The sequence below is a fragment of the Streptomyces albipurpureus genome (assembly GCF_023701525.1).
GTDB classification, from domain to species: Bacteria; Actinomycetota; Actinomycetes; order Streptomycetales; family Streptomycetaceae; genus Streptomyces; species Streptomyces albipurpureus.
This window is the reverse complement of sequence record NZ_JAMQAW010000030.1, coordinates 54,877-170,219: the sequence shown is the minus strand read 5'-3', so window position 1 is coordinate 170,219 and position 115,343 is coordinate 54,877. Positions and strand designations below refer to the sequence as shown.

Genomic DNA, 115,343 nt, shown 5'->3' with positions numbered 1-115,343 from the left:
ACTCCGCCGAAAAGGCCACCGTGGGCCATACCGAGGAAGAAACCGATGGCGGACAGGCCAAGGCCGATGATCAACGCGGTGCGTTCGCGGGTTGTCACCGAGATGAACTGTCCGTAGCCGCCGGTGAGGATTCCTACCAGCCCCGCCCAGGAGCTCAGCAGGTGCAGATGGTGGAACATCGCCGTGACAAAGGCGAGAAGTCCCAGTACCAGCGTCACCGCGACCAGAGTGTCCTGGAGGGGGTGGGGCTTTCCGTCCGTGGCAAGGAGAGAGGTCGTGGACGGTTGACGTCGCATTGCCTGTGCCATGAAGCACCTCCTGGCGTTGCCGGAGCGCGGCGCATCGTAGTGCCGCGCACACCCGATGTGTACAGATTGCGTCTCATCCCCACTGGATTTCAACCGGACGCATCTCAACGGGTACTCTGTACGGTCTGCACCAGTGTCTGTCGAGTCTCTGGCCAGGCCGGAGAGGATCGCCCCGCGATTGTCAGTGGCGGCTGGTTGACTGAAGGCACTGTTGCTTACGCATCACGACCCTCCTGCCACGGAACGACCGTGGCCGCTGAGTCCAAAGGAGGTGGGTTCCACATGCGTCACTACGAGGTGATGGTCATCCTCGACCCCGATCTGGAGGAGCGCTCTGTCTCTCCCCTGATCGAGAACTTCCTCTCCGTTGTCCGTGAGGGCAATGGAAAGGTCGAGAAGGTCGACACCTGGGGCCGTCGTCGTCTCGCTTACGAGATCAAGAAGAAGCCCGAGGGCATCTACTCGGTCATCGACCTGCAGGCCGAGCCTGCGGTCGTCAAGGAGCTCGACCGCCAGATGAACCTGAACGAGTCGGTCCTCCGGACCAAGGTCCTTCGTCCCGAGACCCACTGAGCGACTAGCTCAGAGGGCATCGGGTTCGAGTAGCAGCAAGCAGCCAGAAGCAATCCCCGCCGAGAGGTTCACCCATGGCAGGCGAGACCGTCATTACGGTCGTCGGCAATCTCGTCGACGACCCCGAGCTGCGCTTCACCCCGTCTGGTGCGGCGGTCGCGAAGTTCCGTATCGCGTCCACTCCCCGCATGTTCGACAAGCAGACCAATGAGTGGAAGGACGGCGACAGCCTGTTCCTGACCTGCTCGGTCTGGCGTCAGGCGGCGGAGAATGTCGCAGAGTCGCTTCAGCGCGGAATGCGCGTCGTCGTGCAGGGCCGTTTGAAGCAGCGGTCTTACGACGACCGCGAGGGCGTTAAGCGCACGGTCTACGAGCTGGACGTCGAAGAAGTCGGCCCCAGCCTCAAGAACGCCACGGCCAAGGTCACCAAGACCACCGGTCGCGGTGGACAGGGTGGCTACGGCGGCGGCGGACAGCAGCAGGGCGGCAGCGGAGGCAGCTGGGGCGGAAGCTCCGGCGGCCAGCAGGGCGGTGGCAGTGCACCTGCCGACGACCCCTGGGCCTCCAGCGCCCCGGCCAGCGGCGGACAGCAGCAGGGTGGCAGCGGAGGCAGCTGGGGCGGAAGCTCCGGAAACTCCGGTGGTTCTGGCGGCGGCTACTCGGACGAGCCCCCCTTCTAGGGATTCCTCCTAGGGGAGTTCGTACCCCCACTTCTTGATCACACAGGAGATACACATGGCGAAGCCGCCTGTGCGCAAGCCGAAGAAGAAGGTCTGCGCATTCTGCAAGGACAAGACCGTGTACGTGGACTACAAGGACACGAACATGCTGCGGAAGTTCATTTCCGACCGCGGTAAGATCCGTGCCCGCCGCGTAACCGGCAACTGCACGCAGCATCAGCGTGACGTCGCCACGGCCGTGAAGAACAGCCGTGAGATGGCGCTGCTGCCCTACACGTCCACCGCGCGCTAAGGGAGGGTGACCGAATCATGAAGATCATCCTCACCCACGAGGTCACTGGCCTCGGTGCCGCCGGCGATGTCGTCGACGTCAAGGACGGATACGCTCGTAACTACCTGGTCCCGCGCGGTTTTGCGATCCGCTGGACCAAGGGTGGCGAGAAGGACGTGGCGCAGATCCGCCGCGCCCGCAAGATCCACGAGATCGCGACCATCGAGCAGGCCAATGAGGTCAAGGCCAAGCTTGAGGCCGTCAAGGTGCGTCTGGTTGTTCGCTCTGGCGACGCCGGCCGTCTCTTCGGTTCCGTGACCCAGGCTGACATCGCCACGGCGATCAAGTCCGCTGGTGGCCCGGAGGTCGACAAGCGTCGTGTTGAGCTCGGTGCGCCGATCAAGACCCTGGGTTCGCACCAGGTGTCTGTGCGTCTGCACCCCGAGGTTGCCGCGAAGCTCGGCGTTGAGGTCATCGCCGCCTGAGTGCGGTAAGAGACTGAGTCACAGAAGGGCCGTACCCAACCGGGTGCGGCCCTTCTCTCGTGTGGTGTACGCGGATCACCCACTCTGTTTCACGTGAAACAGAGCTCGCCCGCCCACTGATCAGATCCTGGTGGTCAGATCCTGGGGCGACTGGCAGAAGGGCCTTTGGTGGTCAGTCATGGGCCCCAGCTTGACCCATCGGGGTTCAGCGGGTCGCGCCGGTCACCATCCAGCGTCCCGAGCGCATACGCAGCCAGAGTGTCCCCATGCGGATGATCATCATCAGCGTCATGGCCCACCAGAGCATGGTCAGTCCCCCGCCGAGTACGGGAACGAGTAGAGCGATGGGAGCGAAGGCCGCCAGGGTCGCCAGCATGGCCCAGGCGAGATAGGGGCCATCCCCTGCTCCCATCAGTACACCGTCCAGGACGAACACCACGCCTGCGATGGGTTGAGAGACCGCGATGACCAGCAGGGCGGGGAAGAGGACGTCATGCACAGATGGATCATCAGTGAAGAGCGACGCAAAGAGTGGCCGCAGAGCTACCAGCAGTATCCCGAGCACGACGCCGGATGCCACGCCCCACTGAACCATCCGTCGGCACGCCTGTCGGGCTCCCTCGGCGTTGCCGGCGCCTAGATAGCGGCCGATGATTGCCTGCCCAGCGATTGCGATTGCGTCGAGTGCGAAGGCCATCAGATTCCAGAGGGAGAGCACGATCTGGTGGGCAGCGACCTCGGTGTCGCCGAGCCGGGCGGCAACGGCGGTGACGATCATGAGGACGGCACGCAGTGAGAGCGTACGGATCAGCAGGGGTGCGCCACCCTGGGCGCTGGCGCGTATTCCGGTGGCATCGGGGCGTAGGGAGGCCCCGTACCGGCGGGCGCCGCGTATGACAACGGTCAGATAGGCGGCGGCCATGGCGTACTGGGCGATGACAGTGCCCCAGGCGGAGCCCGCGATACCGAAGCCGGCGCCATAGACCAGCACAACATTGAGAACCGCGTTGGCGGTGAAGCCGCCTATGGCGACATACAGCGGGGTCCGAGTGTCCTGGAGCCCGCGGAGGACTCCGGTAGCGGCAAAAACGATCAACATCGCGGGGATGCCGATGCTGGAGATCTGCAAATAGGTGATCGCATAGGGCGCTGCGGTATCGGAGGCACCAAGAAGCCGGACCAGCCGGGGAGCGAAGGGGAACGTCACGGCGGCGACGGCCGCGCCGAGGAAGGTCGCTAGCCAGATCCCATCCATGCCCTGCCGGATCGCGGCAGCGAGATCGCCTGAGCCGACGCGTCGAGCGACGGCTGCGGTTGTTGCATAGGCGAGGAACACGAAGATGCTCACGGCGGTCATCAGGAGGGATGCCGCGATGGCGAGCCCGGCGAGTTGGTGTGTTCCAAGATGGCCGACGATCGCACTATCGACGATGACAAAGAGCGGCTCGGCAACGAGGGCTGCGAAGGCGGGGAGGGCGAGAGCGATGATCTCTCGATCGTGGCGCCGCCGGAGTGTCTTCGGAGCCGAGGGTGCCTGTGTCATGGCCCCAATGTAATCTTCCACAGGTAAGAGTTGCAATAGGGCTGAGATCCTTACTTGAGCGCCGAAAGGCGGCTTCGCGGTACGCCGTTTGTTCTGATCTTGGCCCGGTTGGAAAAGTTTTTCTTCCCCACAGCCAGTGGATGGAGAAACCGCAGATCAGAGGCGCTTCGTCGAGCCAAGTGCGACTTTGTCCACAGTGCTGTCCCCCGGTCCGTGCACAGGTTCCAGGGAGTTCTCCACAGCATCTGGTCAGTCATCCACATGGCCTGTGGATAACCAGATTGGCTGACGGTGGAGAGAGGCCTACCGTGGACCGTTGCTCGACGCGCCGGAAGCGGAGCCGAGCCGCTCGATTTGTCAGTGCTGTGCCGTAGAAAGAGGGGGCACGGCGAGGTCCGCTCAGCGGACGGGAGGAGGTGGCCCGGTTGACCATTTCCGAGCCCTTGGACGACCCATGGGCGGCTGACAGCGGCCCCGGTGACCGTCTGCCCGTCTCTCGCCAGCGCCGCAATGATCACCGTGGCGGCGCTCGTGAGGACCAGCATGAGCGTGACCAGGACAGTGGCAGTTGGGGCGGCGGCGCCTCCGGGTTTGAGCGAGTTCCTCCGCAAGACCTGGATGCCGAGCAGTCCGTTCTTGGCGGAATGCTTCTCTCCAAGGACGCGATCGCCGATGTCGTAGAGATCATCAAAGGCCATGACTTCTACCGGCCGGCGCATGAGACCGTCTACACGGCCATCCTCGATCTCTATGCCAAGGGTGAGCCTGCCGACCCCATCACCGTGGCGGCGGAGTTGGTCAAGCGGGGTGAGATCACACGTGTCGGCGGTGCTCCGTACCTCCACACGCTGGTGCAGTCGGTGCCCACGGCGGCGAATGCCTCGTACTACGCGGAGATCGTCCATGAGCGGGCGGTGCTGCGCCGTCTGGTCGAGGCTGGCACCAAGATCACACAGATGGGGTACGCGGCGGACGGTGACGTCGATGAGATCGTCAACTCCGCCCAAGCCGAGATCTACGCGGTCACTGAGCAGCGAACCAGTGAGGACTATCTGCCCCTCGGCGAGATCATGGAGGGCGCGCTCGACGAGATCGAGGCGATCGGCTCCCGTAGCGGCGAGATGACCGGTGTGCCCACGGGCTTCACCGACTTCGATTCGTTGACCAACGGACTCCACCCCGGTCAGATGATCGTCATCGCGGCCCGTCCCGCCATGGGTAAGTCCACCTTGGCGCTGGACTTCGCCAGGGCGTGCTCGATCAAGAACAATCTGCCCAGCGTGATCTTCTCGCTGGAAATGGGCCGGAACGAGATCGCGATGCGCCTGCTCTCGGCCGAGGCTCGGGTGGCGTTGCACCATATGCGGTCCGGCACGATGACCGACGACGACTGGACCCGGTTGGCCCGTCGGATGCCGGATGTGTCCCAGGCACCGCTGTACATCGATGACTCGCCGAACCTCTCCATGATGGAGATCAGAGCGAAGTGCCGGCGGTTGAAGCAGCGCAACAACCTCAAGCTGGTCGTCATCGACTATCTTCAGCTCATGCAGTCCGGTGGTTCCAAGCGGGCTGAGAGCCGTCAGCAGGAGGTCTCGGACATGTCGCGAAACCTCAAGCTGCTGGCGAAGGAACTGGAAGTCCCGGTGATCGCCCTCTCTCAGCTGAACCGTGGACCTGAGCAGCGCACCGACAAGAAGCCGATGGTCTCCGACCTCCGTGAATCGGGGTCGATCGAGCAGGACGCCGACATGGTCATCCTGCTGCACCGCGAGGATGCGTACGAGAAGGAGTCACCACGAGCGGGTGAGGCGGACCTGATCGTCGCCAAGCACCGTAACGGCCCGACGGCGACCATCACGGTGGCTTTTCAGGGTCACTACTCTCGCTTTGTGGACATGGCCCAGACGTGATGCGGCAGTTGGAGGGTCTCAAGTTTCGTGTCGGAATCCCACGGTCGATGTCGGATTGAAGTCGGATCCGACACCACCGTGAGACCAGCGCGCGGGTGTCGCTGCTCAGCGCCTCGTCTCGTACCTGGTCAGGATCAGGCCACCGGGAAACGTCCGCGTCTCCACCAGGTTCAGGTTCACCCAGTTGTCCAGCCCGGTGAAGAACGGCGTGCCGCCGCCCACCAGGACCGGCGCGGTGGCCAGCACGTACTCGTCAATCAGCCCGGCCCGCATGGCCACCCCGGCGAGCGTCGCGCCGCCGATGTCCATCGGGCCGCCGTCCTCGGCCTTGAGCCGGGTGATCTCGGCGACCGCGTCGCCGGTGACCAGGCGGGTGTTCCAGTCGACCTTGTCGATCGTCGAGGAGAACACCACCTTCGACATGTCCCGCCAGCGGCGCGCGAACTCGATCTCCGCCGGGGTGGCGTTGGGCTGCTGGTCGCCGGTCGGCCAGTAGGAGCTCATCGTCTGCCACAGCTTGCGCCCGTACAGCGTCAGGTCGGTCGCCTGCAACTGGTCGGACCAGAACTGGAACAGCTCGTCGCTCGGCACGCTCCAGCCGATGTTGTCGCCAGGCGCGGCGATGTAGCCGTCCAGGCTCAGGTTCATGCCGTAGATCAGTTTCCGCATGGCGCCAGCCTTTCGTGAGTCGGTCTCACGCGTACAGACCGGCGCGGCGCGGGAAACTCATCGGTGCGCGATCTGAGCTCACATGTAGTCCTCGTGCTTGGTGGCTCAGCCGCAGACCCATCGTTCCGCCGAGGAGACGGCATCGATCTGAGACTGATCTTGGGTGGGCCAGTAGCCAGGTCCGGCAGGAACATCGCGATCTCCGCACCCCGGACGAACTCCTCGACGCCATCGAGGCCCTTCTCGAATGGGCCCAGGCGAAGAGCGGATGACGGGCACCCCACAGCCTGTTCCCTCCGACCGGCAAAGCCGTGCGTGAGGAAATGCCACGCAACGTGAGACACACGCGAGTGGACATCGACGGAGACAGAAATGAAGCTGCTGGTCAGCGGGATTCCGTATGACACGGGCGGCGAGATCCTACAGATAGATTGTGGGTTCTCACATCCCGCTTCATAATCTCCGCATCGGCTGCATATGGACGACATTTATACAGCCGATGTGAGACCTGCAGCTCGGAGTATTTACGCGTAGGGGTGAGTGAGGGGCAGGGCCCCTCCACGCACGGGAGAGCGCTGACACCTTGGTTGCGATTGCATGTGGTGTTGCCGGTTCCGTCGGTCAATCCGATTCCGGAGCCACGTTTTTGGCCTGTACCTGCGAAGAACGGGCCGGAGGTTTTTCTCTCCGACCCGTTCGGGTTTTCCTAACCGCTGTCAGATGCTCCGGCGGGGCACCGGAGGAGTTGGCGGTTCGGCCGCTGCCTCGCTGTGCCGCTGTTCCCCCGTGAGTCCGCCCCCGGCTTGCCGTACGGCCGGTGGCTGTGGTTGATCGGGCGGTGGCTGCTGCTGCTCGGGCCCCGATCGAAGGGAGATCCACACCGCCCAACGACCCGAAGAGCTTCAGGCGACACGAACCGGATCACGAGACACTAGTTGGCATCCTGCTGTTCCAACCATTTCGTCATCACCTGGTTTGTTTCTTCCGGCTTCTCTTGCTGGATCCAATGACCGCAATCCAGACTGACCACTTCCACATGGGGCACGAACTCCGCCAGTTTCTCGGACCTCTGGATCACATCCCGGTCGCCATAGATCATGAGCGTGGGCTGCTGGATGATCGGGTCCACGTCCGCCAGCAAGCGCCAGTTGCGGTCAAGGTTCCTGTACCAATTCACACTGCCCGTGAACCCGGTCGATTCGAAGGCGGAGACGAAAACGGCCAGTTCGCTGTCGCTCATGACGGGATCACCGAGTGGCGTTTCCGCTCTGGCGAGATCTATCAGCGCCATACCCGGCTGAGGCTCCCTGGGGGGCTCGTTCTTCCGGTACATGTTGCGAAGGAACTGGAAGGTGTTCTCTTCGAACACGGCGTCCGCGACGCCTGGCTGCCGATTGAAGTGGACGAAATAGAAGTCGCCGCCAAGGAAGTCTTCCATGAACTCGATCCAGGGCTTTTCTCCGCGCTCCTGGTAGGGCAGGCTCAGGTTGATCACTTTGTTCACACGGTTCGGATGCAGCAGGGTCAGTCCCCAGACGACCATGGCACCCCAGTCATGACCGACAAAGGTGGCATCCTCGTACCCGTAGTGATCGAGAAGTGCGACGAGATCACCCGACAGATGTTCAATGTCGTATTCCGTCACTTCGGCCGGACGGGATGAATTGCCATAACCCCGCTGGTTCGGAACGATGACATGGTAGCCCGCTGCGGCGAGGGCGGGCACCTGATGGCGCCAGGAAAAGGCATGCTCCGGCCAGCCATGACAGAGCACAATGGGTTTCCCCGCGTTCTGTCGACCTGCTTCAAAGACTTCAAGCTCCACACCGTTGACTGAAATATTGGTGGGCTTGGGAAAATCGGCTGGATCGAACATTGCATTTCCTCGCTATCTTTTCGGAGTGATCGGACTCAGCGACGAGGGTTCCCGAAGGCAGCGTCGGCCCACCCCTGACAGGCCGAGGGCCGATGCGGTCGTGGGCAGTGGGACTCGTCGGTGAGGTCATGTCGCCATCTTGCCGACCTAAACCGGTCACCTCGTGACCGGTTTTATGTGAAAGTGTCGTCGGCATGCGAACCGACCGGCTGGTGGCCATCCTCCTCATGCTGCAACGGCGCGAGCAGGTCACAGCAGCAGAGGTCGCCCGAGAGCTGGAGATCTCCGAGCGCACCGCCCGCCGCGATCTCGACGCCCTGGCCATGGCCGGGGTGCCCGTGTACTCCCTGCAGGGCCGAGGTGGCGGCTGGCGCCTCGTGGGCGGCGCCCGCACCGACCTGTCCGGATTGACCGCGAGCGAGGCCCGCGCCCTGTTCCTGGTTGCCGGCCCGGCCTCGGCTGCGACGCCGGCCGTCAAAGCAGCCCTGCGCAAGCTCGTCCAAGCCCTGCCGGAGCCCTTCCGGGTGCAGGCCGAGGCGGCAGCGTCGTCGTTGGTCATGGACCCGCAACGATGGGGGTCGACTCGGATCGAGCACCGACCACCTCGCTTTCTCGACGAACTCCAAGACGCGGTGATCCGCGGCGTCCAGGTGCGGCTCGGCTACGTCGACGGCAACGGCGCCGAAACCGAGAGAACGGTCCACCCGCTGGGCATCGTCGCCAAAGGTCCGTCGTGGTACCTCGTCTCCGACACCGAGGCCGGTCGGCGGACCTTCCGGATCGACCGCGTCTCGTCCGCCGACCCGACCGACGATCCCGTGCACCGACCCGAGGGCTTCGACCTCGCCGAGAGCTGGCGCGAGATCGCCGATGAGGTCGACCGCAAGCGAACACCCCTCCAAATCCAGGCGGTATGCGCGCCCCACGGGATAGGCGTGCTCCGGATGGCGCTCGGCGCTCGGCTCCAGGTGGGAGGTTCCGCGACCGACGGCCGCATCGAGGTCGTGATCCGCGGCCACAACGAGTACATGCTCGCCGGCGAGCTCGCCGGGCTGGTCGAATGGGTCGAAGTGACTGGCCCTCCGGGTGTGCGAGACCACCTGGCCTCGATCGGCAACGCGCTTGTCGAGCGATACGCCTGAGACCGTCCCACAGCGTCGAAGTGCGGATCTTGGAGGCGTCCTCGCGGAAGGCGGTGTCCCGGACGGACCTCGGGTACGTACTGCGCGAGCGCGCAGTCGACCAGTCAGCGGGCTTCACCCCCATGCCGTGAAGATGCGAGAGAGGCGTGGCGGAACGGCGGGTTGCCGCAGATGCGCCCACTGCCGTGCACCAGAGGTGAGCTGCCGCCAGTGAAGTGCTGCTGGTGAGCAGGACCTGTTGGCCGCTTTGACCTTCATGTTGGTTGAACGTCGACAATCGCGGTCATGGACGACACCGAGGCACTCATGAGCATCGGCGCCTTCGCCCGACGGGTGGGGTTGGCGCCCAGTGCTCTGCGGTTCTATGACGACTGCGGTGTTCTACGGCCCGCTTCGGTCGACGAGGCAACCGGCTATCGCTACTACCGCCCCGCCCAACAGCCCCGTGCCGTTCTGGTACGGCGGTTGCGGGCGGCCGGGCTCCCGCTGATCGATGCCTCGGTGGTTCTGGACGGTACGCGGAAGGAAGCCCGCGCGGTTCTGGAAGGCCATGCGCGCAGAACGCGCGACATGGCGGCAGCGGCCCAGGCGGCGATTGAGGACATCCTCGGCGATCTGTCGGATGGAGCACCGCGGGCCACGGCGCTCATCGGCGGTGCGGAACTATCCAGTGCGGTGCGCCAGGTGGCGTCGGCGGTAGCCCTTCCTGGAGTACGGGAGGAGTTTCCCGCACTCGGCTGCGTACTGATCGAGCTCGATGGCCAGGAGGTCCGCCTGGTGGCCACCGACCGCTATCGACTGGCCGTACGGGTACTGCGCCCGGCTTCCACCGAGGGTGGACCCTGCCAGGTACTGGTCGACGCCGTGGAGCTGAAGGGCATTGCGTCGTGGGCGCTGGGCCTGCCGTTCGTCAGCGTTGAGATCGATGGACGGGATGTGCGGATCCGCGGCGATGACACCGATCGGGCGCTGCGGGCCGTCGATGAGACGTTCCCCGCCTACCGAGTGGTCCTGGACGCGCTCGCCACCGCGAAGAGCCGGGTGATCATTGGCCGCGAGGCACTCCGCGAGGCACTCCCTGGGGCCCTCGCGCTGGGTTCATCCGCTGGTCCCATCATCCTGCACACCGATGAGCAGCGGCTCCTGGTCTCCCAGCGGGGTTCGACCGAGGCCGCGCTGCGGGCCCTCTGCACGGGGCCGTCGCTGTGTATCGCCTTCGATCGGGAGGTGCTCCTGCCGGCGCTCGATGCCAGCGTGGGGCCCGATGTGCTGCTGGAGATCTCCTCCCCCACGGAACCGGTCGTCGTTCGCTCCGCTGACCAGGGAAGTTTCACCACATTGGTCATGCCGGTCCAGAACAACGCAGCGGACGGCTGAGCCTCATCCACCGTGGAGAGCCAGGCGCGGGCGCTGTCGCGGCCGTGGGCCTGGGCTTGGAGAAGAAGGAAGGTGACCGGGCCATGAACCCCGACAACCCAGTGATCCAGCTATGTGTCAAAGGAATGCAGGCCGAAGCGGAGACCAGGCAGGCCGACGCGAACGACCTCTTCCAACAGGCCTGGGAGATGGCCACCGACGACTATGAAGCCTGTGTCGCCGCGCACTATCTGGCTCGGCATCAGCCAACGCCTGCGAAGACTCTCCAGTGGAACCATGAGTGCCTTCGTCGAGCGGACCTGGTGGCGGACGAGCGGGTGGGCGCCTTCTATCCCTCGCTCCATCTGAACATCGCCCACGCGCAGAGGGACCTCGGACAGCTCGACCGGGCACATGAACACTTCCTCCTGGCCGCCGAGCACCTGCACACCGTGGGGCAAGGGCAGTACGCCGACTGGCTACGGTGTGGCATAGCCGAGGGCCTACGGTCGACCGGCAGCACTGCGCCTCGCCCTGGCGGCGATCTCCTGAAGGATCTGATCGCCCGGTTCTGCAGCCGCGCTGACCTCAAGGCTCTCGGATTGGTGCTCCCCGTCTATCTGGGGGACCTCGGTACGGATGAGGATCGAGTGCGGTTGGTGACGGCGCTCCAGATGGTGCATGCCGCCCGATGGCTTCCGGACGACGAGCAGGGTGAGCTCGGGCGGGTCATCAGCTCGCTGACCGCTTCGGGTACTGAAGCTGGTTCCTGAGACGCGGCGAGAGGGAGTCGGCCAGAGGCCGGTGAGGGCCAGGAGTTCCTTTACCGCGTCAGCGGGAGAACGGCGCACGGCCATCTTTCCGCTGATGAAAGCGCACCGTGCGGACCCCGAGATGGCCCGTAGCGAGGTCGACTCCAGCCGATCAACAACGGTAGACCTGCGCTATGACCTCACCTCTGAGAGCGTTTCTCCCGGCCACTGAGCGAGCACTCTTCCAACGCATCGCCAGGGCACAGTCGGAAGGCCGTGCTCCGTCGCTCACCGCTGCCGTGGCACGAGATGGAGAGCCGGTCTGGACGGCTGTCCGCCCTTCCCCGGAGGGCGGTGGGCCGGGAGTCGACGTTCAGTACCGCATTGGCTCGATCACCAAGACCTTTACGGCTGTCCTGGTGATGAGACTGCGTGACGAGGGTCTGCTTGATCTCCAAGACCCGCTGGACCAGTACCTCCCGGGAACCGATGCGGGGAAGGCGACGATCGCCCAACTGCTGTGCCATAGCGCCGGTTTGAGTGCCGAGACTCCCTCGCCCTGGTGGGAGCGTTCCTCCGCCTCCCTGCGTCCGACACTCCCCGATGTCCTCGGTGGCAAGCCACACAAGCACCCAGCCGGCCGTCGCTTCCACTACTCGAACCCCGGCTACACGGTCCTTGGGGCACTGATCGAAGCCGTACGGGACGCGCCCTGGGGAGATGTTTTCCGGCGGGAGATCCTGGAACCGCTGGCCATGACTCGTACGAGCCTGGAGCCCCAGGCTCCCTGTGCCGAAGGCTGGGCTGTCCACCCCTGGGCCGATGTGCTTCTCCCCGAACCCGTCGAGGACCTTGGGCTCATGGCCCCGGCTGGGCAACTCTGGTCGACCGCCGGGGACCTCTGCCGGTTCGCGGCACTCTTCACCGAGGGCGATGAACGAGTGCTGAACGCGGCGTCCGTTCGGGAGATGTGCACTCCGTCCGTGCCCGCCGAGGCGGGGGAGTGGGACAGCACCTATGGCCTGGGGCTACAGATCATTCGCAGGGATGGACGCACTCTGGTCGGTCATGGGGGCTCGCTACCCGGCTTTGTCGCCGGCTTGTGGGTGGGGGTGGAGGATGGAATTGCGGCCAGCGTGCTGGCCAACGCCACTTCGGGCCCTCTCCCTAGCGTGGTAGCCACCGAGCTGGTACGGATCGTCGCTGAGGCCGAGCCGCGTATCCCCGAGCCCTGGCGCCCACTTCAGGAGGTCGACCGAGACCTCGTGGAGCTCACAGGTCCTTGGTACTGGGGGACATACGCCTTTGGGCTGCGTCTACTCCCGGGCCGTGTCCTGTCGCTTGCCCCGCTTGCTGGCCCTGGCCGCCGATCCCGCTTTACCGCCGAGCCAGACGGTACGTGGATGGGCGAGAACGGCTACTACGCGGGAGAAACGCTCCGAGTGGTGCGTCACCGGGATGGCTCGGTTCGCCATCTTGATCTGGGCTCTTTTGTCTTTACCCGCGAGCCCTATGAACCGGAGGCAGGAGTCCCCGGCGGTGTTGACGAGGAGGGATGGCGCGGGCTTTCCGAGTGAAGACGACGGAGTCGAGTCGAGACGATGTTTCACGTGAAACGTAGGGACCGCCTCAGCGCGCGTGGACCGCCTCAGCACACTCATCCGCCTCGGTCCCCCCGCTACTCTCCGCCTCTAGGCGACCAAGCCGGCTATGCGGTCAGCTCTCGTTCCAAGGGAGTTCGAAAGCGGGGCGTGATGCGGGTCTCGCCAACCCACTCCGACAAACGGGCTGCCTCGACTTCAAGAGCCGCCGTGGCTTCGCTGCCGGGGTCGCTCAGTAGGCGCCAGACGATCTCGCCATCCTGGCGCTGGGCCCAGCCGCCCACGATCTGCCCGTTCCACCACACCGAAGGACCGATATTGCCGGCTCTGTCGAAGATCGCCGCCCGATGGTCCGAGTCGAGATGAAAACCGCGATCGGCCCAGCCCATCGCGCTGGGGTCAAGACCGGGCAAGAGGGCGGCCCAAGGCTCCGACTCCGGCTCGGGCTCCTGGTCACCAGGGGCGGTGTAGCCGGTCCCCGAGTCGAGGCGGACCTCTTCAGCGCCGACCGCGATGAGTGCCTTGCGCACATCGCCAAGAGTCCAGCCGGTCCACCACTTCAGGTCTGCCTCGGTGGCCGGCCCATAGGCGAGCAGCCAGCGGCGGGCCAACTCCGCTTGGGCCTGAGTAGCCGGCATCGGCGGCCAGGGCTCACCCGCCGACCAGCGGAACTGACTGGAGGTCCAGGACCCACGCGGCCGGTCCCTGCGGATACGCCCATGGGCGGCTAGTACCCGGATGACGCGCGTCGCCACGCCCTGCACCGTCTCTTGCCGGGTACCTCGGAAGATGGTGATCTTTGTCTTCAGCGCCGGAACATCCGCTGACAGCTGGACACCGGTTGCTGAGCCCCGCTGGGCCAGAACGGCGAGCACCGATGTCTCTGCTTCGGCAAGCCAGCGCTCATCCAGTCCCTGGCCGTCCTCCTCTAGATGGCGAAGCAGGGTCGCGCGTTCCTTGGCGGCGATGGCACGGGCGGTGGACGCATCGACATAGGGAGCGATGCCCGTGGAGACGGCGAATACGGTGCGCCGCATGGAGAGCATGCGTACAAGGCCCACGTCCTCGTAGAGAGCTCGCTCCACGATGTCGACGCCCGGCTCCTTGAGGCGGGCTCCCAGGGAGAGAAAGACCGTCGCAGCGTCTGTCGCATGGAGCGCAACAACCGAATCGGCAATGTCCACCGGAGTGTCGGCTCGTACCGAAGGGGCCAGGCGATGGCGTTGTCCTAGCCGAATTCGGCGCTGTTCATCACTGATATGACGCACACGGACTCCCGGGTCAGAGGGGCAACTTGAAACCGGTATGGGAGGCGCTGAAACCCAGTCGTTCATAGAAACGGTGGGCGTCCGAACGTGAGGCATCCGAAGTCAGCTGTACCAGTTGGCAGTTCTGTCGGCGGGATTCCTCAATCGCCCACTCGATCAACTGTCCGCCGAGGCCACTGCCCCGCTCGGCGGCATCCACGCGCACGCCCTCAATCTGCGAACGGGTCGCACCGCGTCGGGAGAGCCCGGGGACGATGGTGAGCTGAAGCGTGCCCACCACCCGTTCTCCGCGGACGGCGACCAGTTGCTGATGACGAGGGTCGTTGACCAGTTGGTCCAGGGCGTCCCTGTACGGGGTGAGGTCATCCGGGGACTCCCGGGTGGCGCCCAGGGGATCATCAGCGAGCATGGCCACGATTGCGGGTAGGTCAGCTGGGGTGGCCGACCGTATCTCCAGATCACTCATGATGCGCAGACTACGCCGGCACTTTCAGTTCCTCGACGGTCCGAACCAGAGGGACGAGCGTGGGGTCTAGGGCGGCTGTATCCAGTGCGGTGCGCAGGGCGGTGTCATGTGTGGGGCGGGCTCTGGCCAGTAGGGCCAGACCGGCATCGGTCACATTGGTGTAGATACCGCGACGATCGGTGTCACAGAGATAGCGCCTGAGCAGCCCACGGCCCTCAAGCCGGGTGACAAGGCGGGTCGTGGCGCTCTGGCTCAGGATGACCGCTTCGGCGACCTGCTTCATCTGAAGGTGTCCACTGTCGTCGCCGTGCTGGCGGCTCAGGACTTCGAGGAGGGAGAACTCCCGCACGCTCAGCCCGTGTTCCCTCTCCAGGGCACGTTCGATGTCGGCTTCGATTCTTCCGTGAAGCAAGGAGAACACGGACCATCCCTGGGCGAGCAACGCATGGGCGGGATTGGTCTCGGCCATTGGTCTTCCTCCTCCATGCCCAGGCCCCCCTTGGTGGATACCGCCAAGCGTTCGATGCTCAGGAGCAGGGAAGGTGGGGGCCGCAATATACCGCGCCCGCAATCATCGGCTTCGCGCGGGTCATCACCGAAGAGCCCTTATGGCAAGGGGAGTTGGCGGCTAGCCGGTTGCAACCGACAGCGGAGCGAAGCGTCGCGTCCAGTCGCCGGGGAGCGCATCGATGCCTTGGGTCATCACGGTGTTGAAAGAGGCCGTCTCCAGACCGTGTTCCTTGAGCCAGGTCAGCAGTTCCTTATGACGCATGTCAATATCTGCCCGAAACGGCCGGTCCGTCGCCGAGGCCAGCGAGGTGATCAGTGCCTGCGCGGTCTGGGTGTCTCGGGCGATCAGCGGGCCGATGACATGGGTGTTCATACTGGGCCACGCCGCGGCATAGCCGGTGAGTACACCGTTCTCCTCGGCTACCCGAAGCTGATCGGCGAAGGCCGGCAGCCGCGCGATCATATGGGTGCGGTCCAGGCCGAAGACCTCGCCGTCCAGTCGGACGATGGCGGACAGATCCTCGGCCGTCGCCGGACGGGTGATGGTCGTCGCCGGCGTGGCCGCCCCCTCAGCGGGGAGCCGGAAGGGTCCACGAAGCATTTCAACGCGGCCGACCGCACGGAAGCCCAGTTGCTCATAGAGCGGTTCTCCCTGTGAGGTGGCGTGCAGGGTGAGCGGTGTGCCGCTGGTCTCCTTGATCATGTACTGCATAAAGCGTCGGCCAACGCCCTGCCGGGCATAGCGTTCCGCTACCAGCATCACCCCGATCGCTGCCAGATCACGGCCGTAAGACATCACCACACCACTACAGACCAGGCCCTTGCCCGATGGGTCATCAACGCCGTATGCCGTTCCCGCGGTGAGGAGCAAACCCCACCTGTGTTCATCGCGTGGCCATCCTCGATCTTCTGAGAGATCCGCACAGAGGACGAGATCGTCCCTGGTGAGGCGGCGAATGGGCAGGGGGTCAGGGAGTGATGTCGGCATGAGGATCAGGCTGTCTGACGCGGTGATCGTTCGTCTAGTGCTTTCCGGGAAGTACCCGACTTCCGCATTCTCCGCCCTCGCCGGGTCAGCCCCCAGGGCTTCACTACCGAAATCACCGTCATGAAGAGATAGGCGCTGAAGGACACGATCGGGCCCGTCACCAGATCGGCTGAGTCGGCCAGTGGGTCTCCGAAGGAGATGGCCGTGGCCGCATCGTTGACTCCTGGGCGCAGAGCGAACACCGAGGCTGCCGTGGTGGCCATCGTGAGGCAGAACTTGGTGAGGACCCAGCGATGCCGTAGGAGCCCCCACGCGGTGCCCAGGGCCAGAACGAGACCGCTTGCCAGGGTCAGTAGCGCCAGGGGCAGAACCAGCCAGTCAGTGAAGACCTTCATTGAGCGGATGCTGGACTTGGTGATAACGGTGGACTCGGTGGTGATGGCAGCCAGGGCCAGGGCGAGGAGGCCGAGTGTGAGCCCGAGCCAACAGGAGGCAGCGGAGACATGGAGGACAAGGACGGCTCTGCGGGTTGGACGTTTCAGTGGTTTCACGTGAAACACCGTGTCGGGCGTCGATGCCTTTGCGCGTCTCACGCTGGGAGTAATCGGTCGTACGAGCCTGGGCGTAGAAGGCCTGCTGTCGGCTCCTCCCGAGGGGCGGCGCCGCAGCTTAATGGTCGGCGGTTCCAAGTGCCGGAAGTTTCTGCGCTTTCAGCCAACTTAAGCACACTCCCTGTAATGATACGACTACAGAGGTGACGGGTCATGCCGAAGTGGGTGGCTGACAGCAGTCCTGGGGCAGGAGCGGTGAAGTGAGGCACGTTCCGAGCAGATGGAAGTGCGGAGACCGACCGAGACATGTTCAAGGCGAGGCAGACAATGGACGCTCCGATGACCGCGTCGGCCGGCAGATCAGGTGCCGACAGCTGCGGCGCAGACATATCCGCTCAGCGGCAACCCGACGACGACGGCGGGGACCGGTTGGAGCCCTCCGAGCTCCGGCAGCCGGACCCCGATGGTTCTTCCAGGCAACCGGACCCTGGCGTGAGCGGTGACCCGGTGGCCGGGGAGCGGGAACACCCAGAGCCGCCAACCATCCCGGGGTCAGGCGCCGTGGAGGGGGACGTCCTCCCTTGGCCACGCGAGGCCCTCAACCCGCCGGGTACCCCCACCCGACTCCAACTCACCGGCCAGCGACCGCAACCTTCGGTCGCGGCGCCCGATCCGGGCAGCGGACTGGCGAAGCCGACCGCGGCGGCAACCCCGACGACCGATGCCTCCCCCGACGCCGTGCTCGTCCGCCGCACCCTGGCCGAGATCGCACCGGTGGCAGACCGTGTCACCTCGTACTTCTACGCCCTGCTCTTCATCGGGCATCCAGAGCTGCGACCCCTTTTCCCGGTCGCCATGGACACCCAGCGGGACCGGCTGTTGAAAGCCCTGCTCACAGCCGCTGACCATATGGACAATCCAGCCGTCCTCACCGAGTACCTTCAGCAACTGGGGCGAGGGCACCGCAAGTACGGGACCCGGGCCGAGCACTACCCCGCCGTGGGTGAGGCCCTCCTCGGCGCGCTGGCCCGATACGCCACGCTGAGTTGGAACACGGAAACCGAGGCCGCGTGGGTCCGTATCTACAGCAGAATCTCGCAGATCATGATCGACGCGGCCGCCGAGAACGAGGTGCAGGCACCTGCCTGGTGGCATGCCGAGGTGGTCTCCCACGATCTACGCACCCCCGACATAGCGATCGTCACTGTCCGCCCCGACCAGCCGTACCCCTTTGTCGCAGGCCAGTACACCAGTCTGGAGACGCCCTGGTGGCCCCGGGTTTGGCGGCAGTACTCCTTCGCCGGGGCGCCTCGGCCGGATGGGCTGCTTTCGTTCCATGTCAAGGCGGTTCCCGCGGGCTGGGTCTCAGGCGCCCTGGTCCGCCATGCCCGCCCCGGCGACACCCTGCGCCTCGGTCCCCCGGCGGGCTCGATGATCGTTGATCACAGCACCGACAACGGTCTGCTCTGTCTCGGTGGCGGCACGGGTATCGCCCCCATCAAGGCGCTGGTCGAGGATGTCGCCCAACACGGCACCCGCCGCCCGGTCGAGGTGTTCTACGGGGCGCGCTCCGATTTCGATCTCTATGACATCGACACCATGCTGCGTCTCCAGAACACACACCCATGGCTTTCCGTTCGCCCTGTCGTTGACGATCGGGCGCACTTTCCCCATGCCGTGCGGGCGTTTGGCCCCTGGGACGAGTACGACGGCTATCTCTCGGGTCCCCCCGGGATGATCCGCAGTGGTGTGGATGCTCTGCGCGGCATCGGCATCCCCCAAGACCGCATCCGCCATGACTCCTTCGAGGATCTGGTCATGGCGGGGCGATAACCCCCACAACCAAGAGCTCAGTGTTCACCGCGGACTCCACGGAGAAGGACCGGGTGGGACCGGAGCAGCGGGCGAAGGTCCGTATGCGCACAGCAGCGGCTGGAGGGTGAGAGCACCCGATCGGCCCAGCTGAGTCGGCGGCGAGATTCAGCGGTGCTCCATATGCGATCAGCGGTGCTGTATGCGATCAGCCCAGGTCATGAGCGTGCAGCGCGCGTACGCCCTCGATATTGCCGTCCAGGTAGTGCCGTAGCGACAGCGGTACGAGATGGACCGCGGCGATTCCCATCCGGCTGAAGGGCACCCGTACGATCTCGTACTCCCCGCAGGGTTCCTCGATCTCCGGGCCGTGCCGTCGCGACAGGTCCATGGAATCCAGTCGGCAGACGAAGAAGTGCTGCACCTTCACCCCGGTCACCCCACCGCCCGCGATGTGCTCCACGGTGTCGACGAAGCAAGGCACCACATCGGTGATCTTGGCGCCCAGCTCTTCGTCGAGCTCACGATGGAGTGCGGCGATCACGGTGGTGTCCGTGGGCTCGACTCCACCGCCCGGCGTCAGCCAGTACGGATCGACTCCTGGCTTGGTGCGCTTGATCAGAAGGAGATCGTCGCCATCGAGCAGGATGGCGCGTGCGGTGCGCTTGACCACAGGACGTTCGGTCATGGCTAGAAAATGGCCCGTGCCAGTGCTTCTGAAACTCCCGGAGCCTCATCGGTCACCAGCCGACCGCGGCCCGCAGCAACCACTCATGCGCCCGAGCGATGTGGGGGAGGGCCATTGTTCCCGTGCGCACCACGAGGAAGTAGGTGCGAAGGGGAGGAACCGGAGGATCGAGGAGTGCCACCAGACGGCCACCTTCCAGGGCCTCCGCACACAGATAGCGCGGCAGCACGGCGAGACCGGCCCCCGCAGCCGCGCTCTCCAGGACGGCTCGTAGATCGGGCGCGATGACCGTACCCGCGGCGGCAGGGCGGGAGTCGAAGATCGCGGACCAGTAGCGCGAGACCAGCGGAAGGGATTCATGGACCTCCACCACAGGCAGCTGCTCCAGCACCACATGACCGTCGCGTAGCACGCTGGGTCCGAGCCGGGCCGCCCAGCGCGGGGACGCCACCAGCACATGCTCCTCATCACAGAGCGGAGTCGCGGTGAGCAGACCGCCCCGGGGCCTGGCCGTGGTGATGGCCAGATCGTGATGGCCGGCGGCCAGTCCTTCCAGGGTCTCCTCGGCGTTTCCGAAAGAAGCCCTCAGCGCTAGGCCTTGGGAGATCAGTGGAGTGAGGGCGGGCAGAGCGCGTAAGGAGGTGAACTCCGGGAGGCCGGCCAGATGGAGGGTGCGTATGCCCGTCTGCTCCTCAAGTCCGGCTTCGGCGATCTCCACCAGGGCGTCCAGATGGGGTGCCGCCCGGTGGGCGAGTTCATCACCGATGGTGGTCGGCGTGACACCGCGGGCCTGCCGTAGGAAGAGCGGGCGGCCCAGCTGCCGCTCCAGGGTGCGGATCTGCCCGGTCACCGCAGGCTGGGAGAGACCGAGCAGCGCTGCTGCACGGGTGAAGGAGCCGGCGCGGTGCACCGTGACGAATGTGCGCAACAAGGCTAGATCCATGTCGAGCCGCCCCTCTCGACCGACGACGCCTCCGGATCGGATAACTATAAATATGTCGATAGGTCTCTGTCGCTACTGTGATTGGACACTGACGCAGAGTCAACTAGCCTGGGTCGCGCGGTTCTTCGGGGGGACGAACCGGGGCGGTCCGAGCCACGAGGGGGGGAGGTTCGGACCGCCCGCCACCATCCCAGGGGCGGTCTGGCCCCTGCCCCCGGTCGCCTGGCACGCGTGGTTGCCCGATCCTCGGCACCCCTGCGCATGGCTTCTCGCACCGGTCTCCGTACCGCCCTCAGGTCGCAGTCGCGCCGGGCCGTAAGCGTTCTCCCGTTCCGCTCTTCCATTCCGCCCTCCTGCCGGTGATCTGGAATCGCGTGATCTGGGTCCTGTCGATCTCCATCCGGTCCATCCGGTCCATCCGGTCCATCCGGCCTGTCCGGTCGATCCCTTCCCGCCCGGGCGTGTCACCGCGCCTGGATGGGAAAGGCGGCGGTGGGGCGTAGCGCTGAGCACCGCTGCGGTTAGCTCGCGGTGGTCGACCCCGGGAGTGCCTCATCCAGTGCCCGCAGCGCATCGGCCACGAGGTCTTCGGTGTCCTCCGCGCCCGCTGAGAGTCGGATGAAGCCCTCAGGCACGGCGTCCCCGCCCCAGCGTCCACGGCGTTCTGCCGTCGAGCGCACCCCGCCGAAGCTCGTGGCGTCGTCCACCAGCCTCAACGCGTCCAGGAATCGCTCCGCGTGCGCACGGTCGGGAAGAACGAAGGAGACGATTCCCCCAAAGCGCTTCATCTGTCGGGTGGCCAGCGGATACGAAGGATCAGTGGGAAGGCCCGGGTACCGCAGTCCCGACACCTCACCGCGATCATCCAAGGCCTGCGCGAGCGCCAGCGCATTGGCGCAGCTGCGCTCGATCCGCAGTTGGAGGGTGGCCAGCGAACGGTGAGCGAGCCAGGCTTCCATGGGCCCTGGAATGGCGCCAACCACCTTGCGCCACCGTCGTACGCCCTCTGCCAGGACGGAGTCCCGGCAGCTCACATGGCCGAGTAGGAGATCTCCGTGTCCGGTGAGCCCCTTGGTGTCACTGGCCACCGCGAAGTCGGCTCCCAACTCCAGCGGGCGCTGGCCCAGCGGTGTCGCCAGGGTGTTGTCGACGGCTACCAGGGCACCCGTTTGATGTGCCGCTTCCACGAGGCGCTGGATGTCGCACACGTCGAGGCCCGGATTCGACGGTGTCTCGATCCACAGGAGCCGTGCGCCCTCCAGCACGGACAACTGGGCGTCATCGCGCGTCGGTGCGGTCCTGACCTCGATCCCGTACGCCTCCAGCTGTTCGCGCACCAGGGGCAGCGCCTGATAGCCATCGTTGGGAAGCACCACCGCGTCCCCGGTCCTGAGCTGGGAGAAGAGCACGGCCGAGATCGCCGCCATCCCGGACGCGAAGGTCACGGTCTCCACGGGTCGCCCCGGCGATTCCAGCTCGCCTATCGCCCGCTCCAGATGGGTCCAGGTGGGGTTGGAGTCGCGACCGTAGGTGTAGGGACCGGTTGGCTCACCGGGTAGATGGAAATGGGCGGCGAAGACCGGCCCCGGCAGGGTCGGCTCGTACTTCACCGGCTCGGGAAGCCCTGCCCGTACCGCCCGTGTTCCGTCTCCAGGGCCTTCTGTGCTGTTCATCGAGTGCCTTCAGTCCTTGCTCTACCTGGGGTGCTCGGCCCTTGTCGGGTCAGCCCCCGCCGTTCGGTCACCATCGCGGGCGGATTCCCGGGCGCCCTGGTCATTGGCGGTCACTCCCTGTGGGTCACTCCTTGTCGGGCAGGGCAACATTGAGGGCCCAGGAGACGACCGAGATGATCAGGCCACCGAGAACGGCGGTCCAGAAACCCTCGACGTGGAAGTTCAGATCCAGTTTGTCGGCCAGCCAAGAGGTCAGGAGCAGCATCAGAGCATTGACGACCAGCGTGATCAGCCCCAGCGTGAGGATGAACAACGGCACTGTCAGCAGCTGCACGATCGGCTTGACGACAACGTTGACCAGCCCGAAGATCAGGGCCACAACGATCAGGGCCAGTGCTTTCCTGCCGGTGCTGTCGCCGGTCAGTGTGATGTCCGAGATCAACCAGATGGCGACGGCCAGGGCCACCGCGTTGGCGATCGTCTTGACGAGAAAGTTCATCATGTCTCTGATCGTGACAGACACGATCGGACCGATGGCAGGGGCGGATAGACGATGAAGGCATTCCGACTGGATGAGCTGGAGGCCGAGCGGGCCGCCAATGACGGCGCGTACCTCCAGTTCCTGCGCGAGCGGAATATGTCGGCCGGCCTCTACGCCCTCGACAAGGGAGATCTCGATCCGCAGTTGCCACACACCGAGGACGAGGTCTACTTCGTCGTCAGCGGTCGCGCCGCCATCACCGTGGGCATGGAGACGACGCAGGTGGGACGCGGCAGTGTGGTCTATGTCCCAGCGGGAGTACCCCATAAGTTCCACCACATCACCGAGGACCTTCGGGTGCTGGTGGTCTTCTCTCCCCCCGAGAGCTGAGACCGCCCACCCCGATCTCCTGCCGTGAGCGGACGCCGGGCCTACGGGGTCCCTAGGGGGCCGGTCAGGGGAGAACAAGGGCTACTGGGCCCCCGTTCACCCCATCCGTCCTCCTAGCATCGAAGACAGCAGTCAGAGGGCTCAACCGGAACCTGAGAAGCTCAGGAGCATCCGGTGCGCCGGTGAAGTACAGAGGAGAAAGAGGTAAGGCCATGGCCATGCGGGAAATGTTCACTCGGCTGCCCTGGTGGGTGAAGTGGGTCGCGGTTCCCGTCATCGTCTTGGCCGTGTTCGGCGGGCTGATCGCGAATGTCGTCGGGTTTGTCATCGGTCTGCTCTTCAAGGCACTGATCTTTGTCGCGCTGGTCGCCGGACTCATCTTCGTCGTACGGAAGTTCACCGCTTCGTCGAACTCGCGAGGGGACTGGTAGCCGCTGCCGGCAGAGTGTTAACCCGGCTGGGGGAACACCCGTCGAACCCAGGTCTCTCCAGCCGTACGGCCATTACAGTGGCAAGCCGCCCCAGGACCCCGGGAACGCCTCTCTGTTGGGAGGCTCTCGGGGCGTCCGTGCGGCGGGCGCGCGGGGGCGGCCCCCGCGGGCGGGCGCAGCGCCCGTAACCATGCCTGGGGGTTGACCTATGGCCACAGCTTCGCATGCTCCCCCCACACTGATCACTTCTGTGCAGCGGGCGCTCAGGCTGCTGGAGGCGGCGGCCTCCCATCGGGACGGTGCGCCGGCCAAGCAGTTGGCGAGGGAGGCGGGAATCCCCCTCCCCACCGCCTACCATCTGCTGCGCACACTGACCCATGAGGGCTATCTCCGCCGGGAGAAGGGCGTGTTCGTCCTCGGTGCCGCGGTCGGGCTGCTCGCCGTTGCGGGGACTGTGCAGAATCGTCGCAGCAAACTTGAGGAGTCGCTCCAGCACTGGCGGGACGCGCTGGGAGTGCCCGTCTACTTCGCCCACTACCGCGAGGGCGAGATCGATCTGGTCGCCGTCGCCGACAGCCCCTATGCGCCGGCTGTCGCCGAGTGGGCCAACTTCCGTGAGACCGGGCATGCGCACGCGGTGGGCCAGTGCCTGCTGAGTCAGCTTGATGCGGCAGCGCTCGGCGATCATCTGGATCGGCACCCGGTTCAGCCGGTGACGCGGTACTCCGTACCCGACCGCCGCGCGCTGCGGGAGCGGCTTGCCGCGACCGGGCGTATGCAACCGGTCATCGAGCGGCAGGAGTACGCGCTCGGTACGGTCTGCGCCGCCATCCCGATCACCGTCGGATCAAGCGCGGCAGCAATGGCGATTTCTCTACCCCTCCATCAGGAGGAGAGGTTGCTCCCAGCGATCGAACAACTACGCAAAGGAGTGGGAGAGCTGCTCAACACGCTGGCGTTCTCTATCAGTATCTGAAAAATCACTCCTTGTAGTCCTCTAGCGTGTGCAGCACGATTACGGCAAGAGGGTCAGGGGGATCATTCCTGGCCGTTTTTGGCAGGCTTTCAGCGGGCTTCATTCACTGCGGAGTAGACGATGCGCGAGTCGGTCCAGGCAGAGGTCTTGATGAGTTTCGTTGTCTCCGAGGAGCTGTCGTTCCGGATTCCGGTGGAGCTCCGGTATGAGACGGATGATCCGTACGCCGTGCGGATGACCTTCCATCTCCCTGGAGATACGCCTGTGACCTGGGCCTTCAGCCGAGATCTCCTACTGGACGGCGTCCTGGGGCCGAGCGGTGACGGCGATGTCCATATCGCTCCGACCGGCCCGGAGGAGCTCGCGGATATCGCCATCCGGCTTCAAGTGACCGGTGACAGAGCCCTGTTCCATGTGCGGACGGCACCGGTGGTGGCCTTCCTCGATCGCACCGACAGGCTGGTCCCACTGGGGCAGGAGCGCACCTTCGCTGACTTCGAGGGCAATCTCGACAAGGCGCTCAAGGACATCCTGGCCGAGGAGAACGCGGGCTGAGGGGCGGGGCGGGCGTCGAGGGAGCTGGGCGGGCCACCGATGGGTGGGGCGCTACACCACTACTTCTTACGGCGGCGCCCCTTGCCCCCGCGTCCCAAGGGCCCGCCCTCGCCGAGCAACCCCCCTCCGCTTCGCGATCCGGTGGGCTCGGCCGTCTGGGCCGCCGCGTTGCGGGGTGCGCCCACCCCACCGGGGGCGGGCGCACCGCTCAGCCCGCCAGTGGCGTGGCGATCACCGGACGCCGGGCGATCGGCGGAGACCACGAGCGCCGCGAGCGCCGTGGTCACCGGCACGGATGCGACAAGGCCGATCGACCCGATCAGTGTTCGTACGATCTCCTCCGCCACGAGCTCGCTGTTGGCGACCGTTCCCACACTGCTCTGCGCGATCGAGAAGAGGAGCAGCAGCGGTAGTGCGGCGCCGGCGTAAGCGAGGACCAGCGTATTGACCACGGAGGCGATGTGGTCGCGGCCGATCCGGATACCGGCGCGATACAGCGCACGGGGCCCCATGCGCGGATCGGCCTGGTGGAGCTCCCAGACCGCCGAAGTCTGGGTCACCGTCACATCGTCGAGCACCCCGAGCGAGCCGATGAGGACTCCGGCCAGGAGCAGCCCACTCATGTCGATATCCGGGTAGAGCCCGTGAATGAGACCGGTGTTGTCATCGGTGTTGCCGCTGAGATGTGCCCAGCCGATGAAGAGCGAGCCGAGCAGGCCGATGAGGAGCAGCGAGATCAGCGTGCCGAGGACGGCTACCGAGGTACGCGCGGTCAGCCCATGACACATATAGAGCGCGATCAACATGATGGCGCTCGCCCCGACCACCGCGACGACCAGCGGATTGGAGCCTTCCAGGATCGCGGGCAGAACGAACAGCGTCAGCACGGCGAACGAGATAATCAGCGCAATCAGGGCCATCACCCCGCGCATCCGCCCCACCAGCACCACGGCAAGGGCGAAGATCCCCGCCAGGACCGCCATGGGGAAGGACCGTTCCACATCGATGACCGCGTACTGGAGGTCGCGCGGTGCGTCGGGCGCGTACGCCACCACGACGCCCTGGCCCTTCTCCAACTGCCGTGAGGCATTGGGCGGGACGACCTCGGTGAAGACGCGCCCCTTGTCCTTGCCCGTGGAGACCTCGACCTTTGCCTTCTTGCACTCCCCCTGGGGTGAGCTGCCCGCTTCGCGCCCCCCAGGGGTGGTGAGCCCGCCCGGCGGTGCCTGGGCGACGTTGACGTCCTTGCAGTCGACCTGGGCGACGCTGGTCACCTTGCCCTGCTCGGTCTGTCGGGCCAGGCCCACACCGGAACGTTCGGAATCGGGAACAGATCCCGGCCAGAGAATCAGCAGCCCCACCACGACGGCGGTGGCGAAGGGGATCAACACGGCCGCGATCACCTTGCGAAGGTGGCGGGAGACGGGTGCGGCGGGTCCATGGCTATGCGAATGACCATGTGAGTGGCCCGGAGGACCAGGTGAGCCAGTGGGCGGGTGGCCGTGGTCATGGCCGGGTGGAAGCGGGTGTCCAGGGTCGTCTGCCGGGCTGGGAACAGGCCCGGTTCCCCACTCCTGCGGTTCGCGCCACGAAGGCATCGGTCGCTGCCGCGGAGGGCCGGGGTTCTCGCCGGAGCCGGGTGTCTCCTGTGAGCGCCCCAGGGATTTTGGTGGTGGACCGTGAGACTCCCCCGGGAGAGGTCCCCACTGGGGATCGGGTCCTTGCTGGGGGTCGGGTGGCGAAGAGGTCACCGACCGATCATCGCAAGAACGGCAGGGGGCCTCTGTTCAGCGCGCCAGAAAGGGCGCTAGCGTGGTGGCACCTTTGCACACGCGGGAGCTCGGAGCACCGGGCTGAGAGGGCGCTGACCTCCGTATGACCGGCTGGCCTGAGCCAGTGGGACATGACGGAAGCCGCTGCGTCGACCGCCGAACCTGTTACCGGGTAATGCCGGCGTAGGGAGTAGGTCTTATGGCCGTTCAGGATGCACGCACGCCTGCCGTCGATCTGGTCGAGTCGGTCGAGCCGATCGGGATCACCGCACCCGCTGAGGCCGGTGATCCCGTTGAGGTCAGCGAGGTCAGCGGGCGCAAGCCGGGGTGGCACAAGGGGTACATCGAGGGTTCACGCCCCGATCTCCGGGTGCCGGTTCGGCAGGTGCACCTCACCAATGGGAAGGATGTGACGCTGTATGACACATCCGGCCCGTACACCGACCCCGTCATCGATACCGATGTACGCCGTGGTCTTCCGCCGCTGCGGGAGAACTGGATCATCAGCCGCGGGGACACCGAGGAGTACGAGGGCCGCCCGCTGCGCCCCGAGGACGACGGCCTCAAGCACACCTCGCCGCGCGGCGGTCTCAAGAACCTCGACGCGGTCTTTCCCGGCCGTCCGCGCCAGCCCCGCCGGGGCAGCGGCGGTCGGGCCGTGACACAACTCGCGTATGCCCGCAGGGGTGAGATCACTCCGGAGATGGAGTACGTGGCGATCCGCGAGAACGTCTCTCCCGAAGTCGTCCGGGAGGAGATCGCCGCGGGCCGTGCCGTGCTGCCGGCCAACGTCAACCACCCGGAGATCGAACCGATGATCATCGGCAAGCGGTTCCTGGTGAAGGTCAACGCCAACATCGGCAACTCGGCGGTCACCTCCTCCATCGAGGAAGAGGTCGACAAGATGACCTGGGCGACGCGCTGGGGCGCTGACACGGTCATGGACCTGTCCACCGGACGCAATATCCATACGACCCGGGAGTGGGTGCTTCGCAACTCTCCCGTACCGATCGGGACGGTCCCGCTCTACCAGGCCTTGGAGAAGGTGGACGGCCGGGCCGAGGAGCTGAACTGGGACATCTACAAGGACACCATCATCGAGCAGGCTGAGCAGGGCGTGGACTATATGACCGTCCATGCCGGGGTGCTGCTGCGGTACGTGCCCCTCACCGCCCGCCGTAAGACGGGAATCGTCTCCCGGGGTGGCTCGATCATGGCGGCCTGGTGTCTGGCCCACCACAAAGAGTCCTTCCTGTACGAGAACTTCGAGGAACTGTGCGAGATCCTCGCGTCCTACGACGTCACCTACTCGCTCGGCGATGGGCTACGGCCCGGTTCCATCGCGGACGCCAACGACGAGGCCCAGTTCGCCGAGTTGCGCACGCTGGGGGAACTCAACCGGATCGCAAAGCGTTTTCAGGTGCAGACGATGATCGAAGGTCCCGGTCATGTCCCCATGCACAAGATCAAAGAGAATATCGACCTCCAGCAGGAAATCTGCGAAGAGGCCCCGTTCTACACGCTTGGCCCGCTGACCACGGATGTGGCTCCCGCGTATGACCACATCACCTCCGGTATCGGAGCGGCAATGATTGCCTGGTGGGGCACGGCGATGCTGTGTTATGTCACGCCCAAAGAGCATCTCGGCCTGCCGAATCGGGACGACGTCAAGACCGGCGTGATCACCTACAAGATCGCCGCCCATGCCGCCGATCTCGCCAAGGGGCACCCGGGCGCCCAGGAGTGGGACGACGCGCTTTCCGACGCGCGTTTTGAATTCCGCTGGGAAGACCAGTTCAATCTCGCCCTCGACCCTGATACGGCAAGGGAGTTCCACGATGAGACACTGCCGGCCGAGCCGGCGAAGACCGCGCACTTCTGCTCGATGTGCGGCCCCAAATTCTGCTCGATGAAGATCAGCAGAAGCATCAATGAGCAGTTCGGCGGTGGGAACGCCCAGGGCACCGATACGGAGGTCGCCGAGGGGATGCTTCAGAAGTCCAAGGAGTTCGCGGCCAGCGGGAATCGGGTGTATCTGCCGTTGGCTGACTGACGCTACTCCTGGTAGCTGATGCTGCGGGGCCGATCCATGGACCGGCCCCGCAGCCACTGCTGTCGGCTCCAGGCATCGGCCCTTTAGCCGCTCTGTTGCCTCGCCACCGTGTGTTGACGGGTAGCGCGGGTCAATCCGGTTGATGCTCCGGCCCGCCGAAGTCGGGGCTGGAGAAGTCCGGGCTGGTGAAGGTGGGCCGCTGTCCCTTGGTCGCACCCTCGTTGGGACTGGAGTAGTTCGGTCCGCTGTACCCCACCTTGGGGATTCGGCCCACCGGTCGTGGCGGGCTTGCGGACGTGGGGTCGGCACTGGGGTCGTTGAGCGACGCTTGGAGAAAGGGCAGGATGCCGCGCTCCAGCAGCGCGTGGAGCCAGGCGTCCTTGGCGCGAGCCACCTCGTCGGGCAACTCGGCGACCACCTCCACCGCCTGCACCTGTGTCGCCTCATTGCGGAGAGCGGTGAGAAGCAGACCGATGCCGGCGACCGTCATGGCCACGGCCGCCAGGGCACCGAAGAACCAGCCGACGGACACCAGGGATTTCGCGATGGCGGGAACGGGGTCGAGCATTCTGAGGCTGTAGCCGATCAGCAGAAAGATCACCGCGGCCGTCCCGGCGAGAACCGGGGCGAGTACGGCTATCACGGCGGCGAGCCCCGCGCCCCGTTCGGCCGATTCGCCGGTGCCCATGACGGAGTCCTGGGCGACCGTGGGAGCCGCGGCTGAGCGCGTTTCCTCGCGGATCTTCACATAGTGCTCGTACTCGGCGGCAGCCTCGGCGGCGATCAGCGCCGTCGAGGTCAAGGCCATCGTGCGCAGTTGTGCTGCGTTGAGTCGCTGCCCTATGGCGGCGAGGTCTGGTCGGTCTTGCGCATTGCGCAGTGCGTCTTCGAGGACCCGCTCAAATTCGGCGCGATCCTCGTTCAGCAGGTGCGGAGCGCTTTTCATCTGCATCCCCCGATGCTCCGTAGGGCCCGAATCGCCCGCTTTTGGCGGGACGGTTGGGCGGAAACGGAGGAGAGCCTGCTACGGATATGCCGATGGTAGAGCGGTTCCGGCACGCGGTGACAGGGGGTTTCGATAAATCGAGGGCGGGGCTTTGCCTAATTGGGCACCGGAAGTTGGACGACTAGTAGCTTTCCGGCCATGGTCACTCCGCCGTCCATGGCGATGGCGAGTCCGTCCGCGTACACATGCGGCCCATCGATGACCGTGCGCTCGACCTCCTCGCCGTCCTCGTTGCCGACCTCGCCCAGCAGATAGGGAATGGGGCTGTGGCCATGCACAATGCGCTGTCCGCCGTAGGTGGCCAGCAGGTCGCGGACGGCTTGGGGGCCGCCCTCGTCCCGGAAGGCGAAGCGCTTGGTGAGCTTGCGGAAGAGGTCCCAGCATTCGTCGGCGTCATTGCGGGTGAGGATCTCGTGGACGGTCTCGTTGACGTCTTCGATGGTGGAACCGAAGTCGAGGTAGGCCGTGGTGTCGGAGTGCATCAAGAGGTGCCGGTCCTCTTCGACCACTGCGTCCAGTCGCGCCATCCACTGCACATGGACGTCTTGGAGCCGGTCCATATCGGACTTCTGGCCGCCGTTGAGCAGCCAGGCGGCCTGGAAGGTGGCGGTGCCCGCACCTGAGTTGACCGGCGTGTCGCCGAATCGCTTGGCGCCGAGCAGCAGCAGTTCGTGGTTGCCCATCAGGGCCTTGCAGTAGCCACCCGCGGCGGCGGCCTCGGCCGACAGCCGCATCACCAGGTCGATGACCCCGATGCCGTCGGGACCTCGGTCGGTGAAGTCGCCGAGGAACCAGAGACGGGCATTGCCCGCCGCCCAACCGCCGTCGGCGTCGATCAGCCCCTGGGCAGCGAGGGCCTCGACCAGTTCGTCGAAGTAGCCATGGACATCACCGACCACATAGAGCGGACCGAGACCGTCGGATCCCTCGCCCGGGATGGTCTGCATCTTGACGGTGTCACCCGGATCCGCACGTTTGATCACCGGGAGGTCGCGCTCGGTGGGGGTGTAACCCTCGGGGAGCTCATCCTCCGGCACGGCGTTTCCGGGGTGGGTGGAGCGTGGCGGCAGTACCTCTTGCGCCGTGGGTTCCGGCTGAGGCCCTGGTGGTTCGTGGGGCTGAGATGGCGTCGCCGCTTGAGGTGGCTGCGGCGGCGCTGGAGGTTCCTTCTGCTCCTCGGCTAGCTGCGACTGTACGGGTACCTGCGCATATGGTGGAACGCGGAAATCACGCAATGTCGCCGTCCGCACCACGGGTCCCTGACCGGCCCCCTGAGTCATCGACCCCTCCACCACCGTCGCGCCGCCGTTCACCTCTCGGCCCAGCCTGGTCAGGGTGGTCCGCGGTGTCGTGCGCCCATCATAGGAATGAGGGCGGCGCTCTGTGACGCACCAGGGGTGGTGAATCCGTCCCCACCCCTGACACGTCGGCTGTTTCGTCCTGATTGGGGAGATCTATTCCGAAGATGGAGAGCGTGGGGCGCTCACCGTCGTCCGCGGAGAACGGCGCTGCGAGGACGTCCGGATGATCAGTTCGGTCGGTATCACCTGCTCGACCGGTCGATCCTCATCAATCCCTTCGATGGCATCGATGAGCAGTTGGACAACCGCGGTGCCGATTCTGCGTGGCTTGAGCGAGAGAGTGGTGATGGGCGGTTCGGTCGTGGCGTAGACGGTCGACTCGCTACAGCAGACGAGGAGGAGGTCCTCGGGGACACGTAGCCCGTACCGACGGGCGGCAGCGAGTAGATCCGTGCCATTGGGGTCGAAGAGCCCGTATACGGCATCTGGCCGGTCTGGGCGGGCAAGCAGCCGATCGGCTGCGACGGCTCCGGCGCATGGGTCATGCGCCGGGTATGACTCATAGACGGGGTCCTGGCCGACCCGTTCGCACCAGTTCAGATACGCGGTGGTGGACAGACGCGTGTACGTATCGGTGGTGGTGCCGGTCAGTAGTCCGATCCGGCGGGCGCCAGCATCCGCCAGATGGTCGAGTAGGTCGAGTACGGCGGCCTCATGGTCGTTGTCCACCCAGGCGGTGACCGGGAGGGTACCCGCCGGTCGTCCGTCGGAGACGACGGGCAGGCCCTGGCGGACCAGCTCGGTAACGACCGGATCATGGTCGGATGGATCGATGACGATCGTGCCGTCGAGGGCCACGTTCGACCAGACGTCATGGCGAGAAGTGGCGGGGAGGATCACCAAGGCGTATCCGCGGGCTAATGCCGCAGAGGTGGCGGCTCTCGCCATCTCTGCGAAGTACGCGAACTCCGTGAAGGTGAAAGGTTCATCCCCGTACGTCGTCACCGTCAGGCCGATGAGTCCCGACTTGCCGGTACGTAGGGTGCGGGCCGCCGCCGATGGGCGATAACCCAGTCGATCGGCGACCTCTCGGACATGTCTGCGGGTGGCGTCCGGTAGTCGCCCTTTTCCGTTGAGGGCGTCCGAGACAGTCGTGATGGAGACACCGGCTGCGGCGGCGACGTCTCGGATGCCCGCCCGACCTTGCCGGCTTCCCCGGCGGGTTGTGTCCGTCCGGCTCACCTGGTGCTTCCCTGCTGCTGTCATGGCGAGCCGATAGTAGGGCTCACGTGGGCGGTTGGGCTGATCGCATATTCAGTCGTTGACAGGCACGTTTATGCATGATCATAACGCATCAACTGCCTTGAAATGTAAGGAAGTTACACGTTGCGCCTACGGCGTCTCGGGTGTCTGGCCGTGTTGGCCTACTGAATAGTCGATGCCTCTAAGAGTCTCGAAGAGGTCTCAACTCACCTCTACGGGGGATGCGCGCCACGGAGCGAGCCACCGGCGTGCGCCAGGGAGTCGAGCGCTCCCCCCATTTCCGTACTCCACCCATACGCTCCGGACCGGAATCCTCATAGGGTGAGCAGTATTGGTTCCGGGGTACCCGAAGTACCGGTTCCGGATTGTGGTTACCGCGGTGACGGATGGGCTGTTCCTGCGGTGTATGGACGGTCGAGGAGGACCTGCGGTGAGCGAGACGAGCCCCAAGCTGCGCGCCGAGCTGGATGGCATCCCCACCTACAAGCCGGGCAAGCCCGCGGCTGCCGGTGGCCCGGCCGCGTACAAGCTGTCGTCCAATGAGAACCCCTATCCGCCGCTGCCCGGGGTGATGGAGACCGCGATGGCCGCGGCCCAGTCCTTCAACCGCTACCCCGACATGGCCTGCACCGGTCTGATGAATGAGTTGGCGGACCGTTTCAGCGTGCCCCTGGCGCATCTGGCGACCGGTACGGGATCGGTGGGGGTCGCCCAGTCGCTGGTGCAGTCGACCTCGGGTCCTGGCGATGAGGTGATGTACGCCTGGCGGTCCTTCGAGGCGTACCCGATCATCACGCAGATCAGCGGGGCGAAGGCGGTGCAGGTGCCGCTGACCGCCGGTGAGGTGCACGACCTGGACGCGATGGCCGACGCGATCAGTGAGCGGACCCGGCTGATCTTCGTCTGCAACCCCAACAATCCGACCGGCACGGTCGTCCGGCGTGCTGAGCTGGAGCGGTTCTTGGACCGTGTGCCATCGGATGTGCTGGTGGTGCTGGATGAGGCGTACCGGGAGTTCATCCGTGACCCCGAGGTGCCGGACGGGATCGAGGTCTACCGGGACCGCCCCAATGTGGCCGTGCTGCGCACCTTCTCCAAGGCCTATGGGCTGGCCGGGCTGCGGGTCGGCTTCGCCATCGCACATGAACCGGTGGCGGCGGCGCTGCGGAAGACGGCGGTCCCCTTCGGTGTGACCCAGCTCGCGCAGGATGCGGCGGTGGCCTCGCTGAGGGCGGAGGACGAGTTGCTCGGTCGGGTCGGCTCGCTGGTCTGCGAGCGCTCCCGGGTCCATGAGTCCTTGGTGAAGCAGGGGTGGACCGTCCCGGAGACCCAGGCGAACTTCGTGTGGCTGCGACTCGGCGACCGCACCGTCGACTTTGCAGCCGCGTGCGAGCAGGTGGGGGTGGTGGTGCGTCCGTTCCCGGGGGAGGGGGTGCGGATCACCATCGGTGAGCCCGAGGCCAATGATCTTCTTCTGCGGGCGGCGGAGGAGTTCCGCAAGACCCTCTAGGGAAGACCTTTCCTTGATCACCCGGGTGTATCCCCGGGTGTGCGGCCTCGCGATCTGCCGAGTTCAAGGACTCCGGAGCTCGCGGACTCCTGGATCCCAGGCCGTGGAACTTCCCCACCCGGCCGTTTCGATCCCCTTCCGTAGAGGTGCCGCCCGTCTCGACCGGCCTGGGTCGGCGCTGAGTCCATGTACCACCGCCACTGCTCCGATCCGGCCCGCCCGGACCGGGGCAGTGCGCTGCTCACCGACGCTCTGCCCGCTCGGTCCCACCTCCGATCCCGTCCCGGCGCCTATCCGCGGGCTCTCCGCTTCCAACGCGTGGGCGTTCACAAGCGCGCCGTCGAGTGCTCCGTTCTGATCGGCGCGACGCTCTCTGGCCAGTGGATGCCCCGTCTCGACCCCTTGAGTCGCCCTGATCCGGGTGGATCAAGGCTCTATCCGGGGTCCCTATGTCTCCTCAGGGCGGATTGTCGCGAAGGGACCCCCCGGTCATTGGTGCGGTTTTCGCATGAGTCATAATCCTTGTGAATGTGAACGCGTTCACAAGCGTGTCCTGGTTCGTCCCGCGATCACTGGGATTATTCAGGCAAACTGCCGCACGACCTCGTCGATGTAAGGAGATAACGACGTGGACCTGGCTCTGGCGCCGGAGACATTGGCGCGATGGCAGTTCGGCATCACGACCGTCTACCACTTCCTCTTCGTTCCCCTGACGATCTCCCTCGCCGCTCTCACGGCAGGTCTCCAGACCGCCTGGGTGCGGACGGAGAACGAGAAGTACCTCAAGGCCACGAAGTTCTGGGGCAAGCTGTTCCTGATCAACATCGCCATGGGCGTCGTCACCGGCATCGTGCAGGAGTTCCAGTTCGGTATGAACTGGTCGGACTACTCCCGCTTCGTGGGTGACATCTTCGGTGCACCACTCGCCTTCGAAGCGCTGATTGCGTTCTTCTTCGAGTCGACCTTCATCGGTCTATGGATCTTCGGCTGGGACAAGCTGCCGAAGAAGATCCACTTGGCCTGTATCTGGATGGTCTCGATCGGGACCATCCTCTCCGCGTACTTCATCCTGGCCGCCAACTCCTGGATGCAGCACCCCGTCGGCTACCGCATCAATGAGGAGCGCGGGCGAGCGGAGCTGACCGACTTCTGGCGTGTCCTGAGCCAGGACACCGCCGTCGCCCAGTTCTTCCACACCATCACGGCGGCCTTCCTCGTCGGCGGCGCCTTTATGGTCGGTATCGCCGCCTACCATCTGGCGCGCAAGAAGCACATCCCCGTGATGCGGACCTCGCTCCGCCTCGGCCTGGTCACCCTGATCATCGCCGGTTTCTTCACCGCCATCAGTGGCGATGTGCTCGGCAAGGTCATGTTCCGGCAGCAGCCGATGAAGATGGCCGCGGCCGAAGCCCTGTGGGACGGCGAGGCGCCGGCGCCCTTCTCGCTCTTCGCGTATGGAGATGTGGACGAGGGGCACAACAAGGTCGCCATAGAGATTCCGGGACTGCTGTCCTTCCTCGCCAACGGTGACTTCGACTCCTACGTCCCTGGAATCAATGACATCAACAAGGCCGAGCAGGAGAAGTTCGGCCCCGGTGACTACCGGCCCAACATCCCGGTCGCCTACTGGGGCTTCCGCTGGATGATCGGCTTCGGTATGGCCTCCGTCACCATCGGACTCCTCGGCCTCTGGCTCACCCGCAAGCGGTTCCTGCTGCCGACAGCCCTGCGGACCGGTGAGGACGAAGTGCCGAATCTGGTGCTGTTCCGCAAGAAGCCCCTGGGCCCCCGGTTCAGCAAGTGGTACTGGGTGATCGCCCTCTGGACCATGACCTTCCCGCTGATCGCCACCTCCTGGGGCTGGATCTTCACCGAGATGGGGCGTCAGCCGTGGGTGGTGTACGGAGTCCTCCGCACCAAGGACGCGGTCTCCCCCGGCGTCTCGCAGGGCGAGGTCCTCACCTCCATGATCGGCTTCACCCTGCTCTACGCGATCCTCGCCGTCATCGAGTTCAAGCTGATGGTGAAGTACGTCAAGCTCGGGCCGCCCGAGTTGACCGAGGCCGACCTCAACCCGCCCACCAAGATCGGAGGCCACGACGATGACGCCGACCGTCCGATGGCCTTCTCGTACTGAGGCCCTGAGGAGCTGCTGAGGCATGGAACTCCACGACGTCTGGTTCGTCCTGATCGCCGTCCTCTGGATCGGCTACTTCTTCCTCGAAGGCTTTGACTTCGGGGTGGGCGTCCTGACCAAACTGCTTGCTCGTGACCGCCGTGAGAAGCGGGTGCTGATCAACACGATCGGACCGGTCTGGGACGGCAATGAGGTCTGGCTACTCTCCGCGGGTGGCGCCACCTTCGCTGCCTTCCCCGAGTGGTACGCCACCCTCTTCTCCGGCTTCTACCTACCGCTACTGATCATTCTCGTCTGTCTGATCGTGCGCGGAGTGTCCTTCGAGTATCGACACAAGCGGCCCGAAGACCGGTGGCAGACCAACTGGGAGCACGCCATCTTCTGGTGCTCCCTGATCCCCGCCTTCCTCTGGGGTGTGGCCTTCGCCAACATCGTGCGGGGGGTCAAGATCGATGGAGAGATGGAGTACGTCGGCAACTTCTTCGACCTGCTCAACCCCTACTCGCTGCTCGGTGGACTGGTCACGCTGACCCTCTTCACCTTCCACGGCGCGGTCTTTGTCGCCCTGAAGACGCTCGGAGACATTCGGACCCGGGCCCGTGCCCTTGCCCTCAAGCTGGGCCTGGTCACCGCGGTACTCGCGCTCGTTTTTCTGACCTGGACCCAAGTGGACCGGGGAGACGGTACGAGCCTGATCGCAATGATCATCGCGGTGGTGGCACTGGTGGCGGCCATCGGAGCGAACCAGCTGGGCCGCGAGGGCTGGTCGTTCGCCTTCTCCGGAGTGACGATCATCGCAGCGGTGGCGATGTTGTTCCTGACGTTGTTCCCGAACGTGATGCCGTCCTCGCTCAATGACGCCTGGAACCTGACCGTCACCAACGCTTCGTCGACCCCTTACACCCTCAAGATCATGACTTGGTGTGCGGGTATCGCCACCCCGCTCGTCCTCCTCTACCAGGGCTGGACGTACTGGGTGTTCCGCAAGCGGATCGGTACGCAGCACATCGCCGATGCCCACTAGTGGGGGATGTTTCACGTGAAACCGATCGATCCGCGTCTGCTCCGCTACGCGCGTGCCACCAGGTTCTTTCTCCTGGCAGTAGTACTGCTGGGGCTCGTTGGGGCGGCCCTGGTCGTCGCCCAGGCGATGCTCATCGCCGAAGTGGTGGTCGGAGCCTTTGAACAGGGCCTCTCGGTCTCCGGTCTGGCGACCCCGCTGGCGCTGCTGGCCGCGGTCGCGGTCGGACGGGCGGCCGTCTCCTGGCTGACCGAACTCGCCGCACACCGGGCCAGCGCGGCAGTCAAGTCGGAGCTACGGGGCCGATTGCTGGCCCGGGCCGCTGAACTGGGCCCGGGTTGGCTCGGTCGGCAGCGCACCGGATCGCTGGCTGCGCTCGCCACCCGTGGTGTTGACGCACTGGACGACTACTTCTCCCGCTATCTGCCCCAGCTGGGCCTTGCCGTAGTCGTCCCGCTGGCGGTGCTGGCGCGGATCGTCACCGAGGACTGGGTTTCCGCGGCCATCATCGTGGTGACCCTCCCACTGATCCCGATCTTTATGGTGCTGATCGGGATGGCGACCCAGACGCGAATGGATCGTCAGTGGCTGCTGCTGTCGCGCCTGTCGGGGCACTTCCTCGATGTGGTCGCCGGACTGCCGACCCTCAAGGTCTTCGGTCGGGCCAAGGCGCAGGCCGAGTCCATTCGGTCGATCACCTCCGAATACCGCCAGGCGACCGTGCGGACCCTGCGGATCGCCTTTATCTCGTCCTTCGCCCTGGAACTGCTCGCCACCCTCTCCGTGGCGCTGGTGGCCGTCACCATCGGTATGCGCCTGGTCCATGGGGATATGGACCTCTACACCGGATTGGTCATCCTGGTACTGGCACCCGAGGCATATCTGCCGATCCGCATGGTGGGCACGCAGTATCACGCCGCCGCCGAAGGGCTGTCGGCAGCGGAGGAGATCTTCCAGATCCTGGAGGCAGACCCCCCATCCAACGGTGCGGCCGGTACGACCAAGGTGCCCGTGCGGTCCTCGCGTAGCGGTGCCGGCACCGAAGCGAATCCGCAGACCGGCAGTGGCCCAGCCAACGGACCAGGCATCGGGTACGGCACTTCGGTGGCCGCGGACGCAGTCAGCCGAGGTGATGCGGACGAACCGGCCCAACGATGGGAACCCGTACCGCGACTGGAGCTGGACGCGGTCACCGTGCGCCATCCAGGGCGGGCCGAGCCGTCACTGGACTTGGCCTCGCTCAGAGTGGAACCGGGTGAGACCGTCGCCATCGTCGGACCGAGTGGCATCGGAAAGTCCACCCTGCTCGATGTGGTACTCGGCTTTGCGGCGCCCACCGAGGGCCGGATGCGGATCGATGGCACCGATATCAAGGATTGTGATCTCGACCGCTGGCGGGAGCAGATCGCCTGGGTGCCGCAACGCCCCTATCTGTTCGCCGGGACGATCGCCGAGAACGTAAGACTTGCTCGTCCGGAAGCCGATGACCAGGCCGTGCGGGATGCGCTGAGGCAAGCGGGCGCGGCGGACTTTGTGGCCGCTCTCCCCCAGGGCGTCGAGACAGCACTGGGCGAGGATGGAGCAGGGCTGTCCGCAGGCCAGCGCCAGCGGTTGGCGCTGGCCAGGGCCTTTCTCGCGGACCGGCCGCTTCTGCTCCTCGACGAGCCGACCGCGGCGCTCGACGGAGAGACCGAAGCCGGCGTCGTCGACGCGGTCCGCAGACTGGCGGCCGGTCGAACCGTCCTGCTGGTGGTGCACCGGCCGGCGCTGCTCGCCGTCGCGGATCGAGTGGTCACTCTCTCCCGCGGTACCGAACCGATCAGCGAACCGATCAGCGTGCCCGCTGCCGCAATGGTGTCGGCGAATGCCGCTGGTGAACCGCTCCCCGGTGGCCGCGACGTCGTGGGGGTGACCGACTGGGAGGCGCTCGGCGCATCCGCGGCCGATGACGGCTACCGGCTCGCCCAGAGCGCCGGCCCCGGGGTTTCCGTACTCACCCGAGTGCGCCAGGCCGCTGGGCGCCAACGGGGGCGGTTCGGGCTGGCACTGCTGCTCGGCAGCCTCGCCCTGGGCTCCGCCGTGGGACTGATGGCCGTATCCGGATGGCTCATCTCACGCGCCTCCGAACAGCCTCCCGTTCTCTATCTGATGATGGCCGTCACCGCGACCCGGGCCTTTGGCATCGGCCGGGCCGTCTTCCGCTATGCCGAGCGGCTTGTCTCCCATGACGCCGTCCTGCGCATGCTCGCCGAAGTGCGGATCGCCGTCTACCGACGGCTGGAGCGGATCGCACCGGCCGGGCTACGGCAGAGCCGGCGCGGCGATCTGCTGTCCCGACTGGTCACCGATGTCGATGCGCTCCAGGACTACTGGCTCCGCTGGCTGCTGCCCGTGGGGTCGGCCCTCGTCGTCTGCGTGGGATCGGTGGGGTTCACCGCCTGGCTGGTACCCGAAGCCGGCGCGGCCCTCGCCGCTGGCCTTCTCCTCGCGGGTGTGGGCGTACCCCTCATCAGCGGAACGATCGCGCGCCGAGCCGAGCGCCAGCTCGCCCCGGTCCGCGGGGTGCTCGCCACCCGGGTTGTCGATCTGCTGCGCGGCACGGCTGAACTGACCGTGGCCGGTGCGTTGGACGCCAGGCTGGAGGGGGTCAAGGACGCTGATCGCACGCTCACGCGGATTGCCTCACGCGGCGCGGCCGCGACAGCTGTCGGCGGCGGGCTCTCCACGCTCGCCTGCGGGCTGACCGTGGTGCTCGCCGCCATGGCCGGGGTGCGGGCGGTCGGCGACGGCAGCCTCTCAGGGGTGGCCCTCGCGGTCGTCGTCCTCACCTCCCTCGCCGCTTTTGAAGCGGTGACCGGGCTGCCCCTGGCGGTGCAGTACCGCCAGCGCGTCAAGCGCAGCGCCGAACGGGTCTATGAGGTCCTGGACGCGCCCGAACCCGTGGTGGAGCCGACCTCACCCGCGGCGAGTCCAGCGACGGCCTTCCCTCTTGAGGTGAGGGGGCTGCGGGCGCGGTACGCGGAAGGGGATCGGGACGCGCTCGACGGTCTCGACCTGACCCTCACCGCCGGTAAGCGGATCGCCGTCGTCGGCCCTTCGGGCTCGGGGAAGACCACCCTGGCCCAGGTGCTGCTTCGGTTCCTGGACGCCCGGGAGGGGACGTACAGCCTCGGTGGTGTCGCGGCCAAGACCCTGGACGGGGACGACGTTCGCCGGTTCGTGGGGCTGTGCGCGCAGGACGCCCATCTCTTCGACAGTTCCGTACGGGAGAACCTCAAGCTCGCCCGTACCGATGCGACCGATGGGGAACTGCGCCAGGCACTCGCGCAAGCTCGGCTGCTGGAGTGGGTGGATGCGCTGCCCCATGGCCTCGACACCCTCGTGGGGGAGCATGGAGCACAGCTCTCCGGTGGGCAGCGGCAGCGACTGGCGCTGGCCAGGGCGCTGCTGGCGGGCTTCCCCGTGCTGGTGCTCGACGAGCCGGCCGAACACCTCGACCTGGAGACCGCGGATGCCCTCACCGCCGATCTCCTGGCGGCAACCGCTGGACGGACGGCGCGCGGGGCGGCAACCGTGTTGATCACCCATAGGCTCCATGGGCTCACGGAGATCGACGAGATCATCGTCCTGGAGGACGGACGGGCGGTTCAGCGCGGCACCTACGCGGATCTGATCTCCGTGGAGGGGCCGTTGCGACGGATGTGGGAGCGGGAGCGAGCCGGGGATCAGCTGGGGGCGCGGCTGGCGATGGCCGCCGGATGATCCCTTTGCCGAGATGAGGAGTGCTTCGGGGCGCAGCTCCGCGGGAGGGAACTGCCGGAGCCGACCGAACTCGGTAGAGCCCACGGTGAGTGGGGAGCGCGGGTGGGGAGTAGACCGAGCGGCTCGACTCCGGTGAGGCAGCCGACGGTGTCGATGACACGGCTGCCGAAGCGCCGCCCTGGATGAACGGGGTCGGATGGATCAGGGGGGATGAACGGGATCGGACGGATCAGGCGGCGCCCGGTGAAACGGTGCCGGGGCCGCTCGTCTGAGCAGGTCAGGGGCCCGCTCAGGCTCCCTTGGGAACCTGCCTCCCGCCCAGCTAACTTTCCTCACGAAATAGGAATTACTAGTCTCAAGGGTATGAACGTGGACCCTGAGGATTCCAAGGACCCGCTCGAAGCCGCAACACGGGCCACTCGCAGCCTTCAGGGGCTATCAACCGAGTTGACCGCCCGGGTCCCCCAGCTACTGGAAGCCATGCGCTCGGTCGGTACCGGTCTGGAACTGCACTCCACGCTCGACCGGATCTGCGAGACCGCAGCCGAACTGGCGAATGCGCGCTACGCCGCCATCGGAGTTGTGGACGAGGAAGGCATGGGCCTCTCCGACTTTGTGACCTATGGCGTCGGCGACACCGTGGCCGAGCGGATCGGCCATCGCCCTGACGGCCACCGTGGACTGCTCGGAGCGCTCATCCATGATCCAGCCCCCGTCAAACTCGCCGATCTCTCCTCTGACCCGAGGTTCGCCGGATTCCCGGCCGGTCATCCCCCGATGCGGACCTTCCTCGGAGTGCCCATCCGGGTTCAGGGGGAAATCTTCGGCAACCTCTATCTCACGGAGAAGAACGACGGCGCCGAGTTCAATGACTACGACCTCCATATGGTGCGCGTGCTGGCCACCGAGGCCGGGATCGCCATCGGCAATGCCCGGCTCTACGAGGCGGCCCGCCAGCGTGAACGGTGGATCGATGGCTCGGTCGCCGTCACCACCGCACTGCTCTCCGGCGGTGACGCCGATGACGCCCTCACCGTCGTGGCCGAACAGGCCCGCAGGCTCGCCGACGCGGCTGCCGGGATCGTGATGCTGCCAGCCGCGGAGGGCGGCCTGGAGATCGTCGCCGTCTCCTCGGCCCAGTCGGTCAACTCGCTGGGTGCGGTCGTACCCGTGGAGAGTCCCGTGGTCGCCAAGCTGCTCGCCGGAGAGGCGGTCTTCATGGCGGACGCGGCCACCGATCCTCGGGTGATCACCAGACTGGCCGCACGTTATGGGCCCAGCATGATGCTGCCCCTGCAGAGCGGTGGACGAGTGCTGGGGGCGCTCGCCACTCCACGGGCACGGGGCGCACGTCAGTTCAGCGAGGCCGAGCGGACCCTGGCCACGCAGTTCGCCGCTCAGGCCGCCCTGGCGCTGATCATGGCGGAGGCCCAGCGGGACCGGGAGCGGCTAGCGGTCTACGAGGACCGGGACCGGATCGCCCGCGATCTGCACGATCTGGTGATTCAGCGGCTGTTCGCCACCGGGATGATGTTGGAGGGCGCACAGCGCCGGTCTGAGGTGCCCGCGGTCCAGGACGGGGTCGGCAAGGCGGTCGATGAACTCGATGTGACCATCCAGGAGATCCGTACCGCCATCTTCGCGCTTCAACAGGGTCCGGCCGAGGCCCCCTCAGGGCTGCGGACCCGGGTACTGCGGGAGATCAACATGGCGGCCGTCCCGCTCGGTTTCAAGCCGGGGCATCGCTTCCACGGGCCGGTGGACACCGTCGTCAGCGAGCTCACCGGCAAGAACCTGATCGCGGCGCTGCGCGAAGCCCTCTCCAACGCCTTCCGCCATGCCCAGGCGTCCCATATCGACGTGGTCGTCGACGCCACCGTCAAACTGCCCGACGGCAGGGACGGGGTACGGCTCACCGTCGCCGACGACGGGGTGGGCATCCCCTCCGGCGGGCGCCGCAGCGGACTGCGGAATCTGGCGCGGCGGGCCGAATCGCTCGGCGGCATGAGCATCTGCGAGCCGGGCATCGGGGAGGACGGGCAGGGGACGACCGTACGGTGGGAAGCTCCCCTGTGAGGAACCCCCGGCATGAACGCACTGCTGCATAAACGCACTGCGCCACCCGTCGGCTCCGTCTCGGAGGGCTGACGGTGGCCGCTGGTCCAGGTGGCGGTACGACACGGGCAGGTACCAGGATTCCCGTCCGAACCGGGTGACGATCCCGGCATGTGCGGAAAACGCTCAGGAATTGCCGGCCGGTCACCGATCGGGCCGGTGGTGGCGGGCGCGCTGCTGCTGGTGGTGCTCTCACCGTCGGCCGCCACGGCCTCCGACGGTCCGGAGATCCCGGCCAGTGCCCAGGTGGTACGGCTGTATGAGAAGGCCGCTCGGGCCACCGCCGCCTATGAGCGAGGACGGCGTGCCGCCGACGCCCAACAGGTGATCGCGGCCAGGCTTCAGGCCCGCCTCGATCACCGTCGGCAAGAACTCACCACGACCCGGGACGCCATGGGGGCGGTCGCCCGGGCCCAGTACCGTACGGGCGGTCCGCTCGCCTATCTGGCCCGGCTACTGGCGGCGGAGAACCCCGAGGAACTGCTGCGCGGCCGCCGCTACGCGCGGCAGGCCGAGGACGTCGTCAGCCGACTCCTCGAACAGGCCCGACAGGCGGAACGACGGCTCTCCACCGCCCAACTGCGAGCCCAGTCGGCCTGGCGCGATCTCGAACGCCGTCGGGCACTGCTGGCCGCGGCGAAACAGCGCATCGAGACCTCGTTGGAGACAGCGCAATGGACGCTCCAGGGTGAGGCGGATCGCCGGGTGGCCGCCGGCTCCTGTCCGGGCGCGGTAGGCCTCGATCGGCGTGTTGATGCCTCGGCGCGGGCCGCCTGGGTGGCTCCCGTCGCACGGTACGAACTGTCCGCGGGCTTTGCCAGCGCGGGGGAGCGTTGGGCGAGCCGTCACACCGGTCAGGACTTCGCCGTGGACATCGGTGAACCGGTCCGCTCGGTGGGTGCTGGTCGGGTGGTGTCGATTTCCTGTGGCGGGGCCTTCGGGATCGAGATCGTCGTACAGCATCCGGGCGGCTACTACACCCAGTACGCGCATCTGGCATCGGTCACCGTCGACCAGGGTGAGCGGGTGGTCGCGGGTCAGTGGATCGGCCTGGCGGGCACGACGGGAAACTCGACCGGGCCGCATCTGCACTTCGAGGTGCGGCTCACGCCCTATCTCGGGTCCAGCGTCGATCCGGCCAGTTGGCTACGGGAACACGGCGTGCAGCTGGTGCCGCCCACGGCCGACCTCACGCCTCGGGCCGAGGCCACCCCTCGGGCCGAGCCGGTCGGTCCCGTTGGCTCCGCGCCTCCCACCGGAGCGGCCAAGCCGACGCGACCGGACGGCAAGGGGCCAGCCGGCGCTGGGGGAGCCCATGCCATGCGAGACGCCTTGAAGGCCAGCCCATCAGCCCCGTCCGCACCTGCTGGGGTGGCGCCCCAGGGCAGCCCCTAGCCCTGCGCGGCCATAGGCGAGCACATCGAGGGGGCGCTGCCTCAGGCCTTGGGCAGATGGAGGTCGCGCAGGATCTGCTCGATGATGATCGCAACCCCGTCCTCGTTGTTGGCGGCGGTCCGCCCGGAGGCCGCCGCGATCACATCCGGATGGGCGTTGCCCATGGCGTAGGAGGTGCCCGCCCAGTTCAGCATGTCCACATCGTTGGGCATATCGCCGAACGCGACGACCTCATCGGCGGAAATGCCGCGCTCGGCGCAGCACAGCGCCAGGGTGCTGGCCTTGCTCACACCCAGACCGCTGACCTCCAGCAGTGCGGACGGGCTGGAGCGGGTGAGCGATGCCAGCTCACCGGCGGCGGTACGGGCCAGGGTGAGGAAGGCGTCAGGCTCCAGCTCACGGTGGCGTGCGAGCAGCTTGATGACGGCGGAAGCGGGATCGGACTCATCTTCGCGGAGCAGATCCTCGGCGCTGGCCACTGTGGAGGCACGGTCGAGGAAGTACGGCGGGGGATAGTCCGGCTCATGGTGGAAGCCGGTGGTGGTCTCGATGGCGAAGGTCACCCCGGGGGTGGCAGCGCGCAGCGCCTGGACGACGGTGAGGGCGACGGCCCGATCCAACGGGCGGACATCGAGCAGCTTGCCGCCTGCCCGCAGATCCACCACGGCTGCGCCATTGGCACAGATCGCCAAGCCGTGGCCGTGGACGTGCTCGCTGACGACATCCATCCAGCGAGCGGGTCGGCCAGTGACGAAGAAGACCTCGATCCCGGCCTCTTCCGCATCGGCGAGGGCGGCGATGGTGCGCTCCGAGACGGTCTTGTCATCGCGCAGCAGAGTGCCGTCCAGATCGGTGGCGATCAGCCGGACGGCTGCGGGCAGCTGACGGGTATCGGTAGCTGAGGTCACTGCCCCATTCTCCCGTATGACTCGCACGGGCGTGCGGAAGGGCGCACATTTGAGGGAGCGATTGAGGGGTTGGAGAGTTAAAGGGGTGGTCAGACGAGTGCAGAGGGGCGCACGAGGGGCGCGGGAGGTCGATGGGGTGCCACTCGATGGTTGCTTATGGGTGATACACGCGGATAGCTAGCCATCTGGTGTTCGATAAGGGATAGCCGCTGTTTTGTCGCGCTCCACTCTCCGCTGGCCACGCGGTGGCCCGTCCTCTCGAATGTGCCGGAAGCAGGCCGCCGCGCTTCCCGTGGGCGCCTTGCCGATGCGCCGTGGGCTCGTACCGCGCGGTTCGCCCGGGAGCGGGAAGTCGGGCTGACCACCTGTCCCCGGTGACCTTCAGCCTTCCGAGTCCTGGGAACTTCTGGATCCCACTCCCTGACCAAGCTCCGCAGAGGAGCGGTGGACTGGTGGGTCGTGGACCCGGCGCCGGTAGCCGGTGGCCGGAGGGCCGGTGCGAAGGCCGGCCACTGGGCCCAGTGGCCGGGAGGCCGAGGCGGTACCGGAAGGCTTCTCGGGCTCTGCCCCGGGCTCGCCCGATCAGGTGTGTGCACCTTCAGAAGGTGGGGTACCCACCCAGGTGGTGGTCCCCGTACGCTCGAACCATGCGTTTGAGCACCGTGATCCTCCCCATCCGTCCCTGGCATGACGGTGGCCGTGATGAGTGGCTATGGGCCGAGCAGCTCGGCTTCCACACCGCGTACACCTACGACCATCTGTCGTGGCGCACGTTTCGTGACGGACCCTGGTACGGCGCGCTGCCCACGCTGACCGCGGCTGCTGCCGCCACCGGGCGGATACGTCTGGGCACGCTGGTGACCTCGCCGAACTTCCGCCACCCCGTGACCCTCGCCAAGGAACTGATGTCGTTGGACGACATCTCCGGTGGCCGGTTCACCCTGGGCATCGGCGTGGGCGGGAAGGGCTTCGACGCCACGGCGCTGGGGCAGCAGGCCTGGACTCCAAGGGAACGGGCCGACCGGTTCGAGGAATTCCTCCCGCTGCTGCACCGGCTGCTGACCGAGGACTCCCTCAGCCACGAGGGCGACTTCTACTCGGCGGTGGAGGCCCGCAACATCCCGGGCTGTGTGCAGCGTCCCCGCCTGCCGTTCGCGGTGGCCGCGACCGGGCCGCGCGGGATGCGGCTTGCCGCCCGGTATGGCCAGGCGTGGGTGACCACCGGGGACCCAGCGATCTTTGAGACGGGTACCCCCGAGGACTCCCGTATGGCGTTGCGGGGGCAGCTCGACCGGCTGGGCAAGGCATGTGCGCAGGCCGGGCGGGATGTGGATGAGCTGGAGAAGGTTCTGCTCACCGGCTTCACACCGGACCGGGGGGCGCCCCTTGAGTCCGTCGACGCCTTTGTGGACTTCGCGGGGAGGCATATCGAGCTCGGCTTCACGGAACTGGTGATCCATGCTCCGATCCCGGACTCGGACTTCGCGGTGGACCGGACGGTCTTCGAACAGATCGCCACCGAGTCCCTGGCCCAGCTTGGTTTGCCCGCGCAGTCCGCTGATTCGCCCGCCCCGGCCGGTGACCCGGGTCGACAGGGTCAACCCGCTCCGCTCGGAGGCTGACCGCTTCGACCGCTGGCCGGTGCCGTCCGTCCGGCATGGGCTGCGGTCTTCACCGATTCGGAGGCTGACCTCTTCGACCTCCGAGCCGTGCCGTCGACAGGGCATGGGACTGCCGTCTTCTCGATGTCCCTGGTCGGCTGTCGGTGGGTGCGGCCCGGTTACTGGGCCTGGCCGCATCCAGCGCCGCCAGGCCCGCGGTGGCATCGACCCCATCGGAGGGACCGCGGGGCCGGCCCGGGATTTGGTGGTGGGCCGGACTATGTCCCGGGAAGCCGTAGATACTCCGGTGGGACCCCGTCGGTGAGCCAGACTCCGTTGGCGCTGACAAAGAAGACATGGCCTGCCCCGTGCATGGCCCGAGTGTCCACGCAGAGCACGATGGGACGCCCTCGTCTGGCGCCGACCCGTGTCGCCGTCTCGCGGTCGGGTGACAGATGTACATGGTGGCGGTCCATGGGACGGAGCCCCTCCGCCCTGATCGCCGTCAGACGGGCGGCGACGGTGCCGTGATAGAGGTACGCGGGCGGTTCGGCCCTTGGCAGTTCGAGATCCACCTCGACGGTGTGTCCCTGGTTGGCGCGGATACGGGGACCGTCGATGGTGAAGCGACGCTTGTCATTGACGGCGACGACATGGTCCAGCTCGGCTCGGGTGAAGGGAAAACCGTGTCCGGCTGCCGCTTGCATCAGCTCCGCAACCGTCACCCAACCGTTGGCATCGAGGGCGATGCCGATGCGCTCGGGTTGGTGACGCAGATGCCTGGACAGGTACTTCGACACCTTTACCGTGCGACGCTCATCGGGGGGCCACCCTCCTCGGCCACTGTTCGCCGGTACGGACTCCGCTTCTGGGCTTGCTGAGAGGGCGCTTTCGGCCTTCCCTTTCGATCGGGGAGCCCATGACTCTTTCGGTTGGGCGCCCGGCGTTCCCCGCCGGGGGCCAGTTGGTCTGCTCATAAGGCCCAGAGTGAACCTCTTCCCGTTGTGATCGCTACCGAAATTTTCCTAGGCCAGAGGTTTGATCCACAGTCAACTTGACTTATCCACAGTGTATTTGGCGATTCTGTGGACAACTGGATTATGAATGAGGCTCCTTGGCCAAAGTCTTACTCCTGTAGGGGTTTTGCGGTCAGCGCATCCAACGCCCTTCCCTGGAGCTCCCGTTCAGTAGCGGCTGCAATGAATGCGGAGACACTGTCATTGCCGACAAGGCTCTGTACCGCCTGAATTGTGGCTGCCGGGAGGAGTACGGGACGGGGGTCCTGGTGCATCGGCGGAGTGCCCTCCGGGTTCAGATGGTGCCGAAGGTGCCGGGTGGCGAACATCCGCATAGCTCGGGCCAGTTCAGCGTCGACCGTGTGCTGAGCCAGTGGACGGAGTCGTCTGACGAGCTCTGCCAATTCGGCGGCGGCCGTGTCCGTGGGCGGGTGGTGATCCAGATAGCGGGAGAAGACATGCTCGGTGGTGAACTCAAGGAAACGGGAGGCCATGTGCTCCACCTGGACGCGAAGTTCTCTGAGATGCACCGAGATTGCCACCAAGGGCAAACCGGCGGCATGCAACTCCACCGCCACCGAGAGCTCTTGGGGGCTGGGAACGATGAACTCACCCTCCCTGCCCGGCAGTGGTTCTATCACCCCAAGCTCCACCGCCTCAGCGATGGCCGCCTCATCCGCCATCCCGCCGAACCTCTCGATGAGCTCATCCCGGGTGGTCCGGGCCGGCAACTCATCCGTCCAAGGCCCCTGTACTTCGGCGACGAGCCCCAACACTCCGCCCAGCCCGCGTCCGGTATCCCAGGCTTCCAGCAACTCCTTGATGGAGGCGAGGGTGTAGCCACGGTCGAGGAGGTCCGCTATCCGGTGCAGCCGGGTCAGATGGGCGGGGCCGTAGACATTGGAGCGACCGCGCCGCTCCGGCTTCGGGAGCAGCCCGCGGTCCTGATAGGCGCGGATGGTCCGGACCGTGGCACCGCTGTGGTGTGCCAGGTCCTCGATCCGATACTCAGTGACCTGCTGGCCCGCTGGCTGTGCTGACTCCTCTGGCACGCCCGCCTCCTCGATGACAGACCATGGCAAGCCGAGACGATCTGGCTCACCACCTAGGGCAGATGGCTCGGCTCTCCTTCTCTGGTTCGACGGAGTTCATCGAACTCCTCGCGGCGAACGCTGTGACCGGCGCTCACGAGTGGATGGGCCCCTACCCGTGTGACTCCGCCCCGGACCTCCTCTCCGGAGCCCGATCACTTCGACCCCGGGCCGGCTGACTGCTCTCTTCGCGTCCGAGAGGCCTCAGCGGACCTCATAGCGGCGGCTCCAGTCGTGCGATCCGCCGTAGCACTCCAGGAGCGAACCGGGACAGCAGCTGTGCGCCTCGGGCCTCGGGCGTCACCGGCACCACCGCTTCATTGCGCAGAGTGGCCCGCAGCACCGCTTCGGCGACCCTCTCCGGTGGGTAGTTCCGCAGTCCGTACCAGCGGGTCGATCGTTCGCGCAGCCGCTGCTGTTCTGCTTCATCGACGCCGGCGAAACGCGCGGTGGACGTGATGTTCGTATGGACGAAGCCGGGGCAGATCGCCGACACTCCGATGTCCTGCTGGGACAACTCCGCCCGTAGACACTCGCTGAGCATCAGCACGGCCGCCTTGGACGTGCTGTAGGCGGGCAGGGACTTCGACGGTTGGTAGGCGGCCGCGGAAGCGATGTTGACGATGTGACCGCCCTGACCACGCTCCGCCATCTGCCGGCCGAAGAGCCGACAGCCATGGATGACGCCCCAGAGATTGACGTCAAGCACGTCCTTCCACTCCTGTGGAGTGGTCTTGAGAAACGGTCCGGACAAACCGATACCCGCGTTGTTGATCAGGATGTCCACCACGCCGTACTCGGCGGCGACCCGCACGGCCAGCTTCTCCATGGCTTCCGCATCGCTGACGTCCACCACCTCGGCCCAGGCATCAGGCGCACCGATCAGCCGGGACAGCTCAGCCGTGCGCTCCGCTCCCTCCGCGTCCCGATCCACCGCCACGATCCGGGCGCCGGCTTCAGCGAAGGCGAAGGCCGTGGCCCGCCCAATGCCACTGGCCGCACCGGTCACCAGGACCAACTGCCCGCCAAACCGCTCGGTGTAAGGCTTTTGGGACATCGCCTTCCGTCGGGTTGCTCGGGTTGCTCGGGTTGCTCGGGTTGCTCGGGTTGCTCGGGTTGTTTCGGGGGTGACTGAAGCCCTGCCCCCCGGAGTGCTGATCGCCTTCTCCTGCGCCAGGGTGAAATCGGCGATCCAGGTGGACACCTGGTCGGGCCGGGTGCGGGGAACCCAGTGCTTGGCCGGCAGGGTCCGCCTGGTCAGCTCGGGCACCCAGCCGGAGAGATCGTCGAAGAGTCGCTCGGACAGGAAGTCATCGCGAGTGGGGGTGATCAGCTGGACCGGCACCTGCGCGTACGCGTCCGTCCGTGGACGGCTCAAGCGGCTGCGGACATTGTCCCGATAGAGCCAGGCGCCATGAGCCGCGTCCTCGGGGAGTGACGCGGTCGGATAGCCGTCCCGGGGCAGTCCCTCAGCCCGCCGGACCATCGAAGGCCACCTCTTGCCCAGCGGCCCCCGCCAAGCGAGCTCCGGCAGTACGGGGATCTGTAGCAGATACACATACCAGGACCTGGCTCCCTGGCCGAGGAACTGGGCTACGCGACGGGGAGTGGGCCGGGTCAGCCGCTTCTTGAGCCAGTGGCCGAAGTGATCCAGGGAAGGGCCGGAGATCGAGGTGAAGGATGCGATACGGCCTTCGGTGCGCTGGACGGTCACAAACTCCCATGACTGGACCGAACCCCAGTCATGGCCCACCAGATGGACGGGTCGGTCGGGGCTCACCGCGTCGGCGACCGCCAGAAAGTCATCCGTCAGCTTCTCCAGGGTGAAACCGCCCCGCAGCGGCTTGGGCGCCGACGAACGGCCGTGCCCCCGTACGTCGTAGAGCACCACATGGAAGCGGTCGGCCAGTCGCTCGGCGACTTCGGCCCACACCTCCTTGCTGTCCGGGTAACCATGGATGAGGACCACCGTGGGATGCGCGGGGTCACCCAGCTCGGCGACGCACAGCTCGATCCCGCCCGTATGGACCCGGCGCTCCCGCGCTCCCTTGAGGCTCACGCCTGCTCCCATTCCGTTCAACTCTGTGTCCGCCCACCGCGGAGTGCTGCCGCGGGGGCGCTGGTCCGATCCATCAGCACCGTCCGTAGGCCCGTATGCCCGGCGTTGACAGAACCGTTCGGTCAGGGGCCCCAGCGCCGCACATGGGGCAGATCGTCGTCCAGCCAGAACGCGCTCTGCTCCGGGTCCCTGGAGTCGGTGATCACCAGAAGCTCCTCGAACTTCACTCCCGTGCCCCGAAAACCGAGGTGCGGTTCGACCGCCCAGAGCCCCGCCCTGGGAGGATGATCAGAGAACGCATGGGGGCTCCAGAGCGGTGACCAGCCCTCCCGGTGCCCGTGGAGAGCATCACCGAGCAAGCCCTTGAGCGCCTGGGCGCCAAACCCGAAGAAGGTGGGTGACCAGCGCTGCTCCCGCACCGTGCCGACCTTGTGGGCGATCACACCAAAGGGATAGGCGCGATGTCGGTTGGCGTACCCCTGGCGGACCATGAGCCGGTCCACGGACTCATAGATCTCGCGCAGTGGACGCCGCTCCCGCACTTCGCGCAGGATCAACTCGCGATGCGCCTGAAGATCGGCGAGCATCCGGTCATGCAGGGGGCTCGACCCCAGACAGCCCGAGTATCCGACGTCCGCGGTGAAGCCTCTGTGGACAGGGGCCATATCCAGGATGAAGGGCATCCCCGGCTCCAACGCGCGATGGGTGGGGAAGAACTGGAACGGTAGACGAAAGTCGGTGAAGGCCGTGCGGTCGCCGAACCAGGCGAACGGGAGATGCAACCAGTCCCGCACACCCCGCTCGCGCAGCCACTCCCGCTGCATCCGTGCCGCCTCGCGCTCCGTGACACCAGGTCTGAGCTGTGCCGCGACCGTCTCCGCACATTCATACGCGAGGCGCTGCACAGCCCTGAACCCCTCCAACCGCGAGGTCAGTTCACTTCCCACAGCGAAAGTCATGCCGACACCCCCTCCGAGCCGATAGCAGTACGCAGCCGTAACTTCACACTGATGAATGTGACAATGACCAGCGGCTGCGTCAAGGCCCCGCCTGCGCCTGTGGATAACTCGGCCCCTGACGTCAGCCGCGCCCATGCCGCTGGCACGGCACTTTGGTCCGGGCCGGCTGTCCTCTTTGGTATCGACCCCTACTGGCCCGTCCCCCTGGAGTCGGACATCGATCCAGCCGTCAGGGCTGACGCCTGAGGTATTTCACGCCACTACCGTCGGAACGTGACTGTGATCGCGACCGAAAGCCTGAGCATGCGGTTCCCCAGGGTGACCGCTCTTGACCGGCTCTCCTTGGACATCGGACCGGGTGTGACCGGTCTGGTGGGTGCCAACGGAGCCGGCAAGTCCACATTGATCAAGATCTTGCTGGGCCTCTCCCCCGCCACGGAAGGCCGGGCCGCTGTGCTCGGACTCGACGTCGCCACCAGTGGCAGCGCCATCCGTGAGCAGGTGGGCTATATGCCCGAGCACGACTGCCTGCCGCCCGATGTGTCGGCCACCGAGTTCGTCGTCCATATGGCGCGCATGTCCGGGCTGCCGCCGACCGCTGCCCGGGAGCGGACCGCGGACACCCTGCGGCACGTGGGCCTGTACGAGGAGAGGTACCGCCCCATCGGCGGCTACTCGACGGGCATGAAACAGCGGGTCAAGCTCGCCCAAGCCCTGGTCCACGACCCCAAACTGGTACTCCTGGACGAGCCGACCAACGGCCTCGACCCGGTCGGCCGGGACGAGATGCTCGGCCTGATCCGCCGTATCTACACCGACTTCGGCATATCGGTCCTGGTCACCTCGCACCTCCTCGGCGAGTTGGAGCGCACCTGTGACCATGTCGTCGTCATCGACGGCGGCACCCTGCTGCGTTCCAGTTCCACCAGCGACTTCACCCAATCCACCACCACCCTCGCGGTCGAGGTCACCGACACCGACGAGCACCCCGACGGAACCTCCGTACTGCGCAAACGGCTGACCACCGCCGGACTCACCCTCCACGCGGGAGTGGAGGACGGACTGCCCGGAGCCGGCCACATCCTGCTCGTCGAGGCGGCGGGCGAGGAGACATACGACATCGTGCGCGACACCGTCGCGGACTTGGGCCTGGGACTCGTACGAATGGAACAGCGGCGCCACCACATCGCCGAAGTCTTCCGCCCCACCGCGACAGAGACCGCGACCAGGGGCACGGGGCAGGTCACGGAGGTGCAAGCCCGATGAGCACACAGAAAGCGCAGCACCCGCAGGCCCCCGCGGCCACGCGCATCCACAACATCGGCTACCGCAACTACGACGGTCCACGGCTCGGCCGCGCCTATGAACGCCGCGCGCTCTTCTCGCAGTCCCTGCGCGGCGCCTACGGACTGGGCCGGTCGGCCAAGTCCAAGGTGCTGCCCATGATCCTCTTCGCTGTCATGTGCCTGCCGGCAGCGATCATGGTCGCGGTCGCCGTCGCCACCAAGTCCGGCAAGCTCCCCGTGGAGTACACCGCATACGCGATCATGACCCAGCCGATCATCGGGCTCTTCCTGGCCTCTCAGGCCCCGCAGTCCGTCTCACGCGATCTGCGGTTCAAGACCATGTCGCTGTACTTCTCCCGCCCGATCGAGCGCAGCGACTATGCGCTCGCCAAATACGGCGCGATGGCCTCCGCGCTCTTCATCCTCACCGCCGCACCCCTGGTCGTCCTCTATGTGGGCTCGCTGCTCGCCGAGATGGACTTCACCGACCAGACGAAGGGCTTCGCCCAGGGCATGGTCTCCGTCACTGTCCTCTCCGTCCTCTTCGGCGGGATCGGCCTGGTGCTGGCAGCGCTCACCCCGCGCCGCGGCTTCGGAGTGGCGGCCGTCATCGCCACACTGACCATCAGCTACGCCGCCGTCTCCCTCATCCAGGAGATCGCCCGGGCAAACGACTCGGAGGGCGTGATCCAGTGGTTCGGCCTCTTCTCGCCCGCCTCGCTCATCGACGGCTTCCAGACCGCGTTCCTGGGCGCCTCCTCAGCCTTCCCGGGTGGGGCGGGTCCTGACGTCGGCGTGGGCGTGGTCTATCTGCTGGCCGTCTCCGGACTCATCGTCGGTTCGTACGCCGTTCTGATGCTCCGCTACCGAAAGGTCGGGCTGTGACCACCATCTCCATCGAGCACACCTCACGGTGGTTCGGAAACGTCGTGGCCGTCAATGACGTCTCCATGACCATCAGCCCGGGGGTCACCGGTCTACTCGGGCCCAACGGCGCCGGAAAGTCCACCCTGATCAATATGATGGGCGGCTTCCTGGCTCCCTCCACCGGGAGCGTCACCCTGGACGGCCAGCCGATCTGGCGCAATGAGTCCGTCTACCGCCAGATCGGTGTCGTACCCGAGCGGGAAGCGATGTACGACTTCCTCACCGGGCGGGAATTCGTCGTCGCCAACTCCGAGTTGCAGGGGCTCGGCGCGCGAGAGGCCCAAGAGGCCCTTGCCACGGTCGAGATGGAGTACGCCCAGGACCGCAAGATCGCCACGTACAGCAAGGGCATGAGGCAGCGGGTGAAGATGGCGTCCGCGCTGGTCCACAACCCCTCGGTGCTCCTGCTGGACGAGCCGTTCAACGGTATGGACCCACGTCAGCGGATGCAACTGATGGACCTGCTGCGCCATATGGGCGCCACCGGTCGGACCGTGCTGTTCTCCTCGCACATCCTGGAGGAGGTCGAGCAACTCGCCTCGCACATCGAGGTCATCGTCGCCGGCCGGCATGCGGCGTCCGGTGACTTCCGCAAGATCCGTAGATTGATGACGGACCGCCCGCACCGCTACCTCGTGCGGTCGAGCGACGACCGTGTGCTCGCCGCCGCGCTGATCGCGGACCCCTCCACCGCGGGTATCGAGGTGGATCTCGCCGAGGGCGCGCTGCACATCCAGGCCATCGACTTCGGTCGGTTCACCGAACTCCTCCCGCGGGTCGCCCGGGAGAACTCCATTCGACTGCTCACGGTCTCGCCGTCGGACGAGTCCCTTGAATCAGTCTTCTCCTACCTCGTAACGGCCTGAAAGGAGCTGTGACGTCCATGTACAACCCCACAGTCGCCCGGCTCACCTATCGGGCCGTCCTCGGCAGGCGCCGGGCTGCGATCCTCTTCATCCTGCCCGCGCTGCTGCTGCTCATCGCCACTTCCGTCCGTATCTTCGTCGGCCCGGACGACCAGATCGCCGCGGATCTCCTCGGCGGGTTCGCCATCGCCGCGATGGTGCCCCTGATCGGAGTGATCGCGGGCACCGGCGCCATCGCCCCCGAGATCGACGATGGATCGATCGTCTATCTACTCGCCAAGCCGGTGAAGCGATCGACGATCATCTTCACCAAGTTGATCGTCGCGATCGCCGTGACCATGGCCTTCTCGGCGATACCGACACTGATCGCCGGATTCATCCTCAACGGCAATGGCCAGCAGGTCGCGATCGCCTACACCGTGGCCGCGCTGGTCGCCTCCATCGCCTACAGCGCGCTGTTCCTCCTGCTCGGGACCGTCAGCAGGCACGCGGTGGTCATCGGGCTCATCTACGCCCTGGTGTGGGAGGCCCTGTTCGGCAGCCTGGTGCCCGGCGCGCGCACCCTGAGTGTGCAGCAGTGGTCCCTGGCGCTCGCCGAGAAGATCGCCACTGAGGGGCTGATCGGTTCGGACGTCGGGCTGCCGCTGGCGGTATCGCTGCTGCTGGGTGTCACGGTGGTGGCCACCTGGTACGCGGGTCAGAAGCTGCGAGTGCTGAAGCTCGCGGGCGAGGAGTAAGGGGACTGACAAACCCCCCTGAGGTCCTTGCGCAGTGGATCGGCCCCCGTCCGGTGATATCCGGTGGACGGGGGCTGATCCATGAGGGCGCCCGACCCGGTACGGGTGAGTCCAGGGTGTCCGTATGGACCTTCGGTCCTAGACCCTTCATCCTCCCCGGCTGGTTCCCTTGCCCGATACCGATCCCCCAACTCCCGCCTACCGTCGTCGACATGACCAAAATCGGATTCATCGGTACGGGAAATGTCGCACGCGCTGTAGCCATCCAGGCAGCGGCGGTGGGCCACGACGTGGTGTTCGGATCGCGTGATCCGGACCGTAAGAGGGACCTTGACCTGCCCGTTGTCTCTCTTGCTGAGGCCATCGACCACAGCGACATCGTCGTCAACGCCACCCCCGGCACCGAATCCCTCGCCCTGCTGACGCCCTTTGGGCCGAAGCTCGCGGGAAAGGTGCTCCTGGACATCGCCGTCGGGCTCACCGAGAGCTGGGATCTCGCCCACCCCAACTCCAGCATCGGCGAACAGATTCAGCAGGCACTGCCGGACACCAAGGTCGTCAAGACCCTCTGCACCATGGATGCCACGGTCATGGTGGCGCCCAACAGCCTCACCGGCCCCAGCACGGTCTTCCTCTCCGGCGACGACGCCGGGGCGAAGACGCAGGTCTCCGCATTCCTGAGGGATCTCGGTTGGACCGACGACACCCAGCTCGACATCGGCGGAATCACCACCTCCCGCGGACAGGAGCATCTTGCGCTGCTGTTCATCGGGGTCGCACAGGCGCTTGACTCGCACACCTTCAACTTCGCCGTGGTGCGGAGTTCGGGGCAGTCTTCCGGCGCTTGACGAGCGGCGGAGGGGCGGCGACGGGGGATGGCCGAGGGCAGAGCGCCGGGGGAGGGCGCCCAGGAAAGGCCGTGGGGGAGAGGCCGTCGGGGAAATCGAGTGGCGCCCAACCGCCGCCGGGGGCACAGTAGTTATATCGGGCGTACGCAGGTACGCCTGATGCCATCAGCCGGGAGAGGAGCGCAACGATGACGGATCACATCAGTCCGAGTCCGTTGAGCTCCCGGCAGGGCAGCGCGGGGCAGATCGCGGAGTAGCCACCCAAGGCTCCGCGGAGTCGCTCACCAGCAGCTGCCCAGGGGGCGGTCGCTTCGAGCGCGCGCAAGCGCGGACCGCCCCCTCCCGGAGGATTGGCCGAGAGGCAAGGCACCGGCTTGCTAAGCCGTGGTCGGGGAATCCCCGCGCGCGTTCGATCCGCGCATCCTCCGCAAGAACGCAGTGATCTTCCGCCGTACGTAGGGCCGTTGGCGATGTGCGCCTGCTGCCGTTCGGCTCCCAGGGCTCCACCATCCAGTCAATGCGATGGGCACAAGATCACGGCCCGTGTCAGCGGTGGCTTCCCGTCCCTACGAGCCCCGGGTCCTCGCAGGGGAGCCCGGGGCATTGCACAAGGGATCCACGGTAGGTCGACGAGCATCGGGCCACCCTCAGCCGACGAGTAGCTTCTCCAGGGTGAGTGCGATGCCGTCGTCCTCGTTGGACTCCGTGACATCGTTGGCGACAGCCTTCAAGGTGTGGTGCGCGTTCGCCATGGCCACCCCGTGGGCCGCCCAACCGAACATGGGGATGTCGTTGGGCATATCGCCGAAGGCGATGGTGTCCGCCGCCCGCAACCCCAGCCGGCGCGCGGCAACGGACAGACCGGTCGCCTTGGACAGCCCCAGCGGAAGGATCTCCACTATCCCGGGTCCCGCCATGACGATGTTCACCAGACCGCCGATCGTCTCGTTGGCGACCCTTGCGAGGGTGTCGTCATCGAGGTCGGGGTGCTGGATGTAGATCTTGTTCAGCGGGGCTGCCCAGAGATCGGCCGCGGACTTCAGCGGACTCACCGGAAGGGGCCCCGCCTGGGCCGCGTACCCGGTGCTGACCAGTACCTCACCTTTGAGACCGTCCCTACTGGCGGCCAACGCCAGGGGCCCGATGGCCGCCTCAAGCTTCGCCAGGGCGATCTCCGCGATACGGCGGTCCAGCGTGAGCGAGGTCAGCAGCCGATGCTCCCCCGCGTGGTAGACCTGGGCACCCTGGCCGCAGACCGCGAGCCCCCGGTAACCAAGATCGTCCAGCACATGCCGGGTCCATGGCACGGATCGCCCGGTGACCACGATATGGGCGGCGCCCGCCGCGGTGGCCGCGGCGAGCGCGGTGCGGGTGCGCTCCGATATGGTCTCGTCGCCACGCAGGAGCGTGCCGTCGAGGTCGGTGGCGATCAGCCGGTAGGGGAAGGTAGCAGCGGGGCTCACTTGGCGGTCGGCTCCAGGGTCTCCCGACCACCGAGATACGGCCGCAGCACCGGAGGCACCCGTACCGAACCGTCGGGTAGCTGGTGGTTCTCCAGGATCGCCACGATCGTGCGCGGTACGGCGCACAGGGTGCCGTTCAGCGTCGAGAGCGGCTGTACCTTCTTGCCGTCCCGCATCCGGATCGACAGCCGGCGGGCCTGGAAGCTGTCGCAGTTCGAGGCCGAGGTCAGCTCGCGGTACTTGCCCTGGGTGGGGATCCATGCCTCGCAGTCGTACTTACGGGTGGCGGAGGCGCCGAGGTCGCCCGTGGCCACGTCGATGACCCGGAACGGCAGCTCCAGCGCCGTCAGCCACTGCTTCTCCCACTCCAGCAGCCGCTGGTGTTCCGCGGCCGCCTCATCCGGGTGGACGTAGGAGAACATCTCGACCTTGTCGAACTGGTGCACCCGGAAGATGCCGCGGGTGTCCTTGCCGTAGGTCCCTGCCTCACGGCGGTAGCAGGGAGAGAAGCCCGCATACCGCAGCGGCAGCTTCTCGGCATCGATGATCTCGTCCATGTGGTACGCGGCGAGGGGGACCTCGGAGGTTCCGACCAGGTAGTAGTCGTCCTTCTCCAGGTGGTAGACGTTCTCCGCGGCCTGGCCGAGGAAGCCCGTGCCCTCCATCGCCCGCGGGCGGACCAGGGTCGGGGTCAGCATCGGGATGAAGCCCGCCTCGGTGGCCTGGGCGATCGAGGCGTTGACCAGCGCCAGCTCCAGCAGGGCCCCGACACCGGTCAGGTAGTAGAAGCGCGAGCCCGACACTTTCGCGCCACGCTCGACGTCGATCGCGCTCAGCGCCTCGCCGAGTTCCAGATGGTCCTTGGCCTTGAAGCCCTCGGCCGCGAAGTCACGGATCGTGCCATGTGTTTCCAGGACGACGAAGTCTTCCTCGCCGCCGACGGGAACATCCTCCTGCACGATGTTCCCGAGCTGGAGGAGCAGCCGGCGGGCCTCCTCGTCGGCCTCGTCCTGGACGGCGTCCGCGGCCTTGACATCGGCTTTGAGCTGCTCGGCCTTCTTCAGCAGCTCCGCGCGCTCTTCGGGCGTGGCCTTGGAAATGAGCTTGCCGAGGGCCTTCTGCTCGGAGCGCAGTTCGTCGAAGCGGAGCCCGGAGGACCTGCGCCGCTCATCGGCGGAGAGCAGGGCGTCGACGAGGTCGACGTCCTCTCCACGGGCGCGCTGGGAGGCGCGAACACGGTCGGGGTCCTCACGGAGCAGGCGAAGGTCAATCACCCCACCAGGCTACCGGTGCCGGGTCGCCGCTCGACCACCGGTTTTCCGTGGTGGCCAGCCGTGACGGGCAGTGACGGCAATGAAAGATATTGAGAGGCTTTTTAGGGCTATTGATGTAATTTGCCGGACTTGTAGATTTTGCGCTCGGGGCCGGTGGGCGCGTCACATAAACGTGCTCACGTTCGCCGGAACGAGCTATCCGGCATGGGTGGGAATTGACTCATATCCCCGCTGTTCTGGGGGACTTGCCTGCTGGTTGTCCACAGGGGCGCGCACTTCTGGAAAGTTATCCACAGGCTGTGTGTGGTCTCTGTGGATCGCTGCGTAGATCGTTCCTCTGGGGGCGCTCGGCTTCAGATGTCTACCGTACAAACCGGCCCTATGTGCCCATATCGGAGGGAATTGCTCGCGCCTAAGAGTTGATCAATGGAATTGAGGTGACGAGTGGGTGGCATGTGTGAGTTGTTGCTCGCCGGACGGAAGGGGTGAGCGAAGGGTAAACGGGCCGATTTGTCGACGGAATGGCGAGGCGTTGTCGACTTGTCCCCAGGTCGAGATGGGTCCCTGTGGATAACTCTGTGGATGATGAAAATCGGCAGGTAGGACTGTTCTGTTTGGTGGAGAGATGCCCCTCTTGGCGTGCGCGATCGACCCATCGGAGCAGGGGCTGCCGGGCATCTGGCGCTCCCCTGGCCTCCGGTCCGGATCGAAGCGAAGCGGATCGCACCGGCAGCATGTTCAGCACGTCCAGCAGGAGAGCCCGTTTCGGCAGCGGGCCGACCTGCCCCTTCCATAGCGGCCGCTTCCATGACGGCCGCCTCTGTAACGGCCGCTTCCGTGACGGCGGTGGATGTCCTGGCCCCGACCATGCCGACGGCTCCGCTGAGCGCCGGGGCGGCGGGAGGGTCAGGCCCGCCCGTCCTGGCAGCGGGTCAGCCAGTCCGAGGCCGCAGTGAAGTCCCTGTCCGATGTCCCCGCTCGGGGCTCTCGCACCTCTGCCGGCGACACGCCCGCGCGGGGATAGGAACCGAGGAACCGCACCTTCGGGCAGATGCGCTTCAGCCCCATCAGCGCCTCGCCGACCCGCCGGTCCGAGATATGGCCTTCCGCGTCCACGGCGAAGCAGTAGTTCCCGATACCGGCTCCGGTCGGCCGGGACTGGATCAGCATCAGGTTGACCCCGCGTACCGCGAACTCCTGGAGCAGCTCAAGGAGCGCACCCGGCTGGTCCTCACCCATCCAGATGACCACCGAGGTCTTGTCGGCCCCGGTCGGGGCTGCCGGCCTGGCCGGGCGGCCCACGAGGACAAAGCGGGTCTCGGCGTTCTCCGCGTCATGGATGTCCGTGACCAGCGGCCTCAGGCCATAGGTCGCCGCGGCGAACTCACCGGCGAATGCGGCGTCGTAACGCCCCTCCTGCACCAGCCTGGCACCGTCCGCGTTGGACGCGGCGGATTCCCAGACGGCGTCCGGCAGATTGGCCGTCAGCCACTGGCGCACCTGCGGCTGGGCGACCGGGTGTCCGGTGACGGTCTTCACCGCGGACAGTTCGGTGCCCGGGCGTACCAGCAGCGCAAAGGCGATCGGGAGCAGTACCTCGCGGTAGATCATCAGCGGCTCGCCCGACGCCAGCTCGTCGAGGGTGGCGGTGACACCGCCCTCCACGGAGTTCTCGATCGGCACGAGGGCCGCTGCGGCCTCTCCATTGCGTACCGCATCGAGTGCGGCGGGCACGGACACCATCGGGACGAGTTCGCGCGTGGCGGCTTCCGGCAGTGTGCGGAGAGCGGCCTCGGTGAAGGTGCCCTCGGGGCCCAGGTACGTGTAGCGCGTGGCGGACATACTCGTCACCCTAATGCGCCGGGGCCGGTCGCCCGGTCCGGTCGGAGACCGGGGCCCTCCGGCGGAGCCCCGGGACGGGGCCGAACCCTGAAGCCCTGGGGCCCAGGCTGACGCGCACCGCTCGCGCAGAGCCCCGAGACCGCTTGATGGCCAACCCCGGTGCCAGCCGGTGCCCCAAGGCGGGGACTGCGCGGACTGAGTCGAACCGGCCGATTGACCCGATCCCGCCCCCGCACGGCTGGACCTCAGGACTCCGGTCTCCTGCTTGGCCGGATCTCAAGGTCCGGACTCCGGTTCCTGGCAAGGCCCGCCTCAAGGTCAGGACTCCAGCAGCCGCTGTCCCACGTACTCGCCCTCCCGCGCCCCGCCCGGTACCGCGTACAGACCGCTCGCCTCATGCCGGATGAACTCCGACAGAGCGTCCCCCCGATCGAGTTTGCGCTGGACGGGCACAAAGCCGCGCAGCGGGTCCGCCTGCCAGCAGATGAAGAGCAGCCCGGCGTCCGGCGTACCGTCCGGGCCGATGCCGTCGTGGTACGAGAACGGGCGCCGCAACATCGCCGCCCCGCCGTTCTGCTCGGGGGCGGAGATCCGGGCATGGGCGTTCTCCCGGATGACCAGCTTCCCGTCGGTGCCTCGCTCATCGAGCGCGAGCTCCGTCGTCTCCTCCCCTCCGGTGAGGGGCGCACCATCGGACTTGCGCCGTCCGATGACCGCCTCCTGATGGTTCAACGACAGTGCTTCCCAATCGTCCAGGAGCATGCGGATACGTCGGACAACCGCGAAGGAACCCCCCGTCAGCCACTCCTGTCCCGACCCGGCGGCCACAAAGATCCGCTGGTCGAAGTCCTGGTCGGATGGCTTGGGATTGTTGGTGCCGTCGACCTGGCCCATCAGATTGCGGGTGGTCATCGGCTGCTCGGTCGCTCCCGGGGAGCGGTTGAACCCGTTCATCTGCCAGCGCACCCGGGCCGTCTTGCCGGCTGCTCGCTGCACCGCGCGCAGCGCATGGAAGGCGACCAGCGCGTCATCCGCGCCGATCTGCACCCAGAGGTCGCCGTGGGAACGCTGGGCGTCCAGCTGGTCGGCGGAGAAGGCGGGCAGCGGATCGAGTCCTTCCGGTCGCCGTGCCACCAGCCCCGTGCGGTCGAAGAAGGTGCGGCCGAAACCGAAGGTCACCGTCGTCGAGGAGGGCCCCGCATCGAGGGCGACACCCGTATCGGCCCCGGCGTGCTCGGCCGTGCGGCCCGCCATCAGCTCGCCCGCCAGCGCTGACCAGCGCCGCATCAGGGCGGTCGCCTCCTTGCGGCCGGCGCTCGGAGCCAGATCGAAGGCGATCAGATGACCGTGGGCCTGCATGGGCGTCGTGATGCCGGGCTGGTGCTTCCCGTGGAAGGCGACCTCACGGGACCCGACCGTCGACAGCGCCGTCGGGGCGTGATCGTCGGTGGCGGAGTGCGCCAGGGCGCCACCCGCCGCCCCCACCGTCAGACCGGCCGCGCCCACGGCGCCCGCGGTGGCGAGGAGCCGTCGTCGGGACGGGCCGTCACCGGCCGCGCGCTGACCCGAAGCGGGCGCTTGGGAGCCCTGACCCGCTTCCGGGTCGGAGGACGGTGTTGAGGCGTTCGCTGCCACCGGGTTCACTCGCTATCAGCCGATCTTCACGTTCTTGTCGACGGTCGTCTGGTCGAAGTCCGAGGTGCGGACGGTCACCTGGACCTGCCAGTCCCCGGGCATCGGGATCTGGACCGACGGCGCGGTCCAGTGTCCCGCGGCCAGCCGCTGCGGGGTGATCGGCAGTGGCCCGATCTGTTTGGCCCGCAGGGTGAAGGAGACCTTCACCTCGGGGGCGTCCAGCGGTGTGCCGTTCGGTCCATCGACCCATAGGTGGAGAGTGTTCGCCCCGGGGCTTGCCGGGTCGAGGGTCAGCCGGATGGCGCCCTTCCCGTTCGCCCCACCGGTGTCGAACGGAATCGTGAGCTCAGCCGGACCCTGTGCCGCCGCACCGGAGGCGGCGGAGCTGCCGGTGGTGGCCGCCGCCTCTTCCTGCGTACGGCCGGGTTCGGTGGTCGTGAGCGCGGTCGTCACCGCGAGTAGGACGATGGCGATGGCCGCCTCGGCGAGTACGGAACGGCGCAGGCCGGATCGCTGGGGGTCGGCGTCCCGTACCTTCTTCCGGCTGGCGGTCGCCACGGCCGCCTGCTGACGAGCCAACTGGGCGACCCGCTCCGGATCGGCCGCACCAGCAGTTGCCCCCGTACCCGCGGTATCTGTCCTATCCGCGGTCTCTGCGGTGCTGACCGCGACCGTCCCTGCCGTATCAGCGGTACTGCTCACACCGGCGGTACCGCTGACTCTGGCGGGATCTGCCGTATCGGATTGCGCCAGCCGGGCGGTCCACCGACGCGACACCCAGGCCACGCCGACCATCGCCACCACCAGTGCCACCTTGACCAGCAGCAGTTGCCCGTATGACGTTCCCGTCAGCGCCGACCAGGAGCCGACCTGCCGCCAGGACTGATACAGCCCGGTCGCCGCCAGTGCGACGACGCTGACGAAGGCCACCTGCGAGAACCGCCGTACCGCCGTCTCCTCGATCGAGGGAACCCGGTACAGCGCGGTCAACAGTGCCGCGAGCCCACCCAGCCAGGTCGCGACGGCCAGGAGGTGGATGACGTCGACCGGCATGGCGATCCCGGGCTGGATACCGGTCGACGCATGCTCGGACATGGCCCAGGTCGCGGCGATCCCGGCGGCCACGACCGTGCCACCGACGGTCAGCCCAAACGTCAGGTCCTTGCGTTCGGCCTCGGTCCTGCCGCCGCCGTCGTTCGTGTCCGGCTCGCCGTCCCGTCGTGCGTACGCCCCGAACAGCACCGCTATGAACAGGGCCGCCGCCCCGAGCAGCAGCAACCGGGAGACCAGCGCCGCCCCGGTCTTGGTCTCCAGAACATCCTTCAGCCCACTGAGCTCAAAGGCGTCCGCGAGCTTTCCGGAACCGGTGTACGGGGAGCGCAACAGCAGCAGGACCAGGGTGGACGCGGTGAGTGTCACCCACCCGTGGGTGATGAGCCGCTGCACCGGCCGGACGCCGGCACCACGCTGCCAGCACAGCAGGACGAAGGAGGCGGCACCGACCATCAGAAGGAAACCGGTGTACGCGGTGTAGCGGGCGATGTCATAGAGGAGGCCCACCAGTCCGCCGCCCGGCTCCTCCTTGGACAGCGAGACCTCCGTCTTGGACGGGGCGCCGATGGAGAAGGTGAACGCCCCCGAGATCGGATGGCTGTCCGCCGAGACCGCCTGCCAGGCAACGGTGTAGGTGCCCTCGGGAAGACCGGGCAGCAGGTCTACGCCATAGGAGACGGTGCTCTCGCTGGAGAGGTCCCGGACCGTGGAGCGGTCCGCGCGCTTCCCACTCGGCTCCAGGACGCGGATGGAGTCCTTCCCCATCGCGATCTGCTCGGAGAAGGTGAGTGTCACCTCCTTGGGCGCACTGGCGACCACCGCCCCGTCCCGCGGATTGCTCCCGGTCAGAGCGGCATGGGCCGAGGCCGGGGCCGCGCCGGCGAGCAGCAGACCCAGGACCGTGCCGAGCAGCGTGACCAGGGCCAGCAACCGCTGGTGCGGTGGCCGGTGCCGCCCGGCGAACCCACCGAACGGTCGTGCTGGCAGGGGCACGGCTTCGGTTGGACACCCGGCCGGGAGCGCTCCGCGGTGCGGGGCGGTGGTCGTCATGGCTTAGTCAGTCCCCTCGACACTCAGTGCTTCGCCGGGTTGTACGTGGGTTCCTTGACCGGAAGCTCGACCTTGATCGGGTCTGACTTCTCGAAGTGCAGCTCGACCGCCACCTTCTGGCCCTTCTTCGGCCGCTCCTTGAGCTGCATGAACATCAGGTGGTTACCGCCCCGCTCCAGGTTGAGCTCGCCCTCGGCGGGGATGCCGAACGACTTCACCTGCCGCATCTTCCGGTTCTTCGACTCGTGGATCGTCACATCGTCGGAGAGCGTGCTGGTGACGGCGGTGAGCTTGTCGCCCGCCGAGCCGCTGTTGTGCACGGTGAGGAAGCCGGCGGCCGTATCGCTGACCGGCTGGGGCATAAACGCGCCATCGACCTTGAGCTCCGGTTTGTCGGGCCCGGTGGAGCAGCCCGTGAGCGCCAGCGCCGTACCGAAGGCGATGACTCCGGCAGCGGTTCGTAGCCCGCCGTTGGCCCGTTTGACCGAGCGGCTTGCGGTCGCTCTCATGGCTTCTCACCGCGTACGAGCTCCGGGAGGTCCTTGGCGTACTCATCGACGCTGGTGTCCTCGCCGTACAGCACATAGCCCTCATCGGTCTTCGGTGAGAAGGCGATGACCTGGGCGCCGTGCATCGAGACGACGGTGCCGTCCTTCTCCTTGGTCGCCGGGTCGATGCCGATGCCCAGCTGACGTGCCCCGGCCTGGATGGTCGGGAAGTCGCCGCTCAGTCCGATGAAGGAGGGATCGCCCGCGCTCGGCAGCCACTTGCCCAGCTCGGCCGGGGTGTCCCGCTCGGGGTCCGTGGTGACGAAGACGACCTGGAGCTTGTCCTGGTCGGCCTTGGGGAGCTTCTTCTCGGCGATGGCGATGTTGCTCATCGTCAGCGGGCAGACATCGGGACATTTGGTGTAGCCGAAGAAGAGCAGCGTCGGCTTGCCCTTGGTCTGCTCCCGCAGATCGAACTTCTGCCCCTTGGTGTCGGTGAGCACCAGATCGGGCTTGGTGAACGGCCGATCCAGCACGGTACCCGGATCGTCGACCTGACCGGTCGAGATATCGGCGACGGATGACTTCGCCGAATCGGAGTCCGCTTTGGAGTCCTTGCCGCAGCCGGACAGGGTGAGGGTGGCCACGACGAGCGTGGCCACCAGTGCGGTCTTCTTGCGCATGGAGAGATATCCCAGAGGTGGTGTACGGGTGTGTCAGGAGGTGCGACGGCGGCCCGCGAGCACACCGAAGGCGACTCCGGCAGCGCCGACCGCGATGCCGACGACCGCCAGAACGCGTGCGGTGCCGTCGGAGTCATCGCCGGAGGCGGTCACGTGCTCCTTGCCATGGTCTCCGTCCTTGGAACCAGAGCTGTTCTTGGCATCATCGCCGCCCTTGGTTCCGCCGTGGTGGCCGCCCTCGGCCGCGGTCAGTTCGAGTACGGGCGCGGGCGAGGTGGGCTCGGCGCCTTCCTTCGGGGCCTCGATCCAGCGCACGACCTCCTTGTTGTCGTACGTCTGGAGCGCCTTGAAGACGAGCTGGTCGGCGTTCTCGGGCAGCTGGCCGAGCGAGACGGGGAACTGCTGGAACTGCCCGGGGCCGATCTTGCCTCCGGCGGAGGTCCAGGTGATCTTGCTGGCCGCTTCGGTGATCTTGTTGCCGTGGACCTCAAGCGGCTTCGCGAGCTTGGACTTGGTCACCTGCACCGTCCACCCCGGTACCGGCTGGGGCAGCACCGAGGCCAGCGGGTGCTCGGTCGGCAGATTGACCTCCAACTTCACGGTGGAGGCGGTGTCGCGCTCATTGGGAACCTTGAAGTTGACGGTCGCGTAGCCGCCCTTGGCGGCCTCGCCCTGCGGCTGCACGCTCACATGGGCGAAGGCGGTGCCGGAGAGCAGCAGGGCGGAGCCCACCGTGGCACCGGCCAGGACCGCGACGCTGCGCAGAGCACCCAGAGGGGCCCGGCGAGCGGCGACCGAGGAGGAGGCACCGCGGGGCATACGGGAGGAAAGGCTCATGGCGAAAACGCTCCACAGGGTGAGGAGAACGGAGGTGTGCCAGGCGCACAAGCGTGCGCGGACACCACGGCCCCACTCCCGTCGAGTGGGCCGCGTCAGGCTGTGAGGACGAACCGCGCTGGCGGTCCGCGCCTGATCACCGCGTGCTGGAGCGTTTCTGCTGTGATGGCCGGATGAGGGTCGTCCCCGGTCCGTTGAGGGCGTACCGAAAGCTCGGCATCCGCTACGAGGCCGGTGCACAGCGCCCGTACGAGAGCGAGCGCGGCCCGCAGCGGTCGGAGCCAGGCCAGTCGGGCCATCTCCGGTGCGGTGGCGGCCGAATGCTCGCCCAGCCGAGTCAGCGCCAGATCCCCGTGCCGTAGCAGCCAGCCGGTCACCACGGCGGTCAGCAGATGGGCCAGCAGCATCGCGAGCGAGGGCAGCAGGGCCGGCTGACCGACTGTGCTTTCCACCACATGGGCGCTGCCGCCGTGCGTCGGCGGAGTGAGGCCCGCGGTGGTGACGATCCGATGCGCATCGGTGGGGCTGAGGGAGCTGGCGCCGCCCCCGCACACCAACTTCGCGGCCATCTTGACCAGGATGTCGTCCGCGGCGGGCGTCAGCCGCAGTTGATGTTGGCCGACGCCGAAGAGGAGATGGAGGGCGAACTGTCCCACGCCCATGCCGCCGGCCACCCACGGCAGCGCACGCACTCGGCCGGTGAAGGGCATGACCAGGGCGAACACCACGGCGAAGCCGACCGCCAACGTCCACGGGGGGACCGTTGAGCCCGATGCCAGCGCATGTCCCGTCGCGGCCAGCACCACACAGAGGGCGGTGAACACCGCAGCCCTCAGCAACCGCGGACCCATTTCGGCGAAGACGCCGGACAGGGGCGGCAGGGGCGGCGAGGGCCTGAGGGACGACATGGCCGGCTCATCATCCCACTGGCTATCGAGCCACCGTAAGGCAGGTCCAAAAGGTCCCCTTTGGCAGCACAGGACGGCCGTCCGAGTGGTCTTTTACACCCCTGCCGAGGCAGTGCGCGTCGGCCGAATGAGCGCAATCACATCTGCCTGGTGCTTACGGACCCCGTCCAGGGGCAATACGTATCGGTATGTCGAGCCGCAGCCAGGAGGCTGGAGCATGAGCATCTGGTGGTCACTCCACTTGCGGCGCGAAGCCGCGAGCATCCCGCTCGCGCGGCGCCTGTTGCTCGGCACGATGGAGACCGCGGGAGTCGATCCTGATATCTCGTTCGATCTCTCCGTCGCGCTCAGCGAGGCGTGTGCGAACGCAGTGGAACACGGAGGTGGCCACGGTCCCGGGGAGATCCCGGGGGCGTATCGGGTCACCGCGTATCTGGACGGCGAGAAGTGCCGCATTGAAGTAGCCGATTCCGGCCCGGGTTTCCCGGCCCGCCAGGGCAGAGCCCGGGTCAGGGCCCGAACCCAGGCCCCGACGACCGCCGAGAACGGGCGGGGGCTCTGCCTGATCGAGCAACTGGCCGATCATGTGCACTTTGGCAACAGGCCAGGGCGGGGCGCGGTGGTCAGCTTTGACAAGGTCCTCAAATGGCGCGAGGGCGCGCTGCTCAAGGTCTCCTGAGACCGCAAACGGTCGCTGGGGACCTCGGGCCGCGCGCCCTCGTCCTGGAGCGGGAGTCCCGGCAGGGAGGTTCTCGTGGGGAGTCTCCCTATGCGGACTCCACGCTGAACGCCCTGGCTGAACTCCGGAAATCTCCTGCTGATCTCCTGGGCCGGACCCCTGGGGCCCGTCCGTTCCATGGATCCATGTGCTGAGCCGGGCTCCGGAAGCCGAACCGCACGACACGGCCCGTACGCGCCAACCCCTGCTGGAACGTGCAGACCCGATCAGGGCTCGCCCCTCACCTTCGCTCCCGCACCACCCCGTCGAGGCCGGATGGCCACGGATCACCTGGAGACGGATCGATCGGGATCGATCAAGAAGTGAGCGACGCCATCCAGGCCTCGACCTCATCCGCCTGTCGCGGCAGTGCGGCGGACAGGTTCCGGTTGCCGTCCTCGGTGACGAGGATGTCGTCCTCGATCCGCACACCGATGCCGCGGTACTCCTCGGGCACGGTCAGATCGTCCGCCTGGAAGTAGAGCCCGGGCTCCACCGTCAGACACATGCCCGGCTCCAGTGTCCCGTCGACATACGCCTCGTTGCGCGCGGCGGCGCAGTCGTGGACGTCCATGCCGAGCATGTGACCGGTGCCGTGCAGGGTCCAGCGGCGCTGGAGACCCAGTTCGAGCACCCGCTCCACCGGACCTTCGACCAGACCCCACTCGACGAGCCGCTCGGTGAGCACCCGCTGGGCCGCGTCGTGGAAGTCCCGGTACTTGGCGCCGGGCTTCACCGCCGCGATGCCCGCCTCCTGGGCGTCGTACACCGCGTCGTAGATCTTCCGCTGCAACTCGCTGTAGCGGCCGTTGACCGGCAGGGTGCGTGTGACATCGGCGGTGTAGAGGTTGGTGGTCTCCACACCGGCGTCGAGCAGCAGAAGATCGCCCGAGTTGACCGGGCCGTCGTTGCGCACCCAGTGCAGTGTGGTGGCGTGCGGGCCCGAAGCGCAGATGGAGCCGTATCCCACGTCATTGCCCTCGACACGGGCACGAAGGAAGAACGTTCCTTCGATATAGCGCTCGCTGGTGGCCTGTGCCTTGTCCAGGACCCTGACGACGTCCTCGAAACCACGGGTCGTGGAGTCACAGGCCTTCTGCAACTCGTCGATCTCGAATTCGTCCTTCACCACGCGGGCCTCGGAGAGGTAGACGCGCAGTTCCTCATCGCGCTCGGCGGTGACCTTGTCCGCGAGCGCGGCTTCGATGCCCGAGTCGTGCCCTCGTACGGCACGCACCGGACCGGTGGCCTCGCGCAGCTTCTCCGCCAGCTCACGCACGTCCTTGGCGGTCAGGCCCAGCAGCTGCTCGGCCTCCGCGAAGGAGTGGCGCCGGCCGACCCACAGCTCGCCCTGACCGGACAGCCAGAACTCGCCCGTCTCGCGGTTGGAGCGCGGCAGCAGGTAGATCGTCACCTCATGACCGTCGGCGGTGGGCTCAAGGACGAGCACGCCGTCCTCGGTCTGGTCACCGGTGAGGTACGCGTACTCCGTGGCGGCGCGGAAGGAGTATTCCGTGTCATTGGAACGCGTCTTCAGATTGCCCGAAGGGATCACCAGTCGCTCGCCCGGGAAACGCTTCGACAGCGCGGCCCGACGGGCAGCGGTGTGCGGGGCCTGAGCTATGGGCCTCAGATCACCCTGCTCGGTGTCCGCCCAGCCGCTGGCCATGCTCGCCGCCAGCTCGTCGGACACACCCGGGTACAGGCCGTTCTTACGCGGCTTGATCGGCTGCTCTTCTTCTTCCGGGGTACTCGGGGTGAGCTCCTCGGCCACGTCTGCCTCCTCGATACAACACTGGACCGGAGTCCATCGTATGTGGGACGTGAAGATGGCCCGGAGAGATGTGAGAAGCCCCCCAAATCGGGCAGGGCCAGATGGCGGGTGGGAACCGCCCCGGTGGGCAAATCGAGTGGTACCGGAATCAGCCGACAAAGTTGGCGTGGATCAGTCGAAACACACTGCGAGCAGGACGATGTCTTCATCGATGGTGCTGTGGTCGAGTCCTTCTGGAAGCAGTTCCTTGAGTACGTGATCGGCGATTGCACCAGGGTTACGCCGGGCGGCTTTGGGGACGGATGCGGCAGCCGTGTGCAGTCGGGCGAAAGCCCGGTCCATGGGGTCACCGGTGCATCTGAGCAGGCCGTCGGTGTAGAGCAGCACCGTTTCTCCCGGCTCGGGCGTCAACTCCACGCTCGGCGCCTCCCAGCAGGCGAGCATCCCCAGCGGCGCGGACAGGGAGGTCTCCACGAACTCCGTCCGCCGTTCACCGATCACCAGCGGCGGAGTGTGTCCCGCACCCGCCAGCACCATCTTCCCGGCCGCTGGCTCGGCATAGGCGAAGAGCGCGGTCGCCGTACGGGCGGGCTCGGTCAGCCGCAGCAGCAGTTCAAGATCGGAGAGTACGGCGACGGGGTCCTCGCCCTCCATCACGGCGTACGCCCGCAGGGAGGCGCGTAGCCGCCCCATGGCAGCGAGCGCGCTCGGCCCCGAACCGCTCACCGAACCGACCGCGAGCCCCAGCGCGCCCTCCGGCAGCGGTAGCGCGTCGTACCAGTCACCACCGCCGAGGGGGCCCGTGCGGTGCCGGGCGGCGAGCTGGACCCCGGGCAGCCGTGGCAGCCTGCTGGGCAGCAGTTCCTCAGCGATGGTCGCCATGGTCTCGCGGGCCTGCTCAAGCTCCAGCAGCCGGGCCAGATGCTCGGTGGCGTACCGCGTGTAGAGGTCCACCAGATGGCACTGCCGCTTCTGCGGTGTGGCGGGCTCGTCGTACAGCCAGACGGTCGCACCGAGGATTCCGGCCGACTCGGACGCCAGGGGCTGGGTGTAACTGGCGGCATAGCCGAGTCGGACGGCGACCTCGCGCAGGCGGGGGTCGAGGGAGGTGTCACCGAGCAGGTCGGGAAGGCAGATGGGCCGGGGCAACCCATCAGATCCACCGGACCCGCCAGATGCACTGGAACTGCCAGATGCGCCGGACCCATCAGGTCCACCGAGACCGCCAGAAGCATCGGTTTCGCATGGCCGAGTCGTTCCCTCGGACCTCATCGCTCCGATCAGACGGTCGGGTCCGTCGAGTTGGCCGGGATGAGGCTGATCACCCGGGGCATGACCACCCTCAGGAGCGGTCTCCCGGTGGTCGCCGCCGCTGTCACCTCGGCGGGTGTCTGGATTGCCCCCCTGATGAGCAAGGATCTGGCCGTACGCCGTCGCGGCGCGCGGAATGGTTTCGATGTGCCCCAGTTCGGCGTGGGTGAGCCCCAGGCCCTTGATCCGGGTGCGGCGGCTCAATGGGTCACGGTCCGTGCCGAAGCGGCAGGTCCGATCGTCGAGGCCGGCCCCGATTCTCTGCCCCGGGCCCGGCTGCGGCTCCAGGACCACCATGCCGCGCCGGGCACCCAGCAGAGCGGCCCCCGCCTCCAGTAGCTCTTGGAGCGCGGTGTCGAGTGAACTGGTTCTGGCCAGTCGTTCGGTCAGTTCCTGGAGGGCGGTCAGATCCGATACCCAGCCCGCGAGCCGGTCCTGCACCACGGTGCTCGGCGAAGCGACCAACCCCTGGTGGACGCTGGACGCGTGATCCGGCGGTTCATCGGTCCTGCCGTCCGATGCGGCGCCCGAGCGACTACCGGGCGGCACCTCGGAGGGATCTTCGAGTGGGGCCGGGACGGCAGGGATTCCCGGAAGAGCCGCCGCAGTGTGCGTGGAAGAAGAAAGAGCTGAGTCGATTCCAGCCACTTTCGGCACATGGGGGGCACTCATGGCAGCCGACTTTTTGACTGGCGCATTTCGCTCAATGGCATTGCAAACCCCCAGCTGATTCTGGGCCGCTACCCATGCATCCACATGTACACGCAGAAGGAAGGGGATGTCCAGCATTGGACCAGTGGGATTGATGGTGTCTGTGTGCTCTTGAACTTCTCTTGAACGATTCTTGAACTTGGCCGAAAAATGCACCTGATGGAGGGTAATTGAGGTCGACTGAGGGTGTTCGGCAGTTGATCCCTCGGTGGATCTCTTCAGGGAGGGAACCCTGAAGGAGGCATCGGCGGAAGCGTCATACCAAACGTGGTGGGTACGTAAACGGTGATGGCCAGGGGCAGTTGGTATCGTCCCGGAACCTTGCGACCGGCTCAGGCGTCCTTACAGGCGTAGGTCGCGCCAGGAGTCCACGGCAGATCCCCACAGCGATGGGGCTGATCCGTTATAACGGGACAGAACAGCGGGCGCTGACAGCAAGCGCCAGGCGCGCGCCATTCCTGGCCGCGCGTTCGATGGAGCACAGCCCACGTTCGGCCCCCGGCGGCGATCCTGTCGCAGGCGAAGCGGGGGTCGCCCATGCCACACCGGCAGGGGGCGGTGATACGCCGACCAGAATGTACTCGTACAGCCAATAGGCATGTGTACGCACAGTGAAGCTGCACACATGGTGTGATGTGGACCTCGGCGTTCAACGGAAAGGAACGAGCGCTCATGCGCGAGATCCTCGGAAGGCGACGCAGGCTCCGGTTTCGGCGTAAGAGGGGACCTGTACAGCTGGCACAGCTGGAAACGGCGCTCATCTGCGCCACCGAGTGGCAATGGCCCGTACTCCCCGGTGTGGGGCCCAAGACGGTCAGTGCTCGCGGTGGTCGTGATGCCCGTGGAGCCGGTTGTGCCTGCCCCGACCCCGAGTGCGTCGTACCCGGCGCGCACCCCTTCGAACCCGGACTCCTTGCTGCAACAACCGACGAGCGGATGGTGCGGTGGTGGTGGACGAACCGTCCCACCGCCCCACTCATCCTCGCCACCGGCAAGAACGCGCCCTGCGCGATCAGTCTCCCGGCAGTGGCCGGGGCCCGGGCGCTGTCGGTGCTCGACGGAATGAACCTGCGGCTGGGGCCGGTAGTCGCAACACCCACGCGATGGTCGCTGCTGGTCGCGCCCTACAGCCTGGAGGAGCTCGGAGAGCTTCTCTTCGCGAAGGACTGCGTGCCGAGTTCGCTGCGATTCCACGGCGAGGGCGGCTATCTCGTACTACCTCCCTCGGAGACGGGGGCGGGGCAGGTCCGATGGGAGCGTGCACCGCTGCCTGGCACCGCTGCCCCATGGCTGCCCAAGGTGGAGGCGGTGGTGGACGCACTGGTGGAAGCGAGCACCAGCGCGCCCGACGGCGGAAGCCGTCTCTCGTACTGACCTCCCGCCGCCCCGCGCACAGCGCCATCTCCCCAGTGGAGCCGCCCCGTAGTCCGTGCGGGCTGGCACTACTCACGTAGTCGCTGGCACCTTGCGAGCACGGCGGCCTGTGCGCGGATGAACCTGCGAGACCTCGACGGCCGGCTCTCACCCGTACGGGTAGGAGCCGGCCTGAGTCGTACGGCGGCCAGGTGCGGGGCGCTGGTCACTCATACGCCCTGGATGGCGTAGGCCATCCGTTTCCTGTCGGGAACATTTCCTAGCGGGAACAGCGGGAACAGTCGCTCAGCCGACAGCTGGCCCATGCTCCATCGGGCCGGTGTCTTCTCCGGCGTCTGGGGCGGCCGGGCTCCGGTGCCGCTGCTGGCGGACACGGTTATGGGTTACTGGGGCTGAGGTGATCGTCATCAGCGTGGCAGAAGGCCGAAACAGAACCCCAGCGCTCGGATTTCGGACGCTGAAAGCTGCTTCCACCCCCATGGATCACTCATGGCCCATGCTCCGCACCCGCCGATCGCCCCTAGGCCCAACGCCCGACAAGGGGCCTTCCCCACGCCGGGCGCGGCGATAGGACCGGCCGCGGGCGACAGTGGGCAGGGGGGCATGTCTCCCATCCCCCAAGTCTCGCCCGACGCGAGCACGGAACGTGTGCCTCCCGAGGGAGCAGAGGCGCCGAACCGTGTGCTCACCCCGCCCGGAACACTGGGACGCGTACGTACCACCGCAATGCAACAGGCCGAGAATTGAAGTTCCGCAGGGACTCTCATGGCAGTTGAAAGACGCACTTCGCAGAGCACCTGCATGGCCGAAGCGAGTGATGAACCGCGGCTCTGCGAGACCTCGCGGGAGTTTTCCCGTGGTAGTGCCAACGGCAGGGCCATGGACTTTTGGGCCGTTGCGGAGTTCGCCGTCGTCGATGACTCCGACGGTGGTGACCCCTCCTGCCGTTCGGCAGCAACTCCGTTGCCAGTGAAGGCCGTTGAGGTTTGCTGACGTACTGTCATCGGAGGTGATCACTCCGTGGAAAAGCAGACGCCCGGTCGCTGGCGACGGGGGATGCACCAGCGACCGGGCTTATAGAACGGTAACAAGAGATCTGCGGTTCGCAAATTCGATCTCGGGAATTCAGACAAGGATTCAGCTCACGGTAAGGGCAGTTGTGACTCGAGTCACTCAGCTTGTCCCACTGAGTGACGAACGGCGGTGCGGAGACGGTCGAGGGTCCGAGCGAGCCGGGTTTCAACCACCTGGCTCACGCCCCAGCCCCCAGGCCTCCAGCCCTTGCCCCGGCTCCCTGACTGGGCTCAGAGCATCGACCCCGTGCTCTGAGCCCCAGCGGCCTACGCCCGGGATCAGTTCAAGTTCTCAGCTCAAGGTGACCTGACGGTTGGTGAGTCCACTGCGCGCCCGACGCTCCGCAGCCGAAAGCGGAGCGTCCTGAGCGAGAGCCTCGGCCAGCCGCTCGATGAATTCGGCAGCTGGCTTCTCACACTCTTCCGCGCCCATCGTGGTGGGCAGGTCCCAGACCGGAACCACCAGTCCGTGGGCGCGGAACGATCCGACGAGCCGGGTGTTCTCACCCAGCGAAGCCTGCCCGGCCGCGTACAGCCGGGCAAGCGAGTCCAGCAGTTTCTCCTCGGGGTGGGACATGACCCAGCGGAGGTGGTTCTTCTCCGGGGTCTCGCACCAGTACGCCGCGTCCACGCTGGAGAGCTTGACGGTGGGGATGGCGGCGGCGTTCGCCCGCTCCAGGGACGCGGCCACCTCGGGGGCCGACTCCTCCGTGGACTCCGGCACCCAGAACTCAAAACCGGAATGTACTCGCGGCTCAAAGGGCGCATTGAGGTCAAGAAGATCCTGAAGGCGGGGACCCTCCCCCTGAAGGACGCCGGCCCTACTCGCGGGAGGGACGGGGTTACCCGGTTCAACGGTCAGCGCACGGGTCAGGGTGTCGGCGAGATCGCGGCTCAGATCACCGCTCGCCGTGTCGTTCTGGAGGCCAAGCAGTACGGAACCGTCGTCCCGACGCAGTGCCGGCCAGGCCATGGGCAGTACCGTCGCCAGGGTCACGGACGGCACCCCGTCGGGCAGTCCGTCCTTGAGCGTGAGCCGTACCGTCGCGGCGGGGACCAGTTCGCGCAGGGCGACCCAGTCGCACTCACCGGGCAACCCTTCGAAGGGGCGCTGGACCAACTCGGTGACGGCATGCGCGGCAGCACGGCCATGGCATGCCTTGTAGCGGCGCCCAGATCCGCAGGGGCAGGGCTCGCGTGCTCCCACCACGGGCACGGGCTCATTGCCGCCGCGGCCCTGGTGGGGCTGAGGCTTCGATGCCTTGGTCTGGGGGCGCTTCTTGGCCATGGTGCGGCTTCTCCCGATAGCGGCGGAGGTGCTGTGTTTGCGCGAGCCTAGCCGTCCGTCGCTCTTGGAGTGGCACTCGGACACCGGGCCGTCCCGGCGCCTGGCTGCTCAAACCGTCCGGCCACCCGGCCGTTCGAGGCTCGCCCCGGTTCGCCGCTGAGCTGGCTGTTCGGCGGTACGGGCAGTGCTGGCCCGGCGAGTTGGCCGGTCGGTCGGTCGGCCGTTTCCTGGCTTGTCGGCGCCGCTGCGGAAGGCTTGTTGCCGTCTGATCCTTGTCGCCGTCTGATCGGCGATATCTCCGCGGGGACGGGGTGCCCGCTCTGCGCGAGCCCTGCCGGCGTTGAGTTACGAGTGCTGGCGAGAAGCCCATATGCCGCATGTCGGGATGAGGCTCAGGTACAAGAGGAAAACAATGAGTGCGGCGGGTAGGTAGGTAGAGGGAAACCGAGGAATCCATCGTGAGAGCGAAGGAATTGAGCCGCTCAAGAGAGCCCTTCAGGAGAACAGTCCGCTAAGCCCTCGGCCTCTTATGCCCGCTGGGTCCTTAAGTCTTCTGGAGTGCCCTGGAGTCCTCTCAGCAGGGGACAAGAGCACAACAGGGTCGGTTCCCAACCGGCGGCACGGCCTTGCGGGCGATTGTCGGTCGCCCTCTGTCACCGTTGCTCTCGAATGACCCTCGCACAGCGGTCATAGTCGAGTCGTAGCCGAACCGCCCGTACTGCCTTGCCCTGGTTGACCGACGGCGGGAACACGGGGAGCACTCCTGTCCGCGTTCACCGCATATGCCACAGGCCATATGTCAGAGGTCTGGTACACCTCGCTGATCAGCTGAGATCGTCATACACCTCCGAGAAGTCGAATCCGGGACCAGTGACGCGCGTAGCAAAATCGTCGCGGCGATGACCCTTGGTAACAACTACCCATACGGTGACTTCGCCCGCCGCGCTGTCGCGAACACCCCACTCCTGCGCCAGAGCGCTGATGATGTTGAGTCCACGACCACCTCGGGCCGTGACCGATGGTGTGGCGGGGATGGGGCGAGTCGGGCCGCCTCCGTCCGTCACCTCAACCGTCAATCCACCCGTTCTGTCGAAGCGCCATGCGGCGCGAATGTTTCCGTCGCCCACCTCCGCGTGTCCCAGCGGCCTGCCGTGTCGGCAGGCATTGCTGAGAAGCTCGGAAAGAATAAGAATCGCATCGTCGACAACCGACTCCGGCAACCCGCCGCGGCGCAACTGCTCCCGCATCCGGTGCCTTGCTTCGCCCACGCCCGCAGGGCCATGGGGTACGGCCATGCTCGACGACGTGGGCACTTCTTGTGCCACCACCAACGCCACCCCCGAGACCTCCTTTGCCCCACGCCACGGTTTGGATGCCCCATTGGACTGGACCGGAAACCGTTCGGAGACGGGCCTGTGACGCACTCTTGATGGACGAGCACGCATCGAACGCGCCGGTGCACTCCCTGTGATGGTGGTGGCAGCTACTGTCGTTGGTGACAGGTGTCAATGAGCGCGGCCCAGCTGGGTCAGTACCTGCCGGGGCCGGTTGGTGATGATCGCCTCGACCCCGAGTCGGGCGCACAGCTCCACGTCCTCGGGTTCATTGACGGTCCACACATGGACGCGATGGCCCGCCTGATGCAGCCGTTCGAGATAGCCGGGGTTGTTCCGGACGATCCGGATGCTGGGGCCGGCGATCCGCGCCCCGGCCGGCAGTCGTCCATCCCGCAGTCGCGGGCTGACGAACTGCATCAGATAGACCGTGGGGATGGTCGGGGCCGCTGCCGCGATCCGGTGCAGCGAACGGGGCGAGAAGCTCATGATGCGTACGGGCGAATCCTCGGCCGCGGCCGGTCCGGCGAGACCGAATCGGCCAAGGAGCTGGAGCAGCCGTTCCTCCACTTGGCCCGCCCAACGCGTCGGATGCTTGGTCTCGATCGCCAACTCGACCCTTCGCCCGGAGTCGGCGACCAGTTCGAGCAGCCGCTCCAGGGTGAGGACGGAGGTGAGGGAGGGGTCCCCCCAGTCGGGGCTCTCCACGGAGTCCTCGCGACCCTTCCAGGTGCCGAAGTCGAGAGTGGCGAGGTCCGCGAGCTCCAGGGCGGAGACGGCGCCGCGGCCGTTGGACGTACGGTTCACGCGGCGGTCGTGAACACAGACGAGGTGGCCGTCCGCGGTGAGGCGCACATCGCATTCGAGGGCGTCCGCGCCGTCGTCGATGGCCTTCATATACGCGGCCAGAGTGTGCTCGGGGGCGTCTTCGGACGCTCCTCTGTGAGCGACGACCTGAATGTGGTGCTGCCGTGCTTGAGTCACCCGGGTCATGGTGTCATCGAGAACGGGAAGGAGTCTCCACGGGGCTGCCCCGGAGGCTTCTCGGCGGATGGACGGCGGCTCTCGCCGACGCCCTACGGGTGCGCCCGTTTTGTCGGAAGTAAAGAATTACCGGGATATGCACAGGTCCTGCTTACAGTGGCCTGACGAGCCGTGGGAAATGCTGACCTGAACAGACTGGGCCGGCTGCCGAAGCGGATTCCCTGCTGAAGTGAGCGAACTGTGGGCGACTGGATCTTGCGAACGCCGTGAATCCCGTCGATCCGCAAAATCTGAGGAGAGAGCCGTGAGCACTGAGAACGAGGACAACGAGGGCACTGCGCAGCCGGCCGCCCCGTCCGTACCTCCTGTGCCGGCAGCGGCTCCTGACGGTCCTCCTGCGGGGACTTCCGCGTCGGAGCCTGCTGCGCCGACTGCCCCTCCCGTGCCGGGGGCGGCACCGGTGGGGCCGCCCGGGCCGGTGCCGCAGTCCGCACCCCCGGCCGTCCCGGCTGACGCTGCTCCGGCAGCGCCATCGCATCCCGGCTCGGGCTATGGGGAGCCGCCCCATGGCTCCGCCGGCCATGGGCAGGGACCTGCCGCGGGCTCGGGGGCGTTCGCGGCCGCTCACGCCGGACAACCGCAGCCGGCGGCCCCCGCTGCCGCGTCGCATCAAGGAGCGGGCGCGTCCCACCAGGGAGCGGGCTGGCCGCCCGCCCCGCCCGCTCTCCCTTCCTACGGCGCCTATGGCGCGCCCGGCGGCGGTGACGGCTCCGCCTGGGGCGCGCCGGTCCAGCCCGGTGGTGGCCCCCGGCCCAAGCGGCCAGGTGGACTGGTCGCGGCGGTACTGGTCGCGGCGCTGGTCGCGGGTGGTGTCGGCGGCGGCATCGGCTACTGGGCGGCCGAGCGCAACGACAACGACATCAACTCCACGACGGTCTCCGCTGGGAACACTCCGGTGGACCTCAAGCGCGAGCCTGGAACGGTGGCCTCGGTCGCTTCGAAGGCCCTGCCGAGCGTGGTCACCATCGAGGCGAAGGCAAGCCGCGGCGAAGCCGACCCGGGCGGCGGCGGAAACGGCCAGGAAGAGGGCGGCACCGGCACCGGCTTCGTCTATGACCAGGAAGGCCACATCCTCACCAACAACCATGTGGTCGCCTCAGCCGCGGCCGGTGGGACGCTCTCGGTGACGTTCTCGAACGGTAAGGAGTACGACGCCGAGGTGGTCGGCCGGGCGCAGGGCTATGACGTCGCCGTACTGAAGCTGAAGAGCGCCCCGGCGGGGCTGGCGCCGCTGGCGCTCGGCGATTCGCAGAAGGTGGCGGTCGGCGACTCGACGATCGCCATCGGTGCCCCGTTCGGCCTGTCGAACACGGTCACCACGGGAATCATCAGCGCGAAGAACCGCCCGGTGGCCTCGGGAGACGCTGCCAGTGGCAAGAACTCCTACATGAGCGCGCTGCAGACGGACGCCTCGATCAACCCGGGGAACTCGGGCGGTCCGCTGCTGGACTCGCGTGGCGCGGTGATCGGCATCAACTCCGCCATCCAGTCCACCGGCGGCGGCTTCGGCCAATCCCAAGCGGGCTCGATCGGCCTGGGCTTCGCCATCCCGATCAACCAGGCGAAGAACGTCGCGGAACAGCTGATCAAGTCCGGTAAGCCGGTCTACCCGGTGATCGGCGCCACCGTCGACATGGCCGGCAAGGGCACTGGCGCCAAGATCGCCACTCAGGGCGCGGGCGGCACGGCCGCGGTGGTCGCAAGCGGTCCGGCGGCGAAGGCAGGCCTTAAGGCGGGCGATGTGATCACCCGGTTCAACGACAAGCCGATCGACAGCGGCCCGACGTTGATCAGCGAGATCTGGAACCACAAGCCGGGGGACAAGGTCACCGTGACGTACGAGAGGGCCGGCAAGGAGAACAAGGCGGACCTCATCCTCGGCCAACGCGAGGGCGACAGCTGACCATCCCATCAGCGCCACTCACCCCGGTACGGAGCCCCCGGAAAGAACGCTGCTGCGGGCTCCGCCCCGGTGCCGGTAGTCTGTAGCCGCTCCACGCCGAACGGCACGGGGCGCGGGTGGGTTGCCCGAGCGGCCTAAGGGAACGGTCTTGAAAACCGTCGTGGCAGCGATGTCACCGTGGGTTCAAATCCCACACCCACCGCCAGATCAGAGTATGTGCAGGTCAGAAGGGGTGCTCCTGAAACAGGGGCGCCCCTTCTGCGTTCGACCTGTCTCACCCTGACTCGCCCATATCCCACCGTTGACCAGTGCGTATGGGCCATGTGTGGGCCAGCCGTCACCTCTGTTGAGGATCTTCCGGGGCCCGCCCGCGCGTCATCGATCATTCGGTTTCGACTGCCCGCCGCTGGGCCGCGCCGATCTCGGCGCGGAGGAACCGTGGAAGCTGGTTTGGCAGTGCAACGGACTGAGGCGGTGCGCGGACATGAGGCAGGCAACGGATATATGAGGGGGAAGTATGTCGTTGATCTCCAAGAAGAGCCCCGAACAACTGGCTCAGGCAGCCGCGGAGAAGGAGCGGAAGCGGCGAGAGGCGCAGGAGCTGGAGTACGCCGCTGAGGGCAAGCGGGCCTGGCAGGCGTTTATGAGTACACCTGTGGGGCTTGCTCGGCAGTCGTTTGAACGTGGGGACCAGGTGTTCCAGTGTTCGATCAGTGCCTCGGGGCTGCGAACGGTCATTATCGCGATAGCGGGAAACGTGACGCAGAGCGCGAGCGATCCCGTGGTCATTCTCAACTCCGTTTGCCGGGAGGGTTGGGAACTGGTCAATGGGTCGTTTCTGGTGTCCGATGAGGGAGCTGCCCTCAGGGGCGACACCGTGGGCTACTACCTCTTCAGGCGTTGCGAGGCGAACTGGCGCGAGGCGGACTGGCGAGATTCGAATGTGCCGGGGGTCGACGATGAGCGGAGCGCGTCCTGATCGAAGGACCTTGAAACGGGGATCGCTGAGGCCGACTCTCTCGGAGATCCGCCGCCCCGGCGCCTCCCCAGGCCTTGGCGAGGCCCCTGACGCACCCCCGTGGCGCCCGACATGGGTGCCCCACGGAGTATCCGGGCGCGGGTGTGGCTGCTGGCGACGCAACCGGTCTCGTACCGGCTTCGTCATGGGCCGGAAACCCGCTGTCATCTGCTGATACGCCTCACCCATCCCGTTCGCATCCCTAGGCAGCACACGCTACTCTGCTCGAACAGAAGTTCGATGAGACTTTCGGGGTGATTCGTACGAGACTGACAAAGGGGGTCAAAGTTGGAGGTGTGGCATGGAGGCCTTTACTCATCTGCATGTCGCATCCGGCTACTCGACCCGCTATGGCGCCTCGCACCCCCAGGACCTGGTGGCCCGAGCCGCCGAGCGCGGTATGGCGGCGCTGGCGCTGACTGATCGGGATGCGGTCACCGGGGCGGTTCGGTTTGCGAAGGCGGCCATCGCGCACGGTGTGCGGCCCGTCTTCGGGGTCGATCTCGCGGTGGAGCCCCTTGCCCCCGCCCGCCCCGACCATGCTCAGCGCCGTCGTACCCCCGTGCGTGGCGGGGCCCATGTGGTGGAGCCGCCCCTCCGTGTCACCTTGCTCGCCCGGGACCGCGCGGGCTGGGCCGCGCTCTGTCGACTGACGTCCGCCGCCCACGCCCACCCCGTCGGGGGCAGCCCCGTGGTGTCCTGGAGCGCCCTGCGCCAGTACGCGGGCGGTGGGCGAGAGGGCGGCGCGGGGCTGATCGCCCTGCTCGGGCCGGTGGCCGAGCCCTTGCGTGCTCTTGCTGCCGGGCGTCCTGATCTCGCCGAGCGGCTGCTAGCCCCCTGGCGGGAGGTATTCGGGCCGTCGCTGCGCCTGGAGGCCGTCTGGCATGGCCACGCCGGAGCCGGAGCCGGTTCGCTGCGGTTGGCCGCTCGGACGCTCGGGCTCGCGGGCAGGGCCGGTGTTCCGGTCGTGCTGTCCAATGCCGTCCGTTACGCCGACCCGGAACAGCACCGGCTCGCCGATGTGCTGGACGCGGCCCGGCTGCTGCGTCCCATCGACCGTCGCCAGTTGGACTCCGGGGAGCGCTGGCTGAAGGGTCCCGATGCCATGCGGGTTGCCGCCGAACAGATCGCACAGGCCGCCGGGGAGGGGCGTGCTGGTGCCGCCCGACTGCTTGCGGCCACCGCGGAGACTGCCGGGATGTGCCGGCTGGACCCCGGTGGCGACCTGGGGTTGAAGCGGCGGCACTTTCCCGAGCCCGAAACCGTCGGTGCAAAGGATGCCGCCGACGCCGCTCGGGTGCTGCGCGAGCGTTGTGAGGCCGGGCTGGTACGCCGGGGCCTGGATCGCGACTCGGACGTTCGGACTCGCCTCGAAGAAGAACTGGCCATTATTACCGAACTGGAGTTCGATACATACTTTCTGACAGTGGCTCAAGTTGTCGCTGATGTGCGGGATATGGGTGTTCGGGTCGCTGCTCGTGGCTCCGGCGCCGGCAGCATGGTCAACCACGTCCTCCATATCGCCACCGCGAACCCCCTTGAGCATCGGTTGCTGTTTGAGCGCTTTATGTCCCGTCGGCGGATGGACCTGCCCGATATCGACCTCGATGTGGAGTCCGCTCGTCGGCTCGATGTCTATGACCGGGTCATCGAGCGATTCGGGCGGGAGCGGGTCGCGATCACCGGGATGCCCGAGACCTATCGAGCACGGCACGCGCTTCGCGATACCGGGCTGGCACTCGGTATCGCTCCGACCGAGGTCGACCGTATTGCAAAATCGTTTCCTCATATTCGGGCGTGCGATATCACCGCTGCTCTCGCCGAGCTGCCCGAGCTCAAGCAGCTGGCCGCCGAAGCGGCCCGGTACCGCCTTCTGTTCGAACTCGCCGAGGGCTTGGACGCGCTCCCCCGAGGGATCGCCATGCACCCCTGTGGAGTGATCCTCACCGACTCCTCGCTACTCGATCGCCTCCCCGTCCAGCCCACGCCCACGGGCGGCTATCCCATGGTCCAGGCGGACAAGGAGGATGTTGAGGACCTTGGAATGATCAAGCTGGACATCCTCGGTGTACGGATGCAGTCGGCGATGGCCCATGCCACCGCCGAGATCGAGCGCGTCACCGGCCGCCGTATTGATCTGGACGACCCCCGCCAGGTGCCGCTGGACGACCACTTCGCCTTCAAGCTCATCCAGGCATCCGACACCCTCGGCATGTTCCAGCTGGAGTCACCCGGGCAGATGGATCTCCTCAGTCGGATGCAGCCCCGCGACCCGCAAGACGTTATCGCCGACATCAGCCTCTTTCGGCCAGGGCCGGTGGCTGGAGGGATGCCGGAGCAGTATGTCGCCGCTCGTCATGGCCGCCCGGTTCCCAGTCCGCACAAGGATCTTGAACCGATACTCTCCGACACCTATGGAGTGCTGATCTGGCATGAGCAGATCATTGAGATCTTCCATCAGTTCACCGGCTGCGACCTGGCCTTCGGTGATCTCGCCCGGCGCGCTCTGAGCAATCCGGCCCGGCTGCCCCGAGTCCGCGCCTGGTTCTACCGGGAGGCCGCTGCCCGCGATTACGCGCCCGCCGTACTCGACACCGTATGGAAAACCATCGAGGGCTTCGGCGCCTATGGATTCGCCCGCGCCCATGCGGTCGCCTTCGCCGTACCCGCACTTCAGTCGGCCTGGCTGAAAGCGCACTATCCCGCCGCTCTCTACGCGGGCCTGCTCGAACACGACCCCGGTATGTGGCCCAAACGCGTCATCGTCGCGGACGCCCGTCGCCATGGCATCGCCGTCCTCCCCGTCGACATCAATCGCTCCGGCCCCCACCACAGCCTTGAACAGGCGCCGGACGGCACCTACGGCGTACGGCTGGCCCTGTCCGAGGTGCGCGGTATCAGCGGCGATGAGGTCACTCGTATCGCCGCCGCCCATCCCTACAGCTCCCTCTCCGACTTCTGGCAGCGCGCCCGTCCCAGCCGACCGATCGCCGACCGCCTCGCCGACATCGGCGCACTCCAGCCGGTACGCGGTGAACTCACCCGACGCGATCTGCTGCTCCAGATCGCCGAACTCCACCGCCAGTACCGTGGCCGACCACTCGACGACGGCCAGCTTCCCCTCCGTACCGACGAACCGCAGGGGCAGAGCGCGGGGCTCCCGGAAATGACCAGCCGAGAAGCGCTCGGAGCCGAACTGCGAGTCCTCGGCATGGATGTGAGCAGGCATCTGATGGACCATCACCATCGGCTGCTGCGTGAACTCGGGGCCACCGACGCCCGGCATCTACAGCAGCTGCGGGCCGGCGAGACCGTTCTGGTGGCAGGCGTACGCGCGGCTACGCAGACCCCGCCGATCGCATCCGGCAAGCGGATCATCTTCGTGACCCTCGACGACGGTTCGGGCCTGGTCGATCTGGCCTTCTTCGAAGACAGCCATGACGCCTGCGCGCACACGGTCTTCCACTCCGGGCTGCTGCTGGTACGCGGCACGGTGCAGCGGCGGGGCGGGCGCGGCACCATCGTCGGGACGATGGCCTGGGACCTGGAGGCACTGGCCGTCGCCCGCCGTGACGAGGGGCCGGAGGCCGTGCATCGGCTGCTCGGGCCCGCTGTCACACCCGTATCGCAGTCGTCCGGTGATGGGGCGCAGCCAGCGATGGACGATTCACCGGCGCCGGGCGGGCGCCCCCGGCGCACGATCGCGCAGGAGACCGGGGCGAGTCTCCATCCGTGGGCCGATCTCCAGCCCGCAGGCGATCTCCGAACGCCCGACCTCAAGTCGTTCGGCTACACCAGCCCAGGGAGCGCCGGGTGAACGCCGAAGGGCACATGGGCTGGATGCACCCCGAAGGGCGTACGGGCCTGATGAACGCGAAAGGGCACACGGAAGGTGCGGCGCGATGACGCAGTACGCGAATGGCGCGATGTCGCGGTACGACAGTGCTCGCCCGGGCACTTCGCTGGCCGATAACACCCCCGTGGGCACCCGGCATGTCCTACGCGTCCACTACCACCTGGAGGGCAGCGGCTACGACCCCGAGTTGTATGGATCGCTGCTGGAGCAGCTCCATGGGATCACCCCCCGAGTGCAGGCCATCCCTCCCACCGACGCCGACTGCGACATCACCGGCGCGCTGCGCTATTTCTCCTGCGGTCCCCATGAGCTCGCCCAGTTGATCCAGATGCGTGTCACCGCGCTGCACGGTGTCGGCACCACCCTTGGATCGGCCGGTAACCGGATGCTTGCTGCCATGGCCGTCGACACGACTGCACCTGGTGGAATAACCCATCTCAGCTCAGAACCGGAAGCGATTGCTAGTTTTCTTCGGCCTCGTCAGGTCGGTGCGCTGTACGGGGTTGGCCCCGCGATGGCCGGATTGCTCGCACGCCATGGACTCCACACCATCGGCGCCGTTGCCGACACCGCTCCGGGCACTTTGCAGCGGCTTCTCGGGCGTACCCAGGGGCGGCTGCTCCATGAGCGGGCCCATGGTCTGGATACCCGTCCCGTCACTCCGCAGGCGCCGTCCCGTTCCTATCGGGCCGATCATGCTTTTCTCCGCGATGAACTGGACCCGGACCGGCACCGCCGAGCCGTTCTCGCTCTCGTCGAGGAGCTGGGCATTCGGCTGCGGTCCGAGCATCAGATCACCCGGCGACTGACCCTGACCATGCGCTATGCCGATGGCTCCACCACTACCCGGACGCGTACTCTGCCCGAATCCACCAGTCATGGCATTGCGCTGGTACGGGTGGCTTATGACCTGTACGAGACGTTTGGGCTGCAACGGGCCAGGGTCCGTGGGATTGCCGTGCGGGCCGAGGAACTCCAGCCGATCGAGGATGAGATCACCCAGCTCACCTTTGATCCCGCCGATGATCGGGCCCGCCGTATCGAGATCTCGGCTGACCGGGCACGCGCCCGCTTCGGGCCGGGGGCGGTGCGGGCGGCAACGCTCGCGGATGTGTGAGGGCCGTGCCGGTTAACGGGTGGGGCTTGAGGTGAGTCTGGCGGCGGAGGCGATCGTGGCGCGCGCTTCTCGCTCGGTCAGACCGGCCTGGACCGCCGCCTTGGTGAGGGCGTTCGCCAAGGTGGTGCCGATGCGGTTCTCGTAGGCGCGGCAGGCGGCCCAGAACAGACGGGTGTTGCGCTGGCCTTCATGGGCTGCCCGCACAAACTGAACCAGGCCCTGGCCATGCTGCGGGCGGGTCCCGGAGGGCGTGGGGGCGGTCTGCTGGGCGCGCGCGGGGGGTGCGACAAGGCGGAGGAGGGCGCGGGGGCACTTGGCGGGTGAGAGTTCGGCCGTGCCGGGGGCGAGGCGATAGAGACCCTGGTGAGAGCACGATCCGGGGCCGACCAGATAGCCGCCGGCCCCACGGACGTCGATGCCGGGAGCGAGCCTGCCGACCGAGTTGGGTACGACGACATCGGGCGGGCCCGTCAGCCAGAGGTGTCGACCGCCGCTCGGTGTGAGCACGGTGATCGTCTCCGGGATGGTGAAGAGATGGCGCAGCGCCAGGTAGTGGAGTGAGGAGAGGGAATCGGCCGGCGCCTCTTTCACCTCATCCACCCCTTTCGCTTCATTCGCCTCATTCGAACGGTTCGGCAGCCGGTGCGGATCGACTGTCGGGCAGTTCGGCGAGGCGCTCGGGCCGTTGGCTTGACCGCTTGGCGCTGGGTCGTTCGGGTGGGCCGGTGGCGGTTTGACGTCGAGGTCTATGCCGATCAGATGGTGTGGGGGCCGACCGCACGCGATGCCGTAGCCGGTTGCCCAGGGCGCGGCGGCGAAGAGCGCTCGCACCCCGGCCGGGTCGGTGGTGGCGTCATGGACGCCGTGTCCCGTCAGACCGCACTCGCCTCGGCACCGTACCGGCTCGATGTCGTGCCGATGCGGTGAGGGCAGAGCCGGGAGCTTGGTGGGGGAGAGGGGAATGACCGGGAGCCCCCGCTCGGCGGCGAAGAGCGCATGGGCAAGGGCCAGAGCGGCGGGTCCCCGGTCGGTGATGGCCATAACCCTATTTTCGTACAAGCGTTCGAAGAAAGGAAGGGGGGAGGGTGGGGAGAATGTCTGAAAACATGCCGTAACGCTTCACCTCTTGCAGCGCCCGGGCTGTGCTTGGCCCGGCCCTCACTGGAGGGGGCGGTAGGTGATCCAGCGGGCGGGAAAGGGGTTTATCGCCCTGTCCTCACGCTTGAGGGGGAATCGATAGGACTTGGGTGGTTCGCCGGGGATTTGATGGGCAACTCTGAGGTCGCGACGTCGTGACCATGAAGCCGGGGCGGTCGGCCAACCGCCTTGGAGTAAGCCGTACCTCTGCACTTTCGGTTCCTGGAGGAATTGACATGGCAAGCATCCGTACCGCCCGCGTCCTCGCCGCCGCTGCTGCTCTGCCTCTGACGGTCGCCCTCTTCTCGGGCGTTGCCACGGCCGCTGACCCCATCTTGGGCGACGGATCGAATGCGACTGTTGCCGCGATCGTCGGCAGCGGTGTCGGCGGCGCCAACCTGGGGAACTCCACCACCGGCCAGCAGGTCGCAAGCGGCGATGGGGCGAGCGCCCAGAGCAATATCGCCAGTGTGAACGGCTCCGCGTTCACGGTCGTCGACCAGACGAACGCGGTAGTGAACTTCACGAATCTGTGGTGACGCCCGGCCCGTAGGGGGGGCGATCGTGGGGTGAACGACGGACTGTGCGGCGGCACTTCGGTGCCGCCGCACAGGTGCTTCTGCGGTGGTGGCGCCTCTCGGCTTCGGTGGGACCGGCTTCTGCTGGCCGTCAGCGGCGCCAGACCGGTTGGTTCGGCCTGGAGGAAGGCGGCTGCTGGAGTGGGGCGGCTGGAGGCGGCGTCCGAGGTCCGTTGCGACGCAAGGGGACAGGTGTCGGACGGGTGGCACCGACGCGGCCCCGAGAGGCTGGATCTCTATCAGCCTCAGGTCTGATGCCCGGCGGGCCTCCTGGGAGTCTCCGGGGGGAGGCCCCAGCTCCTCCTGGGGCCTTGTTTTTCGGCCGCCGCGATCTCACCGCTCCGCCCGGTCCCTGTTGTCGTACGTCGTAGGCCTCGGGCCAAAAGCCCGTAAGCGCAGCCGCGCGGCCGACTCGGGGCGCCGGCTTGTGAGGCCGGTCGATGGGTGGTGAGAAGGATCTGTCTGCCGTGTGCCCGGTCGCCTTCGGGTACACGGGGGCTTGCGCCGGTGAGCCGTGGACACCGCTCTCACAAGCCCCGATGAGGGGGAGGGCCCACCAGCGAACGAAGGATTGAGATCAGAGACTCCGTGTCGACTGAGCACAGGATCTCGCCGGCTGCGCGGGGACCGGTGGGAGAAGCCGAGGGTGGGGCATCCCACCGTTGCGGAATCGCCCCTTCCAAGGTGAGCGCGGGTCTGAGCGCCGGCAGACGAAGACGCACCGTCCCTGAGCGGGCCCCGAGAATCGGGTCATCTGCTCTGAGGGTCTCCTCCACCTACAGGAGGTGGCCCGGGGCCCACCAGTACAACCTGAGGCGGACATGCCTTCAAGACCTGTGGCCGATCCCCCGGAGTAGCACCCACTTCTAGCGTGGACCCATGACCACGCCAGTCTGCACAAGCGCTTCGAGGGCTGCCGTGCCGGTGCCTCCGTCGTATGGAGCCGACGCACGGTATGCGACCTATGCGCGCTATTCGTCGTTCTCGTCGTATGTAAGGGCGCGGGGGCCCGTACTGCTGCGCACGGCACGCTCGCTCACCGCCAACCCGAGTGACGCGGAGGACCTCCTTCAAACCGCGCTCACCAAGACCTATGTCGCCTGGGAGCGGATCGAGGACCATCGTGCACTCGACGGCTATGTCCGTCGGGCGCTGCTGAACACCCGTACCTCGCAGTGGCGCAAGCGCAAGGTGGACGAATTCGCTTGCGATGAGATGCCCGAGCCCGATGTCGTGCCCGCGCCGGACCCTGCGGAGCAGCAGGCCCTCCGAGATGCGATGTGGCGCGCCGTGATGAAGCTGCCCGACCGGCAGCGCGCCATGGTCGTCCTCCGCTACTACGAGGATCTCAGTGAGGCCCAGACCGCCGAGGTCCTCGGGGTGTCCGTCGGTACGGTCAAGAGCGCGGTCTCCAGGGCACTGGGCAAGCTCCGGGAGGACTCTGAGCTGGCCCCGGTGCGCTGACTCACGCCCATCGCCCCTTCGTACCCACTGAGGCGGTCGCCTGCCCCATATCCTGGCACTGACCTGCGATTACCTGCGATTACCTGCGAGGACCTGTGGGCCGCGAGACCCACTGAGGCTCTCTCCGCAACCGCTGTCGATCCGTTTCCCGACGGACCCGTTCCATCACTGGTCCGTTCCTAGCCATCCGTAGTCATCCGTAGCCATCCGTTTCCTGGTCGGGTCCTTCTCCTGGCCGACCCGTTCCACAGTCATCCGTCCGCTGTCTCACATCCGTCCGCTGTCTCACATCCGTCCGCTGTTCCACATTCGTCCGTTGTCCCGCGTCCGTCTGCCGTTCCACATCCGTCTGCTGTGTTACATCCGTCCGCTGTCCCGCGGAACGCTGACATCGTTGTGCAGCATCGCGACCCACCGAAGCCCTGCCAGCTCCGGTCGTCCCGGTGGTCCGATGCCGTAGTGGTCGGTCGTGTCAGATGCACTCGTCCCGGTCGCGCAACATGCGTGGCAGGCCCCACAGTGGAAGCCGCACGCTGCCCTCCAGGGCCCCCGCCGAAACACCTACCCGGGGGTAGTGACATACCAAATGCCGTGTGCGCAGAATCTGCTCATCCTTACTGCCATGTAGCGCTAGCGCCCACCGGGAGGACGCCGTGCTGAGCACCATGCAGGACATACCGCTGACAGTCACCCGAATCTTGCGTCACGGAATGACGATCCATGGAAAGTCGCAGGTCACGACGTGGACCGGAGAGCCCGAACCACACCGCCGCAGCTTTGCTGAGATCGGTGATCGGGCGACGCAGCTGGCCAATGCGCTTCGTGATGAATTCGGCATCGACGCTGACCAGCGAGTGGCGACCCTGATGTGGAACAACGCTGAGCATGTCGAGGCGTATCTTGCGATCCCCTCCATGGGCGCCGTCCTCCATACCCTCAACCTCCGGCTGCCGGCCGAGCAACTCGTCTGGATCGTCAATCACGCCGCGGACCGAGCCGTTATCGTCAACGGCACCCTGCTGCCCCTGCTGGCACCGCTCCTTCCGCACCTGCCGACGATCGAGCACATCGTCGTCTCGGGCCCGGGGGACCGCGCGCTACTCGCCGATGCCGACGCGCGGGTACACGAGTACGAAGAGCTGATTGCCGGGCGCCCGACCAGCTACGACTGGCCCGAGTTGGATGAGCGTGCCGCCGCCGCCATGTGCTACACCTCCGGCACCACGGGGGACCCCAAGGGCGTGGTCTACTCCCACCGGTCCATCTATCTGCATTCGATGCAGGTCAACATGGCCGAATCGATGGGCCTGACCAACCATGACACTTCGCTGGTGGTGGTGCCGCAGTTCCATGTGAACGCCTGGGGACTGCCGACCGCCACGTTTATGACCGGCATCAACATGCTGATGCCGGACCGTTTCCTCCAGCCTGCGCCGCTCGCGGAGATGATCGAGCGCGAGAAACCCACTCACGCCGCGGCCGTCCCCACCATCTGGCAGGGGCTGCTGGCCGAAGTCACCGCGAATCCGCGTGACATCAGCTCCATGAAGCAGGTCACCATCGGTGGTGCGGCCTGTCCGCCCGCGCTGATGGAGGCATACGACAAACTCGGCGTCCGCCTCTGCCATGCCTGGGGCATGACGGAGACCTCGCCCCTCGGCACGATGTCCCACCCCCCGGCCGGGCTGACCGCCGACGAGGAGTGGCCCTACCGGATCACCCAGGGCCGGTTCCCGGCGGGTGTCGAAGCGCGATTGGTCGGACCCGCCGATGAGTTTCTACCGTGGGACGGGGAGTCGGCCGGTGAGCTGGAGGTCCGTGGACCCTGGATCGCTGGTTCGTACTACGGGGGCGCGGGCGGCGAGGACTTCCGGCCCGCGGACAAGTTCAGCGCGGACGGCTGGCTGAAGACGGGCGATGTGGGTGTCATCAGCCCGGACGGCTATCTGACCCTCACCGACCGGGCGAAGGACGTGATCAAGTCCGGTGGGGAATGGATCTCCAGTGTCCAGTTGGAGAATGCGCTGATGGCCCACCCCGAGGTGACCGAAGCCGCGGTGGTGGCGGTTCCGGACGAGAAGTGGGGCGAGCGCCCGCTGGCGACGGTCGTGCTGAAGGAAGGTTCCACCGCGGGGTACGGGGAGTTGAAGGCGTTCCTCTCCGAGACCATCCCCAAGTGGCAACTCCCGGAGCGCTGGTCGGTGATTTCCGTGGTGCCGAAGACGAGTGTGGGCAAGTTCGACAAGAAGGTGATCCGCAAGCAGTACGCGGACGGCGAGTTGGACGTCACCGAGGCGTAGAACCGCGCCTCCCAGAGCCTGGGACGGACTGACCGGCCCCCGCGCTTTGCCCGCGGGGGCCGGTTGCGTCGGTCAGCGCCCGTGCCACGACCACCGGAACCCACGTTCGAGTCTCGATGTCAGTGGCTGCCTCTACTCTTCAGAACATGGACATCCGACCGGAGCGCCCATGGGACACCCCACGGGCGACAGATCAGTACGGAATACATCGCTGCGGCTGACGCCGCCGCCGTCGCTTGCGCCTGCCCGGTCGACGATCGGTCCTACCGAGCCCGGCCGGGGAGCGGCAGTCAGGTCTGCTCCTCCTGGTCAGGACGGCAGTTCGGTGGGCTGACAGGCCCGCGGGCGATCAGCACAGCCCAGACGCACCCGCATCCATGCTGTTCCGGGCGGGACCGCGGGTCCAAGAGGGCTTGCTGCCTCGGCCCCCTATCCCAGCCCTCCCCATCCTCCCCGGCTTACTCAGAGCTGCCCCGATGCGGCGAGACAAGCCCCTTGCGGGTCCTCAGGCCCTGAGCGAGGCCTGCGGACGCCTGCCTTGCCCTGTCGGGGAGTCGAACCGATCCCTCGCGGCCCCGCTCTGGGCGGACCCGGCCCGAACCGATTCTCACCAGCCATCACCAGCCATCACCAGCCATCACCAGTAGGTCAGTTCGTTCCGATCTTCGCCAGTAGATCCACGATGCGTGCCTGCACCTCGCTACTGGTGGAGCGCTCGGCAAGGAAGAGCACTGTCTCCCCCGAAGAGAGCCGCGGCAGATCCGCCCGATTGAGACCCGCCGAGGTGTAGACGACCAGAGGAGTCCGATTCAGTTGACCGTTCGCCCGCAGCCAGTCAATGATCCCCGCCCTTCGACGGCGGATCTGCATCAGATCCATGACCACCAGATTCGGTCGCGTCTGAGAAGCGAGCATGACGGCGTCCGTGTCCGCGCCCGCGCGGGCAACCTGCATCCCCCGCCGCTCCAGGGTCGCGGTGAGCGCGAGAGCGATCTCCTCATGCTCCTCGATCAACAGCACCCGCGGGGGATGCTGCTCACTGTCGCGCGGCGCCAGCGCCTTGAGCAGGATGGCCGGATCGGCGCCATAGGCCGCTTCCCTCGTCGCCTGGCCCAGCCCCGCCGTCACCAACACGGGTACCTCGGCGGCCACGGCTGCCTGACGCAGGGACTGCAGCGCGGTACGGGTGATCGGACCGGTCAGCGGATCGACGAAGAGCGCCGCCGGGAAGGCCGCGATCTGCGCGTCCACCTCCTCGCGCGAGTGCACGACGACAGGGCGGTAGCCCCGCTCGCTGAGCGCCTGCTGGGTGGAGACATCAGGCGCGGGCCACACCAGCAACCGCCGGGGGTTGTCCAACGGCTCGGGTGGCAGCTCATCGTCCACGGGCTGCGGATGCGGACGGTTCGCCACCTCAATGGCCCCACCCGGGCCGTCCAGCGGCTCGGGCCCCTCAGCACCCTCGTCGGGTGCTCCTATGGCGTACGCCCGCCCCTCCGACCGCTCGATGGGCCTTCGCGCTCCGGGCTGCGCCGGGATGGGCGGCTGGAGCTGGGGATGCGGCCGGGCGGATGCCTCCGGCCGCTCACCCTCGGATGGCGTACCCAGCTTGCGGCGACGGCCGGAGCCAGACGCCTGGCCGCCCTGTTTGTCGGAGTGGGCCTTGGCCTCGGACTGCTGCTGCTCGGCGTCGGCGATCTGCTGAGCCAGGGGCGCACCCTGCCCGAGCGTGCGCACGCTGAACGCCCGGCCCTGCGAGGCGTCAGCCGGCAGCGGCGCCTCGGCGGGCAGTGGTTGGGCAATGGACTTGGGCCCCGGGGAGTGGGGCGCCACATGCTGGGACCCGGTGGACTGGGGTGTCGGCTGAGATCCGGCGGAATGCGTGTGCCCAGCGTGCTGCGATCCCGATCGGGGCGCACCCATGGGGTCGTTGCCGGCTCCGCTCGACGCTCCCCTCAGGGCCGCGAAGTTGGGCATCGGCAGGGCGAGGGAACCGGCGTCCTGACCGGATTCCGAGCCCGCCCGTGGACCCTCTCCAGGAGCGGCCTCGTCCGAGGTCGCCATGTGCTGGCCGGTCGCATCGTCGGCGGATACGGCTGCGGAACCGGCCCCGGCCGTCCCCCGCTCGTCCCATCCCTGGGGCTGCGTCAGATCGGCGGCCCTTCGCCGCCCGGTCGGCAGCGGATGCTGCTGCGGTGGCGTGTGATCGGCGCCGGGTTCGGCGCGTACGAGATCGTGCTGAGCGGCCGGGGAGGTGTCAGCCTGCCCTGTCCTGGGCGGTACGCGATCGGCCTGGGCCGGCGGCAGGGCGAAGGCCGAACGGCCCGCCTCCTGCGCGGAAGCCCCCCCGGTCTCGGCGGGAGCGGGAGCCAGTGCGCGACGCGCCCTTCGTCCGCTCGCCTGAGCATCGGCGGCGCTCGGCAGTTGCCGCGCCGGCAGCTGCGAGCCGGCGGGCAACTCATGCATCACACCTTGGTGTCCGCGCTGGCCCAACCCCTGGGGATCGACGGGCACACCCTGCGGAGGCACCGTCTGACCACGTGCGGGACGACCGGTCGCCGCCGCGCCTTCCGCCGCCGTGACCACGGAACCCTCGGTGGGCTTACCCGTGCCCGCGGTAACCGCGACGGGCGAATCGGTGGGGCTGGGCCGTCCGCGCCGTCGCCCCGTACCGTCCCCCTGCGTACCGGAGCGGCCGTCCGCGACGCCGGCACGGGCTCCCCCGGTGCCGCCGGAGTCCTGGGCCGGGATCAGGTCCTGCCCGCCACCCCCCGGCTGGAGCTCATCCGTATGGGCCCTTCGCCGTCCCGTGGGCGGTGTCGGCGGGGACTCCCCGGTGCTCTGGGAAGCGACGGGGCTCTCCAAGAAGGCGTCCGTGGAGCCCCTGCGGGCGCGCCGTCGGCCGCCGCCCAATGTCTCCGGGGACCCGAGCTGCTCCGGCAGGACGATCCCGTCACCGGCGGTGCCACCGTCGACCGGAGCCACGACGTCCGGTGCGGGAGCGAGCGGTACGACTCCCGCGCCCTCGCCCAACGGCACCTCAAGGACGTACGCACTGCCACTGGTGCCCGGCACCTCGTGTGTCTGGAGCACCCCGCCGTGCGCCTGGACGATCCCGCGCACAATCGGCTGGTGCACCGGATCGCCCCCGGTGAACGGGCCCCGCACCTCGATCCGTACGACCTCGCCGCGCTGCGCCGCCGCGACGACGATGGTGGAGTCCACATAGCCGCCGTCCGGCAGCAGCCGCGTCTTGCCGGTGGAATCCACCCCGGCCACATCGGCGACCAGATGCGCCAGCGCCGTCGCCAGCCGGCCCCCGTCCACCTCGACCTCTATCGGCGGTGCATGCACGGCGAACTGCACCCGGCCAGGGCCGATCAGCTCCACCGCACCCTCAACTCCGGCGGCGACCACCGCATCGAGCTGAGCCTTGGCCTTGTAGAGCTGCTCCACCCCCGTGTCGAGACGCTGGAAGCCGAGCACATTGTCGATGAGTGTCGTCATCCGGGCGTATCCGGCGGCCAGATGGTGCAGGATCTGGTTGGCCTCCGGCCAGAGCTGCCCCGCCGGATCGGCGGCGAGCGTGCCCAGTTCGGAGCGGAGCTCCTCCAGCGGCCCGCGCAGCGAGCCACCGAGCACCGCCGTCAGCTGCTCATGACTGGCCCCCAGCTCCAGATAGCGCTCATCGCGCCGCTCGATCTCGGAGGTGTACCGCTCGGCCTTGTCCGCCAGTTCGGCGGTCAGGCGTTCGGTGGTCTCCGCCAGTTCCTTGTTCAGCCGCTCGATGGTGCTGTCGAGTTCCTCGGCGTGGCTCTTCTCCAGCTCCTCATACGGGCGCCGGTCGGTGAAGGTCATCACGGCACCGACGAGCTGATCCCCGTCGCGCACCGGCGCCGTCGTCAGATCCACCGGTACCCGCGCGCCGTTCTTCGCCCACAGCACCTGGCCTCGCACCCGGTGCTTGCGGCCGGACTTCAGGGTGTCCGCCAGCGGCGACTCCGCGTACGGGAAGGGCTTGCCGTCCTCCCGCGAGTGCAGGATCAGCGGGTGCAGCTCCTGGCCACCGAGGTCACTGGCGCGGAAGCCGAGGATTTGCGCGGCGGCCGGGTTGACCAGCACGACCCGGCCGTCGGTGTCCGTACCGACCACGCCCTCGGCGGCGGCCCGCAGGATCATCTCGGTCTGGCGCTGCGAACGGGCCAGTTCGGCCTCGGTGTCCACCGTCCCGGACAGATCCCGCAGGACGAGCATCAGCAACTCGTCGCCGGTGAAGCCACCGCTGTACGTGTCGTACGCCTTGCGTCCGTCCTCAAGGCTGGCGCTGGTCACCTCTACGGGGAACTCGCTGCCGTCCGTACGGCGGGCGACCATCCGTGTCGGCTTGGTGCGCCCCCGCTCGTCCGCCGCCTCAGGGCGGCGCATCGAACCGGGGATCAGCCGAGAGTCGAACGCGGGCAGCAGATCAAGCAGCCCGCGCCCGACGAGCGCGGTGCCCGGAGTCTCAAAGAGCTCAAGGGCGATGGTGTTGGCGTTGACGACTGTGCCGTTGCAGTTGACGAGCACCAAGCCGTCGGGGAGTGCGTCGAGTATTGCCGCGAGGCGAGCAGCGCCTCGGGATGGCCTGCTGCTCACGACGACGGTTCCTCCCTGACCTACAGCGTGTGTAAGGGACAGCCAGTTCCCATCTTGCTCTCTGGGCTCAACCTGTCACTGGAGGGAGTCTAAAGGCAGCAGATGAGAGCGGGACGGTGGATCGGGGGGAGGCGTGCTTGAGGTTTCGTGTATATGCCGTGACCTCGGCACTCTCACCTGGTGCTGGGCAGTACGGGTTCCATGGTTCGCCAGCGAGAGATCTCACACCCGTCCGTGCGGCTGAACACGGCATCAACCGGGTTACCCCGCCAGGTTCCGGTCACCCGAGCGGTGGCGGGGCCACCGGACTGCTGGGTGCACATCTGCCCTTCGGGGACCGGAGCGAAGGGGTCGCTGCCGTCTTGACCAAGCTCATCCAACCGGGTGCAGGCGCGCTCGGCGGCGGGGTGCGTCCCGCCGGCAGGGTCGCACTTCAGCTCATACCGGCCATCCGCGCGGGTGTTGCCCGTCTCGGAGACGACCACGGTGAGCCGGTCCAGCTCCGGAGCCGAGAACAGCGGCAGCGGAAAGGGCAGGGTGGTGGCCCCGGCGACGGGTACGGCGGCGACTAGCGCGGCGGCGGAGGCGGTCGCGGTGAGGATGAGGCGGCGCAGCATGGACGCTCCTGGAAGTCGGTCGAGGGGCGGTGTCCGCGATGATCCGCACCGACATCGGCGATGGGCCACTGCCCGGACACCGATCCCAGCGAGGGTCCTCGCGCGGGTCCCTCGCGCGACCTTCCGCGCACGGTCCCCGGCCCGAGGCGGGTGCCCCGGCGTCCCCAACGCTTCTAACGCTCGGCACGCCCGGGCGTTGCGCAACCGGACCGCGGCCAATCGTGAACAGCCATCCACCCCGTCTTCGGCCATCCGACATCCAGCGCTTTGCCCTGCGGCACGCACGCCTAGTACCGTGGTCAGCGATTGGTGACACCGCACTCGTCTGTGTCATCATCTGCACACCACTCGCGCGCTATGGGCGGGTGTGCTGGAGGCGTCGCCTAGTCCGGTCTATGGCGCCGCACTGCTAATGCGGTTTGGGTCTTAAAACCCATCGAGGGTTCAAATCCCTCCGCCTCCGCCAGCTTGATCGTCGAAGCCCCGACCCTGTGGTCGGGGCTTCGACGTTTCCCGCGACGGGCCTTCAGCCCCCGCCTCCGACTCTTCGCCGCAGGCTTGGTTCGAGTGGTCGCGACACCCTTGATCAAGGTATTTCCGCAGGTCAGGTGCGGTTTGCTTAACGGATTTCACCTGGCGGCGCAGGTCATGTAATGTTGTTCTCGCAACGCCGACCGGCCCAAAAAGACCGGAACGCTAAGCACTCGTAGCTTAACGGATAGAGCATCTGACTACGGATCAGAAGGTTGCAGGTTCGAATCCTGCCGAGTGCACAGCAGGCCAGGGGCCCCATCGAGAAGATCGATGGGGCCCCTGGTGTTTCTTGTGCCGGCGGTGGTTGACGGCAATGTCTCAGCCGGAGCCGATCAGCCGCCATGCTTCCGCCCCGGTTATGCGTCGGCGGTGAACAGGACCGCCCTGTCCGTGGCCGACGCCAGTGCGAAGAGGTCGCGTACCTCCGTCAGGGATTCCCACATCCAGCGCAGCTCTCCTCGCAGGCCCAGTTGGGAGAGCCTTTCCCGTAGCCACGCTTCCTCGACCTCGGCCAGGGCGCCAGATGTCTGGCGCACCTGTTCGGGGGTCACCAGGCGGGTGAGGTAGCGCTGGCCGTTCGTCAGGGGGCGGCCGCCCAGGATGGCGTAGGAGAGGGGGGAGGGGCCGGTCAGCAGGCTGTGGTGGAGGGGTCTCCAGGTCTTGTCGGTGTCCGCCAGCCAGGGGCGTTCCCACTCCTCCTCGATCTTCTCCAGATAGGAGATGACCTCGGTCTCCTCCGACCGTTCCAAGCGGCGGGCTTCCTCCGCCAGGATCGCGAAGTGGCGGCCGAGGCCAGTCACCCTGAGCTCCCTCCGGCTGCCGCGGGACAGGGAGGCTTCGTCCAGGATCGCCAGGCAGAGTTCCCTGATCAGCAGGTCCGTACCGCGGCCCTCAGTGGACATGCGGGCCCCCGCTCAGTTGGGGCTTTCCACGGGGAACCAGAGCGAGGCAGAGGGCCGCGCTGACCCCGGCCACCACGGCGAGCAGGGTGTAGGCGTCCGTGAACCCCGCCGAGGTGCCGCCGGTGATGCCGGTCGCGGCCACCGTCGAGACCACCGCCACTCCGACTGAACCGCCCACCTCGTGGAAGGTGTTGACCACCCCTGACGCGAGTCCGGCCTCAGCGTGGCCCACCATCGCCAGCGCCGTCGTGGTCGCGGTCACGAACACCGCGCCGACCCCGAGTGAGGCGACCGCCAGCCCCGGCAGCAGCGTGAGGTACACGCTCGTATCCTGCGAGACCAGGGTCAGGGACGCGCTCCCCGCCGCCGCGAGCGCCATCGCGCCCACCGCACACGCCCGGCTGCCGATCCTGCCGACGAGACGGGAGCCGAGGTGGGCCCCCAGCCCCACGGCCACCGCCACCGGGAGGAAGACCAGGCCCGTTTCCAGCGGACCGAAGCCGCGCGCGTGCTGGAGGTAGACCGAGCTGAGGAAGAAGTACGCGATCAGCAGCGCCGTCGCGACCAGCATCAGAAACGATCCGGCCACCACCGGGCGGCGGGTCAGCATCCGAAGATCCATCAGGGGCTCGGGGGTCGATCGCTCGACCACCGCGAAACCGCCGTACATCGCCACGGCGCCGATCAGCGCCAGGAGCGTCAGCGGATCGCTCCACCCGCTGTCGCCCGCTCTGACCAGGCCGTAGATCAGCGACCCGGTTGCCGCCGTGACCAGTACCGCGCCCGGGACGTCCAGCCGGGCCGGCCGGGGGGCGCGGGCCGGGACCAGGGCGGGGAGGGCGACCAGCAGAGCGAGACCGATGGGGACATTGATGTAGAAGACCCACGGCCATCCCGGCCCCGCGGTCAGGGCCCCACCCAGCAGTACACCCGCCGCCGAGCCGGTGCCGCCGATGGCCGCCCAGGCGCCGAGGGCCTTGTTGCGTTCGGCGCCGTGGAAGCTGGTCGTCACGATGGCCAGCGCGGCCGGAGAGAGCAGGGCCGCCCCCACTCCCTGGGCAATCCGGCCACCGATCAGCGTCGGGGCGTTCTCGGCGAGACCGGTGACCAAGGACGCGGCGGTGAAGACGATCAGCCCCGCGAGCAGGGTGCGACGGGCGCCGAGGGCGTCGGCGAGCCGGCCTCCGAGCAGCATCAGTCCGCCGAAGCAGAGGGTGTACGCGGTCACCACCCAGGTGAGGGTGGCTCGATCGAGACGGAGATCGGCGGCCATATCGGGCAGCGCCACATTCACCACGGTCACATCGAGCACCAGCATGAACTGCGCGACACAGATGAGTGCCAGGGCTGCCCAGCGGCGCGGGTTCGTCGGGGGAGGCTCCTGGCCGGGGTGGTGATCGTGATCGTGGTGATGCTCTTCCCCGTGGTGTTCCTCGTGGGCGGGGGCGTGGGACACGGCTGCTCCAAATCCGGCGGGGCTCGTCGTGGGCACCCCGCCTCCTTGCGATGCCCCACTGGGAGGCGACAAGTGAACCGTACAGTTCAGTACAGATGAACTCAACAGTTCAGTTCAGATGTGGATTAGGCTCCTGCCCATGAGCGTGGACAAGCAGGCGCCCGGCGGCCCTCGCGCCGAACGCAAACGAGAGGCCATCGTCCGGGCCGCCCGTGACCTCTTCCTCCGCGATGGATTCGGCGTGGGCATGGACGCCATCGCTACCGAGGCGGGGGTTTCCAAGGTCACCGTCTACAACCACTTCGGCAGCAAGGAAGCGCTCTTCACCGCCGTCGTCGCCGGCGCGCTCGATGAGCCCCTACAGCGGGATTCAGCCGCCCCGCTCGCCCGGCTCGCCGACGCCGAAGACCTCCGGCCGGCGTTTGTCGAAGCCGCTCGCGCCTGGATCGACGCGGTACGCAATGACCGCGAGGTCGCTGCCCTGCACACACTGGTCGCCGCCGAACTGCATCGCTTCCCCGAACTGGGGCGAGCCTGGCACCGGGACAGCCCCAGCGGTCACCACCCCGTCGTCGCGGACGCCCTGCGAGCCCTGGCCGACCAGGGCCGGCTGGTCATTCCCGATCTGGAGGTCGCGACCCTCCAGCTGTACGCACTCCTGGTCCACCCGCACATGGTGTTCGGCCACTACGGCACGATCATGGACGACGATCTCACCGAGCGGCTGCTCACCAGTGGTGTGGATATGTTCCTCGGTCACTACAGCCCGCGGTGATCACCCCGCGGTGGGCTGCCCGAAGCCCCGCCTGGAAGCGGGTTCGCGCCCCCAGAACGTCCATGATCCTGCGCATCCGTCGCTCGACCGTCCGCTGCGCCACCCCAAGACGGCGCGCGATGGCCTGATCCGTGAGCCCGGAGGCCGACAGGGTCAGTAAGTGTGCGTCTTCGGCGGACAGTTCATCGGTCGGCCGGCTCCTCTCGGGCCACAGCGGCAGGGAACGCTCCCACAGCAGCCCGTGCAGGGCCACCAGCCCATCGAGTAGCGCCGAGGGGTGCAGAACGAGCGCATCGCCGGACGGGTCCAACGCGACGAGCGCGATCCGACGGTCCGCGATCACCAGATTCAGCGGTACATCGTCCAGTGTCCGACTCTCCTCGCACCGGGCGGGTCGCTCCACCGCCCGGTGGTCATGGACCGTTCGGCGGCGTACCTCTCCCTGAGCCCGTTCGAACGGTACGGCGTACGGAGGTCGGTCCAGTACGAGTAGTTCCTCCTGGGCCGACCGCTGGATCAAGGCCACCTTTCGGGCCACCCGTTCCCGCCCGCTGAGCAGATGGAGCGCGGGTCCTTCGTCGGCCCGCCGCGCTGCCAACCGGAACTCATCGCCGAGCACCGCCGCCGCCAACCGCGCCCGCTCGATCTCCTCCCGGCGCTGAAGCGCCAGCACCTCGACCACCGCATCCGGAGGCGCGGGGCTGAATCGCAACGGACGGCCAGTGAGGCGGGTGAGCATCTCGCGCTGTTCCAGCGAGCGGATGCGGCGGCGGACTCGGGCCGTCTCCCACCCGGTGGCGGCGGCCAGTTCGGCGACCGTTGCCCGGGGACGAATCAACAGGGCCCGGTAGAGGTGTTCGTCATCAGCGGGGATGCCCAGAGCTGTCAGTCGCCGATCCGGAACGCCGACCATGTCCGCGCTGCGCGTCACTGCGCCTCCTGAGGCCGTTGGGGTGCTGGCCGATGGGGTACTGACGGTAGGGCGGCCAACCGGGACAGGTACAGACCTCTGTCAGCCCTGGGATGGGAGAGGGGCCCGCGAAGGGGGCTTCTCCAGCGAAAAGAGATACGGCAGGGGCTGTTGCCATAGGAGGCGATCACAGTGGGGCCGGAGGGAGAGCGGGGGTGTGGGAGTGGCGTGATGAGAGTGAATGGTCGATTTGGTGCAGATGTATCTCTGCCGGGCCTGACTGGCGGAAAGGCGACAGTGTCGGGTATCCGACGCCCGCACCCCTTCCGCTTTGGTCCATACCAAATACCGTCGAAGGTTGTCATGTACGCCGTGTCGGGCCTCCCCCCACCCGTCCACCCACGAGTTCCAACCGCGCGAAACTCACACCCGCCGAACTCACACCCGCCGAACTCACACCCGCCCCCCGAGCATCCGGCCCCCGAGCACCCGCCGAACTCACACCCGCCCACCGAGCACCCGCCCACCGAGTACCAGCTCATGAACTACCGGCTCTACGAGCACTCGCCGGATGAGCCCCGCGTGCCAAACCCCACCGCGCGCGCAACCGCTGGGAGAGCAACACCGCAAGAGCAACCGCTGGGAGAGCAACAACCGTACGAGAAGCAAGCCGACCGCCCACGCATAGGCACCGAGCGCTCCACCACGAGAAGCCCCGACGATTCCGCACGAGCCTCCGAGCCCCCCACGACTCCCCGCCCGAACGAGATCCGCCCGAACGAGACCAAGACCTGTGGGAACGAGGACCGAGACCCGCGGGAACGACACCCCCACAAGAACCGAGCGAGTACCCAGCACGGACTGAGCACGGCCACACACCCCTACCCCCTCAGGGAGAGCCATGTTCAACCGACGCAAAATCACCCCTAGACGCACTTGGCACAGAGTCGTCGCCCTCCTCGCCGTACTGCTGCTTCCGCTGGCCACCCTCACTGGCCTTGCCTCTCCAGCCCAGGCGGCCGGCACCCTCACCGCGAGCTTCACCACGCAGAACCACGGCTCCTGGTGGCGTGGCTCGTTCATCATCCGCAACAGCGCAGCCACCCCCGTCACCGGCTGGACCCTGGCCTTCGACCTCCCGGCGGGCACCACGCTCGGCGGTCACTACCACGGCGATGCGACGGTCAGCGGCAACCGCGTCACCGTCAAGAACGCCTACTACAACGCGACCGTGCCCGCCAACGGGACCACTGAGCCCTGGAGTTACTGGTTCCTGGCCACCGGCCCGGTCTTCACCCCGACCAACTGCACCGTCAACGGCGACAAGTGTGATGGCACCCCCGATGTGCCACCCACCGCACCGGGCGCCCCGACAGCTACCTCGGTGACCGCCCGTACCGTCTCACTGAGCTGGCCCGCGGGCAACGCAGGCGACTATCCGATCGCCTCGTACGATGTCATCAGCAATGGTGTGACCGTGGCCACCACCGCAACGCTCAACGCGACCGTGCAGGGACTGACTCCGGCGACGAGCTACACCTTCACCATCCGGGGCAAGGACAGCCGTGGCAATGTAGGCGCGCTCAGTCCACCCCTGACCGTGCGGACGGTGGACCCGGCGAGCGATCCGACCCCGCCGACCGCTCCCGGCAATCTGCGCTCCACCGGGAAAACGGCCTCCAGCGTGAGCCTTGCCTGGAACGCATCGACCGACAATGTGGCCGTGGCCGCGTATGACGTCTTCCAGGGAACGACCCTGGTCAAGACGGTGCCCACGACCTCAACGACCGTGACCGGGCTGTCACCGGCGATCGCCTATGTCTTCACCGTCAAGGCACGGGACACCGCGGACAACTCGTCCCCCGCCTCCAACACCCTCTCCGTCACCACCGATGACGTCGCAGGGCCCGGCAACTACTACAAGGTCGGCTACTTCATCCAGTGGGGCCTCTACGGGCGCCAGTACTTCATCAAGAACCTCGACACCTCGGGGGCCGCGGCCAAACTGGATGTCATCAACTACGCCTTCGAGAACGTCGACCCGGTGAACCTCACCTGCCAGGCCGGCGTCACCAAGGGCATCTCCGGCAATCCCCAGGACCCGAACGAAGGCACCGGAGCCGGTGACGCGGACGCGGACTACGGCCGTCCCATCTCGGCCGCACAGTCGGTGGACGGTGTCGCCGATGACGGCTGGGGCAAGCTCCGCGGCAACTTCAACCAGATCAAGAAGCTCAAGGCCAAGCACCCCCATCTGAAGTTCGTGGTCTCACTGGGTGGGTGGACCTTCTCCAAGTACTTCGCCGACGCGGCGGCGACCCCCGCCTCCCGGGAGAAGTTCGTCAGGTCCTGTGTCGACGTCTGGATCAAGGGCAATCTGCCGGTCTACAACGGCGCGGGCGGTCCGGGGACCGGAGCCGGCGTCTTCGACGGCATCGACATCGACTGGGAGTGGCCCGGGTCCGAGGGACACGCGGGCAACCACTGGGGCCCGGCCGACAAGGACAATCTGACCGCGCTGCTGGCGGAGTTCCGCAAGCAGTTGGACGCGACCGGCGGCGAACACAAGCTGCTGACCGCGTTCACCCCCGCCGACCCGGCGAAGATCCAGGCAGGCTGGGACATCTCCAAGATCTTCAACTCTCTGGACTTCGCCAACGTCCAGGGGTACGACTTCCACGGCGCGGGCAGCGACAACTCCTGGGAGCCCCTGCGCGCCGGCCACCAGGCCAATCTGCGCCGCGACGCCCAGGACCCGTACACCTTCGACTTCAGTATCGAGCGGGCGATCCAGACCTATCTCGACGCGGGAGTGAGCCCACGGAAGTTGACGATCGGCTTCCCGTTCTATGGGCGAGGTTGGAAAGAAGTCGCGAGCGGTCCCACCGGAGTGAACGGAGAGTGGCAGACGGCCAACGGCGCCGCAGCGGGGCAGTTCCCCGAAGAGGCCGGTACCAGGGGTTACCACAACCTGCTGACCAGCTTGCCGAACATGACCATCTACCACGACGAGCAGTCCGTATCCACCTATGGCTACACCGGAAACGGCGGGCAGTGGTGGAGCTTCGACGACGCCTGGTCCATCGGGAAGAAGGCCGAGTGGGTCAGATCGAAGGGGCTGCTGGGGGCGATGGTTTGGGAGATGTCCGGCGACACCCCGAACGGAACGCTGATGAACGCCCTGCATACGGGGCTGCCTTAGGAGTACCCGTCGGTTCGGAGAACGCAAGGACAGCGAACCGACTGAGTAGTTGAGCTGAGGCGGGGGCGGTAGTCAGAAACGACGCCGCCCCCGTTTCCCGTTGCCGAGTGACCGGGAATCGCCGCTCATCTGAGTGGATTAGTCGCGGAAGTTCCGGCGAACAGGTGATTGTTAGCTATAAGTCAGTTTATGAACAAGCGCATTGGACGAGTGCTGACCACACTCAGTCTGGCCATCATTCCCCTCGTCCCTGGCCTGCCCATCGGCCCCGGCCTTCCCGGAATCCCTGGCACCTCTGGCATCTCCGTCATCCCCTTCACCGGCGCCCAGCCCGCCTATGCCGCGTCCGCGGAGGTGGCCCAACTGGAAGACGCCATCTCGATCATCCCGACGATGGACGAGAACCGCGGCGGCTATGTGAGCACCGCCTTCCGGCACTGGAGCAAGGGCAAGGACACGGCGGACGCCTGCACCGCCCGTGAGGAGGTGCTCATCGCGGAGGCGGCCGACGCTCCCGATGTCAGCGCCGACTGCAAGCTGACCGGCGGTCGTTGGATCTCGCACTACGACGATCAGTCGGTGACCAAACTGGCCAGCCTGGCGGTGGACCATGTCGTGCCGCTCGCGGAGGCATGGGGCTCGGGGGCTTCCGAGTGGACCCCCAAGCGGCGTGAGGCGTTCGCCAACGATCAGGACGCCTCGGGGACCCTGGCCACGGTGACCGCTCGTAGCAAGCGGGAGAGGGCCGACCGGGACCTCGGCGGTTGGCTTCCCGCCGCACCCGCCCAGCAGTGCCGGTACATCGCGGACTGGGTGGCGACCAAACTCCGCTGGGGCCTCACCACCGACAAGGAAGAACTTGAGGTGCTGAAGCTGTTCGCCGACGGCCCGTGCGAGACCACCGTTATTTACTACACCCGTGTGCCTTGATAGCCCACACGGGTGAATGAACCGCTGGATGGGTTGGGGGCCGTGACCTTCCAGTGGGTCAGGTGGATACACCGTTCGACGATGTACATAACGAACAGGTGGACGAAATAGACATGAGGTTCAAAATCTCCCTTACGGTGCTGGGTGCGACAGCCCTGGCGTCGATGCTCCCGGCGACCGTCGCGAGCGCGGACGAGACCAACGTCAACTCCCACAACGGCCACCGGGTGTCGCTCATCCAGACCGGGCAGATCGACGATCCGCTGGAGGACGTCCTGGAGCACGCGGCGATCCTCGGCACGACCTATGTCTTCGACTGACTCGGGAGCACGCGCACCCCACCCGTCTGTCCCGCCAAGCAGCTGACCACCACTTCCCCTGTGCAGGTCGGTGTCGCCAGTCCATCGCGGGCCGGAACCGGTGGGTGGGGTTCGGCCGAGGGGCCGGTGACCGGAACCCCTGGCCGGGCGGCGGCGCTCGTACGGGCCCGGGGGCTCGCGACGCGAGACGGTCCGGGACTCCGGGAGACAGCCCGGCGCGGCGACGCACGGTAACTCTACTGGCGACGCACAGTGACCCCGGTCCGCAACGCGCAGCGACCGCAATGTGCTGGACGTACCGAACGCTCCGGGCCAGGCATACGGTGACCGATCGGCTACGCCGGGCCAGGCATCGGCGGATTCCACGGTGCCCTCCCCGCAGGCCGGCTCCACAGCGGGTCCGGGGTGCGGGTACCTGGGGCCGGGCTCCATGGCGTGGCTCGCGCCTGGTGGTAGCCACGGGCCCGGCGCCATGGCCTCCCTGGCTGGGCGCCCGGTGATCCCACCGGCCCATCCACCTGCCTCGGGGCCCTTTCCCTGCCTCGGGGCCCTTTCCCTTCCACGGGAGGATGGGGCCCTGGGGCCCTCCAGCAGGCCTCCAGCGGCCCTCAGGTGTCCGTTCGGCCCCGAGGATCGGCCGCCCCCGGTCGTCCGAGGGGCCCGGCGCCGTTGCCGGGTCACCTCGCCCCGTGTTCACTGGCGGCCAGGCCCGGGCCGGGTGATCATCGAGCTATGAGCCCCAACAGCCCCAAGGGCACCACCATCCATCTTGCGCAGCAGCCCGACGCCGATGAGCTGCTCGGACGCAGTCCGCTCGCCGCGCTCGTCGGGATGCTGCTCGATCAACAGGTCCCGATGGAGTGGGCGTTCTCCGGTCCGTACACCATCGCCAGCCGTATGGGTGGTGATGACCTCGACGCCGCCGAGATCGCGACCTATGACCCGGAGGCCTTCGCGGAACTGCTCAAGCAGAAGCCCGCCGTCCATCGCTACCCCAGCAGTATGGCCAAGCGGGTGCAGGTGCTCTGCCAGTACCTCGTCGATGAGTACGGGGGAGATCCGAGCGCCGTGTGGCGTGACGTGGACAGTGGGGCCGACCTGTTGGCCCGGTTGAAGGCGCTGCCCGGTTTCGGCGAACAGAAAGCCAAGATCTTCCTGGCTCTGCTGGGCAAGCAGTACGGGGTACAGCCACAAGGGTGGCGTGAAGCCGCTGGTGCATATGGCGAAAAGGACTCCTTTCGCTCCGCGGCGGATATTACGGGACCTGAATCACTGGCCAAGGTGCGCGCCCACAAGCAGGAAATGAAGCAGGCCGCGAAAGATGCGAAATCCGCCAAGGGTGGCTGACATTAACTGTTTTTACAGCAGTTGTCGGACTCCGGCGCATGGCGATGAGATGAAATTCGACGTGAGTTGGGGCACAAGCATTCCCAGATACCCGGCATTGTCGCTAGCTTCCCTTCGACCCTGTCCATTCCGGGAAGGAACTCTGTGAAGGCATCCCGTCGCAGAGCCGTGGCCACTCTGGCTGCCGCCACACTCGCGACCCCGCTCCTGCTGGCATCCGCCTCTCCCTCCGCTGCCGATCGCCACAATCCGGGCGACCGGGCGGCGCAGAAGGCCGCGAAGCTGGCAAAGAAACTGGTGGCCAAGTCGGACGTCGATGACGCCCATGACCACCTGAAGAAATTCCAGCGGATAGCCGACTCCGCCGGCGGCCATCGCGTCGCCGGCAGTCTTGGCTATGACGCTTCCGCCGCATATGTCTACCAGCAGCTGAAGAAGTACGGCTATAACGTCCGTTACGAGCCTTTCAGCTTCAGCTACACCGAAACCCTCGCCGAGAAGCTTTCGGTGGTTTCGCCCACACCGCGTGATATTTCCATCAGGGCCATGACGTATACGAAGTCCACCCCGGTGGGCGGAGTCAAGGCCGATCTGGTCGCTGTCCCGGTGGACGCCACCACCGGCTGTGAGGCCACCGACTACGCTTCCGGAACCTTCACCGGGAAGATCGCGCTGATCAAGCGCGGTGGCTGCACCTTCGCCGAGAAGCAGGCGGCGGCGGGGGCCGCCGGCGCGGCCGGCGCCATCATCTACAACAACACCGCGGGAGCCCTGGGCGGCACCCTCGGTGATTCCGCAGCGGGGAAGATCCCGACCGGTGGAGTCACCCAGGCCGACGGCGAGAAGCTGGTCGCCGATCTCGGGGCCGGACCGGTGAACGTCTCCTTCGAGATCCGTCAGATCCAGGAGACGCGGACCACCAACAACGTCATCGCGGAGACCCGCGGCGGCAACGCGGCCGACACCGTGGTGCTCGGCTCGCACCTCGACTCCGTGATCGAGGGCCCCGGCATCAACGACAACGGCTCCGGTTCAGCCGGTCTGCTGGAGGTCGCCGAGCAGCTGGCCAAGGCGGAGAAGCGACCCACCAACAAGATCCGCTTCGCCTGGTGGGGCGCCGAGGAGAGCGGACTGCTCGGCTCGAAGGCGTACGTCGCAGGCTTGAGCTCCCTCGGCAAGAAGGAGATCAAGCTCTATCTGAACTTCGACATGATCGCCTCGCCGAACTACGGCCTGTTCGTGTACGACGGTGACAACTCCGACGGTGTCGGCGCGGGCCCCGGCCCGGAGGGCTCGGCTCAGCTGGAGCGGGACATCAACGAGTTCCTCGACAAGCGGGGCACTCCGCACGAGGGCACGGACTTCAGCGGCCGTTCGGACTACGGCCCGTTCATCGAGGTCGGCATCCCGTCGGGCGGTACCTTCACGGGTGCCGAGGGCGTCAAGTCGGCGGAGCAGGCGGCGAAGTTCGGCGGTACGGCCGGGCTGGCGTACGACCCGAACTACCACGCCAAGGGCGATGACATCAACAACATCAGCCTGAAGGCCTTCAAGGTCAACATCGGCATCATCGCCAACGCCGTGGGCACCTACGCCCACGACCTCAGCTCCCTGAAGAAGCCGGTGGTCTCGGTTCCGACGACCCCGGGCACGGGCAGCGGTGGCGGACTGCACGACGGCCATGAGGAAGTGACCGAGTAGCACCACCCGCTGGGACGCTCCGGCCCCGTTCGGCACAGGTCATATGCCGGGCGGGGCCGGAGCCGGTCCGGAGGCGGTCCGCAGGCGTACTGACCGGGCGTCACGAGGGCGGCGCAGCCCTCAGTGGCCCCAGGGACCTCCCGGCCCAGGCCCCGCGCATCCCAGCGCACCAGGGCGGTGGTCCGTTGGCGGGCACGGGCGACGGTCCGGCGTGCGCCGGCGACCGATCCGTTCGCGGGCGCCGCAGCGGTGGACCGTACCCGGCCCGTGCTCGGTGGGAGATCGCGTACGAGACGGCCGGCGAGACCCCGACTACCCAAGGGGGAAGGGGACACTCCGCCAGTGCGCTCCTGCACCCGCCCCTCGGGGAGACCATGCGCCGAGATCCCCGAGGCAGTGCCCTGATGTCGGCGAGTACGTTGGCGAGGAAGACGCAACCCCGGCGCTGACAGCCGTTCGGCGAACAACTGGAGGGCCTTGCGCCCGCCCGTACCGGGGGCGCCGGCGATCAGGCCGTGTCCATCGCACAGGGCGAGGTCGATCGCGCACGGCGAGCGGAGTTCGGATCGGGGTTTCGGCGAGACATCTCCCGTCCCCGAGTCGGGCGTCCAGAACGGTTGCCGCACCGGAGAACGCGTACCCCGAGGCGATGTTCTGCGCGAGATGGGCCGTGCTCTCGCCCATAAGGCACCCCTGATTCTCCGGCCTTGGGCGTTTTGCCCAAGATCGCACTCGGTCGTCATGGCTGCGCCCGGAGCCCCTTGCCCGGTAGGCTTTCCGTGTGATCTTCAAGCGCATCGGAAACGGCCGGCCTTACCCCGACCATGGCCGGGAAAGTACCCGGGCATGGGCGGATGTCGCACCGCGCCCGGTCCGCCTCGATCAGCTCGTCACCACCAAGGGGCAGCTGGATCTCGAAACGTTGCTCGCCGAGGACTCCACGTTCTACGGCGACCTCTTCGCGCATGTCGTGAAGTGGCAGGGCGACCTCTATCTGGAGGACGGACTGCACCGCGCCGTTCGCGCGGCACTCCAGCAGCGTCAGGTTCTGCACGCCCGGGTGCTTGAGCTGGGCTGAGCCGGTCCGGTGCGGGCAGGTGCCCGGAGTGGCGCCTGCGACCGTTGGCTGACCCTTTCGGGCTCTTTCGGGGACCTTACGGACCCAAACGGTTGATCATTTTGTACGCTCGGACGCTGGGTCGCATTACGCTGCCCCCATGAGCATGCTGACTCCTCCCGGCATGGGCGGAAAGTACCGCATCACGGGCGACAGGTATCCCCGAATGCGACGCCCCCGCAATCGCCGCAGGTTGGTCGTGGCGGCCATTGCCGCGGTGGCCGCCCTCGGGCTGGCCGGATGGGGAACGGTCCAGCTCATCGATGTGTTCACCGACGACGGCGATACCAGGACGACCGCCGCCCGCAAGACGGACTGCAAGCCGGTCCCCGGGGCCTCGGCCCGGCCCGTGGTGACACTCAAACCGGCTCAGATCACGGTCAATGTCTACAACGCCACACCGCGCGGCGGCCTGGCCAAGGCCGCGGCCGATGAGCTGAAGAAACGGGGCTTCACCATCGGCAAGGTGGGCAACGCCACAGCGGCGTACGACAAGAAGGTGCTGAACACGGGGCTGTTGCTGGGGTCGCCCACCGCGGTCAACGGTTCGCTCCAGGTGCTGGGCACTCAGGTGAAGGGGGCGATGGCGAAGGCCGACGCCCGTAAGACGGCCGATGTCGACCTCATCCTCGGTACCGCCTTCACCACGCTGCTGCCGAAGCCGACCGCGGATGCCGCACTCGCGGCACTGGCCAAACCGGTCCCCGCGCCCTCGGGCAAGTGCTGACGGCTCGTTCGATACGGCTGCGCACACGGCTCTGCCCCGGACCGCTGGCTCACGCCAGGGCCGGGGCAGAGCCGTATCGGTGACGCGGGGCATCCGCCGTAGCCGACAGGGCGCGACGGCTGCCGCGCCCTACGCCCTCACCGGGGGCGGTTGACGGCGCCGGGTCTCATCAGCGGTGGTCAGTCGGCCGTTCCATACATACGGTCACCCGCATCGCCCAGGCCGGGAACGATGTAACCCTGCTCATTGAGCCGCTCGTCCACCGACGCCGTGACGACCGTCACCGGTGCGCCCGCGAGTTCGCGCTCCATCACCTCGACACCCTCGGGCGCCGCCAGCAGCACCACCGCGGTCACATCGTCGGCACCGCGCTTGATCAGCTCATTGATCGCCGCGACGAGTGTCCCGCCGGTCGCCAGCATGGGATCCAGAACATAGACCTGCCGGCCCGAGAGGTCCTCCGGCATCCGGGTGGCGTACGTCGACGCCTCCAGGGTCTCCTCATCGCGGATCATCCCGAGGAAACCCACCTCGGCGGTCGGCAGCAGCCGCACCATTCCATCGAGCATGCCCAGGCCCGCGCGGAGGATCGGCACGACCAGCGGGCGCGGGTGCGAGAGCTTGACGCCCGTGGTCCGCGTCACCGGGGTTTCGATGTCCACCTGCTCGGTGCGGACGTCCCTGGTCGCCTCGTAGGCGAGCAGGGTGACCAGCTCATCAGCGAGCCGCCGAAAGGTCGGGGAATCGGTGCGCCGGTCGCGCAGTGTGGTGAGTTTGTGCGCCACCAGCGGGTGGTCGACGACATGAATCCGCATGTCACCAACAGTAGCCCGGTTCGCATCAAGGGCGGTTTCGGAGGGAAGGTGGAGGCAGACGTCCAGCCATGGGGTGGTGTGGTCGATGCCGGAACCGGAACATCCGGAACGCGAGCGCGAGTGGCGCGCCCGAGCGGGAACGGAGGGCAGGGAGCCCGAGGACACCAGGAAGTACGAGGGTGAGACCGAGAACGACGCGGAGCGCAGAAGGCGGCGGGCGCACTTCCTGCGCGAACTGAACGAGGCCAAGGCGCTGCGTGATCGGGTCCAGCCACGACGCGCCCGGGCAGCACGGATGCGGCAGCAGATGCGTATGCGAACGTTCCGCTGGTAGCCGATCGCCTGCTTCGCGGGCTCCTGGAGCTCCCGGCCCCTGTCTCCGTCCTCTTGATCGGCCGCGGGCCGCGCTGGCGCCCTGACCGCGGCGGTTCTCGATCCCCTGCCCCTTGAGGGCCGGCTTCGCCCCTTCGCCCTAAGACCTCGTGTCCGCTCATAGGGTGATCTCCCAGCACCGCGCCTGCCGGCGCGGTGTGGGCGCTCGGGTGATGGATCGTCGGGTGGCGCACTCATGGAGCGGCCCTGCCTGTACGGGGCGTCAGTCTTCTTTCCCGGCCGCTCCCACGTGCGCTTTTGTGACGGTTGAGGGAAGCCGGTGACGACCGCGGGGCGGTCTTCGCCAACACCCCCGCAACACCCCGATGAGCGCGCTCTCACAGCACTGGGCACGGGTTACCCCAACAGGCCCAGTTGAGAACTGATGGCCGACTCAACGACGGAAGACCTCTCGCAAAGCTCCGGTTTCTGCCACGATTCCGAGTGAGCGGGGCACGCAACAGCGCTCCGCCCAATCGTCACACCTCTGATCAGTGGGAGAGTCACGGTGTACTTCGCCGCACTGCTCGCGCGCACTCATGACGGGTGGGAAGCGAGCGACACAGAGCTCGACGATGTGGAGACCCTGTCCGATCTGGCCGATCTGGCCCGCGAGGCCTCGGTGGACGAGGACACGGTGCTCCTCTTCATCGAGCAGGAGGACGCCTGGTTCGGCGTCGTTCGGGTGGAGGGCGAGGACGACCCTCGCATCTTCGTCTCGGACGCGGCGTCGGCCGCCCGCTCCTCCTATGGAGAAATCCTCACCAATGAACTGCTCGGCAGGGACAAAGACGACCCGGCCGATGACCTCGACGCACTGGACCTCGACGGTACCGAGGACGGGGAGCCCGACGACCGCGACACCGATGACGGTGACGCCGAGCCCCCGGTGGCGGCCGACGCCGTGCCGCCCGGGCCGGTAGGTGACCGGGACATCCTGTCGGACCTCGGCCTCTCGGATAAGGAGCTGCTGGCACTGGAGACGGATGCGATGCCGGAGATCGCGGACGCCCTGGGCGTCGCCGATGTGCTGGAGACCGTCCGGTAGTGACGGGAACAGCATCTGAACGGGACCTCGTACAGGGTCCCTGGGAGGCGCCCATGCGCCTCGCCCTGGCGGAAGCGGAGCGGGCGGCGCGGTCCGGCGATGTGCCGGTCGGCGCCGTCGTGCTCGACCAGGGCGGTGAACTCCTGGCCGTTGGGCACAACGAACGCGAGCTGACGGGCGACCCGACCGCCCATGCCGAGGTGCTGGCGATCCGCCGAGCGGCCGAGCGGCTGGGCGGCTGGCGACTGACGGACTGCACCTTGGTCGTCACATTGGAGCCCTGCACGATGTGCGCGGGTGCCGTCGTGCAGTCCCGTGTCGATCGGGTCGTCTACGGTGCGAGGGACGAGAAAGCGGGCGCGGCCGGGTCGCTCTGGGACGTCCTGCGCGACCGGCGCCTCAACCATCGCCCCGAGGTGATCACCGGCGTACTGGCGGAGGCCTGCGCACAGCAGCTGACCACGTTCTTCCGCGACCGTTGACGTCCACGGGGAGTCCACCGGTGGACTCCCCACGGACTTCTCCTCCGGGCCGGTGCACAGATCGGCCACCCGCCCAGGCCGGTCCCCGCACCAGTTGGGATATGGATTTCTGCGCACGGGCCACCTTGGGCTAAGCTCTCTCCCGGTAGCGTGTCCGAGCGGCCGAAGGAGCTCGCCTCGAAAGCGAGTGTGGCGCAAGTCACCGAGGGTTCAAATCCCTCCGCTACCGCTGGTGAACGAAGGGGCGGACCTCATGAGGTCCGCCCCTCGCTCGTTCTCCATCTCAATTTCCGTCTCAATCGGCCGGTACGAGGGCCCCAGCGAGTCCGTGGTCATCGTCCGGGCCGGTCGTGTCCGCCTGCCGGATCAGACCGTCGACCTGTTCAGCGAGGCCCGTTCGGACGGTGCCGACCATGTGCCGATCCGAGACCGTGTCGACAGCGCCGGTCGCGGTCCACACCAGGACCGGGTACGACAAGGACGACAGGCCCCTGAGGGCGATGGTCACGATTCCTCCAGGCCACCGCCATGTCATCCGATACGACGTCTTCGCGGAGTGACTACGTGAGCACCGTCCACCGCCTGGGTGCAGTTCCCAGCTCCCCAGACCCATCAGGCCTGGTCTGGTACGCGTCCTACGGGTCCAACACGGACCCGGACCGACTCCGGTACTACATCGTCGGCGGTCAGCCTTCCGGAGCGGCAAGGACCTACCCCGGCTGCCGTGACAGCAGCCCGCCTCGGCGCTCCGTCGCGATCGAGGTTCCAGGGTTGCTGTATTTCGCGACCGAGTCACCTGTCTGGACCGGAGGCAGGGCGTTCTACGACCCCGATGCCGACGGCGTCCTGTGGGCGCGTGCGCATCTCGTCACCGCCGAACAGTTCGCCGACATCGCCGCACAGGAGATGTATGAGGCCCCCGGTAGAGACCTTGACCTCAACTCCGTGCTCGCGGAGGGAAGGGTCGCTCTGGGGCCGGGGCGCTACGAAACGTTGGTGTGCCCCGGCTCCCTGGGCGGGATTCCCGTGGTGACCTTCACCGCTCCTTGGCGGTGCCGGGACGTCGCCGTCACCAGGCCGTCGTCCGCGTATCTGCGGCATCTGGCCCTCGGTCTTCTCTCATCCCACGCATGGGAGGAGACAGCGGTTGCCCACTACCTTGCGCAGGCCCCGGGAGTAGCCGGTGAATGGACACCGAGCGAGATGGAGACATTGATCGCGGCTGACTGATCCAGCGTCCCAGTCTCCGTCTCCGTCTCGTTCGCCTGCGTTCACGGCTGTTCGCACCCGTACGCGCACCACCGCGACAGCGGGACGGCGTACGGAGATGAACGACTGCGAACAGCGCCGCATCGCGCACTGACCAGCGGGAACAGGCCTCGAAAGGCGGTGTGGCGCAAGTCAGCGAGGGTTCACATCCCTCCGCTACCGCTTTCTGCACCCTTCTGAACTGCGGAAACGACATTCAAGGGGGACCCAGCCGATGGTCGGACGCGGACGCGTTGGCGTGAGCCCAGCCGTCCTTGCTTGAGAAGAGCCCTTGAGAAGAGTCTTTGAGAAGAGTGCTTCAGGAGAGTTCAGGCTGCTTCTCGGTGTGTGCCGACGGCGTCGTGAGGGTCGCTCGGCGCAGGGCGGGGAAGGCGGCGGCGACGGTCAGGGCCGCGCCGACGCAGATCAGGCCGCCGG

At 67.1% G+C, this 115,343-nt stretch carries 93 protein-coding genes, 5 tRNA genes and 1 pseudogene (2 of these 99 only partly in view); 53 read left to right on the top strand and 46 right to left on the bottom strand.

The genetic code is table 11. From position 1 onward, the window contains the following. Window positions 1-308 carry the 5' portion of a hypothetical protein gene (locus tag NBG84_RS24830; protein WP_250921799.1) on the bottom strand. It extends 10 nt beyond the left edge of the window, so 308 of the gene's 318 nt are visible here — the first part of the coding sequence; it begins with the start codon at window positions 306-308; its stop codon lies beyond the left edge, outside the window. Between the two features lie 282 nt (window positions 309-590). Between NBG84_RS24830 and rpsF the strand changes: the two genes are divergently transcribed. The 4 genes from rpsF to rplI all read left to right on the top strand — a co-directional run bounded on the left by rpsF (window position 591) and on the right by rplI (window position 2,317). Continuing rightward, window positions 591-881 (top strand): 30S ribosomal protein S6, encoded by a 291-nt coding sequence (gene rpsF, locus NBG84_RS24825; protein ID WP_093655579.1) that lies wholly within the window; start codon window positions 591-593, stop codon window positions 879-881. 74 nt (window positions 882-955) lie between these two features. Further along, entirely contained in the window at window positions 956-1,561 is a 606-nt protein-coding gene (locus tag NBG84_RS24820) for a single-stranded DNA-binding protein (RefSeq protein ID WP_250921798.1), read from the top strand. Window positions 1,562-1,616: 55 nt separating this feature from the next. Further along, on the top strand, window positions 1,617-1,853 hold the full coding sequence (gene rpsR / locus NBG84_RS24815; RefSeq protein ID WP_003956534.1) for a 30S ribosomal protein S18: 237 nt from the start codon (window positions 1,617-1,619) through the stop codon (window positions 1,851-1,853). Between the two features lie 17 nt (window positions 1,854-1,870). After that, the gene (gene rplI / locus NBG84_RS24810) at window positions 1,871-2,317 is read left to right on the top strand and encodes a 50S ribosomal protein L9 (protein ID WP_250921797.1); all 447 of its coding nucleotides are present in this window, start codon (window positions 1,871-1,873) and stop codon (window positions 2,315-2,317) included. A 205-nt stretch (window positions 2,318-2,522) separates the two neighbouring features. Here rplI and NBG84_RS24805 read toward each other — a convergent pair whose 3' ends face one another. Beyond that, window positions 2,523-3,860 (bottom strand): MATE family efflux transporter, encoded by a 1,338-nt coding sequence (locus NBG84_RS24805; RefSeq protein ID WP_250921796.1) that lies wholly within the window; start codon window positions 3,858-3,860, stop codon window positions 2,523-2,525. Between the two features lie 425 nt (window positions 3,861-4,285). Between NBG84_RS24805 and dnaB the strand changes: the two genes are divergently transcribed. After that, entirely contained in the window at window positions 4,286-5,773 is a 1,488-nt protein-coding gene (gene dnaB, locus NBG84_RS24800) for a replicative DNA helicase (RefSeq protein WP_250921795.1), read from the top strand. A gap of 105 nt (window positions 5,774-5,878) precedes the next feature. Here the strand turns inward: dnaB and NBG84_RS24795 are convergent, their stop codons facing one another. Beyond that, a complete protein-coding gene (locus NBG84_RS24795) occupies window positions 5,879-6,442 on the bottom strand; it encodes a dihydrofolate reductase family protein (protein ID WP_250921794.1) in 564 nt (187 codons plus the stop codon). Between the two features lie 931 nt (window positions 6,443-7,373). Then, window positions 7,374-8,318 carry an alpha/beta fold hydrolase gene (locus NBG84_RS24790; RefSeq protein WP_250921793.1) on the bottom strand — a complete coding sequence of 315 codons (945 nt, stop codon included), beginning with the start codon at window positions 8,316-8,318 and terminating at the stop codon, window positions 7,374-7,376. A 194-nt stretch (window positions 8,319-8,512) separates the two neighbouring features. On the opposite strand from NBG84_RS24790, the gene NBG84_RS24785 reads away from it, so the two are divergent. From NBG84_RS24785 to NBG84_RS24770, 4 genes are all read left to right on the top strand, one after another. Continuing rightward, the gene (locus tag NBG84_RS24785) at window positions 8,513-9,460 is read left to right on the top strand and encodes a helix-turn-helix transcriptional regulator (protein ID WP_250921792.1); all 948 of its coding nucleotides are present in this window, start codon (window positions 8,513-8,515) and stop codon (window positions 9,458-9,460) included. A gap of 285 nt (window positions 9,461-9,745) precedes the next feature. Then, complete coding sequence (locus NBG84_RS24780; protein ID WP_250921791.1) at window positions 9,746-10,837, top strand: DNA polymerase III subunit beta family protein; 1,092 nt, start codon at window positions 9,746-9,748, stop codon at window positions 10,835-10,837. 83 nt (window positions 10,838-10,920) lie between these two features. Then, window positions 10,921-11,589: a hypothetical protein gene (locus NBG84_RS24775; protein ID WP_250921790.1), complete on the top strand. Its 669-nt coding sequence runs from the start codon at window positions 10,921-10,923 to the stop codon at window positions 11,587-11,589. A 173-nt stretch (window positions 11,590-11,762) separates the two neighbouring features. Further along, window positions 11,763-13,145 (top strand): serine hydrolase domain-containing protein, encoded by a 1,383-nt coding sequence (locus NBG84_RS24770; protein ID WP_250921789.1) that lies wholly within the window; start codon window positions 11,763-11,765, stop codon window positions 13,143-13,145. A 131-nt stretch (window positions 13,146-13,276) separates the two neighbouring features. Here NBG84_RS24770 and NBG84_RS24765 read toward each other — a convergent pair whose 3' ends face one another. The 5 genes from NBG84_RS24765 to NBG84_RS24745 form a co-directional block, all read right to left on the bottom strand. Beyond that, window positions 13,277-14,437 carry a winged helix DNA-binding domain-containing protein gene (locus NBG84_RS24765; RefSeq protein ID WP_250921788.1) on the bottom strand — a complete coding sequence of 387 codons (1,161 nt, stop codon included), beginning with the start codon at window positions 14,435-14,437 and terminating at the stop codon, window positions 13,277-13,279. A gap of 13 nt (window positions 14,438-14,450) precedes the next feature. Then, a complete protein-coding gene (locus NBG84_RS24760; protein ID WP_250921787.1) occupies window positions 14,451-14,903 on the bottom strand; it encodes a GNAT family N-acetyltransferase in 453 nt (150 codons plus the stop codon). A gap of 10 nt (window positions 14,904-14,913) precedes the next feature. Further along, entirely contained in the window at window positions 14,914-15,372 is a 459-nt protein-coding gene (locus NBG84_RS24755) for a MarR family winged helix-turn-helix transcriptional regulator (RefSeq protein WP_250921786.1), read from the bottom strand. 159 nt (window positions 15,373-15,531) lie between these two features. Next, entirely contained in the window at window positions 15,532-16,401 is an 870-nt protein-coding gene (locus NBG84_RS24750; RefSeq protein ID WP_250921785.1) for a GNAT family N-acetyltransferase, read from the bottom strand. A gap of 5 nt (window positions 16,402-16,406) precedes the next feature. Beyond that, window positions 16,407-16,952, bottom strand: a complete 546-nt coding sequence (locus tag NBG84_RS24745) for a DUF2269 domain-containing protein (protein WP_250921784.1) — start codon at window positions 16,950-16,952, stop codon at window positions 16,407-16,409. 306 nt (window positions 16,953-17,258) lie between these two features. Here NBG84_RS24745 and NBG84_RS24740 point away from each other — a divergent pair, with 306 nt between their 5' ends. Continuing rightward, window positions 17,259-18,785 carry a globin domain-containing protein gene (locus NBG84_RS24740; RefSeq protein ID WP_250921783.1) on the top strand — a complete coding sequence of 509 codons (1,527 nt, stop codon included), beginning with the start codon at window positions 17,259-17,261 and terminating at the stop codon, window positions 18,783-18,785. Window positions 18,786-18,972: 187 nt separating this feature from the next. On the opposite strand, the gene NBG84_RS24735 is transcribed toward NBG84_RS24740, so the two are convergent. The 4 genes from NBG84_RS24735 to NBG84_RS24720 all read right to left on the bottom strand — a co-directional run bounded on the left by NBG84_RS24735 (window position 18,973) and on the right by NBG84_RS24720 (window position 22,570). Beyond that, a complete protein-coding gene (locus NBG84_RS24735; protein ID WP_250921782.1) occupies window positions 18,973-19,452 on the bottom strand; it encodes an NUDIX domain-containing protein in 480 nt (159 codons plus the stop codon). 52 nt (window positions 19,453-19,504) lie between these two features. Further along, a complete protein-coding gene (locus tag NBG84_RS24730; RefSeq protein WP_250921781.1) occupies window positions 19,505-20,395 on the bottom strand; it encodes a LysR family transcriptional regulator in 891 nt (296 codons plus the stop codon). A 521-nt stretch (window positions 20,396-20,916) separates the two neighbouring features. Next, the gene (locus tag NBG84_RS24725; RefSeq protein ID WP_250921780.1) at window positions 20,917-22,068 is read right to left on the bottom strand and encodes a cystathionine gamma-lyase; all 1,152 of its coding nucleotides are present in this window, start codon (window positions 22,066-22,068) and stop codon (window positions 20,917-20,919) included. Window positions 22,069-22,192: 124 nt separating this feature from the next. Continuing rightward, entirely contained in the window at window positions 22,193-22,570 is a 378-nt protein-coding gene (locus tag NBG84_RS24720) for a phage holin family protein (protein ID WP_250921779.1), read from the bottom strand. A 51-nt stretch (window positions 22,571-22,621) separates the two neighbouring features. On the opposite strand from NBG84_RS24720, the gene NBG84_RS24715 reads away from it, so the two are divergent. The 4 genes from NBG84_RS24715 (at window position 22,622) to NBG84_RS24700 (ending at window position 24,901) form a co-directional block, all read left to right on the top strand. Continuing rightward, window positions 22,622-22,939 (top strand): cupin domain-containing protein, encoded by a 318-nt coding sequence (locus NBG84_RS24715; protein WP_250921778.1) that lies wholly within the window; start codon window positions 22,622-22,624, stop codon window positions 22,937-22,939. Window positions 22,940-23,157: 218 nt separating this feature from the next. Then, window positions 23,158-23,370: a DUF5326 family protein gene (locus NBG84_RS24710; RefSeq protein WP_250921834.1), complete on the top strand. Its 213-nt coding sequence runs from the start codon at window positions 23,158-23,160 to the stop codon at window positions 23,368-23,370. Window positions 23,371-23,578: 208 nt separating this feature from the next. After that, window positions 23,579-24,346, top strand: a complete 768-nt coding sequence (locus NBG84_RS24705) for an IclR family transcriptional regulator (protein ID WP_250921777.1) — start codon at window positions 23,579-23,581, stop codon at window positions 24,344-24,346. 120 nt (window positions 24,347-24,466) lie between these two features. Beyond that, a complete protein-coding gene (locus NBG84_RS24700; RefSeq protein WP_250921776.1) occupies window positions 24,467-24,901 on the top strand; it encodes an SsgA family sporulation/cell division regulator in 435 nt (144 codons plus the stop codon). Between the two features lie 59 nt (window positions 24,902-24,960). Here the strand turns inward: NBG84_RS24700 and NBG84_RS24695 are convergent, their stop codons facing one another. Continuing rightward, entirely contained in the window at window positions 24,961-26,652 is a 1,692-nt protein-coding gene (locus tag NBG84_RS24695; RefSeq protein ID WP_425608690.1) for a YibE/F family protein, read from the bottom strand. Window positions 26,653-26,872: 220 nt separating this feature from the next. Between NBG84_RS24695 and thiC the strand changes: the two genes are divergently transcribed. Then, window positions 26,873-28,726 carry a phosphomethylpyrimidine synthase ThiC gene (gene thiC / locus NBG84_RS24690; RefSeq protein ID WP_250921774.1) on the top strand — a complete coding sequence of 618 codons (1,854 nt, stop codon included), beginning with the start codon at window positions 26,873-26,875 and terminating at the stop codon, window positions 28,724-28,726. 130 nt (window positions 28,727-28,856) lie between these two features. On the opposite strand, the gene NBG84_RS24685 is transcribed toward thiC, so the two are convergent. The 3 genes from NBG84_RS24685 to NBG84_RS24675 all read right to left on the bottom strand — a co-directional run bounded on the left by NBG84_RS24685 (window position 28,857) and on the right by NBG84_RS24675 (window position 32,299). Continuing rightward, the gene (locus NBG84_RS24685; RefSeq protein WP_250921773.1) at window positions 28,857-29,678 is read right to left on the bottom strand and encodes a hypothetical protein; all 822 of its coding nucleotides are present in this window, start codon (window positions 29,676-29,678) and stop codon (window positions 28,857-28,859) included. A 149-nt stretch (window positions 29,679-29,827) separates the two neighbouring features. Next, entirely contained in the window at window positions 29,828-31,012 is a 1,185-nt protein-coding gene (locus NBG84_RS24680; RefSeq protein ID WP_285367562.1) for a metallophosphoesterase, read from the bottom strand. Window positions 31,013-31,186: 174 nt separating this feature from the next. Further along, on the bottom strand, window positions 31,187-32,299 hold the full coding sequence (locus NBG84_RS24675; protein WP_250921772.1) for a LacI family DNA-binding transcriptional regulator: 1,113 nt from the start codon (window positions 32,297-32,299) through the stop codon (window positions 31,187-31,189). Window positions 32,300-32,726: 427 nt separating this feature from the next. Between NBG84_RS24675 and hisC the strand changes: the two genes are divergently transcribed. From hisC to NBG84_RS24645, 6 genes are all read left to right on the top strand, one after another. After that, window positions 32,727-33,806 (top strand): histidinol-phosphate transaminase, encoded by a 1,080-nt coding sequence (hisC, locus tag NBG84_RS24670; protein ID WP_250921771.1) that lies wholly within the window; start codon window positions 32,727-32,729, stop codon window positions 33,804-33,806. A 628-nt stretch (window positions 33,807-34,434) separates the two neighbouring features. Further along, on the top strand, window positions 34,435-35,943 hold the full coding sequence (locus NBG84_RS24665; RefSeq protein ID WP_250921770.1) for a cytochrome ubiquinol oxidase subunit I: 1,509 nt from the start codon (window positions 34,435-34,437) through the stop codon (window positions 35,941-35,943). A 22-nt stretch (window positions 35,944-35,965) separates the two neighbouring features. Then, on the top strand, window positions 35,966-36,967 hold the full coding sequence (gene cydB, locus NBG84_RS24660; RefSeq protein ID WP_250921769.1) for a cytochrome d ubiquinol oxidase subunit II: 1,002 nt from the start codon (window positions 35,966-35,968) through the stop codon (window positions 36,965-36,967). 15 nt (window positions 36,968-36,982) lie between these two features. Further along, a complete protein-coding gene (gene cydD / locus NBG84_RS24655) occupies window positions 36,983-40,726 on the top strand; it encodes a thiol reductant ABC exporter subunit CydD (RefSeq protein WP_250921768.1) in 3,744 nt (1,247 codons plus the stop codon). A 363-nt stretch (window positions 40,727-41,089) separates the two neighbouring features. Further along, the gene (locus tag NBG84_RS24650; protein WP_250921767.1) at window positions 41,090-42,802 is read left to right on the top strand and encodes a GAF domain-containing sensor histidine kinase; all 1,713 of its coding nucleotides are present in this window, start codon (window positions 41,090-41,092) and stop codon (window positions 42,800-42,802) included. Window positions 42,803-42,952: 150 nt separating this feature from the next. Next, window positions 42,953-44,236, top strand: a complete 1,284-nt coding sequence (locus NBG84_RS24645) for a M23 family metallopeptidase (protein WP_308312108.1) — start codon at window positions 42,953-42,955, stop codon at window positions 44,234-44,236. A gap of 41 nt (window positions 44,237-44,277) precedes the next feature. Here NBG84_RS24645 and NBG84_RS24640 read toward each other — a convergent pair whose 3' ends face one another. Further along, window positions 44,278-45,144 carry a Cof-type HAD-IIB family hydrolase gene (locus NBG84_RS24640; protein WP_250921766.1) on the bottom strand — a complete coding sequence of 289 codons (867 nt, stop codon included), beginning with the start codon at window positions 45,142-45,144 and terminating at the stop codon, window positions 44,278-44,280. A gap of 647 nt (window positions 45,145-45,791) precedes the next feature. Here NBG84_RS24640 and NBG84_RS24635 point away from each other — a divergent pair. Further along, entirely contained in the window at window positions 45,792-46,766 is a 975-nt protein-coding gene (locus NBG84_RS24635; protein WP_250921765.1) for an LLM class flavin-dependent oxidoreductase, read from the top strand. 257 nt (window positions 46,767-47,023) lie between these two features. Here NBG84_RS24635 and NBG84_RS24630 read toward each other — a convergent pair. The 4 genes and pseudogenes from NBG84_RS24630 to NBG84_RS24615 all read right to left on the bottom strand — a co-directional run. Beyond that, a pseudogene (locus NBG84_RS24630) lies at window positions 47,024-47,566 on the bottom strand (RNA 2'-phosphotransferase); the annotation flags it as partial. 305 nt (window positions 47,567-47,871) lie between these two features. Beyond that, the gene (locus NBG84_RS24625; RefSeq protein WP_250921763.1) at window positions 47,872-48,813 is read right to left on the bottom strand and encodes a MerR family transcriptional regulator; all 942 of its coding nucleotides are present in this window, start codon (window positions 48,811-48,813) and stop codon (window positions 47,872-47,874) included. A 253-nt stretch (window positions 48,814-49,066) separates the two neighbouring features. Further along, on the bottom strand, window positions 49,067-50,911 hold the full coding sequence (locus NBG84_RS24620) for an SDR family oxidoreductase (protein ID WP_250921762.1): 1,845 nt from the start codon (window positions 50,909-50,911) through the stop codon (window positions 49,067-49,069). Window positions 50,912-51,033: 122 nt separating this feature from the next. Continuing rightward, window positions 51,034-51,870 (bottom strand): M24 family metallopeptidase, encoded by an 837-nt coding sequence (locus NBG84_RS24615; RefSeq protein WP_250921761.1) that lies wholly within the window; start codon window positions 51,868-51,870, stop codon window positions 51,034-51,036. 279 nt (window positions 51,871-52,149) lie between these two features. Between NBG84_RS24615 and NBG84_RS24610 the strand changes: the two genes are divergently transcribed. The 6 genes from NBG84_RS24610 (at window position 52,150) to NBG84_RS24585 (ending at window position 56,962) form a co-directional block, all read left to right on the top strand. Beyond that, window positions 52,150-53,136: an ABC transporter ATP-binding protein gene (locus tag NBG84_RS24610; protein ID WP_250921832.1), complete on the top strand. Its 987-nt coding sequence runs from the start codon at window positions 52,150-52,152 to the stop codon at window positions 53,134-53,136. Then, complete coding sequence (locus tag NBG84_RS24605) at window positions 53,133-54,041, top strand: ABC transporter permease (RefSeq protein WP_250921760.1); 909 nt, start codon at window positions 53,133-53,135, stop codon at window positions 54,039-54,041. Before NBG84_RS24610 ends, NBG84_RS24605 begins: the two co-directional genes overlap by 4 nt. Continuing rightward, window positions 54,038-54,949 carry an ABC transporter ATP-binding protein gene (locus tag NBG84_RS24600; protein ID WP_250921759.1) on the top strand — a complete coding sequence of 304 codons (912 nt, stop codon included), beginning with the start codon at window positions 54,038-54,040 and terminating at the stop codon, window positions 54,947-54,949. Before NBG84_RS24605 ends, NBG84_RS24600 begins: the two co-directional genes overlap by 4 nt. A gap of 17 nt (window positions 54,950-54,966) precedes the next feature. Further along, a complete protein-coding gene (locus tag NBG84_RS24595) occupies window positions 54,967-55,686 on the top strand; it encodes an ABC transporter permease (RefSeq protein ID WP_250921758.1) in 720 nt (239 codons plus the stop codon). 212 nt (window positions 55,687-55,898) lie between these two features. Further along, window positions 55,899-56,534, top strand: a complete 636-nt coding sequence (locus NBG84_RS24590; RefSeq protein WP_250921757.1) for an NADPH-dependent F420 reductase — start codon at window positions 55,899-55,901, stop codon at window positions 56,532-56,534. A 344-nt stretch (window positions 56,535-56,878) separates the two neighbouring features. After that, window positions 56,879-56,962: transfer RNA gene (locus NBG84_RS24585), tRNA-Ser, on the top strand. 219 nt (window positions 56,963-57,181) lie between these two features. Here NBG84_RS24585 and NBG84_RS24580 read toward each other — a convergent pair. The 9 genes from NBG84_RS24580 to NBG84_RS24540 form a co-directional block, all read right to left on the bottom strand. After that, a complete protein-coding gene (locus tag NBG84_RS24580; RefSeq protein WP_250921756.1) occupies window positions 57,182-57,997 on the bottom strand; it encodes an HAD family hydrolase in 816 nt (271 codons plus the stop codon). Beyond that, on the bottom strand, window positions 57,994-59,271 hold the full coding sequence (serS, locus tag NBG84_RS24575; protein WP_250921755.1) for a serine--tRNA ligase: 1,278 nt from the start codon (window positions 59,269-59,271) through the stop codon (window positions 57,994-57,996). The genes NBG84_RS24580 and serS overlap by 4 nt, the downstream gene beginning before the upstream one ends. A 906-nt stretch (window positions 59,272-60,177) precedes the next feature. Next, on the bottom strand, window positions 60,178-61,113 hold the full coding sequence (gene pheA, locus NBG84_RS24570) for a prephenate dehydratase (protein WP_250921754.1): 936 nt from the start codon (window positions 61,111-61,113) through the stop codon (window positions 60,178-60,180). Window positions 61,114-61,431: 318 nt separating this feature from the next. Then, the gene (gene efeB / locus NBG84_RS24565; protein ID WP_425608689.1) at window positions 61,432-62,748 is read right to left on the bottom strand and encodes an iron uptake transporter deferrochelatase/peroxidase subunit; all 1,317 of its coding nucleotides are present in this window, start codon (window positions 62,746-62,748) and stop codon (window positions 61,432-61,434) included. Between the two features lie 15 nt (window positions 62,749-62,763). Continuing rightward, complete coding sequence (locus NBG84_RS24560) at window positions 62,764-64,851, bottom strand: copper resistance CopC/CopD family protein (protein ID WP_250921752.1); 2,088 nt, start codon at window positions 64,849-64,851, stop codon at window positions 62,764-62,766. Window positions 64,852-64,874: 23 nt separating this feature from the next. Next, complete coding sequence (locus NBG84_RS24555) at window positions 64,875-65,360, bottom strand: copper chaperone PCu(A)C (protein ID WP_250921751.1); 486 nt, start codon at window positions 65,358-65,360, stop codon at window positions 64,875-64,877. After that, a complete protein-coding gene (locus NBG84_RS24550; RefSeq protein WP_250921750.1) occupies window positions 65,357-66,022 on the bottom strand; it encodes an SCO family protein in 666 nt (221 codons plus the stop codon). Before NBG84_RS24550 ends, NBG84_RS24555 begins: the two co-directional genes overlap by 4 nt. A 33-nt stretch (window positions 66,023-66,055) precedes the next feature. After that, window positions 66,056-66,841, bottom strand: a complete 786-nt coding sequence (locus NBG84_RS24545) for a YcnI family copper-binding membrane protein (protein WP_425608693.1) — start codon at window positions 66,839-66,841, stop codon at window positions 66,056-66,058. Between the two features lie 113 nt (window positions 66,842-66,954). Further along, entirely contained in the window at window positions 66,955-67,767 is an 813-nt protein-coding gene (locus tag NBG84_RS24540; protein WP_250921748.1) for a hypothetical protein, read from the bottom strand. 217 nt (window positions 67,768-67,984) lie between these two features. Here NBG84_RS24540 and NBG84_RS24535 point away from each other — a divergent pair, with 217 nt between their 5' ends. Further along, complete coding sequence (locus NBG84_RS24535) at window positions 67,985-68,446, top strand: ATP-binding protein (protein WP_250921747.1); 462 nt, start codon at window positions 67,985-67,987, stop codon at window positions 68,444-68,446. Between the two features lie 355 nt (window positions 68,447-68,801). Here NBG84_RS24535 and NBG84_RS24530 read toward each other — a convergent pair whose 3' ends face one another. Together NBG84_RS24530 and NBG84_RS24525 are read right to left on the bottom strand one after the other, a co-directional pair. Next, window positions 68,802-70,259 carry an aminopeptidase P family protein gene (locus NBG84_RS24530; RefSeq protein ID WP_250921746.1) on the bottom strand — a complete coding sequence of 486 codons (1,458 nt, stop codon included), beginning with the start codon at window positions 70,257-70,259 and terminating at the stop codon, window positions 68,802-68,804. A gap of 171 nt (window positions 70,260-70,430) precedes the next feature. Continuing rightward, the gene (locus NBG84_RS24525; protein WP_250921745.1) at window positions 70,431-72,242 is read right to left on the bottom strand and encodes a PP2C family protein-serine/threonine phosphatase; all 1,812 of its coding nucleotides are present in this window, start codon (window positions 72,240-72,242) and stop codon (window positions 70,431-70,433) included. Window positions 72,243-72,953: 711 nt separating this feature from the next. On the opposite strand from NBG84_RS24525, the gene NBG84_RS24520 reads away from it, so the two are divergent. Next, window positions 72,954-73,655 carry a bifunctional DNA primase/polymerase gene (locus NBG84_RS24520; protein WP_250921744.1) on the top strand — a complete coding sequence of 234 codons (702 nt, stop codon included), beginning with the start codon at window positions 72,954-72,956 and terminating at the stop codon, window positions 73,653-73,655. Window positions 73,656-75,020: 1,365 nt separating this feature from the next. Here NBG84_RS24520 and NBG84_RS24515 read toward each other — a convergent pair. The 3 genes from NBG84_RS24515 to NBG84_RS24505 all read right to left on the bottom strand — a co-directional run bounded on the left by NBG84_RS24515 (window position 75,021) and on the right by NBG84_RS24505 (window position 78,343). Further along, window positions 75,021-76,016, bottom strand: coding sequence for a DUF5926 family protein (locus tag NBG84_RS24515; RefSeq protein WP_250921743.1), 996 nt, complete (start codon window positions 76,014-76,016; stop codon window positions 75,021-75,023). A gap of 824 nt (window positions 76,017-76,840) precedes the next feature. Beyond that, entirely contained in the window at window positions 76,841-77,440 is a 600-nt protein-coding gene (locus NBG84_RS24510) for an ATP-binding protein (protein ID WP_250921742.1), read from the bottom strand. 81 nt (window positions 77,441-77,521) lie between these two features. Beyond that, entirely contained in the window at window positions 77,522-78,343 is an 822-nt protein-coding gene (locus NBG84_RS24505; protein ID WP_250921741.1) for a glycerophosphodiester phosphodiesterase, read from the bottom strand. 295 nt (window positions 78,344-78,638) lie between these two features. Here NBG84_RS24505 and NBG84_RS24500 point away from each other — a divergent pair, with 295 nt between their 5' ends. From NBG84_RS24500 to NBG84_RS24480, 5 genes are all read left to right on the top strand, one after another. After that, window positions 78,639-80,297, top strand: a complete 1,659-nt coding sequence (locus NBG84_RS24500; protein WP_250921740.1) for a S1C family serine protease — start codon at window positions 78,639-78,641, stop codon at window positions 80,295-80,297. Between the two features lie 115 nt (window positions 80,298-80,412). Further along, window positions 80,413-80,502 (top strand) — tRNA-Ser (locus tag NBG84_RS24495). 312 nt (window positions 80,503-80,814) lie between these two features. After that, the gene (locus NBG84_RS24490) at window positions 80,815-81,276 is read left to right on the top strand and encodes a hypothetical protein (protein WP_250921739.1); all 462 of its coding nucleotides are present in this window, start codon (window positions 80,815-80,817) and stop codon (window positions 81,274-81,276) included. Between the two features lie 340 nt (window positions 81,277-81,616). Continuing rightward, on the top strand, window positions 81,617-85,132 hold the full coding sequence (locus tag NBG84_RS24485) for a DNA polymerase III subunit alpha (RefSeq protein ID WP_250921738.1): 3,516 nt from the start codon (window positions 81,617-81,619) through the stop codon (window positions 85,130-85,132). Between the two features lie 85 nt (window positions 85,133-85,217). After that, on the top strand, window positions 85,218-86,288 hold the full coding sequence (locus NBG84_RS24480; protein WP_250921737.1) for a DNA polymerase Y family protein: 1,071 nt from the start codon (window positions 85,218-85,220) through the stop codon (window positions 86,286-86,288). Between the two features lie 12 nt (window positions 86,289-86,300). Here NBG84_RS24480 and NBG84_RS24475 read toward each other — a convergent pair whose 3' ends face one another. After that, window positions 86,301-87,329: a bifunctional DNA primase/polymerase gene (locus tag NBG84_RS24475; RefSeq protein WP_250921736.1), complete on the bottom strand. Its 1,029-nt coding sequence runs from the start codon at window positions 87,327-87,329 to the stop codon at window positions 86,301-86,303. A gap of 332 nt (window positions 87,330-87,661) precedes the next feature. Here NBG84_RS24475 and NBG84_RS24470 point away from each other — a divergent pair, with 332 nt between their 5' ends. The 3 genes from NBG84_RS24470 to NBG84_RS24460 all read left to right on the top strand — a co-directional run bounded on the left by NBG84_RS24470 (window position 87,662) and on the right by NBG84_RS24460 (window position 91,767). After that, entirely contained in the window at window positions 87,662-87,964 is a 303-nt protein-coding gene (locus tag NBG84_RS24470; RefSeq protein WP_250921735.1) for a hypothetical protein, read from the top strand. Window positions 87,965-88,882: 918 nt separating this feature from the next. Continuing rightward, on the top strand, window positions 88,883-89,467 hold the full coding sequence (locus NBG84_RS24465; RefSeq protein ID WP_250921734.1) for a SigE family RNA polymerase sigma factor: 585 nt from the start codon (window positions 88,883-88,885) through the stop codon (window positions 89,465-89,467). A 653-nt stretch (window positions 89,468-90,120) separates the two neighbouring features. Further along, window positions 90,121-91,767, top strand: a complete 1,647-nt coding sequence (locus NBG84_RS24460; protein WP_250921733.1) for a long-chain fatty acid--CoA ligase — start codon at window positions 90,121-90,123, stop codon at window positions 91,765-91,767. A gap of 648 nt (window positions 91,768-92,415) precedes the next feature. Here the strand turns inward: NBG84_RS24460 and NBG84_RS24455 are convergent. Together NBG84_RS24455 and NBG84_RS24450 are read right to left on the bottom strand one after the other, a co-directional pair. After that, window positions 92,416-96,402, bottom strand: a complete 3,987-nt coding sequence (locus NBG84_RS24455) for a PAS domain-containing protein (protein WP_250921732.1) — start codon at window positions 96,400-96,402, stop codon at window positions 92,416-92,418. A gap of 173 nt (window positions 96,403-96,575) precedes the next feature. Further along, entirely contained in the window at window positions 96,576-97,019 is a 444-nt protein-coding gene (locus tag NBG84_RS24450) for an SSI family serine proteinase inhibitor (RefSeq protein ID WP_250921731.1), read from the bottom strand. Window positions 97,020-97,391: 372 nt separating this feature from the next. Here NBG84_RS24450 and NBG84_RS24445 point away from each other — a divergent pair. Together NBG84_RS24445 and NBG84_RS24440 are read left to right on the top strand one after the other, a co-directional pair. After that, window positions 97,392-97,485, top strand: a tRNA-Ser gene (locus tag NBG84_RS24445). A 234-nt stretch (window positions 97,486-97,719) separates the two neighbouring features. Then, window positions 97,720-97,792 (top strand) — tRNA-Arg (locus tag NBG84_RS24440). 117 nt (window positions 97,793-97,909) lie between these two features. Here the strand turns inward: NBG84_RS24440 and NBG84_RS24435 are convergent. Further along, window positions 97,910-98,455, bottom strand: coding sequence for a DUF1877 family protein (locus NBG84_RS24435; RefSeq protein WP_250921730.1), 546 nt, complete (start codon window positions 98,453-98,455; stop codon window positions 97,910-97,912). Continuing rightward, window positions 98,445-99,800, bottom strand: a complete 1,356-nt coding sequence (locus NBG84_RS24430; protein WP_285367595.1) for an MFS transporter — start codon at window positions 99,798-99,800, stop codon at window positions 98,445-98,447. The genes NBG84_RS24435 and NBG84_RS24430 overlap by 11 nt, the downstream gene beginning before the upstream one ends. 250 nt (window positions 99,801-100,050) lie before the next feature. On the opposite strand from NBG84_RS24430, the gene NBG84_RS24425 reads away from it, so the two are divergent. Further along, window positions 100,051-100,686: a TetR/AcrR family transcriptional regulator gene (locus tag NBG84_RS24425; protein ID WP_250921729.1), complete on the top strand. Its 636-nt coding sequence runs from the start codon at window positions 100,051-100,053 to the stop codon at window positions 100,684-100,686. Here the strand turns inward: NBG84_RS24425 and NBG84_RS24420 are convergent. Then, window positions 100,640-101,617, bottom strand: coding sequence for a helix-turn-helix domain-containing protein (locus NBG84_RS24420; RefSeq protein WP_250921728.1), 978 nt, complete (start codon window positions 101,615-101,617; stop codon window positions 100,640-100,642). The genes NBG84_RS24425 and NBG84_RS24420 overlap by 47 nt on opposite strands. A gap of 880 nt (window positions 101,618-102,497) precedes the next feature. On the opposite strand from NBG84_RS24420, the gene NBG84_RS24415 reads away from it, so the two are divergent. From NBG84_RS24415 to NBG84_RS24395, 5 genes are all read left to right on the top strand, one after another. Further along, complete coding sequence (locus tag NBG84_RS24415; RefSeq protein WP_250921727.1) at window positions 102,498-104,798, top strand: glycosyl hydrolase family 18 protein; 2,301 nt, start codon at window positions 102,498-102,500, stop codon at window positions 104,796-104,798. Between the two features lie 189 nt (window positions 104,799-104,987). After that, the gene (locus NBG84_RS24410) at window positions 104,988-105,728 is read left to right on the top strand and encodes an HNH endonuclease family protein (protein WP_250921726.1); all 741 of its coding nucleotides are present in this window, start codon (window positions 104,988-104,990) and stop codon (window positions 105,726-105,728) included. A gap of 113 nt (window positions 105,729-105,841) precedes the next feature. Further along, complete coding sequence (locus NBG84_RS24405) at window positions 105,842-106,048, top strand: hypothetical protein (RefSeq protein WP_250921725.1); 207 nt, start codon at window positions 105,842-105,844, stop codon at window positions 106,046-106,048. Between the two features lie 732 nt (window positions 106,049-106,780). Beyond that, on the top strand, window positions 106,781-107,395 hold the full coding sequence (locus NBG84_RS24400; RefSeq protein ID WP_250921724.1) for an HhH-GPD-type base excision DNA repair protein: 615 nt from the start codon (window positions 106,781-106,783) through the stop codon (window positions 107,393-107,395). Window positions 107,396-107,539: 144 nt separating this feature from the next. Next, a complete protein-coding gene (locus tag NBG84_RS24395; protein WP_250921723.1) occupies window positions 107,540-109,096 on the top strand; it encodes a M28 family metallopeptidase in 1,557 nt (518 codons plus the stop codon). Here NBG84_RS24395 and NBG84_RS24390 read toward each other — a convergent pair. Then, window positions 108,985-109,839, bottom strand: a complete 855-nt coding sequence (locus NBG84_RS24390) for a helicase HerA-like domain-containing protein (protein ID WP_250921722.1) — start codon at window positions 109,837-109,839, stop codon at window positions 108,985-108,987. The two genes, NBG84_RS24395 and NBG84_RS24390, sit on opposite strands and share 112 nt — an antisense overlap. Window positions 109,840-109,877: 38 nt before the next feature. On the opposite strand from NBG84_RS24390, the gene NBG84_RS24385 reads away from it, so the two are divergent. After that, window positions 109,878-110,174, top strand: a complete 297-nt coding sequence (locus NBG84_RS24385) for a type II toxin-antitoxin system VapB family antitoxin (protein ID WP_250921721.1) — start codon at window positions 109,878-109,880, stop codon at window positions 110,172-110,174. A gap of 139 nt (window positions 110,175-110,313) precedes the next feature. Beyond that, complete coding sequence (locus tag NBG84_RS24380) at window positions 110,314-110,940, top strand: LytR C-terminal domain-containing protein (protein ID WP_250921720.1); 627 nt, start codon at window positions 110,314-110,316, stop codon at window positions 110,938-110,940. A 179-nt stretch (window positions 110,941-111,119) separates the two neighbouring features. Here the strand turns inward: NBG84_RS24380 and upp are convergent, their stop codons facing one another. Then, on the bottom strand, window positions 111,120-111,755 hold the full coding sequence (gene upp / locus NBG84_RS24375; protein WP_250921719.1) for a uracil phosphoribosyltransferase: 636 nt from the start codon (window positions 111,753-111,755) through the stop codon (window positions 111,120-111,122). An 85-nt stretch (window positions 111,756-111,840) separates the two neighbouring features. On the opposite strand from upp, the gene NBG84_RS24370 reads away from it, so the two are divergent. The 4 genes from NBG84_RS24370 (at window position 111,841) to NBG84_RS24355 (ending at window position 113,886) form a co-directional block, all read left to right on the top strand. After that, on the top strand, window positions 111,841-112,089 hold the full coding sequence (locus tag NBG84_RS24370; protein ID WP_250921718.1) for a hypothetical protein: 249 nt from the start codon (window positions 111,841-111,843) through the stop codon (window positions 112,087-112,089). Window positions 112,090-112,635: 546 nt separating this feature from the next. After that, complete coding sequence (locus tag NBG84_RS24365) at window positions 112,636-113,175, top strand: tRNA adenosine deaminase-associated protein (protein WP_250921717.1); 540 nt, start codon at window positions 112,636-112,638, stop codon at window positions 113,173-113,175. 53 nt (window positions 113,176-113,228) lie between these two features. Beyond that, entirely contained in the window at window positions 113,229-113,657 is a 429-nt protein-coding gene (gene tadA / locus NBG84_RS24360; RefSeq protein WP_250921716.1) for a tRNA adenosine(34) deaminase TadA, read from the top strand. A gap of 144 nt (window positions 113,658-113,801) precedes the next feature. Then, a tRNA-Ser gene (locus tag NBG84_RS24355) sits at window positions 113,802-113,886 on the top strand. Window positions 113,887-113,952: 66 nt separating this feature from the next. Here NBG84_RS24355 and NBG84_RS24350 read toward each other — a convergent pair. After that, window positions 113,953-114,165 carry a hypothetical protein gene (locus tag NBG84_RS24350; protein ID WP_250921715.1) on the bottom strand — a complete coding sequence of 71 codons (213 nt, stop codon included), beginning with the start codon at window positions 114,163-114,165 and terminating at the stop codon, window positions 113,953-113,955. Window positions 114,166-114,221: 56 nt separating this feature from the next. On the opposite strand from NBG84_RS24350, the gene NBG84_RS24345 reads away from it, so the two are divergent. Further along, the gene (locus tag NBG84_RS24345; RefSeq protein WP_250921714.1) at window positions 114,222-114,887 is read left to right on the top strand and encodes a histone deacetylase; all 666 of its coding nucleotides are present in this window, start codon (window positions 114,222-114,224) and stop codon (window positions 114,885-114,887) included. A gap of 337 nt (window positions 114,888-115,224) precedes the next feature. Here NBG84_RS24345 and NBG84_RS24340 read toward each other — a convergent pair whose 3' ends face one another. Further along, window positions 115,225-115,343 carry the 3' end of an MFS transporter gene (locus NBG84_RS24340; RefSeq protein ID WP_250921713.1) on the bottom strand. The gene runs 1,168 nt beyond the window's last position, so only the last 119 of its 1,287 coding nucleotides appear in the window; its start codon lies beyond the right edge, outside the window; its stop codon occupies window positions 115,225-115,227.

Excerpts from the sequence above, each read along its gene's own strand:
- NBG84_RS24490 (WP_250921739.1), top strand. The coding sequence starts at position 80,815 with ATGTCGTTGATCTCCAAGAAGAGCCCCGAACAACTGGCTCAGGCAGCC.
- NBG84_RS24595 (WP_250921758.1), top strand. The coding sequence starts at position 54,967 with ATGTACAACCCCACAGTCGCCCGGCTCACCTATCGGGCCGTCCTCGGC.
- NBG84_RS24760 (WP_250921787.1), bottom strand. The coding sequence starts at position 14,903 with ATGAGTGATCTGGAGATACGGTCGGCCACCCCAGCTGACCTACCCGCA.
- NBG84_RS24485 (WP_250921738.1), top strand. The coding sequence starts at position 81,617 with ATGGAGGCCTTTACTCATCTGCATGTCGCATCCGGCTACTCGACCCGC.
- NBG84_RS24720 (WP_250921779.1), bottom strand. The coding sequence starts at position 22,570 with ATGATGAACTTTCTCGTCAAGACGATCGCCAACGCGGTGGCCCTGGCC.
- NBG84_RS24615 (WP_250921761.1), bottom strand. The coding sequence starts at position 51,870 with ATGACTTTCGCTGTGGGAAGTGAACTGACCTCGCGGTTGGAGGGGTTC.
- NBG84_RS24650 (WP_250921767.1), top strand. The coding sequence starts at position 41,090 with ATGAACGTGGACCCTGAGGATTCCAAGGACCCGCTCGAAGCCGCAACA.
- NBG84_RS24770 (WP_250921789.1), top strand. The coding sequence starts at position 11,763 with ATGACCTCACCTCTGAGAGCGTTTCTCCCGGCCACTGAGCGAGCACTC.
- NBG84_RS24555 (WP_250921751.1), bottom strand. The coding sequence starts at position 65,360 with ATGAGAGCGACCGCAAGCCGCTCGGTCAAACGGGCCAACGGCGGGCTA.
- NBG84_RS24450 (WP_250921731.1), bottom strand. The coding sequence starts at position 97,019 with ATGCTGCGCCGCCTCATCCTCACCGCGACCGCCTCCGCCGCCGCGCTA.
- NBG84_RS24425 (WP_250921729.1), top strand. The coding sequence starts at position 100,051 with ATGAGCGTGGACAAGCAGGCGCCCGGCGGCCCTCGCGCCGAACGCAAA.
- NBG84_RS24705 (WP_250921777.1), top strand. The coding sequence starts at position 23,579 with ATGGCCACAGCTTCGCATGCTCCCCCCACACTGATCACTTCTGTGCAG.
- NBG84_RS24470 (WP_250921735.1), top strand. The coding sequence starts at position 87,662 with ATGGCAAGCATCCGTACCGCCCGCGTCCTCGCCGCCGCTGCTGCTCTG.
- NBG84_RS24590 (WP_250921757.1), top strand. The coding sequence starts at position 55,899 with ATGACCAAAATCGGATTCATCGGTACGGGAAATGTCGCACGCGCTGTA.
- NBG84_RS24790 (WP_250921793.1), bottom strand. The coding sequence starts at position 8,318 with ATGTTCGATCCAGCCGATTTTCCCAAGCCCACCAATATTTCAGTCAAC.
- cydB (WP_250921769.1), top strand. The coding sequence starts at position 35,966 with ATGGAACTCCACGACGTCTGGTTCGTCCTGATCGCCGTCCTCTGGATC.
- NBG84_RS24480 (WP_250921737.1), top strand. The coding sequence starts at position 85,218 with ATGACGCAGTACGCGAATGGCGCGATGTCGCGGTACGACAGTGCTCGC.
- rpsF (WP_093655579.1), top strand. The coding sequence starts at position 591 with ATGCGTCACTACGAGGTGATGGTCATCCTCGACCCCGATCTGGAGGAG.
- NBG84_RS24680 (WP_285367562.1), bottom strand. The coding sequence starts at position 31,012 with ATGACTCAGGGGGCCGGTCAGGGACCCGTGGTGCGGACGGCGACATTG.
- NBG84_RS24715 (WP_250921778.1), top strand. The coding sequence starts at position 22,622 with ATGAAGGCATTCCGACTGGATGAGCTGGAGGCCGAGCGGGCCGCCAAT.
- NBG84_RS24520 (WP_250921744.1), top strand. The coding sequence starts at position 72,954 with ATGCGCGAGATCCTCGGAAGGCGACGCAGGCTCCGGTTTCGGCGTAAG.
- NBG84_RS24415 (WP_250921727.1), top strand. The coding sequence starts at position 102,498 with ATGTTCAACCGACGCAAAATCACCCCTAGACGCACTTGGCACAGAGTC.
- NBG84_RS24750 (WP_250921785.1), bottom strand. The coding sequence starts at position 16,401 with ATGCCGACATCACTCCCTGACCCCCTGCCCATTCGCCGCCTCACCAGG.
- NBG84_RS24390 (WP_250921722.1), bottom strand. The coding sequence starts at position 109,839 with ATGACGACCGAGTGCGATCTTGGGCAAAACGCCCAAGGCCGGAGAATC.
- NBG84_RS24685 (WP_250921773.1), bottom strand. The coding sequence starts at position 29,678 with ATGCAGATGAAAAGCGCTCCGCACCTGCTGAACGAGGATCGCGCCGAA.
- NBG84_RS24730 (WP_250921781.1), bottom strand. The coding sequence starts at position 20,395 with ATGGATCTAGCCTTGTTGCGCACATTCGTCACGGTGCACCGCGCCGGC.
- NBG84_RS24525 (WP_250921745.1), bottom strand. The coding sequence starts at position 72,242 with ATGAGTGCCCCCCATGTGCCGAAAGTGGCTGGAATCGACTCAGCTCTT.
- NBG84_RS24645 (WP_308312108.1), top strand. The coding sequence starts at position 42,953 with ATGTGCGGAAAACGCTCAGGAATTGCCGGCCGGTCACCGATCGGGCCG.
- upp (WP_250921719.1), bottom strand. The coding sequence starts at position 111,755 with ATGCGGATTCATGTCGTCGACCACCCGCTGGTGGCGCACAAACTCACC.
- NBG84_RS24735 (WP_250921782.1), bottom strand. The coding sequence starts at position 19,452 with ATGACCGAACGTCCTGTGGTCAAGCGCACCGCACGCGCCATCCTGCTC.
- NBG84_RS24805 (WP_250921796.1), bottom strand. The coding sequence starts at position 3,860 with ATGACACAGGCACCCTCGGCTCCGAAGACACTCCGGCGGCGCCACGAT.
- NBG84_RS24435 (WP_250921730.1), bottom strand. The coding sequence starts at position 98,455 with ATGTCCACTGAGGGCCGCGGTACGGACCTGCTGATCAGGGAACTCTGC.
- NBG84_RS24505 (WP_250921741.1), bottom strand. The coding sequence starts at position 78,343 with ATGACCCGGGTGACTCAAGCACGGCAGCACCACATTCAGGTCGTCGCT.
- tadA (WP_250921716.1), top strand. The coding sequence starts at position 113,229 with ATGCGCCTCGCCCTGGCGGAAGCGGAGCGGGCGGCGCGGTCCGGCGAT.
- NBG84_RS24605 (WP_250921760.1), top strand. The coding sequence starts at position 53,133 with ATGAGCACACAGAAAGCGCAGCACCCGCAGGCCCCCGCGGCCACGCGC.
- NBG84_RS24410 (WP_250921726.1), top strand. The coding sequence starts at position 104,988 with ATGAACAAGCGCATTGGACGAGTGCTGACCACACTCAGTCTGGCCATC.
- NBG84_RS24370 (WP_250921718.1), top strand. The coding sequence starts at position 111,841 with ATGCCGGAACCGGAACATCCGGAACGCGAGCGCGAGTGGCGCGCCCGA.
- NBG84_RS24675 (WP_250921772.1), bottom strand. The coding sequence starts at position 32,299 with ATGACAGCAGCAGGGAAGCACCAGGTGAGCCGGACGGACACAACCCGC.
- NBG84_RS24560 (WP_250921752.1), bottom strand. The coding sequence starts at position 64,851 with ATGACGACCACCGCCCCGCACCGCGGAGCGCTCCCGGCCGGGTGTCCA.
- pheA (WP_250921754.1), bottom strand. The coding sequence starts at position 61,113 with ATGTCCGCCACGCGCTACACGTACCTGGGCCCCGAGGGCACCTTCACC.
- NBG84_RS24820 (WP_250921798.1), top strand. The coding sequence starts at position 956 with ATGGCAGGCGAGACCGTCATTACGGTCGTCGGCAATCTCGTCGACGAC.
- rplI (WP_250921797.1), top strand. The coding sequence starts at position 1,871 with ATGAAGATCATCCTCACCCACGAGGTCACTGGCCTCGGTGCCGCCGGC.
- NBG84_RS24400 (WP_250921724.1), top strand. The coding sequence starts at position 106,781 with ATGAGCCCCAACAGCCCCAAGGGCACCACCATCCATCTTGCGCAGCAG.
- NBG84_RS24740 (WP_250921783.1), top strand. The coding sequence starts at position 17,259 with ATGTTCAAGGCGAGGCAGACAATGGACGCTCCGATGACCGCGTCGGCC.
- NBG84_RS24540 (WP_250921748.1), bottom strand. The coding sequence starts at position 67,767 with ATGTCGTCCCTCAGGCCCTCGCCGCCCCTGCCGCCCCTGTCCGGCGTC.
- NBG84_RS24475 (WP_250921736.1), bottom strand. The coding sequence starts at position 87,329 with ATGGCCATCACCGACCGGGGACCCGCCGCTCTGGCCCTTGCCCATGCG.
- NBG84_RS24405 (WP_250921725.1), top strand. The coding sequence starts at position 105,842 with ATGAGGTTCAAAATCTCCCTTACGGTGCTGGGTGCGACAGCCCTGGCG.
- NBG84_RS24535 (WP_250921747.1), top strand. The coding sequence starts at position 67,985 with ATGAGCATCTGGTGGTCACTCCACTTGCGGCGCGAAGCCGCGAGCATC.
- NBG84_RS24545 (WP_425608693.1), bottom strand. The coding sequence starts at position 66,841 with ATGCCCCGCGGTGCCTCCTCCTCGGTCGCCGCTCGCCGGGCCCCTCTG.
- NBG84_RS24380 (WP_250921720.1), top strand. The coding sequence starts at position 110,314 with ATGAGCATGCTGACTCCTCCCGGCATGGGCGGAAAGTACCGCATCACG.
- NBG84_RS24780 (WP_250921791.1), top strand. The coding sequence starts at position 9,746 with ATGGACGACACCGAGGCACTCATGAGCATCGGCGCCTTCGCCCGACGG.
- NBG84_RS24465 (WP_250921734.1), top strand. The coding sequence starts at position 88,883 with ATGACCACGCCAGTCTGCACAAGCGCTTCGAGGGCTGCCGTGCCGGTG.
- thiC (WP_250921774.1), top strand. The coding sequence starts at position 26,873 with ATGGCCGTTCAGGATGCACGCACGCCTGCCGTCGATCTGGTCGAGTCG.
- NBG84_RS24515 (WP_250921743.1), bottom strand. The coding sequence starts at position 76,016 with ATGGCCAAGAAGCGCCCCCAGACCAAGGCATCGAAGCCTCAGCCCCAC.
- NBG84_RS24700 (WP_250921776.1), top strand. The coding sequence starts at position 24,467 with ATGCGCGAGTCGGTCCAGGCAGAGGTCTTGATGAGTTTCGTTGTCTCC.
- NBG84_RS24775 (WP_250921790.1), top strand. The coding sequence starts at position 10,921 with ATGAACCCCGACAACCCAGTGATCCAGCTATGTGTCAAAGGAATGCAG.
- rpsR (WP_003956534.1), top strand. The coding sequence starts at position 1,617 with ATGGCGAAGCCGCCTGTGCGCAAGCCGAAGAAGAAGGTCTGCGCATTC.
- NBG84_RS24550 (WP_250921750.1), bottom strand. The coding sequence starts at position 66,022 with ATGCGCAAGAAGACCGCACTGGTGGCCACGCTCGTCGTGGCCACCCTC.
- NBG84_RS24635 (WP_250921765.1), top strand. The coding sequence starts at position 45,792 with ATGCGTTTGAGCACCGTGATCCTCCCCATCCGTCCCTGGCATGACGGT.
- NBG84_RS24755 (WP_250921786.1), bottom strand. The coding sequence starts at position 15,372 with ATGGCCGAGACCAATCCCGCCCATGCGTTGCTCGCCCAGGGATGGTCC.
- NBG84_RS24795 (WP_250921794.1), bottom strand. The coding sequence starts at position 6,442 with ATGCGGAAACTGATCTACGGCATGAACCTGAGCCTGGACGGCTACATC.
- NBG84_RS24710 (WP_250921834.1), top strand. The coding sequence starts at position 23,158 with ATGCGGGAAATGTTCACTCGGCTGCCCTGGTGGGTGAAGTGGGTCGCG.
- NBG84_RS24725 (WP_250921780.1), bottom strand. The coding sequence starts at position 22,068 with ATGAACAGCACAGAAGGCCCTGGAGACGGAACACGGGCGGTACGGGCA.
- NBG84_RS24785 (WP_250921792.1), top strand. The coding sequence starts at position 8,513 with ATGCGAACCGACCGGCTGGTGGCCATCCTCCTCATGCTGCAACGGCGC.